This is a genomic window from Chryseobacterium gallinarum, from assembly GCF_001021975.1.
GTDB lineage: Bacteria > Bacteroidota > Bacteroidia > Flavobacteriales > Weeksellaceae > Chryseobacterium > Chryseobacterium gallinarum.
Window position 1 is genome coordinate 3,455,758 of record NZ_CP009928.1, and the last position, 115,343, is coordinate 3,571,100.

General features: G+C 38.7%; 84 protein-coding genes, 2 tRNA genes and 1 pseudogene (1 of these 87 running past the window's edge). 56 read left to right on the plus strand and 31 right to left on the minus strand.

Translation table 11 applies throughout. The features are described 5' to 3' along the window. Nucleotides 1-69: 69 nt before the first annotated feature. The 5 genes from OK18_RS15550 (at nt 70) to OK18_RS15570 (ending at nt 7,670) form a co-directional block, all read left to right on the plus strand. On the plus strand, nt 70-2,964 hold the full coding sequence (locus OK18_RS15550; RefSeq protein WP_053328593.1) for a protein translocase subunit SecDF: 2,895 nt from the start codon (nt 70-72) through the stop codon (nt 2,962-2,964). Between the two features lie 373 nt (nt 2,965-3,337). Beyond that, nucleotides 3,338-3,910: a hypothetical protein gene (locus tag OK18_RS15555; RefSeq protein ID WP_050021331.1), complete on the plus strand. Its 573-nt coding sequence runs from the start codon at nt 3,338-3,340 to the stop codon at nt 3,908-3,910. An 88-nt stretch (nt 3,911-3,998) separates the two neighbouring features. Beyond that, nucleotides 3,999-5,273, plus strand: coding sequence for a hypothetical protein (locus tag OK18_RS15560; protein ID WP_128572392.1), 1,275 nt, complete (start codon nt 3,999-4,001; stop codon nt 5,271-5,273). 222 nt (nt 5,274-5,495) lie between these two features. Next, on the plus strand, nt 5,496-6,743 hold the full coding sequence (locus OK18_RS15565) for a TCR/Tet family MFS transporter (RefSeq protein WP_050021329.1): 1,248 nt from the start codon (nt 5,496-5,498) through the stop codon (nt 6,741-6,743). A gap of 126 nt (nt 6,744-6,869) precedes the next feature. Then, nucleotides 6,870-7,670 (plus strand): arylamine N-acetyltransferase family protein, encoded by an 801-nt coding sequence (locus tag OK18_RS15570; protein WP_053328594.1) that lies wholly within the window; start codon nt 6,870-6,872, stop codon nt 7,668-7,670. 98 nt (nt 7,671-7,768) lie between these two features. Here OK18_RS15570 and OK18_RS15575 read toward each other — a convergent pair whose 3' ends face one another. Then, nucleotides 7,769-8,713, minus strand: coding sequence for a hypothetical protein (locus OK18_RS15575; RefSeq protein WP_053328595.1), 945 nt, complete (start codon nt 8,711-8,713; stop codon nt 7,769-7,771). 243 nt (nt 8,714-8,956) lie between these two features. Between OK18_RS15575 and OK18_RS15580 the strand changes: the two genes are divergently transcribed. From OK18_RS15580 to OK18_RS15590, 3 genes are read left to right on the plus strand one after another with little or no spacing between them, the layout of a single operon-like run. Next, nucleotides 8,957-9,292 carry a Sec-independent protein translocase subunit TatA/TatB gene (locus tag OK18_RS15580; protein ID WP_050021326.1) on the plus strand — a complete coding sequence of 112 codons (336 nt, stop codon included), beginning with the start codon at nt 8,957-8,959 and terminating at the stop codon, nt 9,290-9,292. Between the two features lies 1 nt (nt 9,293). Beyond that, nucleotides 9,294-9,860, plus strand: coding sequence for a phosphatase PAP2 family protein (locus OK18_RS15585; protein WP_050021325.1), 567 nt, complete (start codon nt 9,294-9,296; stop codon nt 9,858-9,860). Beyond that, the gene (locus OK18_RS15590; protein ID WP_053328596.1) at nt 9,857-10,669 is read left to right on the plus strand and encodes a tetratricopeptide repeat protein; all 813 of its coding nucleotides are present in this window, start codon (nt 9,857-9,859) and stop codon (nt 10,667-10,669) included. Before OK18_RS15585 ends, OK18_RS15590 begins: the two co-directional genes overlap by 4 nt. A 55-nt stretch (nt 10,670-10,724) precedes the next feature. On the opposite strand, the gene OK18_RS15595 is transcribed toward OK18_RS15590, so the two are convergent. Beyond that, nucleotides 10,725-11,198 (minus strand): 23S rRNA (pseudouridine(1915)-N(3))-methyltransferase RlmH, encoded by a 474-nt coding sequence (locus OK18_RS15595; RefSeq protein ID WP_053328597.1) that lies wholly within the window; start codon nt 11,196-11,198, stop codon nt 10,725-10,727. A gap of 333 nt (nt 11,199-11,531) precedes the next feature. Here OK18_RS15595 and OK18_RS15600 point away from each other — a divergent pair, with 333 nt between their 5' ends. Further along, nucleotides 11,532-12,545, plus strand: a complete 1,014-nt coding sequence (locus OK18_RS15600; protein ID WP_053328598.1) for a YihY/virulence factor BrkB family protein — start codon at nt 11,532-11,534, stop codon at nt 12,543-12,545. Here the strand turns inward: OK18_RS15600 and nhaA are convergent. The 13 genes from nhaA to OK18_RS15660 all read right to left on the minus strand — a co-directional run bounded on the left by nhaA (nt 12,542) and on the right by OK18_RS15660 (nt 27,999). Then, nucleotides 12,542-13,720: a Na+/H+ antiporter NhaA gene (nhaA, locus tag OK18_RS15605; protein WP_053328599.1), complete on the minus strand. Its 1,179-nt coding sequence runs from the start codon at nt 13,718-13,720 to the stop codon at nt 12,542-12,544. The two genes, OK18_RS15600 and nhaA, sit on opposite strands and share 4 nt — an antisense overlap. Nucleotides 13,721-13,722: 2 nt before the next feature. Next, a complete protein-coding gene (locus OK18_RS15610) occupies nt 13,723-15,933 on the minus strand; it encodes a RelA/SpoT family protein (protein ID WP_053328600.1) in 2,211 nt (736 codons plus the stop codon). 109 nt (nt 15,934-16,042) lie between these two features. Further along, nucleotides 16,043-16,408, minus strand: a complete 366-nt coding sequence (locus tag OK18_RS15615) for a hypothetical protein (RefSeq protein WP_053328601.1) — start codon at nt 16,406-16,408, stop codon at nt 16,043-16,045. A 310-nt stretch (nt 16,409-16,718) separates the two neighbouring features. Next, nucleotides 16,719-18,626, minus strand: a complete 1,908-nt coding sequence (gene acs, locus OK18_RS15620) for an acetate--CoA ligase (protein WP_050021322.1) — start codon at nt 18,624-18,626, stop codon at nt 16,719-16,721. A 135-nt stretch (nt 18,627-18,761) separates the two neighbouring features. Continuing rightward, the gene (locus OK18_RS15625) at nt 18,762-20,648 is read right to left on the minus strand and encodes an AMP-binding protein (protein ID WP_053328602.1); all 1,887 of its coding nucleotides are present in this window, start codon (nt 20,646-20,648) and stop codon (nt 18,762-18,764) included. A 24-nt stretch (nt 20,649-20,672) separates the two neighbouring features. Continuing rightward, on the minus strand, nt 20,673-21,032 hold the full coding sequence (locus tag OK18_RS15630; RefSeq protein ID WP_050021320.1) for a response regulator transcription factor: 360 nt from the start codon (nt 21,030-21,032) through the stop codon (nt 20,673-20,675). Between the two features lie 9 nt (nt 21,033-21,041). Beyond that, nucleotides 21,042-23,747: an ATP-binding protein gene (locus tag OK18_RS15635; protein WP_053328603.1), complete on the minus strand. Its 2,706-nt coding sequence runs from the start codon at nt 23,745-23,747 to the stop codon at nt 21,042-21,044. Next, complete coding sequence (locus OK18_RS15640; RefSeq protein WP_053328604.1) at nt 23,740-23,934, minus strand: hypothetical protein; 195 nt, start codon at nt 23,932-23,934, stop codon at nt 23,740-23,742. Before OK18_RS15640 ends, OK18_RS15635 begins: the two co-directional genes overlap by 8 nt. A gap of 65 nt (nt 23,935-23,999) precedes the next feature. Beyond that, nucleotides 24,000-24,227, minus strand: a complete 228-nt coding sequence (locus OK18_RS15645; protein WP_050021317.1) for a DUF6814 family protein — start codon at nt 24,225-24,227, stop codon at nt 24,000-24,002. Nucleotides 24,228-24,270: 43 nt separating this feature from the next. Then, nucleotides 24,271-25,851 (minus strand): MFS transporter, encoded by a 1,581-nt coding sequence (locus OK18_RS15650; protein WP_053328605.1) that lies wholly within the window; start codon nt 25,849-25,851, stop codon nt 24,271-24,273. A 96-nt stretch (nt 25,852-25,947) separates the two neighbouring features. Continuing rightward, complete coding sequence (locus OK18_RS15655) at nt 25,948-27,012, minus strand: porin (protein WP_228377624.1); 1,065 nt, start codon at nt 27,010-27,012, stop codon at nt 25,948-25,950. Then, nucleotides 26,942-27,328 carry a hypothetical protein gene (locus OK18_RS21730; RefSeq protein ID WP_228377625.1) on the minus strand — a complete coding sequence of 129 codons (387 nt, stop codon included), beginning with the start codon at nt 27,326-27,328 and terminating at the stop codon, nt 26,942-26,944. Before OK18_RS21730 ends, OK18_RS15655 begins: the two co-directional genes overlap by 71 nt. A 254-nt stretch (nt 27,329-27,582) precedes the next feature. Beyond that, nucleotides 27,583-27,999: an IS1/IS1595 family N-terminal zinc-binding domain-containing protein gene (locus tag OK18_RS15660; RefSeq protein WP_050021314.1), complete on the minus strand. Its 417-nt coding sequence runs from the start codon at nt 27,997-27,999 to the stop codon at nt 27,583-27,585. Between the two features lie 160 nt (nt 28,000-28,159). On the opposite strand from OK18_RS15660, the gene OK18_RS15665 reads away from it, so the two are divergent. The 8 genes from OK18_RS15665 to argH all read left to right on the plus strand — a co-directional run bounded on the left by OK18_RS15665 (nt 28,160) and on the right by argH (nt 36,903). Next, on the plus strand, nt 28,160-28,759 hold the full coding sequence (locus tag OK18_RS15665; protein ID WP_082129208.1) for a GNAT family N-acetyltransferase: 600 nt from the start codon (nt 28,160-28,162) through the stop codon (nt 28,757-28,759). Further along, nucleotides 28,731-29,927 carry an argininosuccinate synthase gene (gene argG, locus OK18_RS15670; RefSeq protein ID WP_050021313.1) on the plus strand — a complete coding sequence of 399 codons (1,197 nt, stop codon included), beginning with the start codon at nt 28,731-28,733 and terminating at the stop codon, nt 29,925-29,927. Before OK18_RS15665 ends, argG begins: the two co-directional genes overlap by 29 nt. Nucleotides 29,928-29,980: 53 nt before the next feature. Continuing rightward, complete coding sequence (gene argC, locus OK18_RS15675) at nt 29,981-30,946, plus strand: N-acetyl-gamma-glutamyl-phosphate reductase (RefSeq protein WP_053328606.1); 966 nt, start codon at nt 29,981-29,983, stop codon at nt 30,944-30,946. An 84-nt stretch (nt 30,947-31,030) separates the two neighbouring features. Next, nucleotides 31,031-32,170 carry an aspartate aminotransferase family protein gene (locus tag OK18_RS15680; RefSeq protein WP_050021311.1) on the plus strand — a complete coding sequence of 380 codons (1,140 nt, stop codon included), beginning with the start codon at nt 31,031-31,033 and terminating at the stop codon, nt 32,168-32,170. Between the two features lie 238 nt (nt 32,171-32,408). Next, entirely contained in the window at nt 32,409-33,368 is a 960-nt protein-coding gene (locus OK18_RS15685; protein ID WP_053328607.1) for an N-acetylornithine carbamoyltransferase, read from the plus strand. Nucleotides 33,369-33,415: 47 nt separating this feature from the next. Further along, on the plus strand, nt 33,416-34,210 hold the full coding sequence (gene argB / locus OK18_RS15690) for an acetylglutamate kinase (protein ID WP_050021434.1): 795 nt from the start codon (nt 33,416-33,418) through the stop codon (nt 34,208-34,210). Then, a complete protein-coding gene (locus OK18_RS15695) occupies nt 34,185-35,267 on the plus strand; it encodes a M20 family metallo-hydrolase (RefSeq protein WP_050021309.1) in 1,083 nt (360 codons plus the stop codon). The genes argB and OK18_RS15695 overlap by 26 nt, the downstream gene beginning before the upstream one ends. A 331-nt stretch (nt 35,268-35,598) precedes the next feature. After that, nucleotides 35,599-36,903, plus strand: a complete 1,305-nt coding sequence (gene argH / locus OK18_RS15700; protein ID WP_053328608.1) for an argininosuccinate lyase — start codon at nt 35,599-35,601, stop codon at nt 36,901-36,903. Between the two features lie 380 nt (nt 36,904-37,283). Here the strand turns inward: argH and OK18_RS15705 are convergent, their stop codons facing one another. Further along, the gene (locus OK18_RS15705) at nt 37,284-37,745 is read right to left on the minus strand and encodes an Lrp/AsnC family transcriptional regulator (RefSeq protein WP_050021307.1); all 462 of its coding nucleotides are present in this window, start codon (nt 37,743-37,745) and stop codon (nt 37,284-37,286) included. A 241-nt stretch (nt 37,746-37,986) separates the two neighbouring features. Between OK18_RS15705 and OK18_RS15710 the strand changes: the two genes are divergently transcribed. From OK18_RS15710 to OK18_RS15750, 9 genes are all read left to right on the plus strand, one after another. Beyond that, on the plus strand, nt 37,987-38,877 hold the full coding sequence (locus OK18_RS15710; protein WP_053328609.1) for an aspartate carbamoyltransferase catalytic subunit: 891 nt from the start codon (nt 37,987-37,989) through the stop codon (nt 38,875-38,877). 200 nt (nt 38,878-39,077) lie between these two features. Next, on the plus strand, nt 39,078-40,160 hold the full coding sequence (locus tag OK18_RS15715; protein ID WP_053328610.1) for a carbamoyl phosphate synthase small subunit: 1,083 nt from the start codon (nt 39,078-39,080) through the stop codon (nt 40,158-40,160). 11 nt (nt 40,161-40,171) lie between these two features. After that, entirely contained in the window at nt 40,172-40,534 is a 363-nt protein-coding gene (locus tag OK18_RS15720; RefSeq protein ID WP_053328611.1) for a four helix bundle protein, read from the plus strand. A gap of 46 nt (nt 40,535-40,580) precedes the next feature. After that, nucleotides 40,581-43,760, plus strand: coding sequence for a carbamoyl-phosphate synthase large subunit (gene carB / locus OK18_RS15725; RefSeq protein ID WP_050021306.1), 3,180 nt, complete (start codon nt 40,581-40,583; stop codon nt 43,758-43,760). Nucleotides 43,761-43,929: 169 nt separating this feature from the next. Then, a complete protein-coding gene (locus OK18_RS15730; RefSeq protein WP_053328612.1) occupies nt 43,930-44,379 on the plus strand; it encodes a hypothetical protein in 450 nt (149 codons plus the stop codon). A 112-nt stretch (nt 44,380-44,491) separates the two neighbouring features. Then, entirely contained in the window at nt 44,492-44,992 is a 501-nt protein-coding gene (locus OK18_RS15735) for a hypothetical protein (RefSeq protein WP_053328613.1), read from the plus strand. 196 nt (nt 44,993-45,188) lie between these two features. Beyond that, on the plus strand, nt 45,189-47,375 hold the full coding sequence (locus OK18_RS15740; RefSeq protein WP_053328614.1) for a TonB-dependent siderophore receptor: 2,187 nt from the start codon (nt 45,189-45,191) through the stop codon (nt 47,373-47,375). A gap of 118 nt (nt 47,376-47,493) precedes the next feature. Continuing rightward, nucleotides 47,494-48,762: a PepSY-associated TM helix domain-containing protein gene (locus OK18_RS15745; RefSeq protein ID WP_082129209.1), complete on the plus strand. Its 1,269-nt coding sequence runs from the start codon at nt 47,494-47,496 to the stop codon at nt 48,760-48,762. Continuing rightward, nucleotides 48,746-49,804, plus strand: a complete 1,059-nt coding sequence (locus OK18_RS15750; RefSeq protein ID WP_050021303.1) for an alpha/beta hydrolase — start codon at nt 48,746-48,748, stop codon at nt 49,802-49,804. The genes OK18_RS15745 and OK18_RS15750 overlap by 17 nt, the downstream gene beginning before the upstream one ends. A 152-nt stretch (nt 49,805-49,956) precedes the next feature. Here OK18_RS15750 and OK18_RS15755 read toward each other — a convergent pair whose 3' ends face one another. Both OK18_RS15755 and OK18_RS15760 read right to left on the minus strand, forming a co-directional pair. Next, nucleotides 49,957-50,997 (minus strand): hypothetical protein, encoded by a 1,041-nt coding sequence (locus OK18_RS15755; protein ID WP_053328615.1) that lies wholly within the window; start codon nt 50,995-50,997, stop codon nt 49,957-49,959. A gap of 15 nt (nt 50,998-51,012) precedes the next feature. After that, nucleotides 51,013-51,867: a hypothetical protein gene (locus OK18_RS15760; RefSeq protein WP_053328616.1), complete on the minus strand. Its 855-nt coding sequence runs from the start codon at nt 51,865-51,867 to the stop codon at nt 51,013-51,015. Nucleotides 51,868-52,054: 187 nt separating this feature from the next. Between OK18_RS15760 and OK18_RS15765 the strand changes: the two genes are divergently transcribed. The 7 genes from OK18_RS15765 to OK18_RS15795 all read left to right on the plus strand — a co-directional run bounded on the left by OK18_RS15765 (nt 52,055) and on the right by OK18_RS15795 (nt 56,084). After that, complete coding sequence (locus tag OK18_RS15765; RefSeq protein ID WP_053328617.1) at nt 52,055-52,567, plus strand: methylated-DNA--[protein]-cysteine S-methyltransferase; 513 nt, start codon at nt 52,055-52,057, stop codon at nt 52,565-52,567. Between the two features lie 98 nt (nt 52,568-52,665). After that, entirely contained in the window at nt 52,666-52,893 is a 228-nt protein-coding gene (locus tag OK18_RS15770; RefSeq protein ID WP_050021299.1) for a hypothetical protein, read from the plus strand. Nucleotides 52,894-52,895: 2 nt separating this feature from the next. Next, nucleotides 52,896-53,939, plus strand: coding sequence for a bifunctional transcriptional activator/DNA repair enzyme AdaA (locus OK18_RS21900; protein ID WP_053328618.1), 1,044 nt, complete (start codon nt 52,896-52,898; stop codon nt 53,937-53,939). A gap of 29 nt (nt 53,940-53,968) precedes the next feature. After that, nucleotides 53,969-54,571: a DUF2911 domain-containing protein gene (locus tag OK18_RS15780; RefSeq protein ID WP_050021433.1), complete on the plus strand. Its 603-nt coding sequence runs from the start codon at nt 53,969-53,971 to the stop codon at nt 54,569-54,571. Nucleotides 54,572-54,574: 3 nt separating this feature from the next. Continuing rightward, complete coding sequence (locus OK18_RS15785) at nt 54,575-55,111, plus strand: GNAT family N-acetyltransferase (RefSeq protein WP_053328619.1); 537 nt, start codon at nt 54,575-54,577, stop codon at nt 55,109-55,111. Next, complete coding sequence (locus OK18_RS15790) at nt 55,098-55,469, plus strand: cupin domain-containing protein (RefSeq protein ID WP_053328620.1); 372 nt, start codon at nt 55,098-55,100, stop codon at nt 55,467-55,469. Before OK18_RS15785 ends, OK18_RS15790 begins: the two co-directional genes overlap by 14 nt. Nucleotides 55,470-55,688: 219 nt before the next feature. Then, on the plus strand, nt 55,689-56,084 hold the full coding sequence (locus tag OK18_RS15795; protein WP_050021296.1) for a hypothetical protein: 396 nt from the start codon (nt 55,689-55,691) through the stop codon (nt 56,082-56,084). Nucleotides 56,085-56,165: 81 nt separating this feature from the next. Here the strand turns inward: OK18_RS15795 and OK18_RS15800 are convergent, their stop codons facing one another. Continuing rightward, entirely contained in the window at nt 56,166-56,909 is a 744-nt protein-coding gene (locus OK18_RS15800) for a dienelactone hydrolase family protein (RefSeq protein ID WP_050021432.1), read from the minus strand. A 148-nt stretch (nt 56,910-57,057) separates the two neighbouring features. After that, complete coding sequence (locus OK18_RS15805; RefSeq protein WP_053328621.1) at nt 57,058-57,489, minus strand: type I restriction enzyme HsdR N-terminal domain-containing protein; 432 nt, start codon at nt 57,487-57,489, stop codon at nt 57,058-57,060. Nucleotides 57,490-57,496: 7 nt separating this feature from the next. On the opposite strand from OK18_RS15805, the gene holA reads away from it, so the two are divergent. From holA to OK18_RS15825, 4 genes are all read left to right on the plus strand, one after another. After that, on the plus strand, nt 57,497-58,534 hold the full coding sequence (gene holA / locus OK18_RS15810) for a DNA polymerase III subunit delta (protein ID WP_053328622.1): 1,038 nt from the start codon (nt 57,497-57,499) through the stop codon (nt 58,532-58,534). A gap of 42 nt (nt 58,535-58,576) precedes the next feature. Then, nucleotides 58,577-59,467 (plus strand): alpha/beta hydrolase fold domain-containing protein, encoded by an 891-nt coding sequence (locus OK18_RS15815; protein ID WP_053328623.1) that lies wholly within the window; start codon nt 58,577-58,579, stop codon nt 59,465-59,467. A 206-nt stretch (nt 59,468-59,673) separates the two neighbouring features. Beyond that, the gene (trxB, locus tag OK18_RS15820) at nt 59,674-60,615 is read left to right on the plus strand and encodes a thioredoxin-disulfide reductase (protein WP_050021293.1); all 942 of its coding nucleotides are present in this window, start codon (nt 59,674-59,676) and stop codon (nt 60,613-60,615) included. A gap of 550 nt (nt 60,616-61,165) precedes the next feature. After that, nucleotides 61,166-61,250: transfer RNA gene (locus tag OK18_RS15825), tRNA-Ser, on the plus strand. Nucleotides 61,251-61,700: 450 nt separating this feature from the next. Here the strand turns inward: OK18_RS15825 and OK18_RS15830 are convergent. Beyond that, the gene (locus OK18_RS15830; protein WP_050021292.1) at nt 61,701-63,107 is read right to left on the minus strand and encodes a pyridoxal phosphate-dependent decarboxylase family protein; all 1,407 of its coding nucleotides are present in this window, start codon (nt 63,105-63,107) and stop codon (nt 61,701-61,703) included. Between the two features lie 88 nt (nt 63,108-63,195). On the opposite strand from OK18_RS15830, the gene OK18_RS15835 reads away from it, so the two are divergent. After that, nucleotides 63,196-64,086 (plus strand): LysR family transcriptional regulator, encoded by an 891-nt coding sequence (locus OK18_RS15835; protein ID WP_053328624.1) that lies wholly within the window; start codon nt 63,196-63,198, stop codon nt 64,084-64,086. Between the two features lie 288 nt (nt 64,087-64,374). Here OK18_RS15835 and OK18_RS21315 read toward each other — a convergent pair whose 3' ends face one another. Beyond that, complete coding sequence (locus OK18_RS21315) at nt 64,375-64,518, minus strand: bacteriocin-like protein (protein WP_156173307.1); 144 nt, start codon at nt 64,516-64,518, stop codon at nt 64,375-64,377. A 248-nt stretch (nt 64,519-64,766) separates the two neighbouring features. Here OK18_RS21315 and OK18_RS15840 point away from each other — a divergent pair, with 248 nt between their 5' ends. The 4 genes and pseudogenes from OK18_RS15840 to OK18_RS21740 all read left to right on the plus strand — a co-directional run bounded on the left by OK18_RS15840 (nt 64,767) and on the right by OK18_RS21740 (nt 81,972). Then, nucleotides 64,767-65,639, plus strand: a complete 873-nt coding sequence (locus OK18_RS15840) for an alpha/beta fold hydrolase (RefSeq protein ID WP_053329395.1) — start codon at nt 64,767-64,769, stop codon at nt 65,637-65,639. A gap of 45 nt (nt 65,640-65,684) precedes the next feature. Further along, on the plus strand, nt 65,685-66,278 hold the full coding sequence (locus OK18_RS15845) for a dihydrofolate reductase family protein (protein ID WP_053328625.1): 594 nt from the start codon (nt 65,685-65,687) through the stop codon (nt 66,276-66,278). Further along, complete coding sequence (locus OK18_RS15850) at nt 66,268-66,666, plus strand: VOC family protein (RefSeq protein ID WP_228377626.1); 399 nt, start codon at nt 66,268-66,270, stop codon at nt 66,664-66,666. Before OK18_RS15845 ends, OK18_RS15850 begins: the two co-directional genes overlap by 11 nt. 642 nt (nt 66,667-67,308) lie before the next feature. Beyond that, nucleotides 67,309-81,972: pseudogene (locus OK18_RS21740) on the plus strand (amino acid adenylation domain-containing protein). 302 nt (nt 81,973-82,274) lie between these two features. Here the strand turns inward: OK18_RS21740 and OK18_RS15865 are convergent. Together OK18_RS15865 and OK18_RS15870 are read right to left on the minus strand one after the other, a co-directional pair. Continuing rightward, a complete protein-coding gene (locus OK18_RS15865; protein WP_053328628.1) occupies nt 82,275-83,729 on the minus strand; it encodes a sigma 54-interacting transcriptional regulator in 1,455 nt (484 codons plus the stop codon). An 84-nt stretch (nt 83,730-83,813) separates the two neighbouring features. Further along, complete coding sequence (locus OK18_RS15870) at nt 83,814-84,950, minus strand: vWA domain-containing protein (RefSeq protein ID WP_053328629.1); 1,137 nt, start codon at nt 84,948-84,950, stop codon at nt 83,814-83,816. Between the two features lie 835 nt (nt 84,951-85,785). Here OK18_RS15870 and OK18_RS15875 point away from each other — a divergent pair. Both OK18_RS15875 and OK18_RS15880 read left to right on the plus strand, forming a co-directional pair. After that, entirely contained in the window at nt 85,786-87,447 is a 1,662-nt protein-coding gene (locus OK18_RS15875) for a sensor histidine kinase (RefSeq protein ID WP_228377627.1), read from the plus strand. After that, nucleotides 87,447-88,100, plus strand: coding sequence for a response regulator transcription factor (locus tag OK18_RS15880; RefSeq protein ID WP_050021282.1), 654 nt, complete (start codon nt 87,447-87,449; stop codon nt 88,098-88,100). The genes OK18_RS15875 and OK18_RS15880 overlap by 1 nt, the downstream gene beginning before the upstream one ends. A gap of 395 nt (nt 88,101-88,495) precedes the next feature. On the opposite strand, the gene OK18_RS15885 is transcribed toward OK18_RS15880, so the two are convergent. The 4 genes from OK18_RS15885 to OK18_RS15900 form a co-directional block, all read right to left on the minus strand. Then, on the minus strand, nt 88,496-88,948 hold the full coding sequence (locus OK18_RS15885) for an SRPBCC family protein (RefSeq protein ID WP_053328631.1): 453 nt from the start codon (nt 88,946-88,948) through the stop codon (nt 88,496-88,498). A gap of 131 nt (nt 88,949-89,079) precedes the next feature. Then, nucleotides 89,080-89,475: a VOC family protein gene (locus OK18_RS15890; protein WP_053328632.1), complete on the minus strand. Its 396-nt coding sequence runs from the start codon at nt 89,473-89,475 to the stop codon at nt 89,080-89,082. Between the two features lie 232 nt (nt 89,476-89,707). Next, on the minus strand, nt 89,708-90,520 hold the full coding sequence (locus OK18_RS15895) for a DUF4249 domain-containing protein (RefSeq protein WP_053328633.1): 813 nt from the start codon (nt 90,518-90,520) through the stop codon (nt 89,708-89,710). A 3-nt stretch (nt 90,521-90,523) separates the two neighbouring features. Continuing rightward, nucleotides 90,524-92,854 (minus strand): TonB-dependent receptor, encoded by a 2,331-nt coding sequence (locus tag OK18_RS15900; RefSeq protein ID WP_053328634.1) that lies wholly within the window; start codon nt 92,852-92,854, stop codon nt 90,524-90,526. 214 nt (nt 92,855-93,068) lie between these two features. Here OK18_RS15900 and OK18_RS15905 point away from each other — a divergent pair, with 214 nt between their 5' ends. The 5 genes from OK18_RS15905 to OK18_RS15920 all read left to right on the plus strand — a co-directional run bounded on the left by OK18_RS15905 (nt 93,069) and on the right by OK18_RS15920 (nt 95,485). Then, on the plus strand, nt 93,069-93,659 hold the full coding sequence (locus OK18_RS15905; protein WP_053328635.1) for a TlpA family protein disulfide reductase: 591 nt from the start codon (nt 93,069-93,071) through the stop codon (nt 93,657-93,659). 55 nt (nt 93,660-93,714) lie between these two features. Further along, nucleotides 93,715-94,056: a hypothetical protein gene (locus tag OK18_RS15910; protein WP_156173308.1), complete on the plus strand. Its 342-nt coding sequence runs from the start codon at nt 93,715-93,717 to the stop codon at nt 94,054-94,056. A 60-nt stretch (nt 94,057-94,116) separates the two neighbouring features. Next, the gene (locus OK18_RS15915; protein ID WP_053328637.1) at nt 94,117-94,434 is read left to right on the plus strand and encodes an SMI1/KNR4 family protein; all 318 of its coding nucleotides are present in this window, start codon (nt 94,117-94,119) and stop codon (nt 94,432-94,434) included. Beyond that, nucleotides 94,434-94,601, plus strand: a complete 168-nt coding sequence (locus OK18_RS21320; protein ID WP_156173310.1) for a hypothetical protein — start codon at nt 94,434-94,436, stop codon at nt 94,599-94,601. The genes OK18_RS15915 and OK18_RS21320 overlap by 1 nt, the downstream gene beginning before the upstream one ends. A 95-nt stretch (nt 94,602-94,696) precedes the next feature. Next, nucleotides 94,697-95,485: an SDR family oxidoreductase gene (locus OK18_RS15920; protein ID WP_053328638.1), complete on the plus strand. Its 789-nt coding sequence runs from the start codon at nt 94,697-94,699 to the stop codon at nt 95,483-95,485. A 9-nt stretch (nt 95,486-95,494) separates the two neighbouring features. Here the strand turns inward: OK18_RS15920 and OK18_RS15925 are convergent, their stop codons facing one another. Continuing rightward, entirely contained in the window at nt 95,495-96,307 is an 813-nt protein-coding gene (locus OK18_RS15925) for an AraC family transcriptional regulator (RefSeq protein WP_053328639.1), read from the minus strand. 132 nt (nt 96,308-96,439) lie between these two features. Between OK18_RS15925 and OK18_RS15930 the strand changes: the two genes are divergently transcribed. The 3 genes from OK18_RS15930 to OK18_RS15940 are packed head-to-tail and all read left to right on the plus strand — an operon-like array spanning nt 96,440 to nt 100,412. Further along, the gene (locus OK18_RS15930) at nt 96,440-97,762 is read left to right on the plus strand and encodes a TolC family protein (RefSeq protein WP_050021273.1); all 1,323 of its coding nucleotides are present in this window, start codon (nt 96,440-96,442) and stop codon (nt 97,760-97,762) included. A 3-nt stretch (nt 97,763-97,765) separates the two neighbouring features. Beyond that, on the plus strand, nt 97,766-98,830 hold the full coding sequence (locus OK18_RS15935) for an HlyD family secretion protein (RefSeq protein WP_050021272.1): 1,065 nt from the start codon (nt 97,766-97,768) through the stop codon (nt 98,828-98,830). After that, a complete protein-coding gene (locus OK18_RS15940; protein ID WP_053329397.1) occupies nt 98,823-100,412 on the plus strand; it encodes an efflux MFS transporter permease in 1,590 nt (529 codons plus the stop codon). The genes OK18_RS15935 and OK18_RS15940 overlap by 8 nt, the downstream gene beginning before the upstream one ends. A gap of 226 nt (nt 100,413-100,638) precedes the next feature. Here OK18_RS15940 and OK18_RS15945 read toward each other — a convergent pair whose 3' ends face one another. Both OK18_RS15945 and OK18_RS15950 read right to left on the minus strand, forming a co-directional pair. Then, nucleotides 100,639-101,151: a hypothetical protein gene (locus OK18_RS15945; RefSeq protein ID WP_053328640.1), complete on the minus strand. Its 513-nt coding sequence runs from the start codon at nt 101,149-101,151 to the stop codon at nt 100,639-100,641. A 7-nt stretch (nt 101,152-101,158) separates the two neighbouring features. Next, nucleotides 101,159-101,614 carry a MarR family winged helix-turn-helix transcriptional regulator gene (locus OK18_RS15950; RefSeq protein WP_053328641.1) on the minus strand — a complete coding sequence of 152 codons (456 nt, stop codon included), beginning with the start codon at nt 101,612-101,614 and terminating at the stop codon, nt 101,159-101,161. Between the two features lie 270 nt (nt 101,615-101,884). Between OK18_RS15950 and OK18_RS15955 the strand changes: the two genes are divergently transcribed. The 4 genes from OK18_RS15955 to OK18_RS15970 all read left to right on the plus strand — a co-directional run. Then, nucleotides 101,885-101,957, plus strand: a tRNA-Lys gene (locus OK18_RS15955). 771 nt (nt 101,958-102,728) lie between these two features. Next, nucleotides 102,729-103,292: a hypothetical protein gene (locus OK18_RS15960; RefSeq protein ID WP_128572381.1), complete on the plus strand. Its 564-nt coding sequence runs from the start codon at nt 102,729-102,731 to the stop codon at nt 103,290-103,292. Nucleotides 103,293-103,523: 231 nt separating this feature from the next. Then, complete coding sequence (locus tag OK18_RS15965) at nt 103,524-105,284, plus strand: fibrobacter succinogenes major paralogous domain-containing protein (protein ID WP_053328642.1); 1,761 nt, start codon at nt 103,524-103,526, stop codon at nt 105,282-105,284. A 365-nt stretch (nt 105,285-105,649) separates the two neighbouring features. Further along, nucleotides 105,650-115,343: the beginning of a non-ribosomal peptide synthetase gene (locus OK18_RS15970; protein WP_082129212.1), read on the plus strand. It continues 34,571 nt past the right edge of the window; only the first 9,694 of its 44,265 coding nucleotides appear in the window; its start codon is at nt 105,650-105,652; the stop codon falls past the right edge of the window.

The following is a 115,343-nucleotide window of genomic DNA, read 5'->3' on the forward strand; positions in this document are numbered from 1 at the left end:
TGTTAAAAATTCATAAAATACAAGAAAATCATTATATTTGCCGACTTAATTTAACGTAGTTATAACAAAATGCAAGGAAAAGGACTTATTACAATTGTTGCTATTGTCCTGGGGTTGATCTGCTTAAACGAGCTATTACCAACCTGGTACGCCAGCAAAATTGAATCGCAGATTGAAGCTGCGAAAGGAAACGAGAAAGAGATCAAACGAATCAAGGAAGATACTCTTAATCTTGGGTATACGAAGCTTTATTATTCTAAAGCTAAAGACAAGGAAATGAAACTTGGTCTTGACTTAAAAGGAGGGATCAACGTTCTATTGGAAATCAACCAGAGAGATTTGGTAAATGATTTAACCAATTATTCTACTAATCCTGTTCTTATTGAGGCTTTAAACAAGACTGATGAAGTTCAGAAAAACTCTACAAAATCTTACATCGACAATTTCTTTGAACAGTTCGATGCGATTAACAAAGCAAAAGGAACAAACCTGAAGCTTGCTGATCCGGAACTTTTCGGAAATACAAACCTGACCGAAATCAAGTACAATACAACTGATGAGCAGGTGAAAAGTATTGTGAAAAGAAGAATTGATCTTTCTGTAGGGACAGCTTTTGAAGTAATCAGAACAAGAATTGATAAGCTTGGAGCTATCCAGCCGAATGTTCAGAGAGTGCCTGGTACCGCAAGAATTTCTGTGGAAATGCCTGGTATGAAGGACATCGACAAAGTGAAAAAAATGCTTCAGACTTCTGCAAAACTTCAATTCTGGGAAGTACAGCAGATCCCTGAAATTGCACCTTATTTCCAGACTTTGACAACTATGGTTGCTGCAAAAGGAGATTCTATGGGGGTTGCAAAAAATGTAAACCTTATGAAACTTTTACAGCTTGAGAAATTAAGAAGTAATGGTGTTGCCAACGTAAAATTGTCTGATACAGCCGCTGTAAATAAAATTTTAAACAGCAAAGTAGCCCAGTCCTTACGTCCGGCTAACATTAAATATACCCAATTCATGTGGGGGTACAAACCTGAAGCAACAAGCCCGGATGACCTGGTATTGTATGCGATCAGAGGTAACATCAATCAAAAAGCTCCGGTAGACGGTGCTGTAGAAACTGCCAATATCAGCTACGATGAGCTTGGTAGAGTAGTGGTAGATATGCAGATGGATTCCAAAGGAGCAAAAGAATGGAAAACATTAACAGAGAAAAACGTTGGAAAACCGGTTGCTGTAACCCTGGATAACAGAGTATACACTGCACCGAATGTTGTAAATGCTATTCCTAACGGTAGAACTCAGATCTCCGGTAACTTCTCTCAGGAAGAGGCTAAAGAGCTGGTAGACGTTTTAGGTGCCGGAAAATTACCTGCAGGGGCTAAAGTAGTTCAGGCTACTCAGGTAGGTCCGTCTTTAGGACAGGAATCTATCAACGCCGGTATGATTTCATTTGCGATTGCATTCCTGATTATCATCGTGTATATCATTTTCTATTACGGAGGTGCCGGAGTGTACGCTGTAATTGCGATGGTAATAAACCTTTTCTATATTTTCGGAATTATGGATTCCGGAGACTTTACGCTTACGCTTCCTGGTATTGCAGGTATTGTACTGACAATGGCCATGGCGGTAGATACGAACGTAATCATCTATGAAAGAACGAAAGAAGAATTATTTGCAGGTAAGGGCATCTTAGAGGCATATAAAGACGGTTTCAAGCATGCATTAAGTGCAATTATTGATGGTCACTCAACTACGTTATTAACGGCTGTTGTATTATTCTTCTTCGGAACAGGACCTATCAAAGGGTTTGCTCTGACATTGATGATCGGTATTATCATGACATTGTTCACTTCCGTATTACTTTCAAGGGTAATGATCTTCAGCAGACTGAATAAAGGAAAACACCTTTCTGTCTGGACACCACCTACGAAAAACCTGTTCAGAAACACCTGGATTGATTTTATCGGAAAAAGAAAATATGCCTATATTATTTCTGCTGTATTAACTGTAATTTGTTTAGTATCTATGTTTACCCAAGGGTTCAAATATGGTATCGACTTTACAGGAGGTAGAAACTATGTAGTAAGATTCAATAAGGAAGTTAATGCTAACGATGTTGAAGAAAAACTAGTAAAACTGTTTAAGACCGAAGATGGTAAGAACTCCTCGGTAGAAGCTAAAACTTTCGGTAATGCTAAACAATTAAAAATCTCAACGGATTACCTGATTGAAGATGAATCTTTAAAAGCTGACCAGACAATTGAACAGAAACTATATGAAGGCCTGAAAGGAGATCTTCCAGCTAATATTACCTTAGCGGATTTTAAATCTGCAGATAAAGATCATGCGGGTATTATTTCTTCTGAAAAAGTAGGCCCTACAGTGGCAGACGATATCCAGACCCACGGTATTCTTGCTGTTGTGGCTGCTCTTGCGGGAATCTTTATTTATATCTTATTCAGATTTAGAAAATGGCAGTTCTCTCTGGGGGCTGTAGCAGCTCTGTTCCACGATGCGGTTATCATTTTGGGGACGTATTCATTGCTTCACAAATATATGCCGTTCAATATGGAAATCAACCAGGATTTCATTGCTGCAATCCTTACGGTATTAGGATATTCTATTAACGACACCGTGATTATCTTCGATAGAATCAGGGAGTACCTGAAAGAGAAGAAATCTTTAACGTTGGCGGGTCTGTTTGATGACTCTATTTCCAGCACGCTAGGTAGAACATTCAACACTTCATTTACAACGATTCTTGTAATCCTTGCTATTTTCATCTTCGGTGGAGATAACCTGAGAGGGTTTATGTTTGCTATGTTGATCGGTATCGGATTCGGAACTTATTCATCCATCTTTATTGCATCGGCTATCGCTTATGACTTCCTGAGAAAAGGAAAAGAAGAGGAAGTACATGGAAAAACCACTTCTAACAAAGAAGTACTTGCTTCAAAGTAATTTAGACTACAATAAATGAGTAAAAGCCTTTCGAGAGAAAGGCTTTTTTTATTGCCAGCCGGAATTCTTAGTGTTGAAAGTTCTTTCCACCCGGATATCAGTATGGAAATAGAGCCAATAGTTATCTTGATCTATATTTCCGTTTCCCCAATTTGCCCATTTCTGAGTAATTTTTTCATCCGAATAAATGTCAAAACTTAACATCAAAAGTAGACTTATTGCTAAATAAATCTAACCTTAGAGATTAAAAATAATCTGTAATTTCATTAATAAATGATTTATATGGGATTATGAATATATCGATATTTTAATTGAAAAAAATAAATGCGATTATGCAGTAAATTATTATATATTTACAAAAAACAAAACAAAAATGAAATTCGAAAAATTATTCGTGGCTGCGGCACTATGTGCTGGCAGCGTTATTACTGCGCAGACGGGAATTGGCACCCCCAACCCTGATAAAAGCTCTGCTTTAGATGTTACCGGCACCAATAAAGGTGTGTTAATCCCCAGAATTTCCGATCTCAACACAGTGGCCACCCCGGCAAATGGTCTGTTGGTATATGATCTGAAAAGGCAGGCATTAACCCAGAATATCGGGACACCCGCGAACCCCAACTGGGTTCCCATCAGTGGAAATATTGTTAAGTTCTTCTATATGCCTTCTATCAGTATTGATACTTCTACCTTAGGTACAGGCAAGACATTGGATTTATATCAATTGTATAAGACACAGTTTTCTACTCCGAAAGTTACAAGTACAGGAGCTCCTGCAGCCATTCCTTTCTTTGTGAATGCTACTGATCTCTATTATTATGTAACGGATTTTGATGGCAATGTTTTACGGAATGTAAGTATTGATGCCAATGGTATCCTGCGTTATGATGTGGTAGGGACGGCTACAGCCTGCTCGTTCGTTAATATTGTATTTGTAATCAAATAATTTTAAGTGACTGACAATCATTGCAATCATCTCTGATTAGGTAGGGATGAATATTATTCCGTGTACCATTAACCGCTTAAAATTATCAATGATGAAAACAAATTCAATATTACGCTATATTCTTATCGTGCTATGCTTTCTGGTGACAGACAAAGTGCTGTCGCAGGAAATGGTTTCCTTACCTATGGGTGGTTGTGGGAGATTATTAGATACCAATACTTCTGCCCAGTATGCTAATGCTATTACCTTTTTTCCGCCTTGTTTAAAAGTGGGAGCGGTAGCAGCTAATGCCAGCAATATGACCGATATAGATGTGAATTCATATGCTTCCCTTAAACCGGGTATCGGAGCGGGGGTATGTCCTATTTATATCAGTGTGGGAACTACCGGCACTGACTTTCCTGCCAATAAGCCTGTATATATAGATTTCTCTTCTGAAGGCTTTAACTTTAATGCCAGCTTTAATGATGCCAGCTTCAGATTCTTTAATAACGGGCAGGAAGTATACTCAACACCGGTTGGAGGACACTTTTTCTTTGATTTTGGAGATAACCAGAGCCGGAAAATTATTAAAGTAATGCCTACCGTTGCATGGGATGAAATCAGATTATCGTATTCGGACTTTGGAATTGGTTTTACATTTAATGAAATGAAAGTGTATAATATTCTGTCAGAGTATTATATAGATCCGATGACTTATTTGTCTCAACCTTCTGACAGAACGGTTCCTGTAGGTGGGTCTGCTACAATGACAGCCGTCATCAGCAATACGGATATTGATGAAACACCGGCAAATGTTACCTACCAATGGCAGATATTAAATGGCTCTGTATGGACAGATCTGGCCAATGGAAGTAATTACAGTAATGTTACTACTTCAACACTTAGTATCAGTAATATTCCTGCAGGATTTAACAATAATCAGTATAGGGTGGTGGCCAAATCCAGTTTCTATACATGTTCATTCCAGGCAAATTCCAATGTTGGTAGACTTTTTGTAAATGCAGTGAACAATCCTGGAACCATTGGAACCGATCAAACGGTTTGTCTGGATATCAATGCTGATCCAGCAGCGTTTACAGTAACTGCAGCGGCTCAGGTGACCGGAAATGCAGAATATCAATGGCAGAGTTCAGCGGATAATGTTACTTTTACCAACATTCCCAATGCTACTTCTGCAACATATGATGCCCCGGTTATAACACAGACTACTTATTACCGCCGTGGAGTAAGATCTAACCTCAATGGAAACAGTACCGCTTATCAATACAGCAATGTGGTAAAAGTTACCCTTAAAAAAAGCTGCCTCATCAAATGTATCATATCCAATCGTATGATTTATACAAAACTTAATAGTGACTAGCCTTATATATCCTAATTGAATCATAAAAAACCTGTTTCATATGAAATCAGGTTTTTTTATTTTATGGTTGCCCGATCTTTAATTTTTTACGCCTTGAGTTGTTGGAAATAATATAAAAACAAAGTGTTTTCTGATATAATTCTGCTATACAATAGTAAACTTCTTTAATACAGTGCAATTTAGAATCATTATTTTTTAAGATTTGATTAATTTTGCAGCATCATGGAAAATTCAAAGAAAAAAGCAGCCATAGGCTTTATATTTATTACATTGTTGATTGATATTACGGGTTGGGGGATTATTATACCCGTTGTTCCTAAATTAATTGAGGAACTTATTCATGCTGATATCAGTGAAGCAGCAAAATATGGAGGCTGGCTGGGATTTGCCTATGCATTTGTGCAGTTTATTTTCTCACCATTGGTAGGTAATCTGAGTGATAAGTATGGGCGAAGGCCTATTATTCTGATTTCCCTCTTCGGATTTGCAGTCGATTATATTTTCCTGGCATTGGCGCCCACGATCTGGTGGCTGTTTATCGGTAGAATTATTGCAGGAATTACAGGAGCAAGCGTAACAACCGCCAGTGCCTATATTGCGGATATTTCTACAGATGAAGACCGGGCCAAAAACTTCGGATTGATAGGAGCTGCCTTTGGCCTTGGGTTTATTATAGGGCCTGTATTGGGAGGAGTTTTGGGACACTACGGAGCAAGAGTTCCTTTCTATGCAGCTGCAGGGTTATGTTTACTTAATTTTCTGTATGGGTATTTTATCCTGCCGGAGAGTTTGGACAAAGATAAAAGGAGAGAATTTGATTGGAAACGTGCCAATCCGGTAGGCTCATTTAAATTCTTAGGTAAACATCCTGAAATCTCAGGACTTATTGTCGCTTTGATTCTGATCTATATTGCCGGACATGCTGTACAAAGCAACTGGAGTTTCTTTACGATGTATAAATTCAGCTGGACGGAAAGAATGGTAGGAATATCACTGGGAGTAGTGGGTTTATTGGTTGGCCTGGTGCAGGGAGTTTTAATCAGATGGACAACACCAAGGCTGGGCGAACAGAAAAGTATCTATTATGGCCTGGCTTTATATGCCGTAGGAATGTTTTTGTTTGCTTTTGCATCAGAAGGCTGGATGATGTTTGCATTTCTGGTACCGTATTGTTTAGGAGGAATCTGTGGACCGGCCTTGCAGTCTGTGATCACAAAAAGTGTACCTTCCAATGAACAGGGGGAACTTCAGGGAGCTTTAACCAGTCTGATGAGCGCTACTTCGATTATTGGGCCCCCGATGATGACCAATCTGTTCTACTTTTTTACCCATGACGAAGCACCATTCAAGTTTTCAGGGGCACCTTTCTTCCTTGCATTTATTTTAATGGCCATCAGTGTGGTGATTACGTATTCAGCTTTTCACAAGAAGAGAAAGATTGATGATGATATTCTCTTCAAGAAAAAATAGAAAAATTAAAGGTTAAGACAGTAGTTCTTAACCTTTTTTTGTACAAAATATTTACATAGATTGGTGAAGTTACGCTTTCTTTTAAAAGTAATTTTTTGTAATATTAATAATGGTAAACCCTAAAGTATGGATGCATTAAAACTACAACAATATCTGCAGCGGATCCATTATTCCGGTGATGCAGAAACCACTATGGAGACGTTGAAAAAGATTCATCAGCTTCATCCCAAGCACATTCCTTTTGAAAACATAGACCCTTATACGGGAACTGTTCCGTCTTTAAGCCCGGATGATATTTTTAATAAACTGATCACCACATCGCGGGGTGGATATTGCTATGAACAAAACCTGCTTTTAAGTGAAGTCTTACGGTATTTAGGTTTCAGCGTGAAACTGCAATTAGGCAGGGTAGTATGGAAACGCGATGAAAACAGTGTTGCAGCGCCAACGCATTTATTGCTCACTGTCGATCTGGAAGGAACAAGATATCTGGTGGATTGCGGATTTGGAACGGTAACCCTTACCACTCCCATACTCCTGAATGAAGAAGAAGCACAGCAGACTCCTAATGGTATTTTCAAAATTTCCCAAAATGAAAGCACTTATATCCTTTGGACGTGGAAACAGAAATGGCTTCCGGTATACCGCTTTAGGCTGGGACACGTAGAACCTGTTGATCTGGAAATTGCCAACTGGTATTTATCTACCCATCCCGAATCTAATTTTAAGAAGAACCTGGTTCTTTCAAAAGTAGATGAAAATGCCCGCTATACGTATACTGACAATATATTGAATATTCGTTCCAACGAAGGCATTAAAGAATCTGTACCGATAGAAAATGATCTGCAACTTTTTGAAATATTGGAAAATACTTTTGGATTGAAAGACAATGCTATTGAAAGGTTGAAAATGAAACCAAAAGACTAAAATCATACACAAAACACCTAAACGGTACCTGATAAAAATACTAAAGAGGCTGTCTGGACAACCTCTTTAGTATTTTGAAAACGATATTGTGAAGACAATTACGGATAAAGTGATTGGCTTCCGTTGCTTACAATATTGCTTCCCAAACCTGAGAAAGATACTGAGAATTTGCTGGCATTAAAACTTAAAGAACCTGTTGGAGTACAAAGTCCTAAAGCATACTGGCATTTGCCGTAAGCACCTGAATTTTTAATAACTTTGCTTTCGCTTTTTGCTTTTCCCAAGCTGATATTACCCCAGTCGCTTACATCGGTATTGGATACGGTAGAACCCGAATAGTAAATGGTAATTTTATAACCGATCTCGCCTCTTTTAGAGCCCCACAGCCATTTGGCAGTCCACCATTGCTTATACCATTTGGAAGCTACTTTTGCTGCTGCGTCATTGGTTGTTTCCACCTGGCCTCTCGTATCCATCATGACCAGACCTCCAAAAATATTATCCCAGATAATCCCGGTGCTATTGTAGAAACAAAGTGTTGTGAATTTTCCATTTTTGCCGTTCCATGTTACTTCCAGGACATTCGTACCGGTTTTAATCTCTTCTGACATCATTTCTTTAAGTCCTTTTTGAGCAGTAATGAGATCCTCCCCGGTATATAAATCTCCAATTTTCCCGATTTTTACAGAAGAAGGGTCCATAATATTTCCTATGGCAATAAACTGGTCCTGATCAGAAATCAAGCTCTGTGAAAGCTCAATACCTTTTGTGGTGGAAAGCTGTCCCAGCACAGTGATTCCGGTGATCTGTAAATCATTCTTTAAATAATATTCAATATTTTTCTTTGATTCTTCCAGCTGAGATTGAACAACATCAGGAACTGCCTGGGAAGAGGGAGTGATCTCCTTTTTAAGATCTGCCATGGTTACTTTGTCCTGAAGTACTTCCTGTTGGGCAATGTCATTGTTTTCGTCCCGGCAGCTGCTAAGAGTTAATACAGACAATACAGCCAGTAATTTGAAAGTGGATACTAATTTTTTCATATTAAATAATTTAGGTTGTGTGGTAAATATAGTAAAATATTAAATAATTCTCATAGATTTGAATTAATTATTTGTTAATTAATAATTTCCGGTAGAATGATGATATTGACAACTAAGAGAATAATAGAACCACTTCAATGCTCGGTTTTGTTCCTTCCATTCTGTTAATCATTAAATTCTTAAAATTTGTTTAAAATTTAAGTTTACTGTAAATAAATGTATAATCTTTTGTAATTTTACAGCATGGAATTAAGCATTGGAGAAATGGCACTCATTGCCATCGCAATCGTTGTATTATTCGGACCGGATAAACTTCCTCAGATAGCACGTGACCTGGGGGCAGGTGTTAGGAAAATGCGTGGGGCAGTGGAAGATATCAAAACGGAGATTATGAAAGAAACAGATAACCCTGTTTCAGAAATCAAACGTGAAATTGAGAAAGTAAAAGATGCGGCCAAAGACTTCAATCCGGTGAATGATATTAAAAAAGATATTCTGACGGAACCTGTCTCATCTAATGAACCTCCAAAACCAAAACCTTCAGAGGACGAAACCTATGAAGGACCTGTAAGCAGATAATATGGAGGAAATTATTCAGGAAGATAAACAGGTATTCCTTTACCTTAACAATTTAGGAGACCCTTCTTTTGATCAGCTGTGGATGCTGATTTCTAGTACCTGGATCTGGGTGCCTCTTTATATCATATTTCTTTATTTTTTATACAAAAATTATCAGCTGAAATCCCTGGTTTTTATTCTTGTATTCCTTGCCCTTGGAGCTACGGTTTCAGATCAGCTGGCAAGTGTTTTCAAATATGGAGTGGCAAGACTCAGACCCTGCCACGATCCAAGCCTGGAGCCCTATATGAGAATTGTAAAATGTGGCGGTTCGTATGGATTTTATTCTGCTCATGCCTCCAATACCTTCTTTTTAGCTTCTTTTTTGAGTATTTTGCTGAAAAATAAGCTGAAATGGTTTCCATATGTTATATTTGTATGGGCTTTAATAGTTTCTTATAGCCGTATATATTTAGGAGTGCATTTCCCGATAGATATTTTGGTGGGGGCGTTTGTTGGATCTTTATTGGGAGTGATATTCGGTGCACTCGCCAGAAAAGTGATCAACAAACAAAACATAACCTCATGAGAAAACTTTTATTACTTGTAGTTTCCATCAGCTTTACATCCGGCTTATATGCTCAGGATAAAAAGCAGGCCGAAGAATGCTTCAAAAAAGCAGATTATAAATGTGCTGAAGAGCAATACTCAAAATTGGCAGAGAAAGAGCAGATTCAAAAATTCCAGTCTGAATATTATAACAACCTGGGAACAGCCCAAAGAAGATTGGGAAAAACCACTCAGGCTTTCAAATCGTATGAATCAGCGTTAAAAACAAATCCGATGTCGGCTCCCGTTTATGCCAATCTCGCATCATTACACAGCCAGAAAGGAAATAAAGTAAAAGCACTGGAATATATTGAAAAAGGACTTCAGGTAGACGATAAAAATCCGGATTTATACCTCACTCGTTCCAAAATCTACGACAGCCAGGGAAAAAAGGAACAGGCCATGCAGGATCTTAACCAGATTCTGACTTTTGCTCCGGATAATATTTTTGCTAAAACCGGACTGGCAAATCTGAAGAAAAATAACGGAGACCTCAATGGTGCCTTAAAAGATTATAATACATTGATAGCCGAAAAACCGGAATCACTATTATACAACGGAAGAGCCGATGTTTATTTTAAAATGAAAAAATATAAAGAAGCGCTCTCAGATGTGAATAAAGCTGTTTCTATTGATCCTAAATTCGCCCAATCCTACGTTACCAAAGCATTAATATTATTGGATACAGCCAAACCTAAAGAAGCCTGTGAAAATCTGGATAAAGCTGTAAACCTGGGATATGAAAAAGCAATACTGGCAGAATATTATACTAAATGTACAAAGAAATAAAATTTTAATTTCTCTGAATCCATATAAATGGCCTAACAAGGCCATTTTTTAGTGTTTAATCATTATGGTAAGGTTTTCCCTGAAGGATCTGATCGGCTCTGTACAATTGCTCTACAATGAATAACCGGATCATCTGATGGGTGAAAGTCATTTTAGATAATGACATTTTTTCGTTGGCCCTGTTATACATCTCTTCTGAAAAACCATAGGCTCCACCAATCAGAATATGTACTTTTTTCACAGAAGAACTCATCCAGGTATCTATTTTTTGAGAAAACTCCCGGCTGGTCAGTTGCTTTCCTTTTTCATCAAGCATTACAACAAGATCATTTTTGTCAATATGATGTAAAAACAATTTTGCTTCCTCTTTTTTAAGAAGATCGGGAGACAGGTTTTTAGCATTTTTAACATCAGGAATTTCTGTAATTTCAAAATTCCAGTGTTTGGGTAAACGGTTAAGGTAATAATGGATTAAAGACGTGATTTCCTTATCGTCTGTTTTGCCGATACAAAGTAAACTGATTCGCATTGATAAAAGTTTCAGAGGCAAAGATAGGGCTTTTTAAGCTGACGGTAAAGTTGGAAAAGGGAAATGCTTGCATTGTTTAATGTCATCTTATACCAACTGATATTAAATAAATCTGTAATTTTTAAAGAATATTTTCTTTTTCATATATGATATGGTCATTAGCATGCAAAGTAATAAGCAGATCTTACATAATTAATGAAGATTGACCAATCTTACCCGGTTATAAGGATATAGAAAATGATTATATTTGTAGGGAAAGACCTGCAATGTAGCTGAAAAGAAAATGGCTTTCAGAGAATCAGTCTTTCGTTAATTGTGAAATTATTACAATAGATGAATATTAAAGTTCCCAGATTTATACTGAAAATTCAAGAGTTTTTTGATCATATCCATATTCCTGTTTTGGGAATATCACTTTGGCAGATGTTTCAGATTTATATCTCCGGAATTTTTAAGAATAAAATCGGCAGAAAGGCAGCTGCCATTTCCTGGAGCTTTACCATGAGTTTATTTCCTTTTATCCTGTTCCTGCTTTCCGTTTTGCCTTATTTGCCGCTTTATGATAAGCTTGAGTTTTATATTTTTAATGTTTTGATGCATAATGTTTTTCCATCCAATATGGAAAATGATGTGAGAGGCTATATAGAAAACAATATTATTCCCAATATGAAAGGGATTAGTAACCTGACCATTATACTGGCTTTGATTTTCGCTACAAACGGTACATTTTCTCTGATTAATGGATTTAATGAAAATTCGGATGAGAAGCTCAGTGATGTTAAAGAATTTATCCTTTCTTTTTTCATTACAATAGGCTTTATAACCATTGTGTTTTTAGCACTTTTCGGGGTGTATTATGCAGAGGTTGTCATCAAGCCCTTCACCCCGTCTTATGAAATTTCATGGCTTGTAGATAATCTTTCCAGTATTATCGGATTTGTTTCTTTTCCACTGTTTTACTTTATACTGCTGACTTTATTTTACTGGTTGGGAACAGTAAAAATTGCCAGGTTCAGACAGGCTGTTCCAGGCGCGATTCTTACAACAATACTGTTTGTAGTGACCACATACTTCTTTGCGATTTATGTAAAAAATATTGCCCGGTACAACGTTCTGTATGGTTCTATCGGAACAATGATCCTGCTTATGGTTTGGGTGAATGTGAACGTATACCTGCTCTTATTCGGTAATGAATTAAATATGGCCATCAGAAAGCTGAGGATCGAAAAATTATTATCTGACGAAATCAAAAAAGAAGCAGCTCACTATCATACCCCCATCACAGAGCCCGACTTTGAAAGTGGTGAAGAGCACAGAAGAATGCAGGAAAACCGAAAGAAGGATTAGTCTTCCTCCGGTTCCATGTTTCCTTTCGAGCTTATGCTTAAAATGATAAATCCTAAAATGGCAGCTATAAAAGATGCGATTAAAATAGCAAACTTCGCTTCATCCTGGATCAGAATTTCATCTTTAAAAGAGAGCAGGGCAATAAAAATAGACATGGTGAATCCGATTCCGGCCAAAAGCCCTACACCAATCATTTGAAGCCAATTGCTGTTTTGTGGTAAAGAACTAAGCTTTAATTTAATTGCGATTAAAGAGAATGCATTGATTCCGATCAGTTTTCCCAATATCAGACCACAAATAATTCCCAATCCCAATGTACTGGTAATGCCGGAAACCATATCACTTGAAAAAGTAATATTGGTATTGGTAAGGGCAAATACAGGCATGATCATAAAGCTTACCGGAATATGAAGCTGATGTTCCAGTTTTTCCAGAGGGGAAATTTCTACATTCGATGCATTGGTCGGAATGGAGAAAGCAAGCAATACACCTGCTATTGTTGCATGAATTCCGGAGTGATGAAGGAAATACCATAAAAATAAGCCCGGAATGATATAAAATATAGTTTTGGTTACTTTTAAAAAGTTTAAAATAAACAACAGGGCAGTTACCCCAAAAGACAGCAGCAGATAGGTCCAGTGAATCTGTTCCGTATAGAAAATAGCAATAACAAGAATGGCTCCTAAATCGTCTACAATAGCTAAAGCAGCCAGAAATATTTTGATCGAATTAGGGATTTTTTTACCCAGCATAGAGATAATGGCCAATGAGAAAGCGATATCCGTTGCCATAGGAATTCCCCAGCCATTGCTGTATTCCGTCCCGGAGTTGAAAATACTGAAAATAACAGCAGGAACAAGCATGCCTCCTACAGCAGCGAAAATGGGTAGGGAAGCATTCTTAAAAGAAGACAATTCACCTTCTACCAGTTCTCTTTTGATTTCAAGACCTACCAGAAGAAAGAATACAGCCATCAGCCCATCGTTGATCCAGATGCTGACAGGATATTCCAGCCCAAACAGATGGGTTCCTACCTCCTGATCTAAAAAGTGCTGAAAATTCTCAGCTAAAGAGGAATTGGCAATGAGTAATGAAATAAGCACACAGAAAATAAGGATAATTCCTGAAGCCTGACTGTTGTTGAAAAATTTTTTAAAATAAAGAGATAAATTCATGTTTAAGATTGTAATCGTCTCACTCTCGAAACGCCATTAATGCTTTTAAGTTTTTTGAAGGTTTCTTCCAGCTGACCTTTGTTTTTTACTTCCAGATTGATGTTTCCGGTGAAAACGCCATTGTTGGATTCAATGGACATGCTTTTCATATCCATTCCCATGCTTCCACTGATCACAGTGGTAATATCATTGATCATTCCCATCCTGTCAAGCCCTTCAATTTCAATTTTTACTCTGTTTTTGAAGCTTTCGGCGTTTACCCATTTGGCAGGAATGACACGGTAATCATATTGTGCCCTGAGGTTAATGGCATTCGGACAATTGTCACTGTGCACCTTAATACCATCAGAAATGGTGATAAATCCGAAGATTTTATCGCCGGGAATTACAGTACAGCATTTTGCATAGCTGTAGTTCAGTTTTTCTTCGTCCTTTCCAAAGACGATCATATCCAGATTCTGCTCTTTCGGTTCTTCAAAGTGCAGATTTTTTGATGGAGATTTTCTGAACCGGGAAAGTAAATTATTAAATACGTTTTTACTTTCTATATATTTTCTCAGGCTGCTGGCATCCAGTTCATTACTCTGGAATTTAAGAAACAGCTCCTGGGAAGATTTCAGATTAAAAAATTTCTGAAGCTTATTGACTTCATCATCATTGAAATTGATCTTGGCATGGCGTAATTTTCTCTGAAGGATTTCTTTTCCTTCTTCCACCAATTGGTTTTTCTGAGAATTCAGATAACTTTTAATCTTTGACTTGGCCTTAGAAGTAACAACAAATTCCAGCCAGTCGGATTTGGGTTTCTGGTTTTGGGAGGAAAGAATATCCACCTGATCCCCGTTTTGAAGAACATAGGAGATAGGAACCAGTTTTCCATTGATCTTGGCACCTAAACATTTCATCCCCAGGTCAGAATGGACGGCAAATGCAAAATCCAAAGCTGTAGCATTGGTAGGAAGAATTTTAATTTCTCCTTTAGGGGTAAAAACAAATACTTCCTTAGAATAAAGATTAAGCTTAATATTGTCCAATAGTTCGGAAGTGGAAAGATTTTGCTGCTGCTCAAGAACCTCACGGATTTCTGTTACCCATTTTTCAAAATTCCGGTCATCAGAGCTTTGTTTGTAACCCTCTTTGTATTTATAGTGAGCAGCCACCCCTTTTTCGGCAATTTCGTCCATTCGTTCAGAACGGATCTGTACCTCAATCCATTTTTTATCGGGTCCTAATACCGTCAGATGCAAACTCTCATATCCTGTGGAACGCGGCTGAGTGATCCAGTCACGCATTCTTGAAGGGTTGCTGTGGTATACATCAGTAACAATGGAATATATTTTCCAGGCCAGGAATTTTTCATTTTTAGCATCAGATTTATAAATAATTCTGATCGCATAGTTGTCAAAAACCTCTTCAAAAGAAACGCCCTGTTTCAGCATTTTTCTGTAAATGGAAGAAATAGCTTTTGCACGGCCCTTGATTTTAAAATTTAATCCTTCTTCCCGAAGCCTTTCCGATACTTCTTTGGTAAATTCCTGGATATATCGTTCCCTGCTTTCTTTGGCCAGTTCCAGTTTTTCGGTGATCTCATGATATACTTCAGGGTTGTTATACTTTAATGAAAGATCTTCCAGCTCAGATTTAATATTATATAATCCGAGGCGGTGTGCCATAGGAGCATAGATATAGACCGTTTCTGAAGCAATTTTTTTCTGCTTGTCCGGTGCCATGCTCTCCAGGGTTCTCATATTGTGAAGGCGGTCTGCTATTTTAATCAGAATCACCCTGAAATCTTCAGACAGCGTCAATAGTAATTTTCTGTAGTTTTCAGATTGTACAGAAATATTCTGATGATTCATGATGGAGATTTTGGTCAGCCCATTCACGATATTGGCAATCTTTTCTCCAAAGATTTTTTTGAGATCCTCATAAGTGTAATCCGAATCTTCAATCACATCATGCAGCAGTGCACAGGCTATGGAAGTAGCTCCCAAACCGATTTCTGTGGCTACAATTTTTGCAACCGCAATAGGATGGTAAATGTATGGCTCTCCGGTTTTCCTCCTTTGATCCTTGTGGGCATCCAATGCAATATCGAATGCCTTTCGGATGAGTTTGTTATTTTCCTCATCCAAAGTCCTGTATGTATTTGAAATCAGATCCTTATATCTGGCAAGGATCTCCTTATTCTCTTGTTCTAAGTCGTAACTCATTTGTGCAGATGCCTATATTTGAACGAAAATACGAAATTTTTTACTCTTTTCAAACACAAAAAATCCGCAGAATATCTCTACGGACTTTCGGTTATTAGATTCTATACCTTTAAAATTTCACTTCAGAATTCATTCCGTCACTGGACGTTTTAATTTTAATGTCAGGACTGTTGTGAATTTCTGCTCTGTTTCTTGCATCAATATATTTTTTAATAGTGTCGTAATTCGCCTGGTCAATGCTCATATTTTCAAATAAATAGGTTTTGAGAACCCCATTCTGAGTGAAAGCGTTCCGGGCAGTTTCTACCTGGTTGCTATCCTTTACAGAAACACTTGCAAGGTATTGATTACTGTGGTTTCCACTATTAATATATATAATGTAATCTGAATTTTGGAATCCTGAATTTTCAAGATCATCTTCTAGCTTTTTGTAATCGCTGTGATGCTCAAATAGCCCAGCTAATATATTTGACATAATTGTGGGTTTAAAGTTGTTATTAAAGTTAATAATAATTCCTTAATGTTTCAAATTTATTTTAATAAAATTCACTTATTAATGTTTTATCTATAATATAATGAATTATTATTTGTGAATGTCTATTGAACAGGTGTTTAATTGTAAAGACCATGCAATGTGATTCATGAATCAAATAATGATAGAAAGTGGTACAAGTTGAAAGAAGCAAAAAAAAGAACAAAGTTGATACTTGTTTAGGATAATCAAAACTTCATAGAAAAGGCCGCTTCTTATACAGAAACGGCCTTGGAATACATTGGATTTCAAACTAAATTCTTTCGTTTTTGATCTCCTCTACGATCTCAGGATTCAATAGTGTGCTGATATCCCCGAAATTACTGAAGTCTCCTTCTGCAATTTTTCTCAGAATCCTACGCATGATTTTCCCGGACCGTGTCTTGGGAAGCCCTGAAACAAACTGAATCTTATCCAGTTTGGCGATCGGGCCAATCTGGTCGGAGATTAATTGGTTAATTTCTTTTTTAAGGTTTTCCTTATCGCGGCTCTCTCCGGTTTCTTTAAGAGTTACGTAGCCATACAGGGCATTTCCTTTGATATCATGCGGATAACCTACAATAGCGGATTCTGCTACGGCAGGATGCTGATTGATACTGTCTTCGATAGGGGCGGTACCCAGGTTGTGCCCGGAAACAATGATTACATCATCTACGCGGCCTGTAATTCTGTAATAACCTACTTCATCCCGTAACGCCCCGTCACCTGTAAAATATTTTCCTGGGAATGCTGTAAAATAGGTTTCCTTATATCTTTGATGATCTCCCCAGATGGTTCTTGCAATTCCCGGCCATGGAAAACGGATACAAAGGTTTCCCGTTACCTGGTTCCCGGTGATCTCATTGCGTTTGTCATCCATTAAAACAGGTTGAATTCCCGGTAACGGAAGGGTAGCATAGGTAGGTTTTGTAGGGGTAACGAAAGGAAGAGGGGAAATCATAATTCCTCCTGTTTCGGTTTGCCACCATGTATCTACAATCGGACATTTTTTCTTTCCGACATGGTCGTTGAACCAGTGCCAGGCTTCATCATTGATTGGTTCACCCACAGATCCGATGACCTTTAGGGTGCTCAGGTCATGTTTGTCTACCCATTCTGTGCTTTCTTTTGCCAAAGAACGGATGGCAGTAGGGGCGGTATAAAACTGGGTGATCTTATGTTTTTCAATAACTTCCCAGAAACGGTCCGGTTCCGGATAGGTGGGAACCCCCTCGAAAATCACTGTTGTAGCACCATTCAACAAGGGGCCGTAAAGGATGTAAGAGTGGCCGGTAATCCATCCGATATCGGCAGTACACCAGTAAATATCATTTTCTTTATAATTAAAAACATTTTTAAAAGTATAGGCGGTATATACCATGTAACCTGCACAGGTATGGAGCATTCCTTTAGGTTTACCGGTAGAACCTGAAGTATACAGGATGAAAAGAGGGTCTTCCGAATCCATGATCACAGTTACAAAATCAGGGGAGGCTTTTTCATAGAGATCAGCCATCCAGTAATCTCTGCCTTCTTTCATTTTGATTTCGTTGTGGGTTCTCTTTACCACCAATACTTTTTCAACAGTTGGGCTTTTTTCAAGAGCTTCATCAACAATGCTTTTCAGATCCAGTACTTTGTTTCCCCTGTAGCTTCCATCTGACGTGATAACCATTTTGGCTTCACAGTCATTGACTCTTGAAGAAACGGCAGAAGCGGAAAATCCTGCAAAAATAACAGAATGTACAGCTCCCAGTTTGGCACAGGCCAGCATCGTGATTGCCAGCTCAGGGATCATGGGAAGATAGATGCAGACCCTGTCTCCTTTTTCGATTCCCATATCACGCAGAACATTAGCCGTTTTATTAACACGGGTATATAGTTCGTTGTAGGAAATATGTTGTGCTTCTTCTTTAGGATCATTCGGTTCCCAGATGATGGCTGTTTTGTCTCCTCTTACAGCAAGATGCCTGTCTATACAGTTTTTGGTAATATTAAGCTTGGCATTTTTAAACCATGTAATCTTAGCTTCGTTCATATCGTACTTAACAACCTTGCTCCACCTTTGGTACCATACAAAGTTCTGATCTGCTATTTTATCCCAGAACTTTTTAGGATTTTTGATAGATTTTTTATATTCTTCAAAATAATGTGGTAAATCTTCTATTAGGTAATTTCTCATATCCCTTTCGTTTTTTTGAAATTTGAATTTTTATTGATAAATAATATTGTCCGTATGTTTACCCGTTAACAGGGTGATGATTTTTTGTAACCTGAAAATTTAAACTGATACTTAAATATATGTTTAATTTGCGGTCTAAGCCTTATAATCCCTGATTTTTTCCTGAATTTCTTCAATGATTTTTTCATCATCAATTGTCGAGGGAATCTGGAAATCTTTTCCATCCAGTAAGGTTCTGATGAGCTTTCTTAAGATTTTGCCCGACCGGGTTTTGGGTAAGCGTTTGACAACCATTGCGTTTTTCAGGAAAGCTACGGCTCCTATTTTTTCGCGGACCATTTGGATGATATCTTTTTCAACCTGTTCCCCGGAAATTAAAGATCCGTTTTTTAAAACAATTACCGCAAAAGGAACCTGTCCTTTCAGATCATCATCTATTCCCACCACAGCACACTCTGCAACATCCGGGTGGGAAGAAACAATCTCTTCCATTTCGGAAGTGGAGAGCCTGTGCCCGGCTACATTGATTACGTCATCCACTCTTCCTGTGATGAAAATATATCCGTCCTCATCCTGTATAGCGCCGTCTCCGGAAAAATAATACCCTTTGTACTGGGACAGATAGCTGTTTTGAAAACGCTCATAATCTTTCCAGATTCCCAGCATGGCTCCCGGAGGAAGCGGAAGTTTGATAACCAGGTATCCTTCGTGGTGAGGGTCAAGCTCCAGACCATTTTCATCAAATATTTTAATGTCGTATCCGGGGATGGGCTTTCCGGCAGAGGCCCTTTTGATCTTGTATCGGTCATCGAAGGTCATTAATCCCAGCATTGGCCAGCCCGATTCCGTCTGCCACCAATGATCAATAGCGGGAACTCCTATGTGGCGGGCGAACCAATCCAACGTAGCAACATCACACCGTTCTCCTGCCAGAAACTGTTTTTTGAAGTGAGACAAATCATATTTTTTCACCAGTTCCCCATCAGGATCTTCCTTTTTAATTGCCCGGATAGCAGTAGGAGCTGTAAACATAACGGAAACCTTATATTCTGAAATAATTCTCCAGAAAGTGCCGGCGTCAGGAGTCATAACGGGTTTTCCTTCAAAGATAATCGTGGTGTTCCTGTTAATTAACGGACCATACACGGAAAAACTATGACCCACTGCCCAGCCAAAATCAGAGGCGGCCCAATATGTTTCACCCGGTTCAACCCCATAAATGTATTTCATGGAGAATTTTAATGCCGTGGCATAACCTCCGGTGTCCCGTACAATTCCTTTAGGCTTTCCTGTAGTTCCTGAAGTGTAAAGCAAATAAAGCGGGTGGGTAGATGCTACAGAAATACAATCAACAGGTTCGGACTTTTGAACGAGTTCTTCATAATCAATCAGGCCGTCGAACATTTCGTGTTGGTTTTCTGTCAGTTTTCTGTTGTAAACAACGATATGATCCACTTTATCCTGTGCCATCTCTATAGCTTTTTCAACAAGCGGTAAGTAAGGGATTCTTTTGGCGATCTCTACACCGGCGGTAGCTGTGATTAAAACTTTTGGTTTACAGTCGTCAATTCTTACTACCAGTTCATGAGGTGCAAAACCTCCAAACACTACATTATGAATAACCCCGATTCTTGCACAGGCCAGCATGGCGAAAAGGGTCTGCGGGATCATCGGCATATAGATAACGGCTGTATCTCCTTTCTGTAAGCCAAGAGAACTCAGCCCTCCTGCCAGTTTTGAAATTTCTTCCTGAGCTTCTCTGAAAGTATAAGTTTTTTTCTGGTGAGTAACAGGGGAATCATAAACAATAGCTGTCTGGTCTCCAAAACCATCTTCAATATGCCGGTCAATGCATAAATGGCACATATTGAGTTTCCCGTCGGAAAACCATTGCGGGTAATCATTTTTATCTTTTGAAAGAATAGTTTGAGGAAATTCAGACCATTTTATTTCCCTGGCCTGCTCTTTCCAGAATTCTTCTTTATCTTCTATACTTTGTTTAAATAAAATATCAGTATTCATATCAATAGTGTGTTTGGTATTTTTCTAAAACAATTCTTCAATCTGCTGTATCAGCTTTTTAATAGAATAGGGTTTTGTAACATACGCATTAGCTCCCATTTCAAGGCCCTTTTCAATGTCTTTCGGATTGTTTTTGGCGCTTAGGAAGATAACTTTGGTGTCTTTAAACTTTTCATCCTGCTTGATAATGTCCAGTGTGCTGTATCCGTCAAGATTAGGCATCATGATATCCAATAAAATGACATCCGGGACCATTGTTTTTAAAAAATCAAGAACTTCTGTTCCGTCCCGTGCGATATAAACATCATAGCCGTTCTTCTTAAAACTGTATTCCAGTGACATTAATATTTTGTGTTCATCATCTGCAATGATTATTTTTTTCATAAATGGGTTTTAATGGTGTTCAACTTCATTTTTAATCTCTTTTTTTATATTTTTTTCAGGAATATTGATTGTGAAGGTCACGCCGAGACCGCTGTTTTCTGCTTTTATATTTCCACCGTGGGCCTGTACGATCTTTTTGGAAATTGCCAGTCCGAGTCCGCTTCCTGTTGGCTTTAATATATTCTGATTTCTGGATTGATAAAATTTGTCAAAGATCATTTCCAGATCTTCTTCAGGGATATGTTTGCCTGTATTGAAAATAGAAATCATTAATTGATGGTCTTTTTCAAAAAGTTTGGTCTGTATCGTTCCCTGTTCGTCGGTAAATTTCAATGCATTTCCCCAGATGTTCTGAAACAGCTGGATCATTCTCGCTTCATCATATTCAAAAATAATCTGGTTCAAAAGGTTGACTTCACTTAAATGAATATTTTTTTGTTGTATCAGATGGAGGAGTGGATTTAATGCTTTTTTATAGGTTTCAATAATATTATTTTCCCGGATATGTAATGAGATTTCACCATGCTGAAGCTTATCCAGGTAGAGAATGTCATTGATGATTTCACTTAACCGGTCAGATTCTGTGATAATGTTATTTAAGAACTCCTGTCTGATTTCGGAAGGAATATCGTCGTCATCGGCTAAAATCTCTCCTGCAGAGCGGATGGCGGTAATCGGAGTCCTTAGTTCATGGGCTACGGAATCCAGGAAATCATCCTTTTGCCGGTCTTTGATAATCAGGTTTTCATTGGCAGTCCTTAGATCGTCGGATAATTTCTGCAGTTCTTCAGACTGTTCCGTAAGCTTTTTATTTAAGCTGATATTTTCTTTAGATTCCTCGAGAATGTTGAGGACTTCCTTCAAAGAGATTTTATCTTCTTTTGTTACGCCTTCTATCAGGATTTTGGCAGAGGCTGTTCCTATTCTTCCGGCCAGCAGGTTTTCAGAAAACTTAATAAACCTGGAATCAGCGGTTTCGGTGTTGGAGTCAATATTGTATTTTAAATTAAAAATTCTAAGGGCTTGTTCCGTTTTATTTTTACCTAGGAACCTTTCAAGGATATTCCTGATATCGGAAATATAGGCAGTTCCGCGCCAGATAAAGGCATTTTCATGATTTTGAATGTATTTGTCAATATCCACATACAGTTCGGCAAAATTTCTTTCCCGGTAATTTCCTTTGGTACTCACTGAAATAATGGTAAATAAACCTGTGTTTACCAGAACAGACCAGAAAAAGATCTGCGGGATTCTTCCTAAATAAGGAATGCTGAAGAATCCGAAAGCATCATACATTTCTCTCAGGGCTCCTTTGAATTCCTGGTTGTAAGAAAAATAATACTGGGGAATAATTAACCCGAAATAGCAGATCGCGAGACCGGCAGCCAATCCCGCAACGGCGCCCTTATAGCTTCCTCTTCTCCAGAACAAAGCTCCGAAGAAAGCAGGGGCCAACTGGGCAATTACTACAAAAGAAATAAGGCCCACAGAATCCAGGGATGTCTTCAGGATAAAGTATTTGTAAAAAACAAAAGCCATAATAATCAGGGCGAAAATGCTGAATTTCCTGATATTGGTAATACTTCTGGTATTTTGCTCTTCGTTTTCAGATTTTAATTTTCCCAGCAGTCCATATGGGATGATGAGATTATTGGAAAGCATGATAGATAGTGTAATAGCAGAGATAATGATCATGGAAATACATGAGCTTAATCCTCCAAGGAAAACCAGAACGGTAATCAAAGTGTTGTCAAAATGCTGAGGAATTAAAATGGAGTAGAACTCGGGATTGACCTTCTGTCCATCGAAAATTAATCTTCCACCCCAGGCAATCGGGAATATAAATATAGTGAAAATTAAAAGATAAAGCGGAAAAAACCATATGGCTGTTTTGATATGCTTTTCCTGTCTGTTCTCAACAATAGCAGTGTGAAATTGTCTCGGAAGGATACAAATGGCTGTAGCGGAAATCATACATAAAACCATCCAGTTCATAGCACCTTCAATTCCATTGAATGTATTTTTTTCTTTAAAATCTTTAAATTGGCTGGCCTGGTGGTAGATATCCGAAAAGCCGTCGAACACATAATAGATTACGAAAAGCCCAAGTATAATAATAAAGAAAAGCTTTAAAAAACTTTCCAGAGCAATAGCGGAGATAATTCCCAGGCGCTTTTCTGAAGCATCTACATACCGGGTTCCGTAATAAGAAGAGAATAGCGCGATGAGGACGACCACGAATGTCGCATTGTCTGTTAATATATCTTTTGACATTGCTGTCTCTGTCACCAGATGGAAAGTTTCGGAAATCGCTTTGATCTGAAGCCCGATATATGGAACAATGGCAAGGAGACAGACTATAGTAATGATGGCGCTGAGACTCCTGCTGTTTCCGTAGCGTAAAGCAATGAAATCGGCCAGACTGCTTATTTTATTGACCCTGGAAATCCTGATGATTCTGGTGTTGATATAGATCCAGGCAGGAATGATCATAATAGGTCCGATGTAGATTGGCAGGTAGTTCAGTCCGCTTGTTGCCGCTACACCGATGCTGCCGTAATACGTCCAGGCGGTGCAATACACAGCCAGAGATAATGCATAAATATAGGGATTGTTGATCCAGAGCTTGCTTCTTTTCTTCTCTGCCAGATGGGCAACTAAGAACAGGAGGGCGAGATAAAACAACACCACAAAAAATAATGCAAAACTATTCATCATACCTTTTTACGATTACAAAAGAAATCACAATGGAAATCATCCAGACTACAAACAGGTAGATCAGTATCATAGGATACCCCAGCACCTCTCTCTCGCTGTTGAAAAGCAGTGATATGGGAATGCTGAAAGCAATCATTAACCCAATACTCAGGATGATCAGTTTTTGTTCGTGTCTTTTTTTCATACATGATAGCTGGCAAAAGATAATTGATGAATGCAGTATTCATCAATTATCCCAATTATTTTGTTTTATATTTTGTCGTCAGAATATTCTCCTGTCAGTGCATAATATCCGAAAACAGCCATTCCTCCTGAGATGATCGGCATCAGTACAAACAGAATGATAATGCCGAAAACCAGATCTTCCTGTTTTCCTGAGGCTATTTTGGGGATTCCCAGAACCGTAATTCCGAAATATCCTACAATTAATGCTATTGCAATCCAGAGTATGCCTAATATCTTTTTTAGTCCGTTCATTTTAGTAGTTTTAAAATTAATAAAAATTTGATTGATTCAATGCTTAATCGTGAAGATTGTTGTTCTTATTTTTAAGATAGAACAATCCGATGATCAGACAAACAGCGGCTACCCCGATCGGATACCAGAGGCCCTGAAGGTACCATGTCGGGTGACCTGCATCTTTACCTACGGTTACCAGATAGGTGGCAACGGCAGGAAGAAGCCCCCCGAATACTCCGTTTCCGATGTGATAAGGAAGAGACATCGAAGTATAACGGATCCTTACCGGAAACATTTCAACAAGGAATGCTGCAATTGGCCCGTATACCATTGTTACAAATATCACCTGGATAAACACAAGAAAGATGATGTACCATTTTGTATTATCGCTCAGCTTTAAAGATTGTGAGACTTTAGCTTCTTCGGCTTTTCCGTCTTTCATTACAGGACCGGCAGGAGACCAGTGGAGAATACTGTCTTTTTTAATTAATGTTCCGTCTGTATAAAGGGTTTCTTTATGAAAAGTAATCAGGCTGTCGGTAGCAATAGCAGGATGGATTTTCGCTGTCCTTTTTTCTGAAATCCCGTTAGTGGCGATGGTTTTATTTTCCAGACTTACGCTTTTAAACATGCTGTCGTAGATGGGACGGTACGCTAAAATAGCCACCAGCATTCCGGTCATCATTACTGCTTTTCTTCCGATCTTATCCGATAGCCATCCGAAAAATACAAAAAAAGGTGTTCCCAGGAATAAGGCTGTAGCCATCAGTGAATCAACCTGTGTGGATTCTACATTCATTACCTTCTGTAGAAAGCTCATGGCATAGAATTGTCCTGTGTACCAGATAACTCCTTGTCCCATAGCTGCCCCGAATAAAGCAAGCAATACAAATTTAAAATTATACTTGTTCCCGAAACTTTCTTTTAAAGGATTTTTTGAAGTTTTTCCCTCACTTTTAGCTTTGGCAAAAAGCGGGGATTCTTTCATGTTTTTTCTGATAATATAGGAAACTCCTACCATTAGAATAGAGATCCAGAAGGGAACCCTCCATCCCCAGTTATCAAATTCTTCGGGAGAAAGGGATGTTTTGGTGATAAGGATAACAATCAGCGAAATAAAAAGTCCGGCTGTGGCGGTTGTCTGGATCCATGAAGTCCAGTACCCTCTCCTGTGGGGCTGTGCATATTCCGCAACATAAGTGGCAGCACCTCCGTATTCTCCTCCAAGAGCCAACCCTTGTAATAATCTTAAAATTAAAACCAAAACGGGAGCTAAAAATCCGATGGTTTCATAACTTGGTATACATCCTATCAGGAAAGTGGAGAAACCCATGATCAGTAAAGTAACAAGAAAAGTATATTTTCTTCCGATAAGATCTCCCAGTCTTCCAAAGAACAAAGCACCGAAAGGTCTTACTACAAATCCCGCAGCGAAAGTAGCCAGGGTAGATAAAAATGCTGCGGTAGGATTATCGGCAGGGAAAAATTTAGTGGCTAAAACAACGGCGAGACTTCCGAAAATATAAAAGTCATACCATTCTATCAGGGTTCCGAGAGATGAGGCGGTGATCACGCTCCATATGGTGCGGTTCTTCTGCCTGTCGGTCATATTCTCGTAGCTTTCGTGGTGGTTTTCACTCATATTGGTTGGTTTTGATGTTAACAGAAAATATTATTTCATCCAGAATTTTATGGAAATGGATTTATTTTTTAAATTTTGTTTATTAATGGCTTATAGTTACAGGTAGATCTGGAACTGTACAATGAATTCCCCTTTTGAAGATGGGCTTTCGGTGGGGCTGGTATAAACCGGTCTTGTTGAGTATTGGGTTGTGATTTTTGCGTGATGCCCATCGATGAACCAATTGGCCCCAATATCAAATTGAGATGAAGACTTGTCAAAAGCTTCAAAATTTTTGTGAGTATAAGCTGCAAAAGGCTGTATTCTGATTTTTGGCTTCTCTGCCTGGCTCGGCAACAGTAAACCGGCCTGTGCGTAGATAATATTACCTGTTCCGATGGTCGGCTGCAGGTTTCCTGGTCCTGCAATTGCTTTATTGCCGATGAAATTGGGATCATTGGCTCCGATATTCATGGTTCCCAGGTTCCTTACATACTTAGGACCGAAATTGTAGTTATAATATCCGGCATAAGCAGAAATGGCCATTTTGTTTTTAGCTTCTCCCAACGGAATATCTGCAAACGCATCTACTGCAAACAGGGTGATGTCATGCTTTTCAATATTGGAATTGACGGAAGTCCTCGTTCCGTCTGCCTGATGATAAAAACCAGCTCCCACATTAAACACTTTCTTTGTTCCCAGATAAGAACCTACTTTGAAAGGAAGGGTGTTGGATTCCTCGTCAAGGAATTGATATTCAAGATATCCCGCTTTTGAAAAACTGGGATTGCCATTGTTGTCTACAGCTATAGCTTTGGAAGGGTCTGTTACATTTACCGGCGTGAGATCAGTAGCGAAAGGTTTGTTTAAACTTAAACGATATTCTAATTTTCCGTATTTCCCTTTGGCAAACATTCCCAGCTGTCTTGCAAACTGATCCGAATTGTCTATCAGCGGCCAGGAAAAAACAGGAGAATCTACGGTTAGGAAATTAAGTGTTGACGCCATGGTCATCCGGGAAAGCCCCATGTAGTAATGGAGTCCTGCCCCTAAAGATAAACTGAATTTTCCGGCTTCCCCGGGTAAAATAACTGCATACTCATTCCAGGCATCATGAAAGAACAGTTGTGTTTTTTTTTCCGTTTCCGTATCCTCCGGTTCCTGAAGTACCTGTGGCGCCACCGTTGATGAAGGTTTGATTGTTAATCCCGAAATGAAGCAGGATCATATATCTTTTAGAGATCTGGGCATACGTTAAAGCACGCAGTCTCCTGTTTCCTATGTTCCAGGAATTGTCAGTAGGCTCTCCGCCAACCATTGTTCCGGGATTCATGGAGGTATTCCTCAGCCAAAGCTGGTCCCATAAAATAAATCTGACGAATTTGTCTCCCTCAGGATTGAGGTTGAGTTTTAAGCCGCTGCCATAATCGGGAGAACCCTGCGAATATAAAGAACTGCTGATTAAGACTGCTCCAATGAATGTGAGTAATTTCTTCATAAATTATCAATTTTTGGCGTTGTTTTTTGTGAAAGCCAAATTGTAATTAATAATTTATTTATTAAAATTTAATATATATTACTGGTAATAGTATAGTTTTAATTGGAAATTACTGCTTGACCGTTTAAAAGGTTAATTATTTCTGTTGAAAAACAACCTTTTAGATCAATCAGTGAAATACATGATTTTATCTCATACCTTACAATCTCCTGCCTGATATCCAAAGTCTTTACTCTTTATTCTTTACTCTTGGTTTACTTTTTAAATCTTTCCCATTTGATCAGCATGTATTTATCTGCAAACTGGGTAATGATGATGCCTGAGTTTTTAATATTTTCTTCCTGAGCGATATATTCAATCAATTCATTTTGTTTCAGGACTTTATATACGGGATGGAATTCAGAATGAGGAGGTCTTGTAATGTTATACTTTTTGATCCATGAACTGATGGTCACATGAGAAACCCCTATGATCCGTTCTATTTCCCGGTAGCTTAAGCCTTCAAGATACAGCTGAAGGGCCTTGGTTACATAATAATCATCAATTTGTTTGCCTAACTTTTTAACGGTGAAATAATAGTTGCAGCCTTTACAATGAAAACGTTGCTTTTCGTTGATGATGCCGCTTTTTACTACTTTGTTACTCTTGCATTTAGGACAGATATTTTCCATAGCTATATCTTTTTAGCAAATATATAATAAATTAGCAAATATATAATTTTCAATAAAGATAATTTTACCTGTTTAAATTTTTAAACCAAAAAAAATATCTTTTATATTTGGTTTTTAAAGAAATTATATTTTAAATTTGCCAAAAAATTTAGATAAATAAATGGAAATAGAAATTTCCTCATGCGAACATCTAATGTATGTGAGTGAAATACAGCAGGAAATGTACGATTCTGCACAGCGTAGAGGAACGGGAATCGCAAAACGTTCTATCGAATATTTGAGTAAGAAGATTTCAGAAGGCAATGCTGTGGTTGCCACTGAAAACGGTGAGTGGGTAGGTTTCTGTTATATAGAAACCTGGTCACATGGAAAGTTTGTTGCCAATTCGGGACTGATTGTGTCTCCGAAATTCAGGAACGGAGGAGTAGCTACTCAGATCAAGCACAAAATTTTCCAGTTATCTAGAGAAAAATACCCGGATGCGAAAGTATTTGGGCTGACAACAGGGCTTGCAGTGATGAAAATCAACAGCGATTTAGGATATAAACCGGTGATCTATTCGGAACTGACCCAGGATGAAGAATTCTGGAATGGGTGTAAGAATTGTGTGAATTATGAAATTTTAATGAAAAAGGAGCGAAAGAACTGCTTATGTACCGCAATGCTTTTCGTTCCTGATAATAATAAAGTAAACGGTATTGCCAACAAGCAGCCGGAAAATAAATATAACAATGAACAAGAAAGTCATCTTAGCGTTTAGCGGAGGTTTGGATACTTCCTACTGTGCTAAATACCTTAGTGAAACACTGGGGTATGATGTGTACGCAGTTACTGTAAATACCGGAGGTTTTTCTAAAGAAGAAGAAAAAGAGCTGGAAAGGAAAGCTTTAAAACTTGGAGTAAAAGAATACAGGTGTGTGGATGCTCAGGAGGATTATTACAATTCTTGTGTGAAGTATTTGATTTTTGGAAATGTGCTGAAAAATAATACCTATCCGCTTTCTGTAAGTGCGGAGCGTACGATCCAGGCGCAGGAAATTGCAAAATACGCAATGGAAGTAAATGCTGAGGCTATTGCCCACGGAAGTACAGGCGCGGGAAATGATCAGGTGCGTTTTGATCTGATTTTCCAGGTTATGTGTCCTGATGTTGAAATTATCACGCCGATCCGCGATATGGCTCTGTCCCGTGAAGAGGAAATAGAATTTTTGAAAAATCATGGATATGAGATGGAATTTCAGAAAGCACAATACTCAGTGAATAAAGGTCTGTGGGGAACCTCGGTAGGTGGTAAAGAAACCCTGACGTCCAGAAATTATTTGCCTGAAGAAGCATTTCCGTCACAAATCCGGCAAACTGAGCCCTCAGAAATGGAGATAGAGTTTAAGAATGGTGAAATTATAGCGGTCAATGGTGAAAACTTTGAACACCCTGTATATGCGATTCAAAAAATAGAAGAACTGGCCTCTGCTTATGGAATAGGGCGTGATATCCATGTAGGAGATACGATTGTAGGAATTAAAGGAAGAGTAGGATTTGAAGCGGCAGCGGCCTCGGTAATTATCAAAGCGCACCATTTGTTGGAAAAACATACCCTTTCAAAATATCAGCAGATGATGAAGTCGCAATTGTCAGACTGGTACGGAAACTGGCTGCATGAAGCACTTTTCCTGGATCCCGTGATGAGAAACATTGAATCTTTCTTGACGGATTCTCAAAAAACCGTAAGTGGGAAAGTATTTATAACGCTTTATCCGTACAGGTTTATTTTAAATGGAATTGAATCCGGTCATGACCTGATGTCAGATAAATTCGGAAGCTATGGAGAAGCCAACAGGGCATGGACAGGGCAAGATGTGAAAGGATATACAAAAATTGTAAGCAATTCCTTAAATATATACCACCAGATCAATAAAAATACCAATTAGTTCCGAAGGAACGATTTAACCCCAAGATAGGACGCAGTCCTATCAGTTTAAAAATGAAAAAAACAGTAGGAATAGTTGGAGCCAACGGTTATACAGGAAGCGAGCTGATACGCTTACTGGCCTTCCATCCCCATGTGACATTGAGTTTTTTATATAGTCGTTCAAATTCGGGGACAAAGATATCGGATTTGTACCCGGATTTAACGACAGTTTGTGACCAGGTTTTAACGGATGAGTTTGAGGAAGTGGATATTCTTTTTTTATGTCTTCCCCATAAGGAAAGCCGGAATTGGTTAGCTCAAAATCCTGTTAAGGATGAAACACTGGTAATTGATCTCGGAAATGATTTCCGTTTAGAAGGAAATTTCGGGAATAGAAATTTTATCTACGGATTACCTGAAATCAATAAAAAACATTTCCAGGGCTCAAAGAGTATTGCCAATGCGGGATGCTTTGCTACAGCTATCCAATTGGCATTGTTGCCATTGGCAGAAAAAGGAATGTTAGATGAGGTTTACACCACAGGGATTACGGGTTCCACAGGAGCCGGCCAGTCTTTGCAGGCAACCACTCATTTTACCTGGAGAAATGATAATATTTCAGCCTATAAAACCTTAACCCATCAGCATGTGGATGAGATTTTGCAACAGCTGGTTTCATTGAATAATAAAGAAGTAACCCTGAATTTTGTTCCATGGAGAGGGGATTTTGCAAGAGGGATTTTTACAAGTTCCACGATCAAGACGGATTTGAAGCTGGAGGAATTAAAACAATTGTATCAGGATTTTTATGCAGAGGAGCCTTTCGTTACCGTTAGTAGCAGGGCGGTTGATTTAAAGCAGGTTGTCAATACCAATCGCTGTGTGATTCAGATTGAAAAGAGTGGAAATGTTGCCGTTATTCACTCAGCGATTGACAATTTGTTAAAAGGGGCTTCAGGACAGGCTGTACAAAATATGAATATCGTCATGGACTGGGAAGAAAATGCAGGACTGAACCTGAAACCAATAGCATTTTAATACAGCAATGTACCAACTGATATTATGGGAAAAACTCGAAAATTGAATCCCGTTTCATTAATCAATTATCATTTATAAAAAGACATGAATTTATTCAACGTATATCCATTATTCAACATAAATCCAATCAAAGCTCAGGGATCTTTCCTTTGGGATGATAAAGGCGAACAATACCTTGATTTTTACGGAGGTCATGCTGTTATTTCTATCGGTCACAACCATCCGCATTATCAAAATAAATTAAAAGAACAGCTGGAGAAGATCTCTTTCTATTCTAATTCTGTTCAGAATGAATTGCAGGCAGAGCTTGCAAACAAGCTTGGAAAGCTTTCAGGATATGAAGATTATAGCCTTTTTCTGTGTAATTCGGGAGCTGAGGCCAATGAGAATGCCTTAAAATTAGCTTCTTTTCATAATGGAAAAAGCAAAGTGCTTTACTTCTCAGGATCATTTCATGGAAGAACATCCGCAGCTGTTTCAGTAACGGATAATCCTAAAATTGTGGCTCCTGTAAACTTCTCAGAACGCTTTATTAGGTCTGAATGGAATAATGTAGAACAGCTTGAAGAGACCTTTGAGATTCATGGAAATGAAATTTCTTCTGTAATTATCGAAGGAATTCAGGGAGTAGGAGGGATTATGATTCCAACACCGGAATTTTTATCAAAAATTAAAGAATTATGCGAGAAATATGATGTTGTTCTTATTTTGGATGAAGTACAGTCCGGATACGGAAGAAGCGGATATTTCTTTGCCCATCAGGAATTTGGAGTTGAGGCAGATATTATCACAACAGCTAAAGGAATGGGGAATGGATTTCCGGTTGGCGGAGTTTTAATTCATCCTAAATTCCAGGCGAGCAATGGCTTATTGGGAACTACATTTGGCGGAAATCATTTAGCTTGTGTAGCTTCTATTGCCGTTCTGGATGTGATGAAAGATGAAAATCTCATCAAAAATGCTCAACAAATGGGCGAGTATATTGAAAATAAAATTAAAGATTTACCACACATAAGATCCATCCGAAGGAAAGGACTGATGATTGGAATAGAACTCGACAGAGACTGCTCAGAAGTAAGGAAAAGCTTACTGTTCGATCATCATATTTTCACAGGGAATTCTAATGATAAAACGGTGTTAAGGATTCTTCCGGCACTCAATATCAAGAAAGAGGAAACGGATCTGTTCATCAACGCTTTGAAAACGGTGTTAGAGAATATTTAAAATCACAAAGTCCCAAAAGAGTTTAAACCCTTAAGTGATGTTAAGAAACTACTGACGCTTTAAAAAGCACACTTGAGTTTTTTGAAAATATTAGATTTTCTGCTTATGTGAACTTTATATACAGTTTCATTTTAAACTTACTTAAGTGTTCTAACGTGTTTAAATAAAAACTTTTGTGTCTTTTGTGGTTGAATTAGCAATTAAGTAGGTAAAGAAAACCTTTAAAATCAATTTTAAAATGAAAAAATTCACTACTGTAAATGATGTAGAAAACTTACAGGAAATTATAAAAAAAGCTTTAAAAATAAAATTAAACCCACTTTCGGAGACAGAAAAAGGAAAAGGGAAAACAATCGGACTTGTATTTTTAAATTCAAGCCTTAGAACCCGTCTGAGCAGCCAGATTGCAGCGCAAAACCTGGGACTGAATGTATTAACCTTAAACGCAGCCCAGGAAGCATGGAACCTTGAATTTGCTGATGGAGCCGTGATGAATGGTGACACCGTAGAACATATCAAAGATGCCATTGAGGTTTTAAATCAATATTGTGACATCATTGCAGTACGGTGCTTCGCCGGAATGAAAAGCAAGGAAGATGATGTGAATGAAAGCATCCTGAGCCAGTTTGAACAGCATGCAAAAGTTCCTGTTGTTTCCCTTGAATCTGCAACGCGACATCCGCTGCAAAGCCTGGCAGACTGTATTACCATTACAGAAAACTGGAAAAAAGATCATAAGCCAAAAGTAGTGTTGACCTGGGCACCGCATATTAAGCCGATTGCTCATGCGGTAGGAAATTCCTTCGCAGAATGGATGCAGAAAATGGATGTTGAGCTGGTAATCGCTAATCCTGAAGGATATGATTTAGATCCAGCCTTTACAAAAGATACGCCGATAATTCATGACCAGGATGAAGCCTTGAAAGATGCAGATTTTATCTATGTGAAAAACTGGTCGTCTTTTGATGATTATGCGGCAATGCCTGAAGTGAAAGAAAACTGGATGCTGACCAATGAAAAACTGGCCGGTACTAACCATGCAAAAGTAATGCACTGTCTTCCGGTTCGTCGTAATGTAGAATTAAGTGATGAAGTAATGGACGGAGAAAATTCCATCATCTATCAGCAGGCAAAGAACCGTGTTTTCTCAGCGCAGGCTGTGTTCAGCGAAATCCTGGATGAACTGAATGCTGAATAATCTTTACCCTTGTCAAGGGTAATCAAGGGTAATAAGAAATGATAAAGATGAAACAGAAAATATACATCATAAAAATAGGCGGAGCGCTCATTGATGATGAACGATTACTGGATCAGTTTTTAGACCAGTTTTCCGGAATTAAAGGCAAAAAGATCCTTGTGCATGGTGGAGGTAAGTTGGCAACAACATTGGCTGATAAGCTGGGTGTCGAGCAAAAGATGATCAACGGAAGGAGGATTACCGATAAAGAAACGTTGGATATTGTAACGATGGTTTATGCAGGTGGAATCAATAAGAATATTGTTGAAAAACTGCAGCAGAAAAAATGTAATGCCATAGGGTTTTCCGGTGCCGACGGGAATTTGATCAAGGCTAAAAAAAGAGAACATCCTGAAATTGATTTCGGATATGTAGGAGATATCAATAAGAAAAGTATCAATAAAAAATTACTTTCTAAATTGATCAAACTGGATCTTGTTCCTGTATTTTCTGCCATTACACATGATAAAAAAGGAAATCTGTTCAATACCAATGCAGATACCATTGCTTCTGTGATAGCTCAGGCTTTATCAGAGAAGTATGAAGTTGAGCTTCTGTATTGTTTTGATAAAGAAGGTGTCCTGGAAGATATAAATGATCCGGAATCTGTGATCAGAACTGTTTCCGAAGAAGAATTTGCAGTGTTGAAACAGGAAGGAAAACTTCATAAAGGAATTTTACCCAAGCTGGAAAACGCCATTGGAGCAATAAAAAATAATGTAGATAAAGTGTTTCTGATTAAAGAAACCGAGCTGAAAAATCATATAGAAAATCATCATGCAGGAACTGAAATCTGTTTATAATAAAGAAGAACTGTTGAATAATGCAGTTGAATTGCTGAAAAATCTGATTGAAATTCCTTCATTCAGCAAAGATGAATTCAACACATCGGTAGAGATTGAGAAATTCTTCATGAAGCATCAGGTCCCGACAAAACGTTTTAAAAATAATATCTGGGCCGTGAATAAGCACTTTGATGTATTTAAACCTTCTGTTTTGCTGAATACCCACCATGATACAGTAAAACCTAATAAAGCTTATACACTGGATCCGTTTGTACCGGTTGAAAAAGATGGAAAACTCTATGGGTTGGGAAGCAATGACGCAGGTGCATCATTGGTTTCTATGGCTCAGGTTTTTTTACATTTTTATAATAAGGAAGATTTACAATATAATTTAGTTATTGCTTTGACAGCAGAGGAGGAGATTTCAGGTTTTGACGGAATTGAGGCCTTGTTTCCACAGCTTCCTAATATAGAACTCGCCATTGTAGGAGAACCCACGCAGATGAATCTGGCGATTGCAGAAAAAGGATTGCTTGTGATAGATGGGGAAATGAAGGGAACTCCTTCTCATGCTGCTCATCCTAATGATGATAATTCAATTGTAAAATGCATGCAGGATCTGCAGCATATTTTAAACTTTAAATTTCCAAAGGTTTCAGAATATCTGGGCGATGTTAAAATTACCTTGTCGGGGATTCATGCCGGCGTCCAGCATAATGTGGTGCCTGAGTCTTGCAGCTTTACATTGGATGTAAGAGTAACGGATGAATACTCCAATAAGGAAGCTTTTGAGATCATTCAATCCCAAATGAAATCAACTCTTACTGCAAGGTCTTTCAGATTGAATTCTTCAAAAATTGAAATGGAACACCCGTTCGTACAGGCCGGATTGGAGATAGGAAGGACGACTTACGGCTCGCCTACTTCCTCAGACCAGGCTATCATTCCATGTACCTCGGTGAAGATAGGTCCGGGTGATAGTAGGCGCTCCCACACGGCAGATGAATTCATTTATATCAGTGAGATAGAAGAAGGAATTGATATCTATATCCGGATTTTGGAAAAAGTGTTATAGAGATATATCAGAGATCAGGCATCAGAAATAATGACAAATAAAGAATCTGGTGTCTGACATCTGAATCTGGATATCTAATATATGTTTTGATTCTGCCCGGCAGGCACAAAGGTTTAGTTTTTAATAAGGATTTATGCAAAAATGAAGATTAGAAATGAAGACTTTAAATGAGGAAATGTTTTTTTATAGTTAATAATAAGGATGCTCTGCCGGGCATGTCAAAACCGGACAATATTCAACTCGTTTTATGAATTACCATTAAGAATTTTATAATAACAATGCAGATGGAAATGGTGATTACATATAACCTTAGAAAAATAGAGAATTACATATGAAAAAAATATGGCAGAAGGATGACCTGGCCACCAATATATTAGTCAATAACTTTACGGTAGGAAAGGATCTTGACTTTGATGAGCGTTTAGCAAAATATGATGTTAAAGGTTCAATGGCGCATTGCAAAATGTTGTCAGAAACCGGGATTATTTCCCATGAAGAATCAGAACAGATGCTATCTGTGTTAAATACTATTTTAAATAAAATTGAAGAAGGCAGTTTTGAAATTGATAAAGAAGCTGAGGATATCCATTCTCAGGTAGAAGCAATCCTGATTGCAGAGCTTGGCGATACAGGAAAGAAAATTCATACGGCGAGATCCAGAAATGATCAGGTTTTACTGGATATCAAGCTGTATCTGCTGGATGAGATCCGTGAGATTACAATACTTACTGATGAATTTTTCCAGATCCTGATTCAGCTGGCGGATCAGCATAAAAATGTGTTGCTTCCTGGATATACGCATTTGCAGATTGCGATGCCTTCATCATTCGGATTGTGGTTCGGGGCTTATGCGGAAGCGCTTTTGGATGATGTGGAAATGTTGTTTTCGGTAAAGAATATCATCAATAAAAATCCGCTGGGATCAGCAGCAGGATATGGTTCCTCATTCCCGATTAATCGTGAAAGTACTACGTATAACCTGGGCTTTCAGTCGATGAATTATAATTCGGTGTACGCTCAGATGACCCGCGGAAAGTCGGAAAAGTTGTTGGCAATGTCAATGGCTGCTTTAGCGGGAACGCTTGGTAAATTTGCCTATGATGTATGCCTGTATCTGAATCAGAATTTTGATTTCATCAGTTTTCCCAAAGAATTTACAACGGGAAGCAGCATTATGCCCCATAAAAAGAATCCGGACATCTTTGAGCTGGTCCGGGCACGATGCAACAGAATCCAGGCTCTTCCCAATGAACTGATCCTTTTGACAAATAACCTTCCTTCAGGATACCACAGAGATGTACAGCTTACCAAGGAAATCCTTTTTCCGGCAATAGATTCTTTAAAAGAATGCCTGGAAATTTTAAGTTATACTTTACCTAATATTCAGGTTAAAGACGGAATTCTTGAGGATAAAAAATATAAATACCTGTTCAGTGTGGAAAAGATCAATGAAGAAGTGAAAAATGGCAGTTCATTTCGTGATGCCTATATAAAAGTAGGACAGGAAATTGAAAATAATGAATTTGACTTTGAACCGGGTAACCTGGATCATACCCACCAGGGAAGCATCGGCAATCTTTGTCTGGATAAAATAGAGTATCAGTTCAATAAACTGAAGAACAAATTATTGGGTTAGAATCTGAACCATTAAGATGTAAAAATACTTAGGTGAAATTGTACAGCGTTTTAAAATTACTTAATACTGTCTTACACACTCGTTGTGAAACCTTAATCTTAATAAATCTTACCTGCTTAAGTGATCTTAATGGTTAGATTTTACTCTGCTCTTTGAATTTGATGATTGATTTAAAATTATTGGATATAGTTGAATATCAGGATTAATATGCTGCCGGAAATTTTAAAGATGATCTTAGTGTTTTAAGTTTCGGAACTTCTTTGTGTCTTTGCTTTTTTAATAAGATAAGGTACTTAGAGAATGAAAGCGGTTGGTAAATGAGGCACAATTAAGAAAGATTTCCTGCAAGAAGTCAAACAGTTCCGGGATATATAATTAAGCTATTCCAGATCGATTTTAAATTTGGTAGACTTTTTCACCTCATGAAGCACAATAGAGCTGTGGTATTGCCCGATGTTAGGAAGATTGGAAATTACACTTACAGCGAACTCATTATAGGAATTGATATCTTTTGCGATAATTTTCAGCATATAATCATATTCCCCTGATAAGCTGGTGATTTCCTGAACTTCGTCGTATTTTGAAATGTTTTTCTCAAAGGTCTCCAGTACTTTCTTGGATTGCTCTTTAAGACGTACATTACAATATACAATAATATTCAGGCCTAGTTTTTCACGATTCAAAAGACCTACATATTTTTCAATGACTCCTTGTTTCTCCAGTTGTTTGATCCGCTCATAAGTGGGAGTAAAGGTAAGACCTATCTTTTCTGAAATTTCTTTCACAGATAAAGTAGAGTCTTCCTGAATAATACTGAGAATCATTTTGTCTTTTAAATCCATAGGGTAAATTTGAGTTTTAACAAAAATATTAATTTTAAATGAGAATAAGGAAATACTGAAGTTTTTAATTTATTTTAAATTTAATTTTTGTGGGTTTCTAAAATTGTTGTATCTTTGCACCTAATGAATAAAAAAGCATTTATATCATTAGACTTACCGGGCGAAAGCGCCCTTTACGATATTTATTGTTATTAAGCGAAGATAGTTGTCTTCGCTTTTTTTATGCCCAAAAATAAGAATTATGTTTACGATTACAGAACTAAGCACCGAGAGAATCAACAGTATACTGACAGAAGCCCTGGCTTTTGCAAACGGTAAAACTGCTAAAATTGAAGGAGAAGTTTTTTGCTCAAACCTTTTCTTCGAAGACAGTACAAGAACAAAAACAAGTTTTGATATTGCAGAAAGAAGATTAGGACTTCAGGTTGTGCCTTTTGATGCCTCACACAGTTCCGTAAATAAAGGGGAAAGCCTGTATGATACAGTGAAAACGATTGAAAGCCTGGGGGTAAACCTGGTGGTGATCCGGGATAAAAAAGACAGGTATTTTGAAGAATTGAAGAATATAAAGATTCCTGTAATCAATGGCGGTGACGGAACGGGAAACCATCCTTCACAATGTATGCTGGATCTGATGACCATCTATCAGGAGTTTGGGAAATTTGAAGGACTGAAAGTAGGAATTGTAGGGGATGTGAAACACAGCCGTGTAGCCAATTCCAACGCAGAAGCACTAAGAAGGCTGGGAGCAAAAGTATATTTCTCAGGACCCGAACAATGGTTTGATGAAGGAGCTTTAATCAACGGAACATATCTGTCAGTAGATGAACTAATTGCCGAAGTGGATGTTCTGATGCTGTTAAGAATCCAGCATGAAAGACATGATGCAGCAATGAGTTTTACCGCTTCAGAATATCACAAAAGATATGGTCTGACCAAAGAGAGGGAAAAAGCCATGAAAAAAGAAGCAATCATCATGCATCCGGCACCTATCAACAGGGGCGTGGAAATAGATTCTGATCTGGTAGAATGCGAAAGATCAAGAGTGTTCAAACAAATGCAGAACGGCGTCTTCGCCAGAATGGCTATTTTGAAAGAAGCCCTGGAAGAGAAAGGGTTTACCTTTAAATAAAAGAACCAGGGTAAAAGTATGATGAGCTCCGTAGGAGCGACCTGTTAATAGCCAAGGATGAAATCCATGGTAAATAAATGAAGCCAACAATTGGAAGCCCTGTAGGGGCGACCTGTTCATAACAACGGAAGAAACCCTTGAAAAAATAAAAAGCCTCGTAGAGGCGACCTGTTAATAAAAAGAAAATCTAAATAGAAAAAATGAAGAAAAAATTAATACTGGAGTCCGGTGAAGTGTTTCATGGAGAAGGTTTCGGAGCTGAATTGGAAACTGCAGGAGAAGTAGTTTTCAATACCGGAATGACTGGGTATCAGGAATTGATCTCTGATCCATCATATTGTGGTCAGATAGTTTGTATGACCTATCCGCTTATCGGGAATTATGGTATTAACCGTGATGATTATGAAAGTATCGAGCCGGCAATCAAAGGGCTTATCGTAAAAGAACTTTGCGATCTTCCTTCCAACTTCCGTACTCAGATCACTTTAGATGAATTATTTAAAAAGAAAAACCTTTCAGGAATTTCAGGAATTGACACAAGAAGACTGACAAGAATTCTTCGTAACCACGGAGTAGTGAAAGGAAAAATTGTGAATGCTGATGCTGATGAAAATGCTGTTGCGGCAGAATTGAAATCAACCAGCTTCCCGATCAATCAAGTGGAAGAAGTTTCCACTAAAACGCCTTACGCCAATCCAAACAGAGGTTTCAAAGTGGTATTGGTAGATTTCGGGGCAAAATTGGGAATTATCAGGGAATTATCTCAAAGAAACTGTGATATTATTGTAGTTTCCCAGGATACTACCGCTGAAGATATCCTGTTGATGAACCCGGATGGAATCATGCTTTCAAATGGCCCTGGTGACCCGGAAGATGTACCACACGCATTAGATATGATCCGTGGATTATTAGGAAAAGTTCCAATCTTCGGAATCTGCTTAGGACACCAGCTGATTGGTCTTGCTTGTGGAGCAAAAACATTTAAATTAAAATTCGGACACAGGGGAGGAAACCACCCGGTACTGGATTTAGAAAAAAACAGGGTAGCCATCACTTCCCAAAACCACGGATATGCCGTAGATCAGGAAAGCTTAAAAGGAACAGACCTTATCGAAACTCACATAGCCCTGAACGACAGGACAAACGAAGGTCTGAGACACAAAATCCACCCGTGCTTCTCTGTTCAGTACCACCCTGAAGCAAGTCCAGGTCCTGAAGATGCAAACTACCTGTTTGATGAGTTCATTGATTTAATGTACCAATTTAAAAATGTACCAGTTTAACAATAATTAAAATGATCAATTTCGAAAACAATCCTTTAATTGAAAAAACCGTTAAGTTCTCATTAGATATTATAGAGTACTGTGAATTATTGGAAAGTAAAAAGAAATTTATTATTGCTAAACAATTATTACGTTCCGGAACAAGTATTGGTGCAAATTCCTTTGAAGCACAAAATCCATACAGTAAAAAAGATTTTGTGAATAAAGTCAAAATTGCCGCTAAAGAGCTTGAAGAAACAAAATATTGGTTATACCTGTGTAAACACTCTCAAAGTTATCCATTTAATGAAAATTTGGAAACACAGATTATAGAAATTGGAAAGATTATTTATAAAATTTTAAGCACAAGTTTATCAAATGAAAACGGGCAGTAACATTGTTACACTGTTAGATTGATAAATTGTTACATTTTAAACCCCTATGAAAAGAAACGATATAAAAACAATTTTAGTAATCGGTTCAGGACCTATCATCATCGGTCAGGCAGCTGAATTTGATTACGCAGGAACGCAGGCTTGTCTGTCTCTGAAAGAAGAAGGCTACAAGGTAATTTTGATTAACTCAAACCCTGCAACAATCATGACAGATGTGGAAATCGCTGATAAAGTATATATCGAGCCGATTTCATTACAGTTTGTAAGCCACATCATCAGAAAAGAACGTCCCGATGCATTATTGCCGACACTCGGAGGGCAAACAGGACTTAACATGGCGGTAGAACTGGAAAAATCAGGAATTCTTGAAGAATGCAAAGTAGAAGTATTGGGAACTAAGCTTTCTGCGATCAACAGAGCAGAAGACAGAGACCTTTTCCGTGAGCTGATGAGAGAACTGAATGAACCGGTTCCTGAATCTGATATTGTAAATACAGTAGAAGGAGCCCTCGCCTTTGCTGATGAAATCGGGTATCCTGTCATTGTTCGTCCTGCCTTTACCATGGGAGGAACGGGAGGCGGTATTGCTTCCACAGAAGCCGAATTGAAGGAGATTGCTGAGCTGGGATTAAAGCACAGCCCGGTTACCCAGTGTCTTATCGAAAAATCAATTGCAGGTTTCAAAGAAATAGAATACGAAGTAATGCGTGATGCAAACGACAACGCCATTGTAGTTTGTAACATGGAAAATATTGACCCGGTAGGAGTTCACACAGGAGACTCTATCGTAGTAGCACCTTCTCAGACGCTTTCAGACAGAGAATATCAGTTACTGAGAAATGCTTCTCTTAAGATCATCAGAGCCTTGGGAATTGAGGGAGGTTGTAATGTACAGTTAGCGCTGGATCCACATTCATTCAACTACTATATCATTGAGGTTAACCCGAGAGTTTCCCGTTCATCAGCGTTAGCAAGTAAAGCAACAGGATACCCGATTGCAAAGATTGCTGCGAAAATTGCAGTAGGATTAACACTGGATGAAATCATGAACCCGGTAACAGGAAAAACATATGCGTGTTTTGAACCTGCCCTGGATTATGTGGTGACTAAATTCCCGAGATTCCCGTTCGATAAATTCGAAACAGCAGACAGAAGGCTTTCCACTCAGATGAAAGCAACAGGAGAAGTAATGGCGATCGGAAGAAACCTTGAAGAATCTTTACAGAAAGCAATCCGTTCACTGGAAACAGGGATTAGACATTTGGGATTAAAAACCAAGCAGGCCCAGGCCCTTACTGATGAAGAAATTGAAAGAAGAATCAGGGTGTGTGATGATGAGAGACTATTCATCATCGGAGATGCCTTAAGAAGAGGGTACGACTGGGAGCAAATCGTAGAATGGAGTAAAATTGATAAATTCTTCATCTGGAAATTGAAAAAACTGGTTGACTTTGAAAAAGTAATTGCTGCTAATAAATTTGATAAAGAAACTTTAATTGAAGCTAAAAGATTAGGTTTCGCAGATATCAATATCGCAGTTCTCTGGGAGGTAACAGAACGTGAAGTGTTCAACTTCAGAAAAGAAAACGGGGTAATGCCGGTATATAAAATGGTAGACACCTGCGCTGCTGAATTTGAAAGCGAAACACCATATTTCTATGGGACCTACGAAGAAGAAAACGAAAGTGTTGTCTCAGATAAAGAAAAGATCATCGTTTTAGGTTCAGGACCTATCAGAATCGGGCAGGGAGTTGAATTTGACTATGCAACAGTTCACTCGGTATGGGCAATTAAAGAAATGGGTTACGAAGCGATTATCATTAACAATAATCCTGAAACAGTTTCTACAGACTTCTCCATCTCTGATAAGCTATACTTTGAGCCATTGACGGAAGAAGATGTAATGAACATCATCGAACTTGAAAAACCTAAAGGAGTAGTAGTACAGTTCGGTGGCCAGACTGCCATCAACCTTGCAGATAAATTAGCTTCTCACGGAGTACAGATCTTAGGAACTTCACTGGAAGACCTTGACAGAGCTGAAAACAGGGATAAATTCGAAAAAGCACTTCAGGAACTTGGTATTCCTCAACCAAAAGGAAGAACTTCCACCTCAAAAGAAGAAGCCATCAAAATTGCCAATGAAATCGGGTACCCGGTATTGGTGCGTCCAAGCTACGTTTTAGGAGGTAGAGCAATGGAGATTGTATATGGAGAATCAGAACTGGCTCATTACATGGAACATGCAGTAGATGCAAGTCCTGAGCACCCTGTTTTGGTAGACAAATACATGGTAGGAAAAGAAATCGAAGTAGATGCCATCTGCGACGGTGAAACTGTAGTAATCCCCGGAATTATGGAGCATATCGAAAGAGCGGGGGTTCACTCCGGAGACTCTATTGCAGTGTATCCGCCACAGAATATTTCTCAAAGCGAAATCGACACGCTGGTTGATTACACCCAAAGATTAGCAAAAGGACTGAATGTTGTCGGATTAATGAATATCCAGTACGTTCTTTTCGAGGGCAATGTATATGTAATCGAAGTAAATCCGCGTTCTTCAAGAACAGTTCCTTTCTTATCCAAAATTACAGACGTTCCGATGGCCAACCTTGCAACGAAAGCAATCTTAGGACAGAAGCTGGCAGATCTTGGTTATAAAAACGGTCTGGTTCCAAACAAAGAAGGAGTATTTGTGAAAGTTCCTGTATTCTCTTTCTCAAAACTGACGAAAGTGGATATCTCCCTGGGGCCGGAAATGAAGTCTACAGGAGAGGTTATGGGGAAAGATACAACGCTGGAGAAAGCACTTTATAAAGGTCTTGTTGCTGCAGGAAGAAAAGTTCCGATGCATGGATCCATTTTGTTTACGGTAGCCGATAAGCATAAAGAAGAAGCAGCAGCTCTTGCAGCAAGATTCCATGAAGTAGGATTCAGAATCTGGGCTACGGAAGGTACTGCGAAGTTCTTTGAAGAAAAAGGCATCCCATGCAAAATCGGATACAAAATCGGAGAAGAGGATGTAAACCTGATCGACCTGATCCAGAAAGGAAAAGTTCAGTATGTAGTTAATACAACTACTAAAGGTAAACAAGCCGAAAGAGACGGATTCCAGATCAGAAGAATGAGTGTAGAGAATGGAGTTCCTTGTTTAACATCAATGGACACTGTGGAAGCAATCTTAAAAGTAATCGAAAGCATGAGCTTCAAAATGGAGACGATGTAATTCGGATAAAAGTAAATATAATAAACCCAGCAAGCTTTCTTGCTGGGTTTTGTTTGTTTGGTATTTCTCTTCCTTTATACTTTGTCAAAGAATTCTTGTGTGAAACTATATTACCTGGAATTTGGATTTTTATTATATTTAAAAAGTTTATTAGCTCAATAAAAACGTCATGATTATAACCAGAAAATTCTTAAGCTCGTTTATTGCTTTTATCTTTCTTTTTACATTATCAGGATGTTCCATCCCCACCGATTTTTACCTTCAGAATTTAACCGGGACTAAAAAAATAATAAAAATAAATTATCCCGGAAATATTGTAAACTCTTTGGAAAAAGACACCTACGGAAGATTTAGCTTCAATTACATAGATGATGTAGTGAACCCAAGACTTTTTAAAAGAGAAAAAAATATTAAATCACTGGGAAAAATAAAAATTGATAGTACCAGTATTACAGTGGAAATGGGACCTGAATCTACTATGCGGGTTGAAAAAGCGCATAATTATCATTGGAACTGGAGGATTGCCAGTATTGAAATTGATGATAAGGTGTATACCATTAAAGAATTGAATGAAAATTCTGATAAAATAAAAAATGATTATATCTTCAAAATTAAGTAATGCCTTCCATGTTGTTTTTTTTTGCAATTTATTTATAAATTAGAGCGTTAAAATTCAAGATGTTAATGCGATTTAAAAACTGATAAAAATTCCACCCAATCAAAAAATAACCATGGCAGAATACCACGTAAAATCAAACAACTCTTTATCTTTTGAAATCACAAAAAGCAGCCAATTAGTTGGAAGCCTTACTTATAAAAGCTGGTTTACATTTAATGCTGAAATTGAAACTGCAGAACATCAACGCTATCAGATTGAGCCAAAAGGTTTTTGGGGAACTACTATTGAATTAAAGAATGGAGAGCAGGTACTCCTGAAATTCAGGATGAACTGGACTGGAGAAATTGTCATTCAAACCAGTTTCAACGGAATGAAAAATGGCTATGTTTTCAAGCACAGAGGTGTTTTTAAAGATTCATTTGTACTTACGGATCAGGAAGGAATTGAGCTTTTGGTGTTGAAGCCCAATTTGTCATGGAAACTGATGAATTATGAATATCAAATAATTACCACTGAACATTTTGAAACATTTCCCAATAAAGAAATACTGTTAATCACTGCATTACATTGTGCCAATTATTATATGTCTATGATGGTAGGTGCGGTAATATAGATGAATAATTGATAATTATACAGGATGCTTGAATGTTTTAACTAAAAATAACTTCAATAATAAATAAAGGGTTTTCGATTTCCGAAAACCCTTTATTTATGGCCTTTTTTAGAGTGAAATTTTATGATTTCCATCATGTTTTTATTTAGAATCAATAAAAATAAACTAATTTAGCGACACTAAGCTTAATTATAAAATGAAAAAAACTATTATTTCTGCATCTTTATTGGCAGTAACCATGCTATGGGCTCAGGAAGCCGATACCATTAAAGTAGCTGAAATCCAATCCGTATCCCTTAAGGGAACCCAGAATTACAGAACGAAGAAATCAGAATCAATAGCAAGACTTCCTTTAGAAAACCTGGAAAATCCCACGGTGTATAACCTGGTTCCAAAGGAAATCATCAGTGAAATGAGTGCCATCGATTTTAATACAGCCATGGCTTCTGCCCCTGGAGTAGTAGTGAATAACAGTGTCAACGACAACGGAAATGATATTTTCCTGAGAGGCTTCAGTTCAAATGCCAGTTTTAGAAATGGATTAACACAAAATCCCAGAGTCCAGTCAGAAATAGCAAACATTGAAAGAGTAGAAGTAATTAAAGGGCCATCAGGAACCTTATTTGGGGGAACATTGGCCAATTATGGCGGTGTAGTGAATGTGATCACCAAAAAGCCACAGGAAAATTTCGGTGGAATTATCAGTTATACCACAGGAAGCTGGGGAATGAACAGGATTACAGCAGATGTAAATACCCCTTTAAATAAAGAGAAAACAGCATTGGCAAGATTCAATGTGGCGGCATATTCCCAGGACTCTTTTCAGGATGCCGGTTACAACAAAGGAGTGTTTTTCTCAGGAAGCATCCTGTATAAAGTAAGTGATAAAACAACAGTAACACTGGATACCGAATTCCATGCCCCGGAAAAAACACTAAATGCCTATGTAAGGCAGTCTGAAAAATTAACACTTCGTTCCATGAAGGATCTTGCCGGGGCTCATGACAGATCATTCACCAGTAATGATATCGGTTCAAAAAGAACCAACTTTGTAACTATGGCCGAAGTAACTCATAAGTTCAACGACCGGTGGACTTCCAGAACATCTTATCAAAGAGGGGAAGCAAATGAAAATGAAGCCATATTTTTAGTTTTAAACTATTTGAATAACAATTCAGTCAGTAGAAGCATACGGCCTTTTGATAGTTATAAAATAACGACTGATAATATTCAACAAAATTTTATCGGAGATTTTAAAATCGGAAAGCTCAGAAATCGCCTGGTAGTGGGAATAGATTATTTCCAGCAGACAAGTAAGAATCAATACCCGATGTTTAAGGTGGGCAGCAGCTCATCCGTTTTTGCCCCGTATCCGTTAAATGGAGTTTTTACAGATAGCTATGGTACACCTGAAGGAAATGATATTGTAATGCTGGATGACAGTTCTCCATGGACTTCCATATCAAGGGATGTCATTAAAAGGCTTCCGAGAAGCGGAACCATGTATGATGTCAATAAAGTAACCACATTCAGTGTATACGCATCCGATGTTCTTAATATTACAGATCATCTATTGGTGATGGCGAGTTTAAGGATGGATAACTATAAAAATAACAATATCATTACAAATGGAGTGGAAGGAAAAGGAAAATATACACAAACTCAATTTGCTCCGAAGTTCGGTTTGGTGTATGAGATCATCAAAAATGAAATTTCATTCTTTGCCAATTATGTAAACGGATTTAAAAACGTAGCACCTACCCGGGACCCCAGGGATAAAAGCGGGAATACCTTTATTGAATATAAACCGGAGCAAGGAAATCAGTTTGAGGCCGGATTTAAGGTAGATCTATTCGGTAAAAAGCTTTTAACAACGGTGAGTTACTATAATATGAAAATCAAAAACCGTCTGATCGCAGATCCGTCAGGAATTTCAGGCCTTTATCTCCAGGATGGAAATATTAAGAATCAGGGGTTTGAAATAGATGTTGTAGCTAATCCGGTTAAAGGATGGAATATCATCGCAGGATATGGATATAATGACAATAAATTTGATGACAGAAGCAGGGATGCCGGAAAAAGAAGTGCATGGACACCCAAACATGTAGCTAATTTTTGGACAAGCTACAAGATTCTTGACGGAACTTATGAAGGACTAGGTTTCGGTGCTGGGTTTAATTTTGTAGATAAAACTTACATTAATATCACCAATCATTTTCTGGCACCGTCATACACTACAGCGGGAGCCACTATTTTCTATGATAAGAAAAAATACAGAATTGGCCTGAAGATGAATAATGCCCTTAATCAGACCTATTGGAATTTCTATGGTCAGCCACAGAAGCCAAGGGAAATCCTGGCCAACTTCGCTTTCAAATTCTAATTAAAAAACTTAAAGAATATATCCTTTGTTGGAAAATGCAAGACACTAAGATTTTGCCACTTAATGTATTATTGAAAAGTTCCTGCATTCCAGCAACCAGATAACCTGATCAGCAGATATGGAAAACAAAAAAACTAACCTCAGGAAAAAACAAGGAAAATCCCTGACAAAGAGAATTACAGGATGGCTGCATCTCTGGCTGGGACTCGTTTCCGGAATTATTGTATTCACCGTTACCCTTTCAGGAACAATATTTGTCTTTTGTGATGAAATTATTGACCTGTTCGGAGGAAGTGCTAAATATGTTCAGGCCCCGGCTAATATAAAAAAAATGACTCCCGAACAACTTCTTGTTCAGTTTCATCAGCAGGTTCCGGACAGGAAACCTTTTTATTTCGATACTTATAAAGATGCGAACCGGAGTTTCCGGGTGGCCTCTGCAACTCAGCCACCAGAAAATAAAAATGCAGAAAAAGCAGCAAAACCAAAAGGACGTGGTCCCAGAGGAGTATTTGCCTACCACTATCTGGATCCTTATAGAGGAAAAGTGATCGGTTCTACCAAAAGCTATGAATTTTTTTATGTGGTAGCTCATATCCATGCGCAGTTACTGGCTGGGAAATTAGGGAAAACGGTAGTAGGCATTGCTTCTATTATCTTTTTCATTCAGCTGGTAGGCGGTTTGATATTGTGGTGGCCAAAAAAATGGAACAAAACGACAAGGACGGCTGCATTTAAAATCAAATCCGGAACAAAATGGCGCCGCAGGAATTATGATTTTCATAATGTTTTTGGCTTCTATTCAGTATTACCGGCAATATTTATTACCATTACCGGATTGATCATGGCTTATAAAGTTTTGTCAGATCTTACCCAGGAAGCTTTTGGTGGCGTTACAGATGCTCACAAAATTGCTGAAAAGTATGAGCCTGAATTTGATTCTCAGAAAAAATCATTGTCCTATGCCTCTTTTGTAGAAAAAAGCTTTAGAGAATTTCCTGAAGCCAGGCAGGTCAGGATAGGTATCCCGGGAAAAGATTCCACAACAGTATACCATGTGGTGGCAGCTCAGTTTATCGGCTTGAAAAGTATCATGAATGGTAAGAGGATGGAAATCAATAAGTATACAGGAAATGAAATCAATTACCCTGAAAAAGTGAGGATGCATGAAGTGATTGAACATACAAACTTTGATCTCCACGTAGGCTATTGGGGAGGGATGTTCGGGAAAATATTCACTTTCATTATCGGTATAATCTGCACAAGTCTTCCTGTTACAGGATTTCTGATCTGGTGGGGAAGAAGAAACAAATCCCCGAAAAAAGCAAAAGAAATTAAAAATATTCATCAACATAGAAAAGAAGAACACTATGAACAAATGGTTTAAATGGGCATGCTTTGCACTGCTGATCATTTTTATTTCAGAAACGAAAGCACAGGAAAAAGTAACTGTAGGAGAAAAACAGATATTATTTTCAAAAATTTTAAAGGAGAACAGGGAAATTTGGGTACACCTTCCTAAAACCTATGATGACAACAGTATCAGCCCTGCAAAATATCCGGTAATTTACCTTTTAGACGGTGAAAATAATTTTGAATATTACGCCGGAATGACAGATTTTCTGTCAAGGCCTCCATACGCAGACCTCCCGGAATGCATTGTGGTGGGAATTAAAAATACGGAAAGAACCAGGGATCTTACTCCCACAAAATCCCAAAAGAAAAGCCCGGTAAACCCCAATCTGATTCTTTTCGCAGATAGCGGAGGAAGTGAAAATTTCAGAAGTTTCATACAGGAAGAATTGAAACCATTTATCCGTAAACAGTACAGAACCCAGGAGTATTCTGTTCTGGTAGGGCACTCATTTGGCGGATTGTTTGCCATTCATACTTTTCTTACCCATCCGGATGACTTCAATGCTTATGTCGCAAATGACCCGAGCCTGTGGTGGGATCATAAAATATTGATTTCAAAAACAAGAGATTATCTGGAGAAAAACAAAAACTTCCCGGCAAAGAAATCTTTATATGTTTCCCAGGCAGATAATGAAGAACAGCAGAAAAACTGGAATTCCGATATGACCCAGGCCATCAATGAATTCAGAACCATTGTTGAGCAAAACGGAACATTGAATTATAAACATACATTCTTTAAAGGTGAAGTGCATGGAACCGTTTCTTATCCCGGAAATTATGAAGCTTTGAAATTTATATTCAACGGATTCAGGACCAATATTAAAGAATTTGCCAAAAGTCCGGAACAGCTTGAAGAAAAATATAAAACGTTTTCCGATACAATAGGGGCTGAATTTATCCCTTCGGAATCTTATCTTAATATTATCATCAAATTTATGAAAAACAACGAATTTAAAAATGCGGAAACCTATTTCATGAATCTGAAGAATAAGCTTTATCCGGACATAAAATAATCCGGTAAAAAGGAAGTCTGCCGTCAGTAAATGTACCAACACACCCTACATAATGCATATAGGGTGTGTTTATATTTTATAATAAAGATCAGCCTGAAAAGTAAGGTAATAAACAGTTTCCGAATTATCTACTCACCGGGCTGGAAAAGTTCTTAATGCCTGTTATCACAATTAATCACCATATCTTTTTCCTCTTTGTCTAAAAATGTAATGGACGGACAGCCGAACGATTGTACAGTAAATCCGAAAATTACAGGGGGTTTTCCTTTGAAAAGATAACCTGTCCATTGCATTAAATTAGATTCGTCAGTTTCTATTCCGTTGAGAGGAGAAAGTTCAGCACCATCATTTCCGGCCGGCGTTATAGTCCTTTCAAATATCTTTTCATTACGGTCATTGAAAACAGCAAGCTTACGTTCCATTACCATCTCTTCTTCAAGATAATCCTGCAGATAATAAGTAAGATTTTCATACCGGGCCTGGTATGTATTTCCGGATTTCAGTTTTGGATGGTTAAAATATTTCTTTCCAATATCAGCACCCGCTTTTTTCCAGGCTATAGCTTGCATCTTGCCTTCAATGAATGGATTTTTACTTCCAAAATAAGCAATGGCATTCGTATATTTGTCGTAGATAGTATTGTTTTGAAGGTGTTCAATCTGAAAGCCTATCATGTAGGAATCCGGGTCAACTTCTTCACCATCCGACTCATAAGGACTTAAATAAGCAACTGCTTTCAGCTTGTGTATGGGGATCTGCTGAAGTGTATTTAACGCATAATTGAAAATATAAAGGAAATCATTTTCAGTCAGTTTCAGCGCATCCATCATCTTTTTCCTATGCTGGGCGTCAAGTTCCAGATATTGAATCTGTTCAAACGGAATATCCTTTTGTTTTTTTAAAGCACCTTCCTGTATCGGGTGCGGGTCGGTATAAATATCAGATACAGAGATAAAAACATCTGCCAACGCATCTTTTTCTGCAGAAGACATTACGGAGATACTGTAAATATGAAAATTACTGTAATCCATTGTATCTTCCTGAGTAACCAAAGGAGTGGCTTTGATGGAATCGTTGGCTGTTTTTACAGTTTCGGCAGCTGTTTTTTTATTGCCTTTCTGACAGCTGACAAGAGTCAGTTGGACAAGTAAAATACTTAGAGCAGTGTTGATCTTAATATGTTTTCGTAGCATGAAATATACGAGTGTTTAGTTAAGTTTGTAATAAGGGGCTGAAAAATATCTGCTGGGTTTGATATAGGCAGTTTTTCTGTCTGCATCAAAGATCCAGATAAATCTCCGGAGCATGTCTGCACCGAAATAGCTGACATTTTGTGTCTTTAAGTCACCTGCAAAGAAACCTACAGGAATATCTTTGAAAACAATATTTCCAAGTGTAAAAAAAGGGAGAATGGCTTGTTGGGTAATAATGCTTTGCCCGTGGGAATTTTTCAGCATCTTTTCTCCGGTTATTTTTAATTTTTTATCCAGCTCATTTTTTTCTGCAAAGTCATTACTGTATAAAATTCCTCCCGAATAGCCGGATTGCAATGCAAAATAAGCTTTTTGCCGGCGATTTCCATCTATGGTATTGTCTGCTGAAATATAAAAAGCGTCATGATCAAAAATGGTTGTAAGAGGTTGGAAGCCTTTCAGATCAGGCTCTTTGTCATAAATAACAAATTGGCTGTTATCATAATCAATTTTAAATGTTTTTCCTTCAAAAAGTCTTGTCCCGATCTTTCCGTCAGCTTCATGACCTGATAATTCATTATCAAAAAAGCGTACATTTTCCCAAGTTAAATTTCCGGTTTGTACAATGTTGTGATCGCTAACTTTTTCTTTATTAAAAATAATATGATCTGTTTTCCGCTGTCGTCCGGGGGACAGAGAGCCATCTTTCATGGCAATCTGAAACATCAGGTCAAGTGAGTCCTTTTTATTGACAAGGGTCTTTATAATGATATTATTATGTTTTGTAATCCGGAAGGGGATAGTTTGCTGAGCCTTCATCCCGAAAAATCCGGCAGAAAACAGCAGGAAAAGACATGTTTTTTTGAGCATTATGGTGATTCATGTTTAGAACTATAAAATTACCCATTCTCATTGGAACAGCAAATAAATAAATAGAATGGTAGAAAATTACTGAAGGCAGGATTCCTGGGGAAAGAAAGAATATGCAAAATGCATTTCACGATGGATCAACTAAAACTGGGAAATACTATCCTGAAAAAATAGTATTTTTAAACCAATGGAAATTATATATCAGAAAACCATACATACTCCACTGGGAGAGATGATAGCCTGTGCTGTAGAACAGGGTATCTGCCTGCTTGAATTTACAGACCGGAAAAATATTGAAAAGCAGATCCGTTCCTTATCAAAAGCTATAAAAGCAGAAATTATAGAACAGGAACACCCGCATTTTGAGCAGCTGGAAGCCGAACTGAAAGACTATTTTGAAGGAAAACGAAGCACTTTTGAGGTACCATTATATACAACAGGAACCGTGTTCCAGGAACAGGTATGGCAGTTGCTGCGTGAGATTCCGATGGGAGAAACAAGAACTTACAAACAGCAGTCCGAATTCCTGGGAAATCCCAAGGCCATCCGTGCAGTAGGAACAGCTAACGGGATTAACAAGATTGCTATTTTAATTCCGTGCCACCGGGTGATTGGTTCCAATGGTGAACTGGTAGGTTACGCAGGTGGTATCTGGAGAAAACAGAAACTGCTGGAGCTGGAGAAAGCAATTCTTTTTTAACCGCAGGTGCTGAATATTTTCAGCCTGCAATAAAATACTTGTTCATTTTTCGGTTGTATGTCCTGTAAGAATAGAGGTACTTTTGAAAAAAAAGAATAATGATCGGTTTCAAAAATTTATATCAAAATGAAGAGCCTCTATTATCAGGAAATGTATGGAATGTACAAAGTGCAAAGGCATACGAAAAAGCAGGCTATATTACTCTTAAAAACTCAGGTGTAAAAAGAATTACTTCCGGGGCATTCTTAACCAGGCCTGTTTATGGTGATCTGGAAAAAGCCGGTGAGATGATTACAGATAACAATAATTTTAATTTACTTTTCTGATCATGGAACTTACAGAAGAAATAATGTATCAGGCTTCCTATACAAAAGACCCTTCATTTGAAGGAGTTTTCTGGATGGGAGTGAAAACTACCGGAATTTTCTGCCGGCCGACCTGTACAGCACGTAAACCTAAATTTCAAAATGTAGAATTTTTTTCCAATACGAAAGACGCTCTATTGAAAGGGTATCGCCCCTGTAAAGTCTGCAAACCCCTTGAAAATCCTGACGTTACTCCTTTATATATTAAAGAATTGTTGCATGAAATTACCGCAGATCCTTCATTAAAGCTGAAAGATTATGATCTCGTTAAAAGAGGGTGGGAGCCAGCTACGGTCCGAAGATGGTTTCTGAAACATCACGGGATGACTTTTCAGGCTTTTCAGAGAATGTCTAAGCTGAATACGGCATTTAAAAAGATTCAGCAGGGAGAATCTGTTACAGGGGTAGCTTTTGAGGTGGGATATGAGAGCCTTAGTGGTTTCAATGAAAGTTTTAAAAATATTTTTGGGGTTTCTCCTAAAAATAATACAATGGAAAAAATCATTGATCTTAAAAGAATTGAAACCATACTGGGAACCATGATAGCCTGTGCTGATGAAAACGGAATATGCCTCCTGGAATTTTCTGACAGAAAGGCTCTTCCCACGGAACTTAAAAGTATATCCCGGTATTATAATGCCAATATCATACAGGGAGAGAACCCTCACTTTACCACTCTGGAAAAAGAACTTACCGAATATTTTGAAGGAAAAAGGAGCATTTTTACAGTTCCCCTTTCACCGGTGGGTACTGCATTTCAGAAGAAGGTATGGGAAATTCTGCAGGGTATTCCCTATGGATCAACGAGAAGCTATCAGGAACAGGCAGATATCTTAGGGAGTCCCCAATCTGTACGGGCTGTTGCCAATGCTAACGGCTTAAATAAAATATCCATTATCATTCCCTGCCACAGGGTAATTGGAAGCAATGGTCAGCTAACCGGTTATGGTGGCGGGATATGGAGAAAACAAAAATTATTGGAGCTGGAGAAAGCTATTTTGTTTTGATTTTTGTAATTTTAAACAAAAATTTACACGTGAAAAAATTATTAGCAGCAGTTTGCATTTCAGTATCGGCATTCAGTTTCGCACAGGATTATTCCGTACCGGCAGCAAGCCCGCGACAAAGAGTAGAGCAGCAGTTTTCAATGTCCAAGATCACGATCGACTACGGAAGACCGGGAGTAAAAGGACGTAAGATTTTCGGAGAGCTGGTTCCTTATGGACAAGTATGGAGAGCAGGGGCGAACTCATCTACGAAGATTACCTTCGGACAAGCCGTTAATTTTGGAGGAAAAACGGTTCAGGCAGGAACCTATGGATTATTCATTGTTCCGACAGAAAAAGAATGGAAAGTTATTCTGAATAAAGACTTTCAGCAATGGGGGGCTTATACCTATGACCCTAAACAAGACGTAGTAGATGTTACTGTACCTGTCAGTAAACTTGCAGACAAGCAGGAATGGTTTGAAATTACCCTGAACCCTACAGATGAAAACTCAGGAAACCTAGTGATCAAATGGGATACGGCTCAGGCGGAAGTTCCGTTAAAGCCATCAAAGTTAGATACCGTAATCAAGATTTCCGACAAGTTAAAAGAAATCAAGAAAATAGAATCAGATTCTACTAAAAAGAGCTAAATCATGAATTTTTCTGTTCAGCCCGTTTTAGAGAATGAAGAACTTCAATTAATCCCCTTACAGCAAGGGGATTTTGAATCTTTATATGAAGTGGCTTCTGATCCTGAAGTTTGGGAACAACATCCTAATAAAGACCGTTATAAGCGGGAAGTTTTTACAAACTTTTTTCAGGGAGCCATAGAAAGCAAGGGAGCCTTCAAAATTATTGAAAAAGCTACGGGAGATGTTCTGGGAAGCAGCCGTTATTATAATTTTGATGAGGATGACAACCATATTTTTATTGGCTATACTTTCTATGGGACGAAATCCTGGGGAAAAGGGATCAATCCGCAGGTTAAAAAGTTGATGCTGGAATATATCTTTCAGTTTGTAGATAAAGTTCACTTTCATATCGGAAAAGAGAATTTCAGATCACAGATTGCTTTGGAAAGGCTTGGAGGCAAAAAAATAGCGGAAGAAGAAGTGGCATATTTTGGAGAACCCACGAGAACTAATTTCGTGTATGAAATAAAAAAAGAAGATTGGTATGAAAAAATATAAAATCCAGCAATCCCCATTTATAGTTCCTGCCAGAGATGGAAAGCTGATTGAGGAACACTGGGGAAATTCTACCGGAAACTCTGATATTTCCATTGCCCATATGGTAGCACCTCCGGAATGGAGCGAGCCACACCAGACTCCGGAATTTGATGAATTTACCTATATTATTTCGGGAAAAAAACAATTTGAAATAGATGGAGAAATTGTAGTATTGGAAAAAGGCCATAGTATCCTCATTGAAAAGGGAGCCAGAATCCGGTACAGTAACCCGTTTTCAGAGCCTTGCGAATATCTTGCCATCTGCCTTCCCGCATTTTCTATGGAGTTGGTGAACAGGGAAGAAGAAGGAGTAGACTGAATAATTAATGAATACAATAAAATACAAAGCAAATCTGTCAATCAGCGGATTTGCTTTTTTATGGTAAAATGTCATGTAAAATTAAAACCCTTTGTTTTAAAGACTTAGTAGTAAAGCTGGTTATAGAAGTATATTATTGATACGGATTAATACTTGTTATTGTGAATTATTTTGTATGTTCGCGCGCTGAAATAATAAGGAAATTAATTATTTAAATATATGAAAAACAAACTATCAGTTGCATTATTATTGGGTATTACAGTTTCTATGACTTCCTGCGCTTCCATGTTCACAGGAACTAAAGACAAAATATCTTTTACCTCAAGCCCTGAAGGCGTCAAAGTATTTCACAAAGGAATCGAAAAATGTACGACTCCGTGTGTAGCTGAAATACCAAGATCATTGAGCAAACAAATGGTTACTTTTGAAAAAGAGGGCTATAACAGCAAAGAGGTGAAGCTGACTAAAACTTTTAACCCGGTAACATTGCTTAATATCCTTTTTGGTGGCGCTATCGGAGTAGGAATTGATGCGGCTACAGGTTCTTTGACGAAATATTCTCCAAAGAATTATAACGTTGAATTGAGTGCTGCTCAGCAAGAAACGGTTCAGTAATAAAAATCATCAATATAACAATGTACCGGGAATAAATTTCATCGGTACATTGTCAAACTGATCAAAAGGATATATTAAAGACTATTTCAGTATTTCTTTCAGGAACATCAGGGTATGGTTCCATGCTCTTTTCGCCATTATTTCGTTATAATCGGGGGATTTAGGATCCGTAAAGGTATGTTTGGAGTGGGCATAGGTAATGATCTGCCAGTCGGCATTTCCTTCATTCATTTCTTTGATGAGGTTATCATAATCCTGTGGTGTTACACTTTTATCATCTGCCGGGTTTTCAATCAAAATTTTAGCATTCAGTTTTTCATTTTTTCTGGTCTGGTCCTTAGCAAGGCTTCCATGGATTGATACAACCCCTGCAACAGCTAAATTGCCTCTGGCTGCTTCCAAAGCACCTGTTCCTCCGAAACAGTATCCGATAACGGCTGTTTTCCCGGAAATAGCACCGTTTTTCTTCAACTGTTCCAATGCTAATGAAATCCTTTTCTGGTATTCCTGATAATTTTGTTTGTAATATCCTGAGCTTTTCGCAGCAGATTCATTATCAGCAGGAATTTTTCCTTCTCCGTAAATATCAGCGATAAAGGCAATGTATCCCTGCTTTTCAAGCTCAATAGCAGCTGTTTTAGCTTCTTCATCTATCCCTTTCCAGGCAGGAAGGATTAAAACTCCGGGAAGCTTTTTTCCTGCATTGGAAGTGATTAAACCATTTAGCTTCTGAGAACCGTCCTGGTAGGAAATTGTTGTAAGTTTCTGACTGAAAAGACTTCCTGATGTCATCATGAATGCGGTTAATAAGATTGAACGTATCATATTTTGTAATTTAGTAATGGGTATAATCTTGGTGTTTTTAATACAGGACAAATAAAATCCTCAACTAAATTAATGAAAATAACTTAATAGAGGATTATTAATCTTTTATGATGCAGGGATTTAGCTGTAGTGAAAGCTGTCTTTTAATTTACTCAGGTCTGTAAAACCGGTATTGCCCGTCTTCGTAATACGCATTGATGTGCTGAAGTCCGTTGGTTAAAATAATTTCTTTAGCGCCCACAATAGAATTGTATCGTGCGGTCTGCTCAAATGTTTTTTCTGTGAGTTTGATTTGAGGAGCTTTACATTCAATCAGAATTATAGGCTCTGTTCTTTCGGTCACTAAAAGATCAATTCTTTTGGTTAAACCATTGAGAATAATTTTTTTTTCAGTAATTAAAGCCGATGTAGAGTAGGACTTTACGGTAAGATAGTAATGTACCCAGTGTTGTCTTACCCATTCCTCAGGAGTGAGCAGAAGATAAGTTTTGCGAACCAAATCATAAATAAAAAACTTATCTTTGTCTTTCTTGAATTTAAAATCAAAAGTTTCCTGAAAATTCAGTTTTGGAAGTTCCATTAGTAAGATGAAAGAATTAGATTTAATCCTCAAAAATATTAAAAATAAAGAAGTTTTACCTATTTATTTTTTCCATGGAGAAGAACCCTACTTTATAGATGTTGCTGTAAAAGCCCTTGAACACGACTTTCTGGAAGAAGATGAAAAAGCTTTCAACCAGACCGTTACTTATGGAAAAGACACTTCCTATCAGGAGATTCTTTCTCTGGCAAGGCAGTTTCCTATGATGGGGAATAAACAGGTAATCATTGTCAAGGAAGCCCAGGATCTGAAACTGAATGAAGAGGAAAACAGGATCCTCGAATCTTATGTAGAAAATCCGGTACCTTCTACAGTACTGGTTTTTGCCCATAAACATAAAAAGCTTGACAGCCGCAAAAAAGCCGCCAAAGCATTGGATAAGGCCAAAGCTCTTTTCCTGAGTGAACCTGTTAGAGAAAGCAATCTTCCCAAATGGATTGCGGATGAATGTACAAAACTTCAAATCAAAACCGCTCCTAATATTTCCCATCTTCTGGCAGAATACCTGGGAAATGACCTGTCGAGAATAGCTAATGAACTTAATAAGTTGAAAATGATTCTCAAAGAGGGTGAAATTCTTGACGGAACCATCATTGAAAATCATATCGGGATCAGTAAAGAGTATAACGTTTTTGAGCTTCAAAAGGCATTAGGAACAAAAAATGCCAATGCAGCTTTTAAAATTGCCCATTTCATGGGTAAAAACCCCAAGAATAATCCGTTTGTGATGATGCTGGCCAGCCTTTACAGTTATTTTTCAAACGTTATAATCTATCAGACCATGGCGGGACAACCTCCCCAAGCTATTGCTTCCCGGATGGGTGTGAATCCCTATTTCATTAAAGATTATGCCGAAAGTGCCAGGTTATATCCTTTAAAACATGCCACAAGGGTGATCTCTATTTTAAGAGAATTTGATATGAAAGGGAAAGGACTTGGAGCTGTGAATATGAGTGAAGCAGAACTGATCAAAGAACTGGTGTATAAGATTATTAATGTGGATAAGATCAAGATGAAAGTATAGGGTTTGAGAGTCTGGCGAGTGCGAATTTTTTAATAATTATTAATGCAAAAAAATATTTTACTATTTGTTTTATCCTTATTTTTACTAAGCTGTACTTCAGGGAAAGTTGTAAAAAACACAGAGAACAACAATCATTATGAAGTAACCCGGTCTGACAATCAAAAAGCGGTACTTGTTTTATTTCCCTGTTTTCCTTGTGATATTGAACATACAAAAGCTGAAGCCGGCTTTTTGAAAAGTATTGAGAAAGAAGGTGTTACAACAATACTTTTAGATTATAATCAAAAACTATTTTTAAAAGAATCTGAAAAGAAGGAATATGCAGCTGTTTTAAACTCCATATTTGATCAGCATCATATTGATAAGGCCAATGTTTTTATAGGAGGATTTTCCAGCGGTGGTAATGTAGCCCTGTTACTTTCTTCTTTTTTAATCAAAAATGAAAACGCTATTCAGCCCAAAGGACTATTGGTGGTAGATTCACCTGTTGACCTGGAACAGCTCTATCATAATGCTGAAAAAGATGTGGCTGCCAACGTAGATCCTGACGCAGTGGAAGAAGGGAAATTCCTTATCGGGCTTTTTGATCAGGAATTAGGAAAACCCGATGAAAACCCGGCAACATATAAAACCGCTTCACCCTATCTGATGACTTCCAATTCAGTGGAAAATATTCAATATTTAAAAAATATCAAAACAAGGTTTTACTGTGAACCGGATCTGGATTGGCAACAGCAAAACAAAGGCAGAAAGTTTGAAGACCTGAACGCTTTTGTTCTTAAAAAAGCCAATGAAGCTTTAGTCAATCTTGGAAATCATACTGCAGAATACATAGAAACCAAGAACCGTGGTATAAGAGCCAACGGTAAAAAACATCCCCATTCCTGGAATATTGTGGAACAGAAGGGACTGGTAAAATGGATGCTGGAGTGAGGAGGTAGATGAAGAGATTAGAAGCGGATAAAATAATCGATCAATTTTAAAATCCGTGTCCTCATCCTAATCCCGCATCTCATACCCTTCATTGACAATCCGCATATCTGATATTGACAAGTATCATTAAAATAACTTTAAAAAAACATTAAAAATTACGAAATTAGCGGACTTAATTGAATTAAATCTTTTCGAACAAATAAATTATGGAGCAAAACATTTTAGATTGTGTGATCGTTGGATCTGGACCTTCTGGTTTCACAGCTGCAATCTATGCAGCAAGAGCAGACTTAAAACCTGAATTGTATACAGGTCTGGAGCCGGGCGGACAATTAACTACCACTACTGAAGTAGATAACTTTCCAGGGTATCCGGCCGGGATTACAGGTCCTGAAATGATGATGGATCTGCAAAAACAGGCAGAAAGATTTGAAACAAAGGTTCACTATGAGATGATCACCAAAGCTGAATTTTCAAAAGAAGTAGGGGGTGTTCACAAACTATATGCAGGTAATAAAGAGATCTTAGCAAAAACTGTTATTATTTCAACAGGAGCTACCGCAAAATATTTAGGGCTGGAAGATGAGAAAAAATATGCCGGGGGAGGAGTTTCAGCTTGTGCTACATGCGACGGGTTTTTCTACAGAGGAAAAGACGTTGTGGTGGTGGGAGCAGGAGACACTGCTGCTGAAGAAGCTACTTATCTGGCAAAATTATGCAGAAAAGTAACCATGCTGGTAAGAAAAGATGTTTTCAGAGCATCAAAAGCAATGATTCACAGAGTAGAAAACACACCGAATATTGAGGTGAAATTCCACCATGAATTGATTGGAATAGAAGGAGAAAACAGTTTGGTGGAAAGAGCTGTGGTCATCAACAACCAGACACAGGAAACTTCTAAGATAGATGTGGAAGGAATTTTCATCGCCATCGGTCACAAACCGAATACGGATATCTTTGTCGGCCAGGTGGATCTTGATGAAAATGGTTATATTCTGACAGAGAAAGGATCTTCAAGAACAAATCTTCCGGGAGTATTTGCAGCAGGAGACGTTCAGGATCATATCTACAGACAGGCTATTACCGCTGCAGGGAGTGGATGCATGGCGGCAATGGATGCAGAGAAATACTTAGCTGAATTACACTAATATCCAGTGTTCAATGATACAGAGCGTGCCCAATGGGTGCGCTTTTTTTGATCTTTAGTTTCCCACAGATTGTTCGGATTTTCACAGATGTTTGTGGATACTTTTTTGTTTACAGATATACAGATACCGCAGATTATGCGGATATGGCTGATTATAAAATCTTTGATTTTTAAACTTCTGTGTTCTTCTTAACATAATGCTTATAACTTCAAAAACTAAAATGTTCAGAAGCTTTTGTGACTTTTGTGGTTAAATTGTAGCTACAGATGCAGAGAAAAGGAAAGTAGATTTAATAAGATTAATATGGTGGCAATTGAAAACAATATGGTTAAGGTGTTTAAGGATGATTTAAGAAAATTCAGAGAATTAAATAAATGTTGAAAGTTTACTATGAATGTGAATAGCAGGGAAAATAGATAGGATGAAATAATTCCCTTGATTTCTAGTCTATTATTAAGTTCTGTTAAAATTTGTTCCTGAAAAGTTTTGCAGGAATTAAAAATCGTTCTATATTTGCACCACTGAAAACAACGGTATAGCCGGAGTTTAGGGAGAGTTGGCAGAGTGGTCGATTGCGGCAGTCTTGAAAACTGTTGACTGTAACAGGTCCGGGGGTTCGAATCCCTCACTCTCCGCAATAATAAAAACCTACTGATCGCAGTAGGTTTTTATTTTTTGAGTTTTTCCCATCCCAACTTTTGAGGGATCAAGTGCAAAGTTATGGTCTTATAATATTTAGATCTATTTAATTTTTAAAATTCACCCAAAGATTTCTTTTTGATTACTCTTTATTTTAAATAAGCTAAGAAATGAATCGATTTTTAATCGCTTCTGATGAAGCGAAGACTTTGCATGCGCTTAGTCAGCAGCTATGCTGTCTTCTTTGCCTACTTGAAATGGAACATTATTTTTTTAAACTTTGCGTGAAAAACGATTTCAATAATTTTGAGCCAATCAATAATGAACAGAATTTTTTATATCCAGACCCAATTTATTATGTCACCAACTTTTGCTCCTGATCCCTTTTGAGACTGCCTCCCATTTTCACTTGTTGTAAATTGCCACAAAAATATTATGTTGCGTCATTATATAATCTCCTGTAGCTTACCACCAATTTCTTTTATTTTGCCTAAAAGACCCTTAAAATGACTTTCGTTAGTAAAAGGATTCTGAATCGAAACCCTTAACCAAAACTCCCCATTGATAGTTGTATTTACAATATAATAGGACCCGTCAAGAAGAATTTCTTTTGAAATCGTATGGTTAATTACATTTAAATTATTACCGTTTTTATACCTGAAACAAACAATATTACTCATAGGTTCCAGGGCAGCTTCAAACTTATCATCATTCTCGATCATAAAATAGAATTTTCTTGCAAGATTGTATAAGGTATCTATATTCTCCCTGTAAATTTCATCACCATAAGTCCGTAAAATCATATAGGTATTTAAAATATGCATCGGTTTGGTACATTCGAAGGTACTCTTCCCGGATTCGCACCAATCATTTTTATCATGGTTGTCAAATAAATAATCAGCTTCCTGCGCAAAGGTTTTTTTTGCATTTTTTCCGTCCCTATAAATAAGAGCCGTTGATAAAGATGGAGCCATCAATAGCTTATGAAAGTCCAGGATAATTGAATCTGCTTGTTCTGCTCCCTTTAGCAAATCCTTATAATCAGGTGAAAAAATAGCGGCACCACCATGTGCCCCATCAACATGAAACCAGATATTATGCTCCCGGGCCCAGCTGCCAATAGCCTCAAGGTCATCATAAACCCCGAGCGATGTAGAACAGGCGCACCCTACGATACATAAAACTTTCTTCCCTTTCAAAGTTAAATCCCGATATACTTCTGTGAGTAATTCCGTCTGCAACTGAAACTTTTCATTTACTGGCAATTGTATAAGTCCTGAAGCTGGAAGTCCTGCAATTTTAGCCGCCCGTTCTATACTATAGTGGGCTTCCCGGGAAACAAGAATTACTAAATCAGGATGATCTTTTTCCTTAAATTGTGCTTTGGCTGCCAAAATAGCTGTAAGGTTTCCAAGTGAGCCTCCTGATGTAATAATCCCGGATGATTGATTCCCGAATCCGAACTTTGTTTTAATATGGTCGGTAACTATTTTTTCTAATGCAGTCCCCACCATACCCATTTCATAAATAGGTAAGCTCTGGTTAAGACAAGAAATAAAAGCAGAGCTCAGTATGGTTAAAGGTAACGGACAGGCAACCTGATGTCCCATATATTTGGGGTTTCTCACATTAATAGACCGGTCAGCTATTTCTTTAAAAAGAGTAACAGGATCGGAAAGCAGTCCCGAACTGAAATCATTCTTCCAGAATTCCATCTGCTTTTCAGGAGCAATCCAGTTCATAGCAGAATGATCTGTGGATTTTTTGAGATGTTGAGCCAAAAGGCTGATTAATTGATAGCCTTGTTGCTCAAATGATGCTGCAGAATATGCTTTACGTAATAATGTGCTCATGATATTTTATTTATGAACAAAATAACAAAGTAAAATTTATTAAAAAAAATACTTATTTATCATCAACTTATTCCTAAATTGCATTAGTATGGATATAGAAGTATTACGAAACTTTTTAAAGCTATCCGAAACATTAAATTTTACAAAAACCTCGGATAAGGTGTTTATTGCACAACCAGCTCTCAGCAGGCAAATAAAAAAGCTTGAAGATGAACTGTCAATTGTATTATTTAAAAGAAACAAGAGAAATGTAGAGCTTACCCCTGCGGGGGCATACTTTAGAAATGAGGTCCAGAAAATAATCAATCAGCTGGATTACTGTATTAAGCAAAGTGCACAGATTGAGAAGGGAGAAATGGGCGAAATCAGAATTGCATACACTCATTCGGTAATGCAGTCTTTTTTACCGGATCTTGTAAAAAAGCTGAACCATGCCTTGCCAGGAATCAAAATCATATTGATAGAAATGTCAAATACCCGCCAGGTAGAAGCTATAAGAAACAGGGAAATAGATATCAGTCTTTCCACTAACCCTACCATTAAAGGCAACTTAAAAAGCAAGGTGTTAAAAGAAGAAAACTTTGCTGTTGTTTTGCCTAAAAACCATCCAATAAACCATTCAAATTTTGTAAGTGTGGCTCAGTTTGAAACCGAGTCTTTTATATTAGCTCCGAAAGCTGATGGAGAATTGTATGTAGGAATCATTGAATCAATATGTATTGATGCCGGATATTTACCAAACGTAATTCATGAATCTTCCCATGCCAGTACAGTTATAAGACTTGTAGAAGCGGGGATTGGGATCACCATTGAGCCGCTCTCCGGATTAATCAGGTATCATAATAATAACATTAAATACATAGAATTAAAGAATATAAAACAAAAAGCGATCATTGTTATGTTATGGAATGCTGATCTGGAATCTACTCACGCCGGGATATTCTCATTAATTAACGACTTTGATTTTTATAATACATAAGATAAAAGTCTATCGGTTACAAGATGGTTTATTTAGGCTATAGCAACAAATCTGATCATTATAAAAGCCTTAGAGTTTGGATTCTAAGGCTTTTTTATTCTGATTATGTATATGCTGTTAACTTAGTATATCACATGGCGCTACACAAACAATCCAGGGACATCTTTTTTTCCCCGGTGGTGGGCAGCATGCCTCAGAGCAGGTTAATGTTCCGCCATTAATATTTTTCAAATGCTCTCTCGGAATTTTCTTATAATTTTTCATAATCAAGTAATTTAAGTGTACAAATTAGGGCTGGTTTCCACCACCACATCCGTCATATGGCATGCATTGCCATTTTCCGTTGATTAAGCAAATCTGGCCTCCAGGGCAATTAATACCACCTTTGATCGCTTTCAGTTCCTGTCTTTCGATTTTCTTTAAATTTTTCATAAGAATATTGTTTTAGTTCAACCCGAAATTAATCAATTTTCGTCAACTAAAGTGTAATTATTTTGAAAATATTTAACTAAGGTGGGGTTTATTTTAAGTTTTTTGCTTTAAAATCTTTTGAACTGAATAAAATATAAAGCATTAAAATACATTACTTCCAAAAAATCTTGCCTTGTGACAAGTCGGTTTTCATAATGGCTTGGTAATTTTGAGTATGAATATTGATTAACTTAAATCCAGATAATATTATGAAAAATACATTCACTCCGGCTCGTTTCTTAAAGCCGCTACTGATAGCAATTATGATGTTTGCTGTATCATCATTATACAGCCAGAAAGTAAAACCCTCCGTAAGCGGTTATATACCTGTTAACGGAATCAAAGTTTATTACGAAGTATATGGTGAAGGGAAACCTCTTGTACTCTTGCATGGTGCTTTTATGACCATTGATACGAATTGGGGACAGCTGATCCCTGACTTGTCGAAAAACCGGAAAGTTATCGCCATCGAGTTGCAGGGACACGGGCATACCCCATTTTCAGACAGAAAATTATCACACGCTAATCTGGCAAGCGATGTCAAAGGAGTAATGGATTATCTGAAAATTGATAAGGCAGATATTGCCGGATACAGCTTTGGCGGTGCAATAGCTTATCAATTTGCCATACAAAACCCTGATAGGCTTAATAAACTGGTAATAATCTCTGCAACCTATAAAAATACAGGCTGGATACCGGAGGTAAATAATGTCTTTAAAACAATGAAACCTGAACTGTTTACTAATAGTCCCATGCAGACTGCCTATGACCAGGTAGCTCCCGATAAAACAAAATGGACAAAATTTTTAGAGCAGATGATCGCTGCTGCAGGCCAGCCTTTTGATCTGGGCGATGCCAATATTTCTAAGATTTCTGCACCTGTTTTAATTATATCCGGTGACAATGATGGACTGGATAAGATTGAACTTGCAAAAACATATAAGCTATTGGGAGGCGGAGTTTCTGCCGATCTGTCCCCAATGCCAAAATCCCGCCTGGCTATTATTCCCGGACAGAGCCATGTGAGCCTGATGATGCAGACCGCAACAATCCTGAATGAGCTGAACAGTTTTTTAAAGTAACCGGTTGAATGGAATATAAAATATCTTAATTAAAAAATAATTACAATGAGAAAAATAAGTGTTTTATCAATGATTACTTTAGATGGTGTGATGCAGGCTCCCGGCGGACCTGAAGAAGATACATCCGGTAATTTTGAATATGGAGGCTGGACAGTATCTTACGGTGATGAACTTTTTGGACAAATTATGCAGGAGGAAATGAAACCTGCTGACTACCTTTTGGGAAGAAAAACATATGATATTTTTTCGTCATACTGGCCGGGCCATGCAGATTTCTGGCCGGCTATTAATAAAGGGACAAAATATGTTTTATCTCAAACCATGGAAAAATCAGATTGGGAAAATACTGTTTTCCTTAAAGATCTGGCAGAAATACAGAAGCTTAAACAATCCGAAGGACCCGATATCCAGGTTTGGGGGAGTAGTGAACTTATCCATCTGTTGCTGAAGCATGATCTTGTCGATGAATTACGGCTTAAAATTTATCCGCTGATCCTTGGCGAAGGCAAAAAACTGTTTGACCATAATGCGGTGTCAGCAGCCTTTGCTTTGACAGAGAGCCATGTGACTTCAAAAGGAGTAATTATTGCCGTTTATAAACGTTCCGGAGAAATAATAACCGGTGATATTGAAATATAAACAGATTATTGTATTGGATATGAATGTAAAATTTGAAGCAGGAATAAATATTGCCATAAAAATTCCAAAAAATAAATACGAAAAAACAGTTGCTTTTTACCGGGACATTCTCAAACTGGAGGTAGAAGAAAAACCGGTTGATAATCCAACTGTTTCCAGGACACATGAAGTAAAATTTGGAAATAATATAATATGGCTGGATTGTGTAGATAACTATACCCATTCCGAAACCTGGTTGCAGCTCACCGTTCCTGATGTAGGAGAAGCTACGGAATATTTACAGTCAAAAGGAGTAGAAATCTGTGACGAAATAGAAGAACTTCCCGAAGATATGCATTGGATTATGGATCCGGCAGGGACTGTTTTTAATATACAGAAATCACAATAATTACTTGATTACCATAATAACGCGAGATTTGCGATAGTTTTGATTTATCGTTTCAGATTAAAAAGATACAGGTCATCAGGCCTGTATCTTTTTTATTGTGCATATAGCCAGATAAAAGCTTTTTTATAGTTTTTTTTTCATAAATGTCACTGATATAAGAATTATTTTTTATATTTATCACGCACCAAAAATTACAACTATGAATTATACCTTTCTTATGATGAATATGCTTCAGTACCGGTATTATCTTTCAATACCGGATCAATTGAATAAAGTTTAAGAGATGTGAGATCATACATCAGAGTGTCTTACTTTAGAGATCAGCACAAGAAAGTGTTCTTCTATTTACTACACCTCTGAACGCTTCCCAAAGATGTTAACAGGAACCTGCCATTTGAAGCCGATGCAGATTCTGTTTTTTTGGTTACTATCCGGCTTTTAACCTGAGAAATTTATTGTTTAAAGCTATATCCTTGAAAGCATGCTCTGTTTCAAGAGGATAAGAGCATGGTTAAGAATGAAATATATCCAAATAAATGTTGGATAGAGGATCATCTCTGGCTTTCCTGTTTCATAGCAGCCCGGATGGTGAATAAATGATAAATATTAATGACAAAAACTAATTTCTAAACTAAGATCTAAATGAGTACACTCAAGTATCCTTTACATCCCTCACAACGGGAAATTTTTATTGACCAGATAATGAACCCCGACAGCGTGCGTAATAACCGTGGGTGTTATTTAATATTAAAAGGACCCGTGGAGAAAAACCTTTTCTTTTCAGCAGTCAACCAGATGTTATCTGCTCATGATGTCTTTCAGCTGCAGTTTAATGCAGATGAATTAGAATCAATGGCTCACCTTGTTCCAGCTTCTTCGGTCGCAGTTTTTTCAGAAAAAGATTTTACCGGAGAATCAGAAGAACAAGCATTATCATGGATGCAGGAACAATTAACGGAACCCGTACTTTTACAACCGGGAAGCTACCCACATTATCATTATTTGCTAAAGATCAGTGACGATACCTATTGGTATTTTATGCACTATCATCATATTATTCTGGATGGTTGGGGATTGGCAAACTGGTTTAAAGCATTAGCGGCATGTTATCGTGAATTAAAAGCAGGCAACAATCCGGTCATAAAAAGCCAGTCTTACGCCATTGCAATGACCAAAGCACACGATGATTATACCTCTTCTGCATACGAAGAAACCAAAAACTATTGGAAAAAGAAATTTAAAGATCCGCTTCCTTCGCTGCTCGAAAAGAAATATACCATACAAAAGGAAGATCAGAGCGGTATATATACCATGCAATTGGATGAAAAGCAAAATGCTTGTTTAGCAGATCTGAAAGAACATACCGGTTCCGGCTTGTCTGCACTTTCGTTAGCCATGCTCAATGTATATTGGGCCCGGATTACCGGTGAGCATGAATTTGCTTTAGGGATAACTCTACATAAAAGAAGAACGGATGAAGAACGTTCCTGTGTGGGAATGTTTTCGGGTGTGTTGCCATTTCATTGCCGGTATGATCCGGAGAAATCCTTTACCGGGTTACTAGCTGAAATAGCCTCCGGACAAAAAGAAAGCTATCCGCATTATCGTTATCTGGTTTCCGATTTTAAAACACTATTCCCGGGTGATGAAGAAAAAATATCTCCCCTTGAGATTATCGTAAACCATGCAAGACTTGATTTTACACTGGATTTTGGATCTGACCTGTTTTCAGATCTGAAACTGATAAGGCACAATCACCAGTTATTTCCATTAGAAATATTCTGGCGGGAATTCGGTGAAAATCACCCTTTACATATAGATTTTATATACAATAAAGCCTATTTTTCTCCTGACGAAATACAACTTTTTGCGAATCGTTTCCTGCATATTCTCGAACAATGTGCGCAGAACCCTGAAATCAAACTAAAAAATATTGCAGTAATACCCTCTGAAGAATTGTTACTGATAGAACAATACTCTAATGAGAAGATTACATATACTTCTGATGATACCATTTTATCAATGTTTGCGGCACAGGTTGCTGCCCGTCCGGATGCGGTCGCGGTTATTTCGGGAGAAGAAAAACTTACGTACTCAAAGCTTGCAGGTCTTTCTGATGCATTGGCTGTACATTTAAAAGAAAGGGGAGTGGCTCCGGGTATGCCGGTGGTTGTATGTATGGAGCGTACCGCTGAATTGATGATTGCTGTTCTGGCCGTTCTCAAGGCAGGTGCAGCCTATGTGCCTGTAGAACCGGATTTCCCGGCAGAACGGTTACAGGTGCTGATGGCAGAAATAGAAAGCAAAACTGTAGTAACTACCGGTGCTTATGCATCTTTGTTCAGTAATTCGGAAGTTGTTTGTCTGGATGTTTTATCCTTAGTTTTGGGAGAACCCTTACATGCTGCAGTGGATAGCGGAGACATGGCTTACATTATGTTTACCTCAGGCTCAACAGGCAAGCCCAAAGGAGTAATGGTTACTCATCGTAATGTAACCAGCCTGGTAAAAGCAACAGAATATTTTCCGATTACAGCAAATGATTCGATATTGGCAGGCGGATCTTTTGCCTTTGATGCCAGTACTTTTGAATACTGGGGCGCTTTATTGAACGGAGGAACACTGGTGATGGCTACCAAAGCGGAATTAATAGATACTGCAACATTAAAAACCATTATTCGAACGAAGGGTGTGACTAAAATGTTCTTCACAACAGGATGGTTTAATTTATTGGCAGATACAGATGTTTCGGTATTTGAGACATTGGAAGCTGTGATAGTCGGAGGGGAGCGCTTTTCTATCCGGCATGCACGGAAGATACAAGCCCATTGTAAAGACTTACGAATTGTCAATGGCTATGGACCTACCGAAAATACAACCTTTTCAATAGCGTACACAATTAATGATACTATTGAATCAGGAGAAACACCAATAGGGACGCCCCTTCAATACCGAAGTGCTTATATCCTCAATAACCACCAGGAACATGTTCCCATTGGTGTAACGGGAGAACTTTATCTGGGCGGAGCGGGATTGTCTGATGGATATTACAACCGTCCTGAACTTACAGCTAAAGTCTTTATTCCCCATATATTCAAAGAAGGGAGTGGCGAAAGGCTTTATAAAACCGGTGACCTGGTTCGCTGGTTACCTGACGGGAATATTGTTTTTGCAGGACGTACAGACGATCAGGTTAAAGTAAGGGGATTCCGCATAGAACCTGGTGAAGTAACAGCTGTACTGCTTCGGTCACCGATGATCAGGCAGGCAGTGGTGGTTGCCCGGCCTGATGCTACAGGCAGTTACCAGTTGGTAGCATATGTAACGGCTTCTGACCATACTTACCAGAAAGAAGATTTGTTACAGTGGCTTGAAATGCAGCTGCCTGGTTATATGATTCCGGCCCATATCATTGTATTGGAAGCCCTTCCTCTCAATGCTAACGGTAAGGTAGACCGTAAGGCCTTACCTGTTCCTGAACAAACACGGTCCGAACAGGATAATGTCCCACGCAATGCAACGGAAAGTCGCCTGGCTGAAATCTGGCAGGAACTGTTACAGGTCTCTAAGGTCGGTATCCATGATAATTTCTTCCATCTGGGAGGGCATTCTCTGATGGCAATGCGGGTAAGTGCCTTTATCAAAAATGAATGGGGACTGCGTGTGGCTCCTACTGTATTGTTTAACTGTAAAACCATTGAACGCCTTGCTGCCCATATTGACCAGCTCAAGGGCCAGGATCCTGCAGGCAGTATAATCCGCTCCCCGGAACATTATACAGATCAAAAGCTTCCCCTTTCCTTTGGCCAGGAACGCCTATGGTTTATAGACTGCCTGCATGGTAGTGTTCAATACCATATTATCTCTGTATTCAGGCTCAAAGGACCTCTTGATATACCATCCCTTGAAAAAGCACTGGGATATATTGTAGACCGTCATGAAGCTTTGCGTACTGTAATCCGTGAGGAGGAGGGTGTTCCTTACCAGCATATCCTGGAGAAAAACAACTGGAAGGCTGATATTTATAAAGGTGAGCCATTGGATGAGCAAGGTGTTGATTCCCTGATAGATGATTGGGTGAGAACCCCTTTTGACCTTTCAGCAGAACATATGCTTCGTGCCCATCTCATTCCGGTTTCTTCCTCTGACCATATATTGGTAATCAATATTCACCATATCGCGGCAGACGGCTGGTCTATGTCTGTTTTATCAAAAGAGCTTGATCTTTGCTACCGGGCTTATCTTCAGGGTGAAGAACCTGAATTGGCTGAATTGCCATTACAATACAAAGAGTACTCAGTTTGGCAGCGCAGACAGGAATCTCTTTTAGAAGATAAACTGGAGTATTGGCAGCGTAAACTTAATGGAGTAACTTTATTGAATATGCCTACTGACTATGTTCGTTCTGCACGGCAAAGTGTCCGTGGGGATTCGATGAAGTTCAGGGTAAATAAAGAGCTTACCGGGCAGCTTAAATCCTTCTCTGTAAGGGAGGATGTTACATTGTATATGACGCTGTTGACAGCCTTTAAGGTGCTTCTTCACCGTTACTGTTCGCAGGATGACATTTGTGTGGGCGGAGCCATATCGGGGCGTTTACAGCAGGAGTTTGAACCTTTGATTGGCTTTTTTGTCAACACCCTTGCCTTACGTACGGATTTGAGCGGGGATCCTGATTTCCGGGAAGCATTGCAACGTGTCAAAGGAACATTATTAGAAGCGTATGACCACCAGGAGGTTCCTTTTGAAAGAATTGTAAAAAAGGTAGTAGCGGAAAGGGATATAAGCCAGAACCCGCTTTTCCAGGTAGTATTTGTATTGCAGAATGCTCCGGATGCAGAAATGAATACCCTTGATGAAGTCAGCCTTGAAAAAATGAACTACCAGTATCGTACCAGCCAGTTTGACCTTCATTTTTCGGTACATGAAACCCCGGATGGCTTGTTGGCTAACGTTGCTTACTGTAATGACCTTTTCAACTCTTCAACAATAGAACGTTTGCTGGGACATTTTGAACGGCTTTTAGAATCAGTGGTATCAATGCCCGATGTAGCGATTGGGAAAATGCCGATGCTAAGTGCCCGGGAAACCGACCAGTTATTATATTCCTTCAGTGGTATTCCGGCGAGTTATCCTGGTGATCAGACCATCGTGAGTTTGTTTACCGGCCAGGCACTGCGTACCCCGGACCATATTGCCGTTAGCTTCGAGGGAGAGCACCTGAGTTACCGTATGCTTGATGAGCAATCCACCGGGCTTGCGAAACGGCTGAAGCTTGCCGGGGTGGAAAAAGGCAGTCTTGTTCCCATCTGTACGGGTCATTGCCTGGAAATGATGGTAGGGATTTTAGCAGTTCTGAAAGCAGGTGGGGTATATGTACCTGTAGATCCTGAATACCCTGAAGACCGTATCCGCTTTATCCTGTCTGATACCCGGGCTGAAGTTGTACTGGTGCTGGAAAGTACATTAAAAGCTGTACAGGATGTGTATGAATCCCTTTTCATATGCCTTGACGGAGAATGGTTCATGGAAGAGGAGCCTGTTGAGCTGCCTGTTTGTGAGCCAGATCAGCCCGCTTATATCATTTATACTTCGGGATCCACGGGACAGCCTAAAGGGGTGGTTATTCCCCACCGTAATGTGGTGCGTTTGTTTATGACTTCTGAGCCATTGTATGATTTTAATGAACATGATGTCTGGACGATGTTCCATTCTTATTCTTTTGACTTTTCCGTCTGGGAAATGTATGGTGCCCTTTTCTATGGTGGAAGGCTGGTGATTGTTCCGCGTGTGATGGCCCGGGATAAGATGGCATTTACAAGGCTTTTGGAAGAAGAGGGAGTTACCGTCCTGAACCAGACCCCTTCAGCTTTTTATGTTTTGCAGGAATCTGTTTTGCTGAATCCTGTTTCGCTGCAGGTTCGCTATGTTATTTTCGGAGGGGAAGCTTTACATCCGGTCCGGTTAAAAGGCTGGCACAGGCTGTTCCCATCCTGCAAATTAATCAATATGTATGGGATTACGGAGACTACGGTACATGTTACCTATCATGAGATTACCGAAAAGGAGATGAATGGCAGCGGCAGTGTGATTGGTAAACCTATTCCTACATTGCGTGCTTATATCCTGGATAAGAACCTGCAGCTTGTTCCTGTAGGGGTTACAGGGGAGCTTTACATAGGCGGGGCGGGACTGTCTGATGGATATTACAACCGTCCTGAACTTACAGCTAAAGCCTTTATTTCCCATATATTCAAAGAAGGGAATGGAGAAAGACTTTATAAAACCGGTGACCTGGTCCGCTGGTTACCTGACGGGAATATTGTTTTTGTAGGACATACGGACGATCAGATCATCATAAGAGGAGTTTGTGTAAGGACTGGTGAAGTAACAGCTGTACTGCTTCGGTCACCGATGATCAGGCAGGCAGTGGTGGTTGCCCGGCCTGATGCTACAGGCAGTTACCAGTTGGTAGCATATGTAACGGCTTCTGACCATACTTACCAGAAAGAAGATTTGTTACAGTGGCTTGAAATGCAGCTGCCTGGTTATATGATTCCGGCCCATATCATTGTATTGGAAGCCCTTCCTCTCAATGCTAACGGTAAGGTAGACCGTAAAGCTTTACCTGTTCCTGAGCAAACCTTATCTGAACAGGGTAATGACCCACGCAATGCAACGGAAAGCCGCCTGGGTGAAATCTGGCAGGAACTGCTACAGGTCCCTAAGGTCGGTATCCATGATAATTTCTTCCATCTGGGAGGGCATTCTCTGATGGCAATGCGGGTAAGTGCCTTTATCAAAAATGAATGGGGACTGCATGTAACTCCTACTGTATTGTTTAACTGTAAAACCATTGAACGCCTTGCTGCCCATATTGACCAGCTCAAGGGCCAGGATCCTGCAGGCAGTATCATCCGTTCCCCGGAACATTATACAGATCAAAAGCTTCCCCTTTCCTTTGGCCAGGAACGCCTATGGTTTATAGACTGCCTGCACGGTAGTGTTCAATACCATATTATCTCTGTATTCAGGCTTAAAGGACCTCTTGATATACCATCCCTTGAAAAAGCACTGGGATATATTGTAGACCGTCATGAAGCTTTGCGTACTGTAATCCGTGAGGAGGAGGGTGTTCCTTACCAGCATATCCTGGAGAAAAACAATTGGAAGGCTGACATTTATAAAGGTGAGCCACTGGATGAGCAAGGTATTGATTCCCTGATAGATGATTGGGTGAGAACCCCTTTTGACCTTTCAGCAGAACATATGCTTCGTGCCCATCTCATTCCGGTTTCTTCCTCTGACCATATATTGGTAATCAATATTCACCATATCGCGGCAGACGGCTGGTCTATGTCTGTTTTATCAAAAGAGCTTGATCTTTGCTACCGGGCTTATCTTCAGGGTGAAGAACCTGAATTGCCTGAATTGCAGTTACAATACAAAGAGTATTCGATCTGGCAGCGGCAACAGGAGCCAGCACTGATCAGCGAACTGGAATATTGGCAGCGTAAACTCAATGGCGTGGCTCTATTGAATATGCCTACCGACTATGTTCGTTCTGCACGGCAGAGTGTCCGTGGGGATTCGATGAAGTTCAGGGTAAACAAAGAGCTTACCAGGCAGCTTAAATCCTTTTCTGTAAGGGAGGATGTTACATTGTATATGACACTGTTGACAGCCTTTAAGGTGCTTCTTCACCGTTACTGCTCCCAGGATGATATTTGTGTGGGCGGAGCTATATCCGGGCGTTTGCAACAAGAGTTTGAACCTTTGATTGGCTTTTTTGTCAACACCCTTGCCCTACGTACGGATTTGAGCGGGGGTCCTGATTTCCGGGAAGCATTGCAACGTGTCAAAGGAACATTATTAGAAGCATATGACCACTAGGAGGTTCCTTTTGAAAGGGTTGTCAAGCAAGTGTTGGGAGAACGTGACACCAGCAGAAATCCGCTTTTCCAGGTAGTATTTGTATTGCAGAATGCTCCGGATGCAGAAATGAATACCCTTGATGAAGTCAGCCTTGAAAAAATGAACTACCAGTATCGTACCAGCCAGTTTGACCTTCATTTTTCGGTACATGAAACCCCGGATGGCTTGTTGGCTAACGTTGCTTACTGTAATGACCTTTTCAACTCTTCAACAATAGAACGTTTGCTGGGACATTTTGAACGGCTTTTAGAATCAGTGGTATCAATGCCCGATGTAGCGATTGGGAAAATGCCGATGCTAAGTGCCCGGGAAACCGATCAGTTATTATATTCCTTCAGTGGTATTCCGGCGAGTTATCCTGGTGATCAGACCATCGTGAGTTTGTTTACCGGCCAGGCACTGCGTACCCCGGACCATATTGCCGTTAGCTTCGAGGGAGAGCACCTGAGTTACCGTATGCTTGATGAGCAATCCACCGGGCTTGCGAATCGGCTGAAGCTTGCCGGGGTGGGAAAAGGCAGTCTTGTTCCCATCTGTACCGGTCATTGCCTGGAAATGATGGTAGGGATTTTAGCAGTCCTGAAAGCAGGTGGGGTATATGTACCTGTAGATCCTGAATACCCTGAAGACCGTATCCGCTTTATCCTGTCTGATACCCGTGCTGAAGTTGTACTGGTGCTGGAAAATACATTAAAAGCTGTACAGGATGTGTATGAATCCCTTTTCATATGCCTTGACGGAGAATGGTTCATGGAAGAGGAGCCTGTTGAGCTGCCTGTTTGTGAGCCAGATCAGCCCGCTTATATCATTTATACTTCGGGATCCACGGGACAGCCTAAAGGGGTGGTTATTCCCCACCGTAATGTGGTGCGTTTGTTTATGACTTCTGAGCCATTGTATGATTTTAATGAGAATGATGTCTGGACGATGTTCCATTCTTATTCTTTTGACTTTTCCGTCTGGGAAATGTATGGTGCCCTTTTCTATGGTGGAAGGCTGGTGATTGTTCCGCGTGTGATGGCCCGGGATACGATGGCATTTACAAGGCTTTTGGAAGAAGAGGGAGTTACCGTCCTGAACCAGACCCCTTCAGCTTTTTATGTTTTGCAGGAATCTGTTTTGTTGAATCCTGTTTCGCTGCAGGTTCGCTATGTTATTTTCGGAGGGGAAGCTTTACATCCGGTCCGGTTAAAAGGCTGGCACAGGCTGTTCCCATCCTGCAAATTAATTAATATGTATGGGATTACGGAGACTACGGTACATGTTACCTACCAGGAAATTACCGAAAAGGAGATGAATGGCAGCGGCAGTGTGATTGGTAAACCTATTCCTACATTGCGTGCTTATATCCTGGATAAGAACCTGCAGCCTGTTCCTGTAGGGGTACCCGGAGAATTATGTATTGCAGGAGAAGGATTGGCTACGGGTTACTTAAACAGAACAGAGCTTACAGCAGAACGGTTTATCAGGAATCCGTTCAGTGAAAACGATCAGGAAAAATTATACAAAGCCGGTGATTGGGGCAAATGGTTAGAAGATGGAAGCATCGAATACCTGGGACGTATAGATCATCAGGTGAAAATACGGGGTTATCGCATTGAGCTTGGAGAGATAGAGTATGCTGTAAACAAATTACCAGAGGTAATGGAAAGCTGTGTGGTGGTAAAGAACTCGGAAGATCAGACAGATAAAAAGCTGGTTTGCTATTATGTCCCTGAAGTAAATGTAGTGAAACAGTTGGAGAAGTCCCTTCATCAGGATCAGGTGAATAACTGGCAGGTGCTCTATGAAGATACCTATGGTAAAATGGATGCTGCTGATGAAACAATAGAATTTGATATTACCGGCTGGAATGATTCTTTCACCGGAGAAGCTATTCCTGAACCCGAAATGAAGGAATGGCTTAATGATATCTGCCGGGTTATTCTTTCACAGCAGCCACAACATGTGCTTGAGATAGGATGCGGAACAGGGATGATTTATTATCAGCTGGCCCCTCATATCAGGCAATATACAGGAGTAGATCTCTCGCACCATTCAGTAGAGCAGATACGCCGTCACATTAAAAATCACCCGGATGATTTCCCTGCCACACATCTGCGGGCCTGTGCGGCACATGAAGTAAGACCCGACGAAATGGAACATACCGATACCATTATCCTTAATTCAGTCATACAGTACTTTCCGGGAGAAGATTATCTTACTGAGATTATTGCAGCAAATATTACCCGCCTGGATGGTTATGGACGTATTATTCTCGGAGATGTAAGAGATAATCGTCTTTTATATGATTTTAAATCCCGGTTATGTCTGGATAAGATACAGGAACATGCAGAAATTAATGAGTTCCGCTGGCTGGTAGATCAGGAGATGATGAAAGAGGAAGAACTATGTTTTGCTCCTGATTATTTTTATCAGCTGAAAAACAAGTTTCCTGAAATCACCCATGTAGATATATGCTGGAAAACAGGAGAGGCAATCAATGAGCTTACCCTTTACCGTTTTACCGTTATCCTTCATATAGGAATAAATAAAAAACTGCTACAACCGGAATGGACGGATTGGAGTACCATCAGAACTGATCCTGAAAAATGCCTGGCTGATGATCTTCCGGTAGTGGCAATACGTGATATGCCAAACTACAGACTATGGAAAGAACAGCAGTTAGCCGCCAGGCTTGCCGATAAAACAACAATGAATGTACGTGACCTGCTGTATGCTATTGAACAGCCTTCTCATGAAACTGAAACGATATCAGCCTTGCTGAAGAAAGCAGCTGAGCGAGGATATCATATACGCATGATGCCTGCTACAAATGCTATGCATATTAATCTATTGCTTGAGAAAAATCCGGTAGCTGACTTTATAGAAACGCCTTATGAAGCGACTTCCTATATGACGTATAGCAATATTCCTCTTTTTCCGGATATCATGATTATCATGCAAAAGAATCTTAGGGAAGCATTGGCCAAAGCTATTCCTGACTATATGATTCCTGCAGATATGATAGCCTTACAGCATATGCCTGTCACGTCCAACGGGAAAACAGATCGGGGGGTTCTCTCCCGGATTGAGGATCAGCAGAGAAAACGGAGTGCCGGATATGAAATTCCGTCCAGCCCGATGGAGATCCTGCTTGCGGACATCTGGCAGGAATTATTAGGAATAGAACGTGTGGGAGCACTAGATAACTTCTTTGAGATCGGAGGAGATTCTATCCGTGTTGTAAAAGTAGCGGCACGCATTAAAAACAGAACCGGGGCAGAAGTGAGTGTAGCCGATATTTATGGGGCCCGTACCGTTCGTGATTTAGCAGCCTTATTGGAAAACGCGGATCAAGACAATAAGAATGAAGTTGTTGCAGAAATAACCCGGGAACTGTTTGAGCTGGAACAAAAATATTCGTCTTTGCCGGATTATGAAGGGGAGTTAGAATCTGTTTATCCTATGAGCAGTATTCAGAGTGGTATGATTTACGATTCATTGCGCAATCCGGACGCTGCCATTTATCATGATCAGTTTCTGTATCCTGTAAAAAAACAATTGAATAAAGAACTTTTTGAACAGGCTTTAAAGCTGATGGCGGATAAACATGAGATATTAAGGACTGTTTTTTATCCGGGGCTTCACGATACCGGGTTACAGGCAGTGTCCCGCACGATATCAGTAACCGTAGACGAACTGGATATGTCTGATGAGGATATGCATGCAGTACAGCAATATCTGGAAAGCTATCTGGCAAAAGAACGCTTACTCTCTTTCGATATCCAGAGAGGTCCTTTATGGCGAGCTGCTCTTTTACATTGGAAGGAAGGTACTGTCTTCATTCTGCAGTTTCATCATGCTATCCTGGATGGCTGGAGTGTGGCAGCTTTTAATACGGAGCTTTTTAACCTTTATTTACAATTGGAAAAGAATCCTGTTTGCGAGCCGTTATCACGCTTAAATGGTCATTATCGTGATTTTGTGAAAGAAGAAATGAGCAGAAAAAAGCAGGCATTGGATCATGCTTTCTGGTTAAAAGAAATGGAAGACCATCACCGCCTTGATATTTTTACCCAGGAAGAGCATCATGAAAATATTGTGGAGGGATATGATATCCGGGTATTAAATGACCTTAAAGTTCTGACGAAAAATCATGGGCTCTCCCTGAAGGGGGTATTTCTTGGGGCTGCCCTGTATGCGTTGAGTATGTTCAGCTACAGGCGTAAAATTACCATTGGCCTGGTGACCAATAACCGTCCTATAGTGGAAGATGGTGATAAATTGCTTGGATGTTTTCTCAATACTATTCCGTTTGTCTTTGAGATGCCTGGACCAGATCTATCCTGGATAGACTATTTCAGAAGGGTAGAAGATAAGTTAAAAGAGCTGGAAATCCATGACCGTACACCACTTGCCGAAATTGCACGGATCAACGGTGAGTCTTCACCTCATGAAAATCCTTTTTTTGATGTTATTTTTAATTTTATCAATTTCCATATTTATGACGAGCTTGAGAAAGATTTTGTGAATATAGGGCTAGGAAAAGAAACGCTTACGGGAAGTAGCTTCGGAGTGGCCAATACTTTTCTTGATTTTTCCGTAAGCCTTACAGGGAATGATCTGAAAACCATTGTCTCACTTACCAGGACGCTCCAAAGCGGCAAAACCCCTCAACACCTCAAATCTTATTTCGATCATGTCTTGGATTGTTTCTGTTACCATGCCGAAGAAACAATAGGTAAACAATGGGTATTGCCTGCAGATGAACAGGAATATCTCATTAAAAACCTTAACAATACGACGAAGGATTTCTCACAAGATGCCACACTTTCTTCTGCCTTCGACAAGGTAGCAATAGATTTTGCTGATAAGGTTGCATTGATTACCCCTGAAAAAGAGTACACTTACCAGACATTGCAGGAATGGGTGGACAAGCTGGTAGCCTTACTTATTAATAGCGGTGTTACTCCCGGAATGTATGTCCCATTGATTGCGGACCGCACTGCAAATACAGTGGCAAGCATATTGGCGATTATGAAAGCCGGGGCAGCCTACGTCCCGATCGATCCTAAAACTCCTCAGAACAGGATGGCCATGATATTGGATGATACGAAAGCCGGCCTTGTTTTAGGACATCATCAGCCTGTGTTTGAACTTCCTTCCGGCGTTACATTTATTTCTACAACGGAACTTCCTGATCTGTTAACCGATGTAGAGCTTCCGGAGTTGACCTCCTTATCCTCTGCCTATGTAATTTATACTTCAGGCTCTACCGGGATGCCTAAGGGAGTACCGGTAAAACATAGATCTGTCATAAATCTGATAGAAGATTCCGGTTCGCATTTTGGTTTTACGGCGGATGAACGTTTACTCCAATTTGCAAGCTTTACTTTCGATGCATCAGTAGAAGGAATGTTCCTGTCCTTATTGAATGGCTCCACACTTGTATTACCGGGCAGTGAAGATTTATATGATCCTGATCTTTTCTGTCAGTTTGTAACCACACAACAGATTACTCATCTCGATCTTACGCCAGGTTTTTTACAAAGTCTCGGGCCTGTAAAACCAGCTCCTGCACTTAAGCGCATTGTTGTAGGAGGGGAAGAATGCCCGCCGGAGCTTGCCGTATACTGGTCTCAACATGTAGATTTTTATAATGCCTACGGGCCTACGGAAACCACAGTAACGGCTACCCGGTATAAATACGCAGGTACAGCCTTAAGGAAAATACCAATAGGCAGGCCAATACAGAATGTAGCTGTATATATATTGGATGAGATGCAGCAATTATTACCGGCAGGTGTAGCCGGAGAAATCTGCATCAGCGGAGCAGGCGTAGCCGATGGCTACCTGCATCGTCCGGAACAAACGGCTCAAAGGTTTATACGCAATATTTTTGATGACGGTCCGGATGCCGTTTTGTACCGGACCGGAGATATAGGAAAATGGCTTCCGGATGGTACTCTGGAATATCAGCACAGAGCTGACGACCAGGTAAAAATACGTGGCTATCGTATAGAACCGGGCGAGGTAGAAGCTGTATTATTAAAACATCCTGGTATTAAACAGGCTGCTGTAGTGGTGCAGGCAGATATACATCATGATAAACGGCTTGTAGCGTATGTATCACGATCTGTTGACGAACTGTCCACAGAACATATTATTTCTTACCTGCATGAACAGCTTCCTTACTATATGATCCCATCCTATATCAAGGTATTGCCGCAAATTCCGCTTACCGTTACAGGAAAGATAGACCGGAATGCTCTCAGCATTAATTCCTCAGTACAATCTGAAAGCCGCCAACTCATTCTTCCGGCTAATCCAATGGAAGATATGCTGGCAGAAATATGGCAGGATTTATTAGGTATAGATGAAATCAGTACAGATGATGACTTTTTTGAATTAGGCGGGCATTCGCTCACTACGTTACAACTGCTTGGCCGTATACGGGAAGCAGGACATGAAATACAATTACGTGAAATACTTTCCCGGACAACTATAGCCAAACAGGCTATTTTCCTGATGAACCGTCAACAACCCCATGGAGCCTCTCATTCACAGCATAGGCATATCCGGTTGCTAAATAACAGCCATCATCCCCAGAAAATATTTTTATTGCCGGGTTCAAATGGTAATTGTGACGGGTATGATGAATTGGCAGATGCTCTTTCCTCATCAGCGAAAGTATTTGGTATTCAGATGATGGGTGTATTGGAAGGGGAAAAACCATTACACAGCATGAAAGAAATTGCCAAACTACAGCTGGACTGGATCCGGGAAATACAGCCTGCTGGTCCGTATCAGTTTATGGCGCATTCCTTTGGCGGGCATGTAATGTTTGAAATGATTCAACAATTGGAACAAGCCGGTGAGAAAGTAGAAATGGCTTCCATACTGGATATGTCCACTACCTTACCGCATATGTTTTCTGATGCGGATGCCGTACTGGATTTTGTGATCGGTTCACTTGTTAAATACGGAATATTAAAAGATTCTGCGCCGGAATGGAAGGGAAATCTGCATTCTGAATTGACAGCATTAATGTCTCAGAAGAAGATTCCGGATATCAGCGGATTGCTGAAAGATAAACTCAAAACATCTGCTGAAGACACCGGGCTTATTCTTCGTATTATTGATTTGAATATCAGTAATATGATGCTTGATTATACCATTTCGGGTAAAGTGAATGCCCCTCTTATTGTGATAAAAGCAACGGAGAATCCGGTTTCTCACGACCTTCCTGCATTTGGATGGGAACATCACAGTACATCGGTACAGGCAGCAGACGTTTCCGGAGGGCATTTTACAATGCTTTATAAAGATTCAGCAATAGAAATAGCAGGTTTATTACAGCAATTCATGGTTGAAATGATTGAACAGTAAACAAAAACTTTAATAACGTTTATTGAATACACCAGGAACTTTACAGGTGAAAAAGTGAGCATTCACTTTACAAAGGGTCAGATAAAGCAGGCCCTTTGCTGTTTTCTGACTGTGAGATGACCGGTGCTTGTTGGATTAGAGTTTGAATCCACCTACAATCAGCTCTGGAAGCTTGCACCAATATTGAAATAAGGGTAAGAAATACAAAGAAATCCGTCGTGAACTAAAAAAATTAAGCCACGAATGCGAGATAGAATCGTACATTCGTGGCTATTTTGAAGTAATTTTTTTGATCAAACCTTTTAATTCCGTAAAAACTGGCCGATTCCTATAGAATCAAAGGTAAATGCAGACTGATTTTCGGATTTATCGATTTTATTGCTGATTGTTAATGCCCATAACACCAGTTCTTTACAAAAGTTTTGGTCTTCAGGGCTTAACTCTGCCGCATTTTCTTCAACAACTGTTGTCAGTGGGGTAACTTTATCAAGTTTGGCATAAAATTCTTTATCTGTATCATTATAATTGAGCTGAAGATGGTTTTTGTTAAACCATTTGATCAGATCGGTATACGGGGTTTTTATTCCTTCTTTTTCAAGTTTGGCAATACGGGGGAATAGGCTTTCAAACTGGGTCATAACGGCCTTGTCTATTAACATTTTAGCCACATAATCTGCTCCTTCCTGTTCTCCTTCATATACAAGTTCAATTTTCCCGGTAATAGAAGGTATAATCGACATGAAATCAAGTAAACGGACCGTTGTTTTGGGAGCTCCTGATTCAATCAGGCGTAATTTGGCAGCAGCAACCAAGTTTTCCATCGCACTGATGGTAAGACGGGCACTTACGCCACTTTTGGCATCCACGTATTCACTGCTTCGTGCGGCAAAAGCAACTTCTTCCAACAGGTCTCTGGATAGGCCGGGAATTTGTATCTGTAATTTATCCTCGGCTGATACAGCGGCTTCCTGCTCTGTGATCTGACGGGCCAGAGCGATCGTCTGGGGATAGTGGGTGAAAATTTGGGACCCGATTCTGTCTTTCAAAGGGGTTACAATGCTTCCCCGGTTGGTATAATCTTCCGGATTGGCTGTAAAAATAAATTGAATGTCAAGAGGCATTCTCAGCTGAAACCCACGGATCTGAACATCTCCTTCCTGCAAAATATTAAATAAGGAAACCTGAATCCTTGCCTGTAAATCGGGAAGTTCGTTGAGAACAAATATTGAACGGTTGGCACGGGGAATCATTCCATAATGTAAAACCCGCTCATCGGAATAAGGAAGTTTCAAAGTAGCAGCTTTAATAGGATCAATGTCACCAATCAAATCCGCAACGTTTACATCGGGAGTCGCCAGCTTTTCAAAGAAACGGTCTGAACGGTGTACCCAGGAAATGGGAGTCTCATCCCCAAGTTCTGCAATGAGATCTTTGGCATATTTCGATATAGGATGAAACGGGCTGTCATTGATTTCGGATCCTTTTACAATAGGCATATATTCATCCAGGAGACTTACCATACTTCTTGCAATCCTGGTTTTTGCCTGTCCTCGTAAACCCAGCAGATTGATATGATGACCTGCAAGAATAGCCTTTTTCAACTGAGGAATTACAGTGTCTTCATAGCCCCATAATCCTTCAAACACCGGCTCTTTTGCCCTGATCCTGGCAATTAAATTGGCCTGAATTTCTTCATGAATTGTTTTATCAATATAACCGGAATCTTTTAGTTCTTTAAATGTGATATCTTTTTTCATTTTCTTTAAATACTAGTGATTAGCTTTACAGAAGTCTTTATCATAAAGCTATAATAATGTTTCTAATTTTGTTTTTACGGCTGATTATATTCTCTTTATTCTGTTTTTTTCATAATCTTCAAAAATCATCTGTCCCAGACCGGATAAGCCTGTTAAAAATGCTTTCCCTTTATTTTGTGCAGTAAATGCTTCTACAAACTGACGCAGATAAGGATCCTGGGCAATCATAAAAGTGGTAATGGGAATTTTCAGTTTTCTGGCCTGGGCGGCTCTGTTGAGACATTGGTTAACAATCATTTCGTCCAGCCCATAGCTGTTGGTATAGAACTCTCCGGTAGGAAGTTGGATACAGCTTGGCTTTCCGTCAGTAATCATAAAAATCTGTTTATTGGTATTTCTTTTCCTGCGGAGAATATCCATGGCCAGTTCCAGGCCTGCCACCGTATTGGTATGGTAAGGCCCTACTTTTAGATAGGGAAGGTCCTTGATTTTAATCGGCCAGGCTTCATTACCAAATACGATAATATCTATGGAATCTTTCGGATACTTTCGTTTAATCAGTTCTACCAATGCCATCGCTACTTTTTTGGCAGGCGTGATGCGGTCCTCTCCGTATAAGATCATAGAATGGCTGATGTCAATCATCAGGACGGTACTCATTTGTGCCTTATGTTTGGTTTCTTCTACAATAAGATCATCTTCTGTTAAATGCAGATCTGAAATTCCATTATTGATCTGGGCGTTTTTTAAACTTTCAGTCATATTTACAGCAGCCAGATCATCTCCATATTGGAAAGGACGGTTTTCACCATCCCGCTCATCACCGGTTCCTGTTTTGCTGGTTCGATGGTTTCCCAGTCCGTTTTTTTTCAGTTTCCCGAAAATCTGGTCCAAAGCATATTCCCGAAGGGCGGCTTCCAGTTTCGGGGTCAGTAGATTTTTCCCTTTTCTATCTCCTGTACTTCCATCTTCAGATTCTTCTTCCCTGATATATCCCCGTTTTTTCAGATCTTCTTCAAAATCTTCGAGCGTATATTCTTCATTGAAGATGTCATATTCTTTATCAAGCATATCCAGCCATTCAAAGGCTTCCTCAATATCACCGGAAGTGTGGGTGAGCAAATCTTTGAAAATATCAAATACCCGGTCAAAATTGGATATTTCAGCCGGTATGTGTTTACTGAATGTAAAACCTTTTTGAAAATTAAAATCTTTATTCATTCGTCTTGGCTTATGATGAAACAATCCGTTGTCTTCCTTAAATACTCAGGTTAGATGAAATTAAAAACAGTTTTTTATCATTTATCACCTAAGATATTTGTAATTCCTTACATCGTTTCAAACTGAAAAGTTAGGAAAATATCATCTCAGGATCCCTTATGAAAAATAGAAAATACTAATAACTGTGATATGAAAACATATATTATACAATAAACCCCCGCAAAAAAAATATATATATATCAATACCTTGCACTCTCGATGAGCTTTCATTCCATTCCCTTGTATTTGCATTTCAAAATGTTCAGACTGATATCATAATATGGAGATTACAAAAATGATTTTATTTTCAATTTATCTTACCATATACTGTAATGATTTTTTATAATAATAATGTTTTATTTTTAAAAATGATAATATAAGCTGATGAGAAAAAACCGGGATTTTCTTTATGCTCTTAGGAATAAAACAGTTCAGGTAATTGTTTTAGCTCACACTACAGTCCGGTAAAGGCACAGACAGGAAAAAAAATATTTTCTATATTCAATGTAAAGCCCGTTTTTTTATATAAAAATGAATTAAATATCAGATTTATTGTGTTATCTTTATTTTTTTCATATTGTTCTGTTTTTTTGGTTTTTATCTGATATTTAGCATTATAAAAAAATAAAAATTACTTTAACTTTGTCAGCTAAATGATCAGTATTAATCATTAAATTTTTGGTAATAATGTCATTTAATAATGTAACGTAAGAAACCACAAAATTAATTGAGCGTATAGGCACCTATGAAATATAAATTCTTAAATTTTAGACTAAGGAAAATTGTTCATTACTCATTGATATTGTGTATTTTATTAATACAGGTTATTATTGCTGTATTCATTTATAATGAGTTTGTTAATGAGAAAAAGCTGAAGTTTATTAAGAACCAGTTGGAGGAAAGCAGAGCTCTGGGAGGATTGACTGATAACTCCAGGAAAGATTTCATGGACGCCCAGGATCACCTTCAAAAGTACATGATGAATCAGGATGATAAAGAACTGCAGCTCTATTTTCAGTCATTAAGAAAGCTTAAAAATAATTTTGATAAGATCAGCACCTATGAAAATACCAGCCCGAGACTGAAAAACAGTCTGGCTTTGCAGAAAAAGGATACCCTGAAAGCGACACGGTTAAAAACATTAATAGATTCTGCATATAAATCTTCGTTGAATCCTCCTGTAAAGATGGAAGAGCAGTCTTATCAGCCGGAAAAGTATAAGAATAGTTTAGAGAATTTAAATATACAGACCCACACTTATACGGACACCATCAAGAAGAAAGGTTTTATGGGACGTCTGAAAGATGCAATAACGGGAAAAGTAAATGTTCAGAAAGAAAATACGGTTATTACAATGACCAATAATAAGGAAGTGGATCTTTCCCAGGTAAAGTCAGAGGTCAGTAACGTAATGAAATCTATGGACAGGCATTATGCAGCCGAAGTAAAAAAAGTACAACAATATGCTGCCCAGAGCCAACGGGATAATATGCGTTTTTACAGTAATTTCAGCAAATTGCTGGTGTATCGCAACGGGCTGATAGAAGTGTATGAAAGTGCCATCAAAGATTTCAAATCACAATTAGAGAAGGAATACAATGAACAAAGTTCAAGCAATAATAAAATCAGGAGATATCTGGTTTTCGGCTTAATGATTTTGATGTTTATTGTATCGATTTTGATTATGTACTTTACCAGGGTAGCTTTTCTATATGAACGGAAATTAAATGCTGCGAATGAAGAGATTAAGAACAATCTTAATTTCAAAAACCGGATCCTGGGTATGCTAAGCCACGACTTAAGGTCACCACTGAAGATTATTAATATCTTTATTGATAAAATTTATAAAAGTACCGAAGATGCTACAGTAAAAGACTATCTTCAATCCATAAAATTTACCAATAGCACCCTGCTTCTGCAATCTAATCAGATCCTGGAATATACCAGGAATCAGGATGCCGAAAAAAAGCTTATCAATTCCGTTTTTAACCTTAAAGATGAGATTAATTCTATTGTTAAAGTGATCACACCTTATATGGAGACCCGGAATAATAAGTTTATTGTAACGGACGGAATACCCGAGAATATGGTTGTCAACTCAGATAATATAAGGATCAACCAGATATTTATGAACATTCTGGGGAATGCCAATAAGTTTACGGAAAACGGACAAATCGATCTTATCCTGACCACAGAATCCGTTGATAAAAATAAAATTTCCCTGATCACAACTGTAGCAGACACAGGAGTCGGTATATCGGAATCTGATGTGAAAAAGATTTTTGAACCCTATTACCAGGGAGTAGTGTCTGATGAGGTAGACAATCTTGGTGCAGGGCTGGGGCTGAGCTTAGTAAAGGAGATTGTAGATCTTTTTGACGGAGAAATATCGGCTACCAGTAAACTGTACAAGGGAACAAAAATAACATTCAGGTTACATCTAAATACTAATAAATAATGGAGACAGAATTTGAAAACAAAGAAATCATCTTTCTTTTAGCAGATGATCATAGTATTGTAAGACAGGGAATTGAGATTATACTCCATGATATTGTTCCTGACGCCAGGGTGTTTCATACTTCATCATTACATCAGATTGTAGAACTGACAGAGTCAAAGGGAATTGATATAGCCATCATTGATGCTCATTTTCCTGACGGCAACAGCCTGCATATTTTATCTGAAATGAAAAGGGTAAATCCTGATATCAAAATTCTGATATTTTCAGGGCTTGAAGAAGATCTGCATGTTCTTAAATTTATTAAAGCAGGTGCCAACGGTTTTCTGAGCAAGCTCAGTGAAGAAGAAGAAATACGTGAGGCTATCTCATATTTTGTAAAAAAAGGAGAATATTTTTCTGCGACCTCCCGCGAACTGTTAGTACAGTTCCTTTACAATCCTAATTTAATTAATCCCCTTAATAGCCTTACGAAAAGAGAGCTGGAAATTGCAGAAATGTATGCGGAAGGTCTCGGAAATCTTGAGATTGCCAATAAGCTGGATATCAAACAAAATACAGTCAGTACCATTAAAAAGAACATTTTCAGTAAACTGAAAATAGAAAACCTTGTCGAATTAATTGATCTGATCAAAACACACCATAATATTTAGTTTTTAAACTTATTTCTCACTTTTTCCTTGCTAAATCCGGATTATCGATAAATATCGATAAGATGTCCGATGTGTATCTACAGGGTTTTTATGGGAAATTATATCCTGATGTTGTTACTTTGCAGTATAAAATTTACCCGATTAAAAAAACACAAATGGATTTAAGGTAAATTGGAGTAACTATAAAAATAATAAACTATAGTTATATAAAAACGCAAGTGATGAAATTAAATATAAAACAAATGATGAAATTAAATTATAAAAAGTTTGGAATAACCTTATCTGGCGTTTCTTGAAAACTTATACTAAAAAAAACACAAACATAAATATAAAGAAACAAAAGATAATTTCAGGTTATTTAACACTAAAAGGGAGGCTTTTTGCCTCCTTTTTCTTTATATTCCGTTTTTTAAATAGGGATTTCCTTTTCCTGTTTCCAGGAATAGTTTTAAGCTGCTGATAAATTGTTCCCAGCCGACAGAGCACACTTCATAGCATTCGATGGAAGGTTGTAAACCGACGTGTGTAAGTCGTAATAAACCTGAACTTTCGTTTTGTTCCATTTCCCAAACTATAGTGGTTCCTATCCATTCTTTTTGATTTTTTAATGTAGGAATAGCGATCAGTGAGTCTTCGACGTACCAGCTGATCCTGGAACCGGGAATCACTTCTTTCACCCGCATGGTTTTATGAATGTTGTCTCCAAATCTGATAGTAAATACATCGTCCTTGTGTGCAGATGATCCTTCAAACATTTCACTCCACCAGAGAGGAATGGTACGGGTTAATGCCCCATAGATCTTATCAGAAGTAGCTTTTACTTCAAGAGTATTACTGTAATTATCCATAGATTTAGTTTTTATTTTACTTTACTTGAAAAATTGGTAGGCAATACAATGGTAGGTAAATTATTGACCAGTAATCTTTGCATAAGGCAAGAAATCAAAATTTCAGGAATTGCTATAAAAAATTAAAGCACTTAGCTAAATTTCTTTATTGCCTCATCACTCACAGGAGTAAAAAAATTAATTAAATTCCCGTCCGGATCACAGAACAGGAGCGACCGGTTTCCCCAGGGCATAGTTGTAGGCTCCTGAATGATATCATTGGTAAGAGTTTTAATTCTTTGATAGGATTCATCTACATCGGGAACCAGAAACTCGATGATTGTATTTTTATTTCCTGCCGGTGTTGCGGGGTTTCCGCCAAACAGCTTCATGGTCCTGAGGCTTCCGATAGCAATGGTAATCGTACCGGCAGAAAGTTCTGCAAAATCTTCTGTATACCATCGGGCCGTTAATCCGGTTACTTTTTCATAAAACTGAACGGATGGTCTGATGTCTTTGGTAATAACTCTTAATGATGTAAGTTTCATACTGTTTAAAATTGTATTGTTGAATAATTTTAAACAAAGGTAGAGTAGGGCAATGACAACAGCATGTCAGTAGTCTTTTCATAGATTGTATATAGAAGCTCAATGGCAGTATTGGGAATTCAAAAACACAGTCCAAAATGTAATGTAAGGTCCGGAGAAAAACTTTCTCCGGAGCCGTGTTATAATCCGGTTTTATCAAGGATATTTCCAAAAGGTGGAATATCTTTTAAATCTATGGAGTGGTCTGCTGGATGATAAAACTTTTATTACTTTGGGTATGCGCAGAAAAATATCCTAAAGCACCATTGCTGATATTGCTGGGAGGATTGGCGGGAGTTACCCCGCTGCCATTGCCGGAGATATCAAGAAGGGCACTGTAATAGGTAAATATAGTATTATCAATGCTTTGCATCTCTACATAAATGGTGTCTCCCGCTACCACCTCATGATCTGCACCATCATTATCATCATTCGGAAGCATGAGTGGACGTTGATTAGGCAATCCGTTGTTGAGGTTATCTGAAAATACACTAATATATTTTTTAGACAGGTCATTGATTGTAAAACTGAACAGATAACGGTTTCCTAACATTACAGGATCGGTAAAAATGGGCAGGAGTGTATAACTCATTTTATCCCCGAATTTAAAAGAATCCTGTGCAAGACCTTCAAAGTCTACTGCTTCCGGCATGGTACTTTGAGCAATATATTGCTGTCCTTCCGCCTGTACCTTAAGTGTATAGGTTCTTCCTGATACCCCTATAAAGGTTGAGGTCTGATATTTTCCGTCACCAATGTATTGTAAGGTTTCTGTTTGGCCTGTATTATCACTTAGAATGACCTGTGCATCGGTTACTGCAGGATACTGATTCTGCTGGTTAACAGCTACAGATTTTGTAATTCTTACGGTGTATGGACCCACCTGGTCGGTTACATTGCCCTCAATGACAATCCTTCCACTTTGATCAGCCAGATCCAGGTCAATTTCTTTCTGGCATGAGGTAACTAAAAACAGGGATAATATAATAAAAAATGGATTTTTCATGATTTAAAATTTGAAATTATAAGTGATGTTAGGTACCCAGCGGAATAAAGAAGTTTGCATGGCACGGGTTGTTCCCGGGTTATCCGGATTGTCTTCGAAATTGATGATGTAGGCATTCTCACGGCCATACAGGTTATAAATTCCAAAAGTCCATGAGCCACGGAATCGTTTATTGGATTCCGGTTCGTATGTTGCACTCAGGTCCATTCTGTGATAAGCAGGCATTCTGTCTGCATTTCTATTGCTGTATTGGAAAACAGTCTGGCCGTTCAGTTCATATTTCCCGGTAGGGAAGGTTACGGCATTTCCTGTGCTGTATACAAACAATCCTGAGACAGACCATTTAGGATTCAGCTGATAAGTTGCTACCACAGAAAGATCATGGGTTTTGTCCATTCTGGCATTATACCAGTCATTATTATTGATCCCGTTGATTTTTCGTTCTGTTTTAGACAGGGTGTAGGAGATCCATCCTGTAAGCTTTCCGCTTTTCTTTTTGGCAATAAGCTCAAGGCCGTAAGCCCTTCCTTTTCCGAATAGAAGTTCTCTTTCTACATCAGCAGCTGTATCAAAAGTGATCTGGGCGCCGTTTTTAAAATCGATCTGGTTCTGCATGGATTTGTAGTAGATCTCGGCATTCAGCTCATAATTGTTATTGTTGAAATTTCTGCTGTATCCCAGACTGATCTGATCTGCAATTTCAGGCTTTACCGTATAGCTGCTTCCGATCCACTGGTCTGTAGGGTTGCCGCTGTTGGAATTGCTTAAAAGATGCAGATTCTGGGTATTGCGGGAATAGGCTCCTTTCACACTGCTCACCTCATTGATCCGGTAGTTTGCCGAAATTCTGGGCTCAAGATTGGCATAGGTTTTTCCGATTTTACCTTTTTCAAGAAACCTGCTGCCGGTAAGCACCCCGTTTTCATAAGTATTAAATGTATCACCTCCCAGAATACTGAACATGGAAAGCCTGGCTCCATAGTTGATTGTCAGCTTTTCCGTAGCTTTAAAATCATCATTGATGTACAATGCATTTTCCCATGATTTTCTTGGATTCCTCGGAAAACTGCTTACGCTTGTTCCTGAAGCACTGCTTGGGGTAATGGTATGATAAATCGACTGAAGACCGAAACGGACCGAATGTTTGTTTCCGGCAAACCAGGTGAAATCCTGCTTTAGATTCCAGTCCTGTATTTTTGAATTCAATCCGAAAGTATTATTGTTACTCTTCAGACTGATTTTGTAATCATAATTGCTGTAGATAAATGAGGTATTGGAAAACAATTTGCTGCTGATAATGCTGTTCCATCTCAATGTAGCGGTGGTATTTCCCCAATCTGTAGAAAATGTATTTCCTAATCCCAGAACATCCCTCCCGAAATATCCTGAAAGATAAAGCCGGTTATTTTCGTTAATCTGGTAATTGGCTTTCAGGTTCAGGTCATAAAAGTATAATTTGTTGTCTTTATAATCTTTATTTGTTTTAAGGAATAGATCCGCATATGTTCTTCTTCCCGAAACAATGAAAGAAGACTTTTCCTTTTGAATAGGTCCTTCTACACTTAGCCTGCTGCTGATTAACCCGATTCCTCCGTTGATATTATAGTCTTTATTATTTCCGTCCTTCATCTTCACGTCAAGTACTGAAGAAAGCCTCCCTCCGTATTGGGCGGGGCTGTTTCCTTTAATAATGCTGGCATCTTTTAAAGCATCACTGTTGAAAGTACTGAAAAAGCCCAGTAAGTGTGAGGCATTATAAACCGGGGCTTCATCCAGTAGGATCAGGTTCTGGTCGGTGGCACCACCTCTCACGCTGAATCCGCTGCTTCCCTCACCGTTGCTTTTAATACCCGGCAATAGCTGTATAGTTTTCATTACATCTTTTTCTCCGAAAAGAACAGGGAGTTTTTCTATATTTTTAATACTTAATGTTTCAGCCCCCATTTGAGCTGATGTCAGGTTTTTGTCCTTTTTAATACCGGTAATAATTACTTCATCAATTGATTTTGATACCTGTTCCTGCTGGCTGAGCAGGAGATCCTGTTTGATATTCTGATTGACCGTAATCTGCTGTTCAAAATCCTTATAACCAGGATAAGAGATTATGATCTTGTAATTCCCTTCCGGTAAAGACAGGGAATAAAAGCCATATTCATTGGCGATCACATTAATAGAAGGATCTTCAGCTACTTTTACACTTACTCCGATCAGAAGTTCTCCGTTTTTTTGATCTTTAACGGTTCCGCTGACCTGGTATTTTTGTTGGGCTATAGCCCAACTGCTGATACAGAAGGCGGCTGAAGCGGCAGCAATTTTAAAAAAAGATGTTTGCATTGAGTTTATTTTTTACACGAGTAGAAATCCCTTCAATATCAGTTATAGTTTACTGGATTAGTTGGTGAAAAGAAAGATTAGTTACATATAAAGCGTTAATTATGAAATAAATGCACTTGAAAATGCTTTTTTCAGTTCAATATACATGTATTCCTATGGCTATCGATTCAAATATTAGCCTTATATTGTTGTAAAAAATTGTCAGAAACAGTATATGGGACAACTAAAGAAATGGCTTGTAAGCAATGGGTCTACAGTGGTTTTAGCTATCCTGCTGATTGTATTGCTTGTAAATCCCGATGCCAAAGCATGGCTGATGAGGCAGGTTGCTTCCACCGGCCTGCTCAATTCCAGTATGTCAGGGCCTGGAAATAAAGATGATAAAGGTGTATCAGAGATTTCATATGCAGATTTTCCCCTGATAAATGAACAAGGGAAAAATATATCAGATTGTAAAGGGAAAGTGGTTTTTATCAATTTTTGGGCGTCATGGTGCCCTCCATGCCGTGCTGAATTTCCCTCTATCCAGAAATTTTATGAAAAATACCGTTCCCATCCGGACCTGATTTTCCTCACAGTAAACCTGGACGATAATCCGGCAGCGGGAAAAGCATACCTGAAAGAAAAAGGATTTACAGTTCCGTTTCTGACTCCCGCAGGTTCTGTTCCAAAAGAAATTTACGACGGATCACTGCCTACTACAGTAGTTTTGGACAAGCAGGGGAAAATCCGGCTTCGGCATACAGGAGTTGCAGACTATAGCAAGGATTCTTTTTATAACGGAATTGATACATTATTAAAGTAGATACAGCAACCTGAAGTGTGAATGTTGTTTTTTGTATATGGTAGAGAATGAAATAATGAATTTATACACCTTATTTTCTTTCCATGAGAAAGAAGATTATTATTTTTCCGTGATCGATAAACAGGGAATCATTTTTAATAAATTTCAGCTTCCCGGATACAGGGATACTCCTGTTAGAAATAACTGCATTCCCATTAAAGAAGAATTTTCTGAAGAGCATCATCTGCATCTGGATGATTTCCTTCACCAATACGATCTGTATACATGCTATACAGGAGGTGTAGGTGATCTGTTTTCCGAAAAAGCCGTTCTTGCCCTGAGGGAAGAACTACAGGGAGAAGTTGAATTTATCCCATGTATGCTGAAAGGCCGGCCCGTACCTGTATATGCAGAGTAATCTAAATCATACCAAATATCATTTTGAAATTTTTCAAACAAAATAAGAATTCGGCTTGCTATGAATCCATTTAAAATAATGTCGATTGAAGCGATAGAAACAGAAATTTTAAAGGAAAAAAGAATCCTGCAAAACTTTCCAAAAACCGTTGATTTTCCTTTTCCTGACCGGTATAAAAGTCTGGTTACTTCAATAAAAACCAGTGAAATTGCTTCAGAAGCTATTTTATACAGTTCTGTAGAAGCTGTGAATGAAAATAAAGCATTTCAAATGCCGGGCTACTGGTGTTTTGCAGGTAATGGTCAGGGAGATCGTTGGTTTTTTGATCCGGATGGAAATGTTTTGTTTTATGATCATGATGATGAAAAATGCAGCTGATGAATATCGGTTTCGGACAATGGCTGCAAATGGCATTTATTATTCAGCAGCTGGATGCATATTCCGATGAATATGATGATATCCCGGAAACCGTTAAACAATATTTTTATGAAACTTTACATATCCTAGATCCTGCATTAAGTGAAAATTATCCTTTTACAGTGTAATGGTTTAATCTTTTATGATCCGTAGAGTGCAAATGCCTTCCGGGTTTTGAGGGTTTTTCTTACATTTATCATAAACAAACAATATTATATCGCTTATGAATATTCAGCTTTTTTCAAAAAATGCATTAGTAGGAGCGGCCACACAAGGGATAGGTGCCGGAATTGCCACTGAACTGGCAAAATGTGGAGCCAATGTAACGGTAATGTCGCGTAGCGAAACAAAACTTCAGGATTTTGTGTCTTCATTGCCTGTTGTTCATGCTAATCAGAAACATCAATATCTTGTAGCTGACTTTTCTGATTTTGAAAACTATAAAAAAGTGATTCGTGAATATTTTCATAATAACTCCATAGATATTCTGGTCAACAATACCAATGGGCCCGAGCCGGGACTGGCATTAGATAAAATACCGGAGGATTATCAACAGGCATTTGACCTCCTTTTTAAGACCGTCTGTGAAACCACCCTCCTGGCTTTGCCTTATATGATCGCACAAAATGAGGGACGGATTATCAATGTTTCTTCTCTGTCAGTCAAAGAGCCTATAGGCAATCTGGCACTATCCAATTCCATTCGTTCAGCAGTAATCGCGTGGGCAAAAACACTGTCTAATGAAATAGCACAACATAATATTACCATTAATAATGTTCTGACCGGCTATTTTGATACGGAAAGAATACAAAACCTGATTCAGCATGAAGCTCAACAAACCGGAGGATCTGCTGAAGCCATCAGGAAAGCCAGGGAAAATAAAATTCCGATGAAAAGATTAGGAAAACCTGAAGAGTATGGACATCTTGTAGCTTTTCTGGCCTCGGAATATGCCGCCTATCTTACCGGAGCAAGTATTCCTCTGGATGGAGGCCTGAATAATACCTATTAAGTTTGAAGATCAGTTGGCAGGATTCCTGAATATTGTACTGCTTTTTCTAAGATCGGAAGGCCTGGACCGGGTAAATTCGTGAAACGTGTCACTAAACGCACTGATGGAGCTGTAACCGACATCATCGGCAATTTCACTGATGGATTTATCCGTATTCAGAAGCAGTTCGATAGCCTTGATAATCCTCAATGTTTTCAGATACTGAAGAAAAGAAATATCCATATCTGCTTTAAACAGGCGGGACATGGAACGCTCACTTAATCCGAACCGGGAGCTTACATTGGCTAAAGTATGCTTTTCGCCGATATTCCACTCAAGGTAAGAAACTATTTTGATCATCTGCTTGTTGTGGGTGGCAGGGAGAATAATCGGTAAAGGCTGTTGATGCGTTTTGGGGAGAATTTTTTTTAAGGCAACTAAAAATTCAAAGTTTTCATCCCCGGAAGTCACATGTTTTTCGTCCCATATTTCTGTGTATTTAATCATCTGAATCAGCAATTCTGATGCAGGATAGATCCCTAATCTGCCATAAAAAGGATCTGAAACATCATCATAGGCATAGAAATAAAGTGAGCGAAGCATGGTAGCAGAGTGGCCGATTTCAAGGATGTGTTCCATTCCCTGAGGAATCCAGAAAAAATGCCGTGCTGGTACCACATAAGTACGGTTATCAATGGTAATATAGGCGATGCCACCTTCTACATAACTTAACTGACCTTTGGTATGCTTGTGGAACGGGATCAGTTTTTCAGATTTTTCGTGCATCACAAAGACACTTTTATCATGCTGATCGATATGCGGAAGTGTAGCGATTAATCCCATACAAAGAACTTAAATAATATCAGAATGCAAATATAATCATTTGGCCGGAATCATGTAAAACTTGACTATTTTAGATAAAAATATTTTCAGGATTGCCGATAAATTTGCACTGCAATAATTCGAAAAATTCAGATGAAAATTTATCTCACCGGACTGCTGTTGCTGGGTATTATCTATAGCATACCGGCCCAGGCAGGCAGTCTCCGAAATGATACCATCCGGCTCTCTCTAAAAGACGCATGGCAAAGAGCTGAAGAAAACAGCCGTTATATTAAAATCAATACCATCAATACAGACATTGCAGAAGCGGAAGTAAAAGATGCCAAACGGGAAAGATTACCGGAAATAGGAGTGAAAGGTTCCATTGAAAAGGCTTCCAACATCCCTATCTATGAAAACGGAATCTTTTCCAGACCGGTCCAGCATGAAGTAATTCACACCCTTTACAGAGCCGGAGCCGACTTTTACCTCAATATTTATGAAGGAAATAAACTCAATCTTAAAATCAAAGAAAACCAGACGCTTCAAAAAATTAAAAATATAAGGAAAGAACAGTCAGTTTCCGATATCCATTACAAAACAGCCACCCTTTATCTTGAACTTCAGAAAACTTTAATTTTCCGTAACCTTATCAGGCAGGATATTGCTGATCAGCAAACACAGCTTAAGGAAATACAGGCCCTTTACAAAAACGGGGTGGTATTAAAGACAGATGTTTTAAGGGTAGAACTTGAACTTTCCAAACGGAAAATGGCCCTGATGACTATTGAAAACGATATTCTTATCGCCATGCAAAAGCTGAATATTATCCTGGGGATTCCTGATGACCAGATTGTTATTCCTGACGCTCCGTTCAGTCAGTGGGATGAAAATACAACATATAAGGAATATCTGCAACTGGCGCTGGATCATTCTTTTGATTATCATGTTTCTGAACAGCAGACAGAACTCAGCAAAATTAAACTAAAGCAGGTAAAAGCGAATGTAAGCCCTAAAATTGGTTTGTATGGCGAGTTTTACTATGCTAATCCGCAGATTTTCCTGTATCCTTATAACCCTTATTGGTATTCATTAGGAATTGTAGGTCTGAAAGCTTCTTTTTCCATTTCATCGCTGTATCATAACACACAAAAGGTAAAAGCTGCCGCCCTGGAGTTTGAGAAAGAAGAAGAGACCCATAAGGATACGGAAGATAAAGTGAGGCAGCAGGTGAAAGAAGCGTATCTGCGATACCAGGAAGCCCTTGAGCAGATCAGGGTTGCAGAAACCAATGTAACCCAGGCCAAAGAAAATGCACGGATTACCAAAAATACCTATTTCAGCCAGACTTCTTTAATCACAGATCTGCTGGATGCAGATATACAGCTGCTTCAGACAAAATTTGAACTGGAAGCGGCAAAAATTATGGCACAAAACAATTATTATTTATTACAAAACATAACAGGTACTTTATAAACAATGAAAAAGAAATATACGCCTACTGACCGTTTAATTACCAGGATTACAGGTTGGGTTTCCCTTTTTATCGTAGCAGCATTGGCGGTATGGGGCGGATTTACGCTCAGAAACTATTCTAAATATGAACAAACCAACGATGCCCAAGTACAGGAATATGTAAATCCGATTATTTCCAGGGCAGGCGGGTTCATTGTCGCGGTAAAGTTTGAAGAGAATCAGGAAGTTAAAAAAGGGGATACCCTCCTGGTCATTGATAACCGTGAATATATTCTCCAGCAGAAACAAACCCAGGCAGCCCTTCAGAAAGCCAGGGCGGAGCTGAAAGTATTGGAAAGCAATACCAGTACCACAGAGAAGCAGGCGGCTTCAGCCCGGGCCCAGGTAGCTGCCAATAAAGCGAAAGTCTGGAAACAGCAGCTTGATTATAACCGCTATGAGAAACTCTACAATGAAGAATCGGCCACCAGGCAAAGGCTGGAAGATGTAAAAGCCACTTTGGAGGTGAATGAGAATGATTATAAGTCTTCACAGGATATCTATGCTGCTTCTGTATCCAAAATAAACGATATCCAGGCCGAGAAAACGGTTGTTCTGGCTGAGATTGCAAGACTGGAAGCTCTACTGGACCGCCATAAGCTGGATGTAAGCTATACAGCTGTTACAGCAGCATATGACGGTAGGATGGGGAGAAGAACCGTTGAGGTAGGGCAGATGATTGAAGCCGGAGAAACACTGGCTTTTATTGTCAATAATGAAACGGACAAATGGGTGGTGGCCAATTATAAAGAGACCCAGATTAAGGATATGCATATCGGAGACCATGTAAAGATTGTAGCCGATTCTTATCCCGACAGAGAATTTCAGGGAACCATTATTTCTTTATCTCCAGCTACGGGATCAAGTTTTTCGTTACTGCCGCCTGATAATTCTACCGGAAATTATGTGAAAATTGTACAGCGTATTCCCGTAAGAATTCGCGTGGATGGAAAAAGAAAGGATATTGATGTCCTGAAAGTGGGGATGAATGTAAACGTATATGCCCGTAAAAAGCATTTCAATGGCTAGAAAAATCCCGATTTTTAAACGCTGGGCACCTGAATGGCTGATCAAAATCATTCTTTTCTCCATGACCTTACCCGGAATTATTATTTTCTTCCTGCCATTGGCGAATAGTAATGCAGCGGCAGGATACTATGGCAGTGAGCCGGCAGACATCCAGTTTGCAGTAGCTTTGTTTTATGCGGGATACGTAGGGTTCTATAGCCTGGAAAGACGGTTCTTCAGTTTCCTGGCCGCCAAAGAATACTTTTTGATCTTTACAACATTACAGATTATGGCTTGCCTGATCTGTTATTATACCAATGAAATATATATTCTTTTTCCGGTGCGTTTTCTTCAGGGGATGTTGTTTGCCGGAAATGTAAATCTTTCACTTACTTTAATATTTACAAGATTGAGTAGTGAAAGAGGCAGGGAAATCAGTTTTTCAGTATTCTTCGGAATCCTTCTCTGTGCTTTACCTTTTAATAACCTGATTACTGCAGACCTGATCGATTCCTATAATTTTAATATCGTTTACAAAACAGCCATTTTTTCGTATTTGCCGGGGCTTATTTTTCTGACCCTCACCATGAGTAATTACAGGCCGGAAGCAAGGTTCCCGCTTTATAAGCTGGACTGGGAAAGTTTTGTCCTCTTTAGTATCATATTGGTATTGATAGGTTATATCACTATTTACGGTCAGGAGTACTATTGGCTGGAAGATAGAAGAATCCTGGGAAGTGTTGTTGGAATTGTATTATTGGGAGGTATTTCTGTATTTCGTCAATATGCAATTAAAAGACCTTATATAGATTTAAGGGTGTTCAGATACCGTAATTTTAAAGTAGGACTGCTTATTCTTTTCATTATGTATATCTGTCGTTTTGCTTCAGGGATTACCAATAATTATTTTGCAACGGAACTGCATCTGGATCCTTTCCACATCTCCTATATCAATATCTTTAACCTTTCCGGGCTTATATTGGGAGTGATTATTGCCTGTTGTATGGTATTACAGAAGAAAAAAATACAATACCTCTGGGGCCCGGGGTTCCTGATGCTGTTTGCCTTTCATGTGATGATGTATTATTCTTTTGATGTTCAGGCGGATGAGTTCAATTATTTTATTCCTTTATTTATCCAGGGACTGGGAGTAGGCTTGATTATGGTTCCTACTATTATTTTTATCATTTCGTCAGTTCCGGCTTCTATTGGGCCTTCCGCTGCAGCAACTGCATTGGCCGTAAGGTATCTTGGATTTTGCACCAGTATTGCTTTGATTAATTTTTATGAACTTTTTGAAAAGAGCCGCCATTACAATGCTTTCCAGGATCACCTGACCACAATAGATCCTGCTGTGAAAAGCTTTCTCCACACGCAAACCGCTAAACTTACAGCAAAAGGAATGTCTGAAGATCATGCAGCAAAAGCAGCTGAGAGACTATTGCTGGGCAGGATAAACGTTCAGAATCATGTACGTTTTGCTATGGACTATTATGAAATAATGGGCTGGCTTCTTTTTGGATCCCTGTTATTGATTCTTCTTTTTCCCTATCTGAACCGCACGGTTTTATATTTAAGATCCCGTAAATTATCTCCTGCCTAGCCAGTCATGACGGTGATGATTCCGGTTTTACATTAGAAAAGTATAGCTGTTTAGCTGTTTTTTATAGAGTGCTTTGAGGCTGCCTGCAAGGCAGCCTCTTTTTTATGAGAGTGGGTTAACGTTTTTCCAGATTGTTCCTTATTTTAAATACCGGTAGAGAAGTTCCAAGGTTCACATGCTTTGAAAGTTTTTTCTCAGATAAATGTAATTATTAGAAAAGAATTACTCACTTCATATTATGGACGAAGCTGAATAATTTGATACATAAAGGGATAAGTCCCAGTGAAATAATAATGAAAAGAGTGACACGGACATAGTTAAGCGTTTGCCATAGCGAAACCCTGGATGGCAGGTTTTCCGGAACAACAGGAGATTCAGCAATTTTTTGAAAATAAATAATATGCGGGGCAAAATACACCAATGTCCATATCCTTACGGCAATGTGTGCTACCAATAAAATCAGAAGCCAGTTTCTTACAGGTAGAATTTTCCAGCAAAAAATAATAGCAAGAATAAAAGCTATTTCATGCAGGGAATGGAATATAATCCAAAAGAACTTCAGACTTGCTCCCTTTCCGTCTGATAATAGTTTAAAATTATCAGGTGGCGAAAATGTCCATTTGGGAACGAAAACAAAGGTTTCAAAGATTTGAGCCCCATTCATAAGGAAATAAAGCAATGTGGTAATACAGAGCCATATTTCTGCGCGTGTGGCGTAAGTGGTTGTTAAATTTTCCATGGTTTTGTTATGTATTGTTTAATTGATCGGCTGTTTCTTTCATGATGGCTGTTGCTCCTTTGAAATACCGCTCGATAATGTCTGTTTCCGCTTCTGAAAAGGTCGAAATAAGCTGAATGGTTTTCTGTTGCAGTTCATCGAAAATCGGACCCAGTAATTTCATGCTGTTTTCCCTATCAGGAATGATGATGACTTTTCTTCTGTCTTCCCGGATAAATTGCCTTTTCAGTAATTCCTTTTTTTCCAGACGATCTATCAGGCCGGTTACCGCACCGGTTGTAAGTCCTGTCAGTTTTGCGATCTCCCCTGCAGTTATAGTGTCATATTGCAGAATCAGCCCTAAATATTTATGGTCCGCATTGGATAAGCCTGCCTTCCTGGCAATAGCTTCATGCATAAAAATGGAAGCATCCGAATATTGTCTGCTGGCTTCCCGGAATTGTTTCAGCCTGTCTTTATTCATTTGTTTTAGTATTAAAGTATCTTAGTTGCTAAGATATTATTTATTTTTGATTCATCCAAATTGAAAATAAAATATCTGAAGACGATTAGGAAAAAAGGAGAGGAACTCTTATGAAAAAATAAAAATGTAATTATTTTATAAACAGTTGTTTAATAAAATAAGACGAAAAAAAATAACAAAAACTTGCCGGAAAGTTTGGATTTAAAGGGGATTTCTCTATCTTTGCAGTCCCTTAAACACAGGGATTTCTGACAAAATCAGGTAAAGTGCGACTCGGTAGCTCAGCTGGTAGAGCAATACACTTTTAATGTATGGGTCCTGGGTTCGAATCCCAGCCGGGTCACTAAGACGGACAAGACATTTTTAATGCTTTGTCCGTTTTTTTCGTTTTGCTTTTAAATGTAATGCAAAAAAGATTTTTTTATATCTTATATTGTATGATAAGGGATCAAGCGCAAAAATTGTGGTCTTATAACATTTAGATCTATTTAATTTTTAAAATTCGTGCAAAGGTTTTTTTTGATTACTCTTTATTTTAAGTAAGCTAAGAAATGAATCGATCTTTAATCGCTTCTGATGAAGCGAAGACTTTGCATGCGCTTAGTCAGCAGCTGTGCTGCCTTCTTTGCTACTTGAAATGGAACATTGTTTTTTTAAACTTTGCGTGAAAAACGATCTCAATAATTTTGACGCTAATCAATAATGAACAGAATTTTTTATATTCAGACTCAATTTATTATGTCCCCAACTTTGCTCCTGATCCAATGATAAGTGCAAAAGACACCTAATCATTCCTGCCCTCCAACTTTTAAACCTGATCTTATTTTTTTTTGTCATCAACACTTAAAAGACATTTGTTATTAACCAATACATTTAATTGAGATAATGTTGTATTTATAAAAGTGAAAAAATGATGAATTTTTTCCTATTGATCATCTATAAATTCCTTCAATAGTGAAATGTATTAGTCTATATGTGTTTGTAATATAACTATATATAATGTATTAAAAAATCATGACACTGTGACAAAATATGTTTTTTTTCTTTGCAGTTTCAAAAATTACATATAAATTTGCCTTGAAGAAAATATACAACACAACCAAATATGATTCCCATGAAAAAAAAGTTATTACTATTGGCATTTTGTTATAGTGCTCTTTGTTTCTCCCAGGTTGGGATTGGAACAGCTAGCCCGCATTTAAGTACGGATTTAGAGCTGGCTTCTGCTAATAAAACCTTACTGTTGAATAGAGTTCCCAACACTGCTGCTGTTGCTAATCCGGTTAATGGTATGATGATTTATGATCAATCAGAAGAATGTGTAAAAGCATATCAGAATGGTAAATGGTCTAATTGTCTTGGAAAAGGGCTGACTGGAAAAAAAGCATTGGCTAATCCGGTATCATTATTATGTACTTCTGCTACTGTATCTCCTAATCCGGTTGCAGGCCAGGCATTTAAAGGAACTTTAACAATTCCTTATACAGGAGGAAATGGTGGGCGTTATGAGGCACAGTCTATTCAGGCCAATGGATTAACTGCTTTTTTGCCCGCCGGAAACTTTGCTGTAGGAAACGGAAGCTTACAGTATTCTATTACCGGAACCCCGGACAAGACCGGAAATATCACATTTAATACCATTATTGCAGGAAATACCTGTTCTGTTGTTTCTAAATAATGTAATAGATATTTTCCGGTGACCAGTTTCAAACCATTGAATATCTTTATCTTTAAGTCAATCAATATATACCCGGCATTACCTTGATTCATTTACAAGGTGTATGTATTGTATCTAATACAGGTATTTTCAGAATCTGTTTACTGGAATTTGCTATTCTTTATTTCATTGCAACTTCAATGAAAGATATTTATATAGACAAATTTTATTAAACCACAACAAAAATTCAACATGAAAAAAAAGTTCTTATTACCTATTTACATTTGTATTAGCTCTTTTTCCATTGCGCAGGTTGGGATTAATCAACCTAATCCTCATTTAAGTGCTGACCTTGAACTGGGGTCTACCAATAAGAGTTTATTACTGAACAGAGTTCCTAATACAGGAGTGATTAATAATCCGGTAAACGGAATGTTGATCTATGATGTATCAGAACAATGTGTAAAGGCCTTTCAGGGAGGAGCCTGGTCACAATGTTTCTGGAAAGAAAATCCTGCTTTTGCTTTAAATTGCGGAGCTGCTACATTTGCTCCTAATCCTGCAACACAGGGACAATCTTATACAGGAACGTTGACGATTCCTTACACAGGTGGTGACGGAAGCGCTTATGCTGCGCAAACCTTCCAGGCTAATGGTTTAACTGCCACATTGGCAGCAGGTACTTTTGCAGTAGGAAATGGAACGTTACAATTATCTGTTACTGGTTTTCCTATTGCTTCAGGAAGTGCGACATTCAATGTTACCGTGAATGGAAGTTCATGTCCGGCTCTTACTCTTCCGGTAAATCCGGGAACGCCTATAATCCCGACAAACATAACGTTAGAAGGCAGATATTTTATAGCTTCTGTGTATGATCAGGATTATTCACCATTTACTACCCCTACAGGCCCTGCTACTACTGCCAGACCTGTGGCTGCTGACGGAATTCCTGAAACACTGGTTGACCTGCAGGGAGTAATTCCTACTTCCGGTCTTACTGTTCATATTCCTGCAACGGCTACAGGAAGCGGAACAATTGGAGCCTGGAGCCAGACCATTAATATAGATCCTAATCTTACTGAAGATGGTATTTCAAGAAATATTACTCTTTCATGGAATTCCCAGTCGTATAATGCTACCACGAAGTCAATTACTGCTACTCTGAAATCTGAAGTCGGAACATTAAATGCCCGTAAGCTGGATGTAAATGCTGGAATCGGAAATGATTACCTTGGAGTATTACTAGGAAAATTCTTACTTCCTAATTCAGGAGTTCAAAAAGGATATGAAGTTCGTATCATCGCTGCTATTCCGGATAGAATGTTTAATGAGCCTGATGTTCAGGGGAATTTTAATCATAATTTCCTTTATCTTCCAATACAGGCTGAAGATAATAATGTATGGCTAAACCATAACTTAGGAGCAGATTATACCAATGTGAACGGACCCAACTTTAATCTTGGGCAAAAAGCGACATCTTCATCAGATTACCGTGCCTATGGATCATTATTCCAGTGGGGAAGAAGACCTGACGCCCATGAACTGATTAACTGGACAGGGCCAAACAGCGGAACTCCTGTTAATGGTACTACCGGAGTAAAAAGTGATGTACCTCCTAATCCATTATTTATTGCTGTAGGTGGAGACTGGAGAGTGAATCCTAACTCGAATTTATGGGATAATTCAACATCTACCAATAATCCGTGCCCTGTAGGATTTAAAGTTCCAACCAGAGATCAGTTGACAAACTACCTGAACATGAATGTATTAAATGGAGCTTCCGGAGCTTCTGCAAGTAAATTGGGCTTAACAGTTCCGGGAATACGGGATGCAGGACAAGGAACATTATCATCTGTATATACAGGACAACAAGGATTTTATTGGAGCAGCACTACTGATGCTGTTGCGAACCCTGCTGCTTATGTCCTTCAGATTCCAACATTTGGAACAGCTAATACAACTAGTGGATCTTCCAAATCACAAGGAAATTCAGTTCGTTGTATTAAAGAGTAAAAAATATCATTGAAATACAATTATTGAAATAGCGGCCAACATTGTTGGTTGCTATTTTAAATAAATATTTTTAAAGAAACATATTTAATAGATAATTCTCATTCTCTGGTGAGTCTGGATAAAAGTTATATTAACTTGGAGTATTGATTTGATCAGTACTTCGGGTTATTTGCTTTGATTTAATAATGTTGCTGAAAAGCATCTATACTCACTTAATTCTAATATTCATTCTTATATGCGGAGCTTGTTATTAACGGGCTTTAAGGATTTTCTTTTTTTTAATCAATAGGATGACCTGCAATCTGATCAGAAAGAATTCAAAGCGATGAAGTGAATAAGAACTTACCTAAACCTAACCTAATCTAATGTACCGTCTCCCGGAATATATTGCTATGAAGCTAACTCCATATCAATCTACCTTCTATAACGAATGGATACTGAATCCATCCAGAAGTGACTACAATATTATCTTTGACCAGTCTATGTCCGGATATGTTGATATCCAACGGCTGAACTCAAGCTTAGTCAGATTTGTTAACAATAACTTACTGTTGAACAGTAATGTTGTAAGTGAATCAGAAAATCTGGTCTGGAAGCGCAGGCCTTTGCTTTCTGAAGATACACAAATAGTAACATTTATTGCCGAAGAACCCGGCGATGATGAAATTTTACAACTTGCCTTACACCCTTTTGATTTAGAAAAAGACCAGTTAGCCAGATTTTATGCTATTAAACTGAATAATGGTGGATACAGAATTATTCATATATTTTCCCATATTCTTGTTGACGGATTAAGTGCAAACAGTATTTACGCTGAACTCAGCGCTTTTTACAATGATCTTAACTATGTAAATCCTATCAGCCTCACAGAACAGAAAGAACGATACGAAAAACTGAGAAATCAGCTTGAAGATATCCTTACAAAAGGAAAAGCAAAAATGTCCGAATTCTGGAAATCAGAGTTAAAAGAAGTTGAAAATATTGGTTTTAAATTTTTACAAACCGCAGATTCACTCCTCCTTGATTCCCAGGAAAAAGAACATGCCCTGATCAATCCTGTCAGTGAACTCCGTTTTCATTTTCCGGAATCAGTATTTCTTAAAGTAAGACAGCTGATCTCAAAATATAAGCTGACTCCATATACCTATGGACAATTGGTTTTTGCTGTTTTATTACATAGAATTTCAGGAGTTAATGATTTGGTAATCAATTATCCTGTTGGGATTACAGAGGGGCAGGATTTTATCTTTGGGGCTCATATTAATACGATTTTAAAAGGATACAGGTTCGGGCAGAAGACTTCTCTTCAGGATCTTATCCATCAAAATATAGAATATAACAATCAATTAAAGACAAGCAAAGCCAGATATCTGCCTATTGAAGAGCTTATCAGCTATGCACCAACTTCCAATATATTAGAATTTGGGTTTGTTCAAACCAGCCTTAAGGATGTGGTTATTCACTATGAAGGCGCCAGTAATGTGATCATTAACAGTGATCTGAATGTAGATTTAGTTGGAACGCTGTCATTTGAACAGGAAGTAAGGGATGGTCAGATTAATTATAAGGTCCGGTACGCAAACCAGAAGCTTGATGCGGAATTGATAACCAATTTTGTAGAGATCTATCAGAGGTTGTTTATTGAAATACTGGAAGATTTATTGGAAGGAAATGCAAACAAACTCATTTCCCAATATGAACTTTTAAATGAGAATTCTTATCAAAAAGTTATAGATGCCTGGAATACAATAGATAATAATCATCAGGATCGTAAAACAATTCATAAAGCGTTTGAAGATCAGGTTTTAAAAACCCCAGATGATACTGCATTAGTCTATCAGGAGGTTAAACTCACTTACCGGGAGCTTAATGAACGTTCAAACCGTTTAGCGCATTATTTAATCAATACTTTTGATCTTCAACCCGATGAATTGGTTCCATTATGTCTGGAAAGATCAGAAAATATGTTGATTGCAATTTTAGCAGTATTGAAATCCGGAGCTGCTTATGTTCCTATGGATCCTTCCTATCCTGTAGACAGAATTGAACATATTCTCAAAGATACGAAAGCCAGAGTCGTTATTGGAGAAGAGGATACGATAGAGAAAGTAAACCACCTTTCTGTACAGTGTCTTTCCTTAAATGATTTGAATTTCAGTATTCTAATGAATTCGCAGGAGTTCTCAAATCCTGTAACCGGGGTTTCTGCAGACAATCTGGCTTATGTAATTTATACCAGTGGAACTACAGGACTTCCGAAAGGAGTAATGGTAGAGCATCAGAGTGTTATCAATGTAGTGGATGGTGTAAGAGAAGCATACGGCTTTTCTGAAGGGGAAAAAATAACAGCCTATACTTCTTATGTTTTCGATGTTTCCGTATCTGAATTTTTTAATGCTTTATTATATGGAAATGAGCTCCATTTATTGGATGAATCAACTAAAAAAGATGCAGATCTGATAAGCAGATATTTGCTAGACAATGAGATCGCTTATACCTATTTGCCGCCGGTAATGTTATCTGTTTTACCGCGAGTAGATTATCCTTCGGTGAAAGGTTTTCTGTATGCAGGAGAACCCTGTGATTATGAGACAGGAAAATATTGGTCGGAAAAAAAGGTGCTTTATAACCTCTACGGTCCTACAGAAGCAACTATTTATGCGATATACAAACAGATAGAGCATGGGGATGTTCATGTTATCGGTAAGCCTGTAGGAAACAGTTCCGCCTACATCATGGATGCTTGCCAGCAGTTGTCACCGGTAGGAGCCGTTGGAGAATTATATCTGGGCGGAGCAGGCATTGCAAGAGGGTATCTGAATCGTCCTGACCTCACTGAAGAACGTTTTATCAAAAACCCTTTCCAGACTGAAATCCAAAAACAAAAAGGAGTAAACGGGAGATTATATAAAACCGGGGATTTGGTTCGATGGCTTCCTGATGGAAATATAGAATACATTGGCAGAAATGATTTTCAGGTAAAAATAAGAGGGTACAGAATAGAATTGGGAGAAATTGAGGAAAGATTATCTCAGCATCCTGATATCAAGCAGTCTGTGGTTTTAGCCAAAGAAAATAATACAGGAATGAAATACCTGGCAGGGTATTATGTTTCTGAAGAAGAACTGGATGACGAAAAGCTGACAGAATATTTATCAGAAACATTGCCTGAATACATGGTGCCAAGTGTTTTTGTACAACTAACAGCTTTACCATTAACCATTAATGGAAAATTAGACAGAAGACAGCTGCCTGAACCTGAATTCAGTGGCGAAAGAGAATATACCGGTCCTGAAAATGAACTGCAAGAGAAACTATGTAATATTTATGGGCAAACTTTAGGACTTGAACCCACCAGCATTGGTATTCATGATGATTTCTTCCGGCTTGGGGGAAATAGTATTATGGCGATTAAACTCATCGGTAAGATCAAACAGGAGCTTGAAATTCCGGTTAATGTATCTATGGTATTTGGACATAAAACAGTGGCTTCATTATCTCATATACTTGATAAAAATAATGTTGTTTCTCAACCTGTAATCATCAATGCAGTACCAGTTTCGAAACCTGAAGAACAACGTTTGTCTTTTGCACAGGAAAGACTTTGGTTCATAGAGTCTTATGAAGGAAGCAGCAGCGTTTATAATGTTCCGATGGTGTTTAAATTGGGAGAACATGTCTCCATGGAACTTCTTCAGCAGGTTTTTGATCTGTTAATGCAGCGTCATGAAGTATTACGAAGTATTATTCTTACCACAGAAGATGGAGTAGGATATCAGAAGGTAACCGACGAAAAGCTTAAGGTTCATTTCGGACAGGTAGAAACCAGAGCGGAACTTGATCAGGCAATAGATGAGGTGGCGAATAAAGTTTTCCATCTGGATCAGGAACTTCCGATAAGCGCTTCTGTTTTCAGGATGAAGGAAAATGATTATTTATCTGTTGTTATTCACCATATTGCTTTTGATGGGTGGTCTACAGAGGTTTTCATCAATGAATTCAATACTATTTACCAAGCGCTTATCGAAGGGAAAAATCCTGAACTTCCGGTATTATCAATTCAATACAAAGACTTTGCATTATGGCAGAGAAACTACCTTTCCGGAGAAATACTTGATGAACAAACCTCTTATTGGAAAAATAAACTGGAAGGATTCCAGACTCTCGATCTTCCTTTAGACTTTAAGAGACCGGCCCACGTTTCATATACCGGAGCCACAGTTTATTTTGATCTCCCGGAGCAGCTTGCTTCAGATGTACAAAAAATTTCAAAAGATCTGGGCGTAAGTTTATACAGTGTGATGCTGAGTGGCTATTATCTGATGTTATCCGCCTATTCGGGGCAGGATGATATTATTGTAGGAAGTCCCGTTGCCAACCGTCACCATGCCGGCCTTGAAAATATCATAGGATTCTTTGTCAATACCTTTGCTTTAAGAGAAACAATAGATCCCGAACAGGACATAAAAGATTTCATTGTACAGGTTTCAGAGTCTATCACCAATGCCCAGTCTCATCAGGATCTTCCTTTTGAAAAACTGGTAGAGGAAATGGGGGTAGAGCAGGATAATTCCAGAAACCCGATTTTCCAGGTGATGTTTGGAATCCAAAGTTTTGAAGACAAAATTTTCCATAAAAATAACGATGCAGTCCTTCTTCCTTTTGATGGAAATATAGACTATAAATCTGCCAAATTTGATTTAACGATGATGATTGATGTTCATGGAGATAGTATCCGTGGAATCTTCAATTATGCAGTCGCTCTTTTCAAAGACGAGACTATTATCCGTATGAAAGAGACGTATGTGCTTATTCTTAACCAACTGGTTGAAATAGGAAGTACGGCTTCAAATAATAAGACCATTAAGAACCTTCAGCTTCTGAATGATGAAAATTATCAAAAGGTTATAAAAGACTGGAACAATATAGAGTACGATTATCCTGAAGGGCATACCATTCACAGATTATTCGAAGATCAGGCAGCAAAAACTCCAAATGCTACGGCATTGGTCTACCAGAATATCAAATGGTCTTACCAGGAGCTGAATGAAAGAGCCAATCGTTTGGCCAATCATCTTATTGAGACCTATGATGTAAAACCTGATGAGCTGATTCCTATATGTTTAGAACGTTCGGAAAATATGCTTGTAGCCATTTTAGGTGTTTTAAAATCCGGAGCTGCCTATGTTCCGATGGATCCGCAGTATCCGGCAGACAGAATCCAGCATATTCTTCATGATACTCAGGCGAAAGTAGTTCTTACGGATGAAGTTTCGAAAGATAAAATTGAAGCAGAGGATGTACAGGTTATATCCTTAAATGATCCTGCATTTAAACCCGTTCTGGAAACAGCATTGTTTCATAACCCTGTTACAAAAGTTACCCCGGAGAATCTTTCGTATGTCATTTATACCAGTGGTACTACCGGTATGCCTAAAGGGGTCATGATTGAGCATCAGAATGTGGTAAATGTCGTTTCACAGATCAGAGATGCCTATGGTTTCAGCGAAGGAGAGAAGATAACAGCTTATACCTCATATGTTTTTGACGTATCAGTATCAGAGTTTTTTAATGCCCTGCTATATGGGAATGAGCTGCATATCCTTGATGAAACTCTTAAAAAAGATGCCGATGCCATAAGCCGTTACCTTTTAGACCACGACATTGCTTATGCTTATCTGCCGCCGGTAATGCTTTCGGTATTGCCAAGAACAAAATATCCTTCTCTGAGAGGAATGCTGTATGCCGGAGAACCTTGTGATTATGAAACCGGGAAATACTGGTCAGAATATACCAATCTTTATAACCTTTACGGACCAACAGAAGCAACCATTTATGCAACTTACAAACAGGTAGAGCATGGTGATGTACATCTTATTGGACGTCCTGTCGGAAATACTTCAGCCTACATACTTGATGCGAATTACCGCCCCGTTCCTTTGGGTGCAATAGGAGAACTTTATCTTGGCGGAAACGGAATCGCAAGAGGATATCTGAACAGACCGGATCTTACCAGTGAACGTTTTATTGTAAATCCTTTCCAGACTCCAGTACAGAAAATAAGAAGTAAAAATGAAAGAATTTACAAGACCGGAGATTTGGTACGCCTTCATCCGGATGGAAATATTGAGTATATCGGCAGAAACGACTTCCAGGTAAAAATTCGTGGGTACAGAATTGAATTAGGCGAAATTGAAAACAAGCTGCAGGAATATGCAGGCATAAAGCAGGCCGTGGTTCTTGCCAAAGAAAATAAGGCAGGAATGAAGTTCCTTGTCGGATATTATGTATCTGATGAAGTTGCAGATGAAACTAAGCTTTCAGAGTTCTTATCGGAAACCTTACCGGAATATATGATTCCTGCAGTGTATGTGCACCTTGATGCCCTTCCGTTAACCATTAACGGGAAATTAGACAGAAGAGCCTTACCGGAACCAGAATTTACCAGCATCCAAAAATATACAGCTCCACAAACAGAGCTTCAGGAAAAGCTTTGCCATATTTATGGGGAAATATTAGGACTTGATGCTGAAGAGATCAGTATTCATGATGATTTCTTCCGTCTGGGAGGAAACAGTATCATGGCGATTAAGCTGATCAGTAAGATTAAAAACCAACTGGATCTCCGCATTCAGGTAACTACTGTATTTAATCATAAAACAATTGCTTCTCTTGCCTCTTTTCTGGAAACAGAATTCCAGGAAGAAAATATACATATAGAGCCTGTGATGGTTTCCTCACCTGAGGAGCAGCGTTTATCTTTTGCACAGGAAAGACTTTGGTTTATTGAAGCATATGAAGGTGGTAGCAGTGCCTATAATATTCCAATGGTGCTTACTTTAAACTCAAATGTACAGCTGGAAGAGCTTCAAAAGGCTCTGGAAACAGTCATTATGCGTCATGAAGTCCTTCGTTCTGTAATCAAAACAACAGCAGGAGGAATAGGATATCAGGTGGTTACAGATGCTATGCCGGAATTCAAAATGGTAGAAGTTCACACAGAAAAAGAGCTGGAAACGGCTATTAATACTGCGGCTAATAAAGTATTCCGTTTAGAAGAAGAACTTCCTTTGGATATTACCCTGTTCAGACTGAGAAATCAACATTATTTATCCATAGTGGTTCATCATATCGCATTTGACGGATGGTCTGTGGATATTGTGTTAAAAGAAATTCAGACAGTATATGAAGCTTTAATTAACAAAACGGCTCACCAACTTCCTGATCTTCCTGTTCAGTATAAAGACTTTGCCCTTTGGCAGAGAAATTACCTGAAAGGAGAGGTCCTGGATAAGCAGATTAATTACTGGAAGGGTATATTAGAAGACTTTGAATCCCTTAATTTACCGTTAGATTTCAAACGTCCGGCTCAGATTTCTTATGAAGGAGCTGCCATTTATTTTGATCTTTCTCCGGAAGTTGCCTCAGGATTGAGAGCGATTTCCAGAGATCTTGGAGTAAGTTTATACAGTGTAATGTTAGGTGGATACTACCTGATGCTTTCCGCTTATTCCGGGCAGCATGATATTATTGTAGGAAGTCCGATTTCCAATCGCCACCATGCAGGACTTGAAGATATTGTCGGTTTCTTTGTTAACACATTGGCACTGAGAGGAAATGTTAATGCAAATCAGGATTTTAAAAATTTTATTCTTCAGGTATCCCAATCTGTAACAGAAGCACAGGCTCATCAGGATCTTCCATTTGAGAAATTGGTGGAAGAACTGGGTGTAGAACAGGACATGTCCCGTCATCCGGTGTTCCAGGTGATGTTTGGGGTTCAAAGTTTTGGAAGAGAGACCCAAAAAGATGCTCTATTCTCCCTTTTTGAAGGCGAAATAGATTATCAGGCAGCGAAGTTTGACCTGACCACGATGATTGATGATGGAGAGGAAAAGATAAGAGGAATGTTTAATTATGCTGTTTCTCTTTTCAGTAAGGACACGATTTTGGGGATGAAAGATACCTATGTTCTGCTTTTAGAGCAAATGGCGGCGATGGGTACCGAAAATACAGCGAAGGTTAAAATCAATGATTTCCAGTTCCTTAAAGATGCAGAGTATAAAAAAGTAACAGAAGACTGGAATAATACTGGTTCTGAATATCCTTCCGATAAAACCATTCATCAGCTGTTTGAAGATCAGATAGCAAAGACTCCGGATCATATTGCTTTGGTATATCAGGATGTTAAACTTTCCTACAAAGAAGTAAACGAAAAGTCAAACCGGTTGGCTAATTTTCTGATCGGAAAATACAATATTCAGCCGGACGAAATTATCCCTCTGTGCCTGGAACGTTCTGAAAATATGCTGATTGCTATTTTAGGAGTACTGAAGTCCGGAGGTGCTTATGTGCCGGTTGATCCATCATATCCTTCAGACAGAATAAGACATATTCTTAAGGATACCCAGGCCAGATTGGTGATAGGTCAAGAGAATACAATTGAAAAATTACAAGATCAGAATGTTGAACTTATTTCTCTGGATGAGGTTCAATATAAGGCACAGCTGGAAATACAAGATTCAGATAATCCTATTACCAGTACAAAACCTGAAAATTTAGCCTATGTGATCTATACCAGTGGAACAACAGGGCTTCCGAAAGGAGTAATGGTAGAACATCGGGGAGTATCAAATCTTGCCACTCAATTTGCTAAAACTCTTGGGTTGGTTTCTAAGGATGTAAAGAATTGTCTTTGGTATGCCAACTATGTTTTTGATGCGCATGTAGCCGAACTTTTTCCAGTCATTACTCATGGCCATAGTATTTATCTGTTGGATAAAGAAAAACAGACTGATATTGCAGCATTGCAAAATTATATCAGTGAAAATGATATACGAATTGCAAACATCCCTCCTGTATTGCTTACCAAGGACTATATTTTACCATTGGAAAAGCTTATGGTGGCGGGAGATGTAACCAATCCACAATTGATGGCCCTTTATCAGAAGGAAGGAGTGGATATTATTAATGCTTATGGACCTACGGAAGGAACGGTATGTGCCACTCTTCATTACTACAAACAAGACAACAATCCACTGAATATAGGCGGGCCTATTGGGAATATGACATCCTATGTCCTGGATGAAACTTTACGTCCGGTTCCTGTTGGAGGGATAGGAGAACTTTATATTGGAGGAGCAGGGATTACCAGAGGATATCTGAACCGTCCTGAGCTTACAGAAGAACGTTTTATAATCAACCCTTTCCAAAGTTCAGAAGAAAAGTTAGAAGGTAAAAACGGAAGATTATATAAAACAGGGGATTTGGTGCGCTGGCTTGCTAAAGGCGAACTGGAATACCTGGGCAGAAACGACTTCCAGGTGAAAATCCGTGGATACAGAATTGAATTAGGAGAAATTGAAAATACATTAGTACGTTATCCGGGAATCCGCCAGACAGCAGTTATTGCTAAAGAAAATAAAGCCGGATTGAAATATTTGGCCGGATATTATGTCTCTGATTCCGAAATAGAATCTCAGCATCTTTCAGAATATGTCTCAGCATCTTTACCGGAATACATGGTTCCGGGGGTATTTGTTCATTTAAATGCTTTACCACTTACAATTAACGGAAAACTGGATAAAAAACAGCTTCCTGAACCCGAATTTACAGGCAGTAAAGACTATATAGCTCCACAAACCGAACTTCAGACCAGCCTGTGCCAGATTTATGGCAGTGTATTGGGAATTGATGCTGAAACGATCAGTATCAATGATGATTTCTTCAGGCTAGGAGGTGACAGTATTATCAGTATTCAGCTGGTAGGAAGAATCAGACAACAGTTGGATGTAAAGATAAGTGTAAAAGAAGTCTTTACGTCCCGGACAGCTGCTGCTTTGTCTCTACTTATTGAAGAGAAGAAACATAGCGAGCAAACACAGATTGTAACCGAACAGGGACTCCTTACTGGAGAAGTTTCTTTACTTCCGGTTCAGGAGTGGTTCTTTAGCCAGAAAGAACAGGGATATCTGGGCGATTTCAACCATTGGAATCAGGCTTTCCTTGTCAATGTTCCTGAACTGAATAAAGAATTACTGGAAGAATCTATCCAGTATT

What these genes read in the sequence shown, in the direction of transcription:
- OK18_RS15550 (WP_053328593.1), top strand. Translation starts at nt 70, where the DNA reads ATGCAAGGAAAAGGACTTATTACAATTGTTGCTATTGTCCTGGGGTTG.
- OK18_RS15555 (WP_050021331.1), top strand. Translation starts at nt 3,338, where the DNA reads ATGAAATTCGAAAAATTATTCGTGGCTGCGGCACTATGTGCTGGCAGC.
- OK18_RS15560 (WP_128572392.1), top strand. Translation starts at nt 3,999, where the DNA reads ATGATGAAAACAAATTCAATATTACGCTATATTCTTATCGTGCTATGC.
- OK18_RS15565 (WP_050021329.1), top strand. Translation starts at nt 5,496, where the DNA reads ATGGAAAATTCAAAGAAAAAAGCAGCCATAGGCTTTATATTTATTACA.
- OK18_RS15570 (WP_053328594.1), top strand. Translation starts at nt 6,870, where the DNA reads ATGGATGCATTAAAACTACAACAATATCTGCAGCGGATCCATTATTCC.
- OK18_RS15575 (WP_053328595.1), bottom strand. Translation starts at nt 8,713, where the DNA reads ATGAAAAAATTAGTATCCACTTTCAAATTACTGGCTGTATTGTCTGTA.
- OK18_RS15580 (WP_050021326.1), top strand. Translation starts at nt 8,957, where the DNA reads ATGGAATTAAGCATTGGAGAAATGGCACTCATTGCCATCGCAATCGTT.
- OK18_RS15585 (WP_050021325.1), top strand. Translation starts at nt 9,294, where the DNA reads ATGGAGGAAATTATTCAGGAAGATAAACAGGTATTCCTTTACCTTAAC.
- OK18_RS15590 (WP_053328596.1), top strand. Translation starts at nt 9,857, where the DNA reads ATGAGAAAACTTTTATTACTTGTAGTTTCCATCAGCTTTACATCCGGC.
- OK18_RS15595 (WP_053328597.1), bottom strand. Translation starts at nt 11,198, where the DNA reads ATGCGAATCAGTTTACTTTGTATCGGCAAAACAGACGATAAGGAAATC.
- OK18_RS15600 (WP_053328598.1), top strand. Translation starts at nt 11,532, where the DNA reads ATGAATATTAAAGTTCCCAGATTTATACTGAAAATTCAAGAGTTTTTT.
- nhaA (WP_053328599.1), bottom strand. Translation starts at nt 13,720, where the DNA reads ATGAATTTATCTCTTTATTTTAAAAAATTTTTCAACAACAGTCAGGCT.
- OK18_RS15610 (WP_053328600.1), bottom strand. Translation starts at nt 15,933, where the DNA reads ATGAGTTACGACTTAGAACAAGAGAATAAGGAGATCCTTGCCAGATAT.
- OK18_RS15615 (WP_053328601.1), bottom strand. Translation starts at nt 16,408, where the DNA reads ATGTCAAATATATTAGCTGGGCTATTTGAGCATCACAGCGATTACAAA.
- acs (WP_050021322.1), bottom strand. Translation starts at nt 18,626, where the DNA reads ATGAGAAATTACCTAATAGAAGATTTACCACATTATTTTGAAGAATAT.
- OK18_RS15625 (WP_053328602.1), bottom strand. Translation starts at nt 20,648, where the DNA reads ATGAATACTGATATTTTATTTAAACAAAGTATAGAAGATAAAGAAGAA.
- OK18_RS15630 (WP_050021320.1), bottom strand. Translation starts at nt 21,032, where the DNA reads ATGAAAAAAATAATCATTGCAGATGATGAACACAAAATATTAATGTCA.
- OK18_RS15635 (WP_053328603.1), bottom strand. Translation starts at nt 23,747, where the DNA reads ATGAATAGTTTTGCATTATTTTTTGTGGTGTTGTTTTATCTCGCCCTC.
- OK18_RS15640 (WP_053328604.1), bottom strand. Translation starts at nt 23,934, where the DNA reads ATGAAAAAAAGACACGAACAAAAACTGATCATCCTGAGTATTGGGTTA.
- OK18_RS15645 (WP_050021317.1), bottom strand. Translation starts at nt 24,227, where the DNA reads ATGAACGGACTAAAAAAGATATTAGGCATACTCTGGATTGCAATAGCA.
- OK18_RS15650 (WP_053328605.1), bottom strand. Translation starts at nt 25,851, where the DNA reads ATGAGTGAAAACCACCACGAAAGCTACGAGAATATGACCGACAGGCAG.
- OK18_RS21730 (WP_228377625.1), bottom strand. Translation starts at nt 27,328, where the DNA reads ATGAAGAAATTACTCACATTCATTGGAGCAGTCTTAATCAGCAGTTCT.
- OK18_RS15660 (WP_050021314.1), bottom strand. Translation starts at nt 27,999, where the DNA reads ATGGAAAATATCTGTCCTAAATGCAAGAGTAACAAAGTAGTAAAAAGC.
- OK18_RS15665 (WP_082129208.1), top strand. Translation starts at nt 28,160, where the DNA reads ATGGAAATAGAAATTTCCTCATGCGAACATCTAATGTATGTGAGTGAA.
- argG (WP_050021313.1), top strand. Translation starts at nt 28,731, where the DNA reads ATGAACAAGAAAGTCATCTTAGCGTTTAGCGGAGGTTTGGATACTTCC.
- argC (WP_053328606.1), top strand. Translation starts at nt 29,981, where the DNA reads ATGAAAAAAACAGTAGGAATAGTTGGAGCCAACGGTTATACAGGAAGC.
- OK18_RS15680 (WP_050021311.1), top strand. Translation starts at nt 31,031, where the DNA reads ATGAATTTATTCAACGTATATCCATTATTCAACATAAATCCAATCAAA.
- OK18_RS15685 (WP_053328607.1), top strand. Translation starts at nt 32,409, where the DNA reads ATGAAAAAATTCACTACTGTAAATGATGTAGAAAACTTACAGGAAATT.
- argB (WP_050021434.1), top strand. Translation starts at nt 33,416, where the DNA reads ATGAAACAGAAAATATACATCATAAAAATAGGCGGAGCGCTCATTGAT.
- OK18_RS15695 (WP_050021309.1), top strand. Translation starts at nt 34,185, where the DNA reads ATGCAGGAACTGAAATCTGTTTATAATAAAGAAGAACTGTTGAATAAT.
- argH (WP_053328608.1), top strand. Translation starts at nt 35,599, where the DNA reads ATGAAAAAAATATGGCAGAAGGATGACCTGGCCACCAATATATTAGTC.
- OK18_RS15705 (WP_050021307.1), bottom strand. Translation starts at nt 37,745, where the DNA reads ATGGATTTAAAAGACAAAATGATTCTCAGTATTATTCAGGAAGACTCT.
- OK18_RS15710 (WP_053328609.1), top strand. Translation starts at nt 37,987, where the DNA reads ATGTTTACGATTACAGAACTAAGCACCGAGAGAATCAACAGTATACTG.
- OK18_RS15715 (WP_053328610.1), top strand. Translation starts at nt 39,078, where the DNA reads ATGAAGAAAAAATTAATACTGGAGTCCGGTGAAGTGTTTCATGGAGAA.
- OK18_RS15720 (WP_053328611.1), top strand. Translation starts at nt 40,172, where the DNA reads ATGATCAATTTCGAAAACAATCCTTTAATTGAAAAAACCGTTAAGTTC.
- carB (WP_050021306.1), top strand. Translation starts at nt 40,581, where the DNA reads ATGAAAAGAAACGATATAAAAACAATTTTAGTAATCGGTTCAGGACCT.
- OK18_RS15730 (WP_053328612.1), top strand. Translation starts at nt 43,930, where the DNA reads ATGATTATAACCAGAAAATTCTTAAGCTCGTTTATTGCTTTTATCTTT.
- OK18_RS15735 (WP_053328613.1), top strand. Translation starts at nt 44,492, where the DNA reads ATGGCAGAATACCACGTAAAATCAAACAACTCTTTATCTTTTGAAATC.
- OK18_RS15740 (WP_053328614.1), top strand. Translation starts at nt 45,189, where the DNA reads ATGAAAAAAACTATTATTTCTGCATCTTTATTGGCAGTAACCATGCTA.
- OK18_RS15745 (WP_082129209.1), top strand. Translation starts at nt 47,494, where the DNA reads ATGGAAAACAAAAAAACTAACCTCAGGAAAAAACAAGGAAAATCCCTG.
- OK18_RS15750 (WP_050021303.1), top strand. Translation starts at nt 48,746, where the DNA reads ATGAACAAATGGTTTAAATGGGCATGCTTTGCACTGCTGATCATTTTT.
- OK18_RS15755 (WP_053328615.1), bottom strand. Translation starts at nt 50,997, where the DNA reads ATGCTACGAAAACATATTAAGATCAACACTGCTCTAAGTATTTTACTT.
- OK18_RS15760 (WP_053328616.1), bottom strand. Translation starts at nt 51,867, where the DNA reads ATGCTCAAAAAAACATGTCTTTTCCTGCTGTTTTCTGCCGGATTTTTC.
- OK18_RS15765 (WP_053328617.1), top strand. Translation starts at nt 52,055, where the DNA reads ATGGAAATTATATATCAGAAAACCATACATACTCCACTGGGAGAGATG.
- OK18_RS15770 (WP_050021299.1), top strand. Translation starts at nt 52,666, where the DNA reads ATGATCGGTTTCAAAAATTTATATCAAAATGAAGAGCCTCTATTATCA.
- OK18_RS21900 (WP_053328618.1), top strand. Translation starts at nt 52,896, where the DNA reads ATGGAACTTACAGAAGAAATAATGTATCAGGCTTCCTATACAAAAGAC.
- OK18_RS15785 (WP_053328619.1), top strand. Translation starts at nt 54,575, where the DNA reads ATGAATTTTTCTGTTCAGCCCGTTTTAGAGAATGAAGAACTTCAATTA.
- OK18_RS15790 (WP_053328620.1), top strand. Translation starts at nt 55,098, where the DNA reads ATGAAAAAATATAAAATCCAGCAATCCCCATTTATAGTTCCTGCCAGA.
- OK18_RS15795 (WP_050021296.1), top strand. Translation starts at nt 55,689, where the DNA reads ATGAAAAACAAACTATCAGTTGCATTATTATTGGGTATTACAGTTTCT.
- OK18_RS15800 (WP_050021432.1), bottom strand. Translation starts at nt 56,909, where the DNA reads ATGATACGTTCAATCTTATTAACCGCATTCATGATGACATCAGGAAGT.
- OK18_RS15805 (WP_053328621.1), bottom strand. Translation starts at nt 57,489, where the DNA reads ATGGAACTTCCAAAACTGAATTTTCAGGAAACTTTTGATTTTAAATTC.
- holA (WP_053328622.1), top strand. Translation starts at nt 57,497, where the DNA reads ATGAAAGAATTAGATTTAATCCTCAAAAATATTAAAAATAAAGAAGTT.
- OK18_RS15815 (WP_053328623.1), top strand. Translation starts at nt 58,577, where the DNA reads ATGCAAAAAAATATTTTACTATTTGTTTTATCCTTATTTTTACTAAGC.
- trxB (WP_050021293.1), top strand. Translation starts at nt 59,674, where the DNA reads ATGGAGCAAAACATTTTAGATTGTGTGATCGTTGGATCTGGACCTTCT.
- OK18_RS15830 (WP_050021292.1), bottom strand. Translation starts at nt 63,107, where the DNA reads ATGAGCACATTATTACGTAAAGCATATTCTGCAGCATCATTTGAGCAA.
- OK18_RS15835 (WP_053328624.1), top strand. Translation starts at nt 63,196, where the DNA reads ATGGATATAGAAGTATTACGAAACTTTTTAAAGCTATCCGAAACATTA.
- OK18_RS21315 (WP_156173307.1), bottom strand. Translation starts at nt 64,518, where the DNA reads ATGAAAAATTTAAAGAAAATCGAAAGACAGGAACTGAAAGCGATCAAA.
- OK18_RS15840 (WP_053329395.1), top strand. Translation starts at nt 64,767, where the DNA reads ATGAAAAATACATTCACTCCGGCTCGTTTCTTAAAGCCGCTACTGATA.
- OK18_RS15845 (WP_053328625.1), top strand. Translation starts at nt 65,685, where the DNA reads ATGAGAAAAATAAGTGTTTTATCAATGATTACTTTAGATGGTGTGATG.
- OK18_RS15865 (WP_053328628.1), bottom strand. Translation starts at nt 83,729, where the DNA reads ATGAAAAAAGATATCACATTTAAAGAACTAAAAGATTCCGGTTATATT.
- OK18_RS15870 (WP_053328629.1), bottom strand. Translation starts at nt 84,950, where the DNA reads ATGAATAAAGATTTTAATTTTCAAAAAGGTTTTACATTCAGTAAACAC.
- OK18_RS15880 (WP_050021282.1), top strand. Translation starts at nt 87,447, where the DNA reads ATGGAGACAGAATTTGAAAACAAAGAAATCATCTTTCTTTTAGCAGAT.
- OK18_RS15885 (WP_053328631.1), bottom strand. Translation starts at nt 88,948, where the DNA reads ATGGATAATTACAGTAATACTCTTGAAGTAAAAGCTACTTCTGATAAG.
- OK18_RS15890 (WP_053328632.1), bottom strand. Translation starts at nt 89,475, where the DNA reads ATGAAACTTACATCATTAAGAGTTATTACCAAAGACATCAGACCATCC.
- OK18_RS15895 (WP_053328633.1), bottom strand. Translation starts at nt 90,520, where the DNA reads ATGAAAAATCCATTTTTTATTATATTATCCCTGTTTTTAGTTACCTCA.
- OK18_RS15900 (WP_053328634.1), bottom strand. Translation starts at nt 92,854, where the DNA reads ATGCAAACATCTTTTTTTAAAATTGCTGCCGCTTCAGCCGCCTTCTGT.
- OK18_RS15905 (WP_053328635.1), top strand. Translation starts at nt 93,069, where the DNA reads ATGGGACAACTAAAGAAATGGCTTGTAAGCAATGGGTCTACAGTGGTT.
- OK18_RS15910 (WP_156173308.1), top strand. Translation starts at nt 93,715, where the DNA reads ATGAATTTATACACCTTATTTTCTTTCCATGAGAAAGAAGATTATTAT.
- OK18_RS15915 (WP_053328637.1), top strand. Translation starts at nt 94,117, where the DNA reads ATGAATCCATTTAAAATAATGTCGATTGAAGCGATAGAAACAGAAATT.
- OK18_RS21320 (WP_156173310.1), top strand. Translation starts at nt 94,434, where the DNA reads ATGAATATCGGTTTCGGACAATGGCTGCAAATGGCATTTATTATTCAG.
- OK18_RS15920 (WP_053328638.1), top strand. Translation starts at nt 94,697, where the DNA reads ATGAATATTCAGCTTTTTTCAAAAAATGCATTAGTAGGAGCGGCCACA.
- OK18_RS15925 (WP_053328639.1), bottom strand. Translation starts at nt 96,307, where the DNA reads ATGGGATTAATCGCTACACTTCCGCATATCGATCAGCATGATAAAAGT.
- OK18_RS15930 (WP_050021273.1), top strand. Translation starts at nt 96,440, where the DNA reads ATGAAAATTTATCTCACCGGACTGCTGTTGCTGGGTATTATCTATAGC.
- OK18_RS15935 (WP_050021272.1), top strand. Translation starts at nt 97,766, where the DNA reads ATGAAAAAGAAATATACGCCTACTGACCGTTTAATTACCAGGATTACA.
- OK18_RS15940 (WP_053329397.1), top strand. Translation starts at nt 98,823, where the DNA reads ATGGCTAGAAAAATCCCGATTTTTAAACGCTGGGCACCTGAATGGCTG.
- OK18_RS15945 (WP_053328640.1), bottom strand. Translation starts at nt 101,151, where the DNA reads ATGGAAAATTTAACAACCACTTACGCCACACGCGCAGAAATATGGCTC.
- OK18_RS15950 (WP_053328641.1), bottom strand. Translation starts at nt 101,614, where the DNA reads ATGAATAAAGACAGGCTGAAACAATTCCGGGAAGCCAGCAGACAATAT.
- OK18_RS15960 (WP_128572381.1), top strand. Translation starts at nt 102,729, where the DNA reads ATGAAAAAAAAGTTATTACTATTGGCATTTTGTTATAGTGCTCTTTGT.
- OK18_RS15965 (WP_053328642.1), top strand. Translation starts at nt 103,524, where the DNA reads ATGAAAAAAAAGTTCTTATTACCTATTTACATTTGTATTAGCTCTTTT.